This is a genomic window from Curtobacterium phyllosphaerae (assembly GCF_049341865.1).
In the GTDB taxonomy this organism is placed as follows: domain Bacteria; phylum Actinomycetota; class Actinomycetes; order Actinomycetales; family Microbacteriaceae; genus Curtobacterium; species Curtobacterium phyllosphaerae.
Genome location: NZ_JBMPIU010000004.1, coordinates 287,381 through 401,224 on the forward strand (window position 1 = coordinate 287,381; position 113,844 = coordinate 401,224).

The 113,844-nt window shown below is 71.6% G+C and carries 104 protein-coding genes, 1 tRNA gene, 1 pseudogene and 2 riboswitches (2 of these 108 only partly in view); of the genes and pseudogenes, 40 read left to right on the plus strand and 66 right to left on the minus strand.

Features of this window, described 5'->3' with window-relative positions:
* A protein-coding gene (locus ACO0E0_RS09370; protein WP_422871276.1) for a DUF1003 domain-containing protein crosses the window boundary here: on the plus strand, positions 1–124 show its 3' end. 422 nt of this gene lie to the left of the window's left edge; 124 of the gene's 546 nt are visible here — the last part of the coding sequence; its start codon lies off the left edge, out of view; the stop codon is at positions 122–124.
* Complete coding sequence (locus ACO0E0_RS09375; protein WP_422871139.1) at positions 117–1,301, plus strand: Mrp/NBP35 family ATP-binding protein; 1,185 nt, start codon at positions 117–119, stop codon at positions 1,299–1,301. The genes ACO0E0_RS09370 and ACO0E0_RS09375 overlap by 8 nt, the downstream gene beginning before the upstream one ends.
* Positions 1,302–1,425: 124 nt before the next feature.
* Here the strand turns inward: ACO0E0_RS09375 and ACO0E0_RS09380 are convergent, their stop codons facing one another.
* On the minus strand, positions 1,426–1,785 hold the full coding sequence (locus ACO0E0_RS09380) for a twin-arginine translocase TatA/TatE family subunit (protein ID WP_422871140.1): 360 nt from the start codon (positions 1,783–1,785) through the stop codon (positions 1,426–1,428).
* 62 nt (positions 1,786–1,847) lie between these two features.
* On the opposite strand from ACO0E0_RS09380, the gene ACO0E0_RS09385 reads away from it, so the two are divergent.
* Complete coding sequence (locus ACO0E0_RS09385) at positions 1,848–2,480, plus strand: O-methyltransferase (protein ID WP_422871141.1); 633 nt, start codon at positions 1,848–1,850, stop codon at positions 2,478–2,480.
* A 111-nt stretch (positions 2,481–2,591) separates the two neighbouring features.
* Here the strand turns inward: ACO0E0_RS09385 and ACO0E0_RS09390 are convergent, their stop codons facing one another.
* On the minus strand, positions 2,592–2,762 hold the full coding sequence (locus ACO0E0_RS09390; RefSeq protein ID WP_106564719.1) for a DUF3117 domain-containing protein: 171 nt from the start codon (positions 2,760–2,762) through the stop codon (positions 2,592–2,594).
* 155 nt (positions 2,763–2,917) lie between these two features.
* Between ACO0E0_RS09390 and ACO0E0_RS09395 the strand changes: the two genes are divergently transcribed.
* The gene (locus tag ACO0E0_RS09395) at positions 2,918–4,075 is read left to right on the plus strand and encodes an AI-2E family transporter (RefSeq protein WP_422871142.1); all 1,158 of its coding nucleotides are present in this window, start codon (positions 2,918–2,920) and stop codon (positions 4,073–4,075) included.
* Positions 4,076–4,104: 29 nt separating this feature from the next.
* On the opposite strand, the gene ACO0E0_RS09400 is transcribed toward ACO0E0_RS09395, so the two are convergent.
* A complete protein-coding gene (locus ACO0E0_RS09400; RefSeq protein WP_422871143.1) occupies positions 4,105–5,367 on the minus strand; it encodes a glycosyltransferase family protein in 1,263 nt (420 codons plus the stop codon).
* 21 nt (positions 5,368–5,388) lie between these two features.
* Entirely contained in the window at positions 5,389–6,480 is a 1,092-nt protein-coding gene (dapE, locus tag ACO0E0_RS09405) for a succinyl-diaminopimelate desuccinylase (RefSeq protein ID WP_422871144.1), read from the minus strand.
* Between the two features lie 118 nt (positions 6,481–6,598).
* On the opposite strand from dapE, the gene dapD reads away from it, so the two are divergent.
* From dapD to metE, 3 genes are all read left to right on the plus strand, one after another.
* Entirely contained in the window at positions 6,599–7,567 is a 969-nt protein-coding gene (dapD, locus tag ACO0E0_RS09410; protein ID WP_422871145.1) for a 2,3,4,5-tetrahydropyridine-2,6-dicarboxylate N-succinyltransferase, read from the plus strand.
* A 179-nt stretch (positions 7,568–7,746) separates the two neighbouring features.
* Entirely contained in the window at positions 7,747–8,736 is a 990-nt protein-coding gene (locus tag ACO0E0_RS09415) for a methylenetetrahydrofolate reductase (RefSeq protein ID WP_422871146.1), read from the plus strand.
* On the plus strand, positions 8,733–11,057 hold the full coding sequence (gene metE, locus ACO0E0_RS09420) for a 5-methyltetrahydropteroyltriglutamate--homocysteine S-methyltransferase (protein WP_422871147.1): 2,325 nt from the start codon (positions 8,733–8,735) through the stop codon (positions 11,055–11,057). Before ACO0E0_RS09415 ends, metE begins: the two co-directional genes overlap by 4 nt.
* A gap of 69 nt (positions 11,058–11,126) precedes the next feature.
* Here the strand turns inward: metE and ACO0E0_RS09425 are convergent, their stop codons facing one another.
* The 7 genes from ACO0E0_RS09425 to ACO0E0_RS09455 form a co-directional block, all read right to left on the minus strand.
* Complete coding sequence (locus ACO0E0_RS09425; RefSeq protein ID WP_422871277.1) at positions 11,127–12,131, minus strand: sugar phosphate isomerase/epimerase family protein; 1,005 nt, start codon at positions 12,129–12,131, stop codon at positions 11,127–11,129.
* 5 nt (positions 12,132–12,136) lie between these two features.
* Complete coding sequence (locus ACO0E0_RS09430; protein WP_422871278.1) at positions 12,137–13,336, minus strand: Gfo/Idh/MocA family protein; 1,200 nt, start codon at positions 13,334–13,336, stop codon at positions 12,137–12,139.
* A 44-nt stretch (positions 13,337–13,380) separates the two neighbouring features.
* Positions 13,381–14,517 (minus strand): Gfo/Idh/MocA family protein, encoded by a 1,137-nt coding sequence (locus ACO0E0_RS09435; protein WP_422871148.1) that lies wholly within the window; start codon positions 14,515–14,517, stop codon positions 13,381–13,383.
* Positions 14,514–15,392, minus strand: a complete 879-nt coding sequence (locus ACO0E0_RS09440) for a ThuA domain-containing protein (protein ID WP_422871149.1) — start codon at positions 15,390–15,392, stop codon at positions 14,514–14,516. Before ACO0E0_RS09440 ends, ACO0E0_RS09435 begins: the two co-directional genes overlap by 4 nt.
* 97 nt (positions 15,393–15,489) lie before the next feature.
* Entirely contained in the window at positions 15,490–16,377 is an 888-nt protein-coding gene (locus ACO0E0_RS09445) for a carbohydrate ABC transporter permease (RefSeq protein WP_422871150.1), read from the minus strand.
* A complete protein-coding gene (locus ACO0E0_RS09450; RefSeq protein ID WP_422871279.1) occupies positions 16,374–17,279 on the minus strand; it encodes a carbohydrate ABC transporter permease in 906 nt (301 codons plus the stop codon). Before ACO0E0_RS09450 ends, ACO0E0_RS09445 begins: the two co-directional genes overlap by 4 nt.
* Before the next feature lie 105 nt (positions 17,280–17,384).
* Complete coding sequence (locus tag ACO0E0_RS09455; protein ID WP_422871151.1) at positions 17,385–18,620, minus strand: sugar ABC transporter substrate-binding protein; 1,236 nt, start codon at positions 18,618–18,620, stop codon at positions 17,385–17,387.
* Between the two features lie 187 nt (positions 18,621–18,807).
* Between ACO0E0_RS09455 and ACO0E0_RS09460 the strand changes: the two genes are divergently transcribed.
* Complete coding sequence (locus ACO0E0_RS09460; RefSeq protein ID WP_422871152.1) at positions 18,808–19,839, plus strand: LacI family DNA-binding transcriptional regulator; 1,032 nt, start codon at positions 18,808–18,810, stop codon at positions 19,837–19,839.
* A gap of 117 nt (positions 19,840–19,956) precedes the next feature.
* On the opposite strand, the gene ACO0E0_RS09465 is transcribed toward ACO0E0_RS09460, so the two are convergent.
* The 7 genes from ACO0E0_RS09465 to typA all read right to left on the minus strand — a co-directional run bounded on the left by ACO0E0_RS09465 (position 19,957) and on the right by typA (position 27,993).
* Positions 19,957–21,309: a citrate synthase gene (locus ACO0E0_RS09465; RefSeq protein ID WP_422871153.1), complete on the minus strand. Its 1,353-nt coding sequence runs from the start codon at positions 21,307–21,309 to the stop codon at positions 19,957–19,959.
* A gap of 98 nt (positions 21,310–21,407) precedes the next feature.
* Entirely contained in the window at positions 21,408–22,505 is a 1,098-nt protein-coding gene (gene dapC / locus ACO0E0_RS09470; protein ID WP_422871154.1) for a succinyldiaminopimelate transaminase, read from the minus strand.
* Between the two features lie 4 nt (positions 22,506–22,509).
* Entirely contained in the window at positions 22,510–22,827 is a 318-nt protein-coding gene (gene fdxA / locus ACO0E0_RS09475; RefSeq protein WP_422871155.1) for a ferredoxin, read from the minus strand.
* A 35-nt stretch (positions 22,828–22,862) separates the two neighbouring features.
* On the minus strand, positions 22,863–24,071 hold the full coding sequence (locus tag ACO0E0_RS09480; RefSeq protein ID WP_422871156.1) for a PIG-L family deacetylase: 1,209 nt from the start codon (positions 24,069–24,071) through the stop codon (positions 22,863–22,865).
* Positions 24,072–24,106: 35 nt separating this feature from the next.
* Positions 24,107–24,658, minus strand: a complete 552-nt coding sequence (locus ACO0E0_RS09485; RefSeq protein WP_422871157.1) for a hypothetical protein — start codon at positions 24,656–24,658, stop codon at positions 24,107–24,109.
* An 81-nt stretch (positions 24,659–24,739) separates the two neighbouring features.
* Positions 24,740–25,930, minus strand: a complete 1,191-nt coding sequence (locus tag ACO0E0_RS09490; protein WP_422871158.1) for an amidohydrolase — start codon at positions 25,928–25,930, stop codon at positions 24,740–24,742.
* A gap of 140 nt (positions 25,931–26,070) precedes the next feature.
* Positions 26,071–27,993, minus strand: coding sequence for a translational GTPase TypA (typA, locus tag ACO0E0_RS09495; protein ID WP_422871159.1), 1,923 nt, complete (start codon positions 27,991–27,993; stop codon positions 26,071–26,073).
* Between the two features lie 91 nt (positions 27,994–28,084).
* On the opposite strand from typA, the gene ACO0E0_RS09500 reads away from it, so the two are divergent.
* The 3 genes from ACO0E0_RS09500 (at position 28,085) to ACO0E0_RS09510 (ending at position 30,363) form a co-directional block, all read left to right on the plus strand.
* Positions 28,085–28,861: a CPBP family intramembrane glutamic endopeptidase gene (locus ACO0E0_RS09500; RefSeq protein ID WP_422871160.1), complete on the plus strand. Its 777-nt coding sequence runs from the start codon at positions 28,085–28,087 to the stop codon at positions 28,859–28,861.
* 70 nt (positions 28,862–28,931) lie between these two features.
* Entirely contained in the window at positions 28,932–29,411 is a 480-nt protein-coding gene (locus ACO0E0_RS09505; protein WP_422871161.1) for a peroxiredoxin, read from the plus strand.
* A 298-nt stretch (positions 29,412–29,709) separates the two neighbouring features.
* A complete protein-coding gene (locus tag ACO0E0_RS09510; RefSeq protein WP_422871162.1) occupies positions 29,710–30,363 on the plus strand; it encodes a hypothetical protein in 654 nt (217 codons plus the stop codon).
* A gap of 132 nt (positions 30,364–30,495) precedes the next feature.
* Here the strand turns inward: ACO0E0_RS09510 and ACO0E0_RS09515 are convergent, their stop codons facing one another.
* A complete protein-coding gene (locus ACO0E0_RS09515) occupies positions 30,496–32,286 on the minus strand; it encodes an ABC transporter ATP-binding protein (protein WP_422871163.1) in 1,791 nt (596 codons plus the stop codon).
* 92 nt (positions 32,287–32,378) lie between these two features.
* Between ACO0E0_RS09515 and ACO0E0_RS09520 the strand changes: the two genes are divergently transcribed.
* The gene (locus tag ACO0E0_RS09520; RefSeq protein ID WP_422871164.1) at positions 32,379–33,014 is read left to right on the plus strand and encodes a PH domain-containing protein; all 636 of its coding nucleotides are present in this window, start codon (positions 32,379–32,381) and stop codon (positions 33,012–33,014) included.
* A gap of 20 nt (positions 33,015–33,034) precedes the next feature.
* Here ACO0E0_RS09520 and ACO0E0_RS09525 read toward each other — a convergent pair whose 3' ends face one another.
* The 3 genes from ACO0E0_RS09525 to ACO0E0_RS09535 form a co-directional block, all read right to left on the minus strand.
* Positions 33,035–34,054, minus strand: a complete 1,020-nt coding sequence (locus tag ACO0E0_RS09525; protein WP_422871165.1) for an ABC transporter permease — start codon at positions 34,052–34,054, stop codon at positions 33,035–33,037.
* Between the two features lie 58 nt (positions 34,055–34,112).
* Positions 34,113–35,639: an ABC transporter permease gene (locus ACO0E0_RS09530; protein ID WP_422871166.1), complete on the minus strand. Its 1,527-nt coding sequence runs from the start codon at positions 35,637–35,639 to the stop codon at positions 34,113–34,115.
* A 238-nt stretch (positions 35,640–35,877) separates the two neighbouring features.
* Complete coding sequence (locus ACO0E0_RS09535) at positions 35,878–37,635, minus strand: ABC transporter family substrate-binding protein (RefSeq protein WP_422871167.1); 1,758 nt, start codon at positions 37,633–37,635, stop codon at positions 35,878–35,880.
* A gap of 332 nt (positions 37,636–37,967) precedes the next feature.
* Here ACO0E0_RS09535 and ACO0E0_RS09540 point away from each other — a divergent pair, with 332 nt between their 5' ends.
* A complete protein-coding gene (locus tag ACO0E0_RS09540; protein ID WP_422871168.1) occupies positions 37,968–40,013 on the plus strand; it encodes a S9 family peptidase in 2,046 nt (681 codons plus the stop codon).
* A 114-nt stretch (positions 40,014–40,127) separates the two neighbouring features.
* Here the strand turns inward: ACO0E0_RS09540 and gcvP are convergent, their stop codons facing one another.
* The 3 genes from gcvP to gcvT are packed head-to-tail and all read right to left on the minus strand — an operon-like array spanning position 40,128 to position 44,628.
* Positions 40,128–43,091, minus strand: a complete 2,964-nt coding sequence (gcvP, locus tag ACO0E0_RS09545; protein WP_422871169.1) for an aminomethyl-transferring glycine dehydrogenase — start codon at positions 43,089–43,091, stop codon at positions 40,128–40,130.
* A gap of 5 nt (positions 43,092–43,096) precedes the next feature.
* Entirely contained in the window at positions 43,097–43,474 is a 378-nt protein-coding gene (gene gcvH / locus ACO0E0_RS09550) for a glycine cleavage system protein GcvH (protein WP_422871170.1), read from the minus strand.
* A 5-nt stretch (positions 43,475–43,479) separates the two neighbouring features.
* Positions 43,480–44,628 (minus strand): glycine cleavage system aminomethyltransferase GcvT, encoded by a 1,149-nt coding sequence (gene gcvT / locus ACO0E0_RS09555; protein WP_422871171.1) that lies wholly within the window; start codon positions 44,626–44,628, stop codon positions 43,480–43,482.
* Between the two features lie 47 nt (positions 44,629–44,675).
* A riboswitch (glycine riboswitch) is annotated at positions 44,676–44,780 on the minus strand.
* Positions 44,781–44,874, minus strand: a riboswitch (glycine riboswitch). It lies immediately after the preceding riboswitch.
* Between the two features lie 90 nt (positions 44,875–44,964).
* Between gcvT and ACO0E0_RS09560 the strand changes: the two genes are divergently transcribed.
* The 5 genes from ACO0E0_RS09560 to ACO0E0_RS09580 all read left to right on the plus strand — a co-directional run bounded on the left by ACO0E0_RS09560 (position 44,965) and on the right by ACO0E0_RS09580 (position 47,340).
* Positions 44,965–45,351 carry a BlaI/MecI/CopY family transcriptional regulator gene (locus ACO0E0_RS09560; protein WP_422871172.1) on the plus strand — a complete coding sequence of 129 codons (387 nt, stop codon included), beginning with the start codon at positions 44,965–44,967 and terminating at the stop codon, positions 45,349–45,351.
* A 7-nt stretch (positions 45,352–45,358) separates the two neighbouring features.
* Complete coding sequence (locus ACO0E0_RS09565; RefSeq protein ID WP_422871173.1) at positions 45,359–46,168, plus strand: M48 family metalloprotease; 810 nt, start codon at positions 45,359–45,361, stop codon at positions 46,166–46,168.
* Positions 46,165–46,647, plus strand: a complete 483-nt coding sequence (locus ACO0E0_RS09570; protein WP_422871174.1) for an FBP domain-containing protein — start codon at positions 46,165–46,167, stop codon at positions 46,645–46,647. The genes ACO0E0_RS09565 and ACO0E0_RS09570 overlap by 4 nt, the downstream gene beginning before the upstream one ends.
* Entirely contained in the window at positions 46,644–46,904 is a 261-nt protein-coding gene (locus tag ACO0E0_RS09575) for a hypothetical protein (RefSeq protein ID WP_422871175.1), read from the plus strand. Before ACO0E0_RS09570 ends, ACO0E0_RS09575 begins: the two co-directional genes overlap by 4 nt.
* Before the next feature lie 118 nt (positions 46,905–47,022).
* Positions 47,023–47,340: an antibiotic biosynthesis monooxygenase family protein gene (locus ACO0E0_RS09580; RefSeq protein WP_422871176.1), complete on the plus strand. Its 318-nt coding sequence runs from the start codon at positions 47,023–47,025 to the stop codon at positions 47,338–47,340.
* Between the two features lie 146 nt (positions 47,341–47,486).
* On the opposite strand, the gene ACO0E0_RS09585 is transcribed toward ACO0E0_RS09580, so the two are convergent.
* The 3 genes from ACO0E0_RS09585 to ACO0E0_RS09595 form a co-directional block, all read right to left on the minus strand.
* The gene (locus tag ACO0E0_RS09585) at positions 47,487–48,332 is read right to left on the minus strand and encodes an alpha/beta fold hydrolase (RefSeq protein WP_422871177.1); all 846 of its coding nucleotides are present in this window, start codon (positions 48,330–48,332) and stop codon (positions 47,487–47,489) included.
* A gap of 59 nt (positions 48,333–48,391) precedes the next feature.
* A complete protein-coding gene (locus tag ACO0E0_RS09590; RefSeq protein ID WP_422871178.1) occupies positions 48,392–48,820 on the minus strand; it encodes a BLUF domain-containing protein in 429 nt (142 codons plus the stop codon).
* 122 nt (positions 48,821–48,942) lie between these two features.
* The gene (locus ACO0E0_RS09595; protein ID WP_422871179.1) at positions 48,943–49,101 is read right to left on the minus strand and encodes a hypothetical protein; all 159 of its coding nucleotides are present in this window, start codon (positions 49,099–49,101) and stop codon (positions 48,943–48,945) included.
* A gap of 101 nt (positions 49,102–49,202) precedes the next feature.
* Between ACO0E0_RS09595 and ACO0E0_RS09600 the strand changes: the two genes are divergently transcribed.
* Both ACO0E0_RS09600 and ACO0E0_RS09605 read left to right on the plus strand, forming a co-directional pair.
* Entirely contained in the window at positions 49,203–49,991 is a 789-nt protein-coding gene (locus ACO0E0_RS09600) for an isocitrate lyase/PEP mutase family protein (RefSeq protein WP_422871180.1), read from the plus strand.
* Positions 49,992–50,324: 333 nt separating this feature from the next.
* On the plus strand, positions 50,325–50,615 hold the full coding sequence (locus tag ACO0E0_RS09605) for a hypothetical protein (protein WP_422871181.1): 291 nt from the start codon (positions 50,325–50,327) through the stop codon (positions 50,613–50,615).
* A gap of 81 nt (positions 50,616–50,696) precedes the next feature.
* Here ACO0E0_RS09605 and ACO0E0_RS09610 read toward each other — a convergent pair whose 3' ends face one another.
* The 4 genes from ACO0E0_RS09610 to ychF all read right to left on the minus strand — a co-directional run bounded on the left by ACO0E0_RS09610 (position 50,697) and on the right by ychF (position 53,322).
* Entirely contained in the window at positions 50,697–51,158 is a 462-nt protein-coding gene (locus ACO0E0_RS09610; protein ID WP_422871182.1) for a phage tail protein, read from the minus strand.
* Positions 51,159–51,247: 89 nt separating this feature from the next.
* Positions 51,248–51,469 carry a hypothetical protein gene (locus ACO0E0_RS09615; RefSeq protein WP_422871183.1) on the minus strand — a complete coding sequence of 74 codons (222 nt, stop codon included), beginning with the start codon at positions 51,467–51,469 and terminating at the stop codon, positions 51,248–51,250.
* Positions 51,470–51,542: 73 nt separating this feature from the next.
* Entirely contained in the window at positions 51,543–52,139 is a 597-nt protein-coding gene (locus tag ACO0E0_RS09620) for an LON peptidase substrate-binding domain-containing protein (protein ID WP_422871184.1), read from the minus strand.
* A gap of 109 nt (positions 52,140–52,248) precedes the next feature.
* Positions 52,249–53,322, minus strand: coding sequence for a redox-regulated ATPase YchF (gene ychF, locus ACO0E0_RS09625; RefSeq protein WP_422871185.1), 1,074 nt, complete (start codon positions 53,320–53,322; stop codon positions 52,249–52,251).
* A gap of 73 nt (positions 53,323–53,395) precedes the next feature.
* On the opposite strand from ychF, the gene ACO0E0_RS09630 reads away from it, so the two are divergent.
* Entirely contained in the window at positions 53,396–54,034 is a 639-nt protein-coding gene (locus tag ACO0E0_RS09630; protein WP_422871186.1) for an exonuclease domain-containing protein, read from the plus strand.
* An 11-nt stretch (positions 54,035–54,045) separates the two neighbouring features.
* Positions 54,046–54,804, plus strand: a complete 759-nt coding sequence (locus ACO0E0_RS09635) for a GntR family transcriptional regulator (protein ID WP_422871187.1) — start codon at positions 54,046–54,048, stop codon at positions 54,802–54,804.
* A 29-nt stretch (positions 54,805–54,833) separates the two neighbouring features.
* Here the strand turns inward: ACO0E0_RS09635 and ACO0E0_RS09640 are convergent, their stop codons facing one another.
* The 6 genes from ACO0E0_RS09640 to iolC are packed head-to-tail and all read right to left on the minus strand — an operon-like array spanning position 54,834 to position 62,189.
* Entirely contained in the window at positions 54,834–55,760 is a 927-nt protein-coding gene (locus ACO0E0_RS09640) for a sugar phosphate isomerase/epimerase family protein (protein WP_422871188.1), read from the minus strand.
* A gap of 60 nt (positions 55,761–55,820) precedes the next feature.
* Positions 55,821–57,737, minus strand: coding sequence for a 3D-(3,5/4)-trihydroxycyclohexane-1,2-dione acylhydrolase (decyclizing) (iolD, locus tag ACO0E0_RS09645; protein WP_422871189.1), 1,917 nt, complete (start codon positions 57,735–57,737; stop codon positions 55,821–55,823).
* Positions 57,734–58,729, minus strand: a complete 996-nt coding sequence (gene iolB / locus ACO0E0_RS09650) for a 5-deoxy-glucuronate isomerase (RefSeq protein ID WP_422871190.1) — start codon at positions 58,727–58,729, stop codon at positions 57,734–57,736. Before iolB ends, iolD begins: the two co-directional genes overlap by 4 nt.
* A gap of 5 nt (positions 58,730–58,734) precedes the next feature.
* Entirely contained in the window at positions 58,735–60,285 is a 1,551-nt protein-coding gene (locus ACO0E0_RS09655; RefSeq protein ID WP_422871191.1) for a CoA-acylating methylmalonate-semialdehyde dehydrogenase, read from the minus strand.
* 10 nt (positions 60,286–60,295) lie between these two features.
* The gene (locus ACO0E0_RS09660) at positions 60,296–61,225 is read right to left on the minus strand and encodes a class I fructose-bisphosphate aldolase (protein ID WP_422871192.1); all 930 of its coding nucleotides are present in this window, start codon (positions 61,223–61,225) and stop codon (positions 60,296–60,298) included.
* Positions 61,218–62,189 (minus strand): 5-dehydro-2-deoxygluconokinase, encoded by a 972-nt coding sequence (gene iolC, locus ACO0E0_RS09665; protein ID WP_422871193.1) that lies wholly within the window; start codon positions 62,187–62,189, stop codon positions 61,218–61,220. The genes ACO0E0_RS09660 and iolC overlap by 8 nt, the downstream gene beginning before the upstream one ends.
* Positions 62,190–62,380: 191 nt before the next feature.
* Between iolC and ACO0E0_RS09670 the strand changes: the two genes are divergently transcribed.
* Entirely contained in the window at positions 62,381–63,667 is a 1,287-nt protein-coding gene (locus ACO0E0_RS09670; protein WP_422871194.1) for a DNA recombination protein RmuC, read from the plus strand.
* A 143-nt stretch (positions 63,668–63,810) separates the two neighbouring features.
* Here the strand turns inward: ACO0E0_RS09670 and glpX are convergent, their stop codons facing one another.
* On the minus strand, positions 63,811–64,743 hold the full coding sequence (gene glpX / locus ACO0E0_RS09675; RefSeq protein ID WP_422871280.1) for a class II fructose-bisphosphatase: 933 nt from the start codon (positions 64,741–64,743) through the stop codon (positions 63,811–63,813).
* 194 nt (positions 64,744–64,937) lie between these two features.
* Here glpX and fbaA point away from each other — a divergent pair, with 194 nt between their 5' ends.
* Positions 64,938–65,966 (plus strand): class II fructose-bisphosphate aldolase, encoded by a 1,029-nt coding sequence (fbaA, locus tag ACO0E0_RS09680; RefSeq protein WP_422871195.1) that lies wholly within the window; start codon positions 64,938–64,940, stop codon positions 65,964–65,966.
* Positions 65,966–67,237, plus strand: a complete 1,272-nt coding sequence (locus ACO0E0_RS09685) for a M18 family aminopeptidase (RefSeq protein ID WP_422871196.1) — start codon at positions 65,966–65,968, stop codon at positions 67,235–67,237. Before fbaA ends, ACO0E0_RS09685 begins: the two co-directional genes overlap by 1 nt.
* A gap of 27 nt (positions 67,238–67,264) precedes the next feature.
* On the opposite strand, the gene ACO0E0_RS09690 is transcribed toward ACO0E0_RS09685, so the two are convergent.
* Positions 67,265–68,026 carry a DUF6264 family protein gene (locus tag ACO0E0_RS09690; protein WP_422871197.1) on the minus strand — a complete coding sequence of 254 codons (762 nt, stop codon included), beginning with the start codon at positions 68,024–68,026 and terminating at the stop codon, positions 67,265–67,267.
* Complete coding sequence (locus tag ACO0E0_RS09695; protein WP_422871198.1) at positions 68,023–69,087, minus strand: 4-hydroxy-3-methylbut-2-enyl diphosphate reductase; 1,065 nt, start codon at positions 69,085–69,087, stop codon at positions 68,023–68,025. The genes ACO0E0_RS09690 and ACO0E0_RS09695 overlap by 4 nt, the downstream gene beginning before the upstream one ends.
* A gap of 189 nt (positions 69,088–69,276) precedes the next feature.
* Between ACO0E0_RS09695 and xseA the strand changes: the two are divergent.
* From xseA to ACO0E0_RS09720, 5 genes and pseudogenes are all read left to right on the plus strand, one after another.
* A pseudogene (gene xseA, locus ACO0E0_RS09700) lies at positions 69,277–70,614 on the plus strand (exodeoxyribonuclease VII large subunit).
* Entirely contained in the window at positions 70,607–70,876 is a 270-nt protein-coding gene (locus tag ACO0E0_RS09705; RefSeq protein WP_422871199.1) for an exodeoxyribonuclease VII small subunit, read from the plus strand. The pseudogene xseA and the gene ACO0E0_RS09705 overlap by 8 nt, the downstream one beginning before the upstream one ends.
* The gene (locus ACO0E0_RS09710) at positions 70,873–71,508 is read left to right on the plus strand and encodes a DUF4245 domain-containing protein (RefSeq protein WP_422871200.1); all 636 of its coding nucleotides are present in this window, start codon (positions 70,873–70,875) and stop codon (positions 71,506–71,508) included. The genes ACO0E0_RS09705 and ACO0E0_RS09710 overlap by 4 nt, the downstream gene beginning before the upstream one ends.
* 201 nt (positions 71,509–71,709) lie before the next feature.
* Positions 71,710–72,324, plus strand: coding sequence for a carbonic anhydrase (locus tag ACO0E0_RS09715; protein ID WP_422871201.1), 615 nt, complete (start codon positions 71,710–71,712; stop codon positions 72,322–72,324).
* Between the two features lie 36 nt (positions 72,325–72,360).
* Positions 72,361–73,794, plus strand: coding sequence for a class II fumarate hydratase (locus ACO0E0_RS09720; RefSeq protein WP_422871202.1), 1,434 nt, complete (start codon positions 72,361–72,363; stop codon positions 73,792–73,794).
* 995 nt (positions 73,795–74,789) lie between these two features.
* On the opposite strand, the gene ACO0E0_RS09725 is transcribed toward ACO0E0_RS09720, so the two are convergent.
* On the minus strand, positions 74,790–76,181 hold the full coding sequence (locus tag ACO0E0_RS09725; RefSeq protein WP_422871203.1) for an RNA 5'-3' helicase PhoH2: 1,392 nt from the start codon (positions 76,179–76,181) through the stop codon (positions 74,790–74,792).
* Between ACO0E0_RS09725 and ACO0E0_RS09730 the strand changes: the two genes are divergently transcribed.
* Positions 76,117–76,332, plus strand: a complete 216-nt coding sequence (locus ACO0E0_RS09730; RefSeq protein ID WP_422871284.1) for a hypothetical protein — start codon at positions 76,117–76,119, stop codon at positions 76,330–76,332. The two genes, ACO0E0_RS09725 and ACO0E0_RS09730, sit on opposite strands and share 65 nt — an antisense overlap.
* A 362-nt stretch (positions 76,333–76,694) precedes the next feature.
* On the opposite strand, the gene ACO0E0_RS09735 is transcribed toward ACO0E0_RS09730, so the two are convergent.
* Both ACO0E0_RS09735 and ACO0E0_RS09740 read right to left on the minus strand, forming a co-directional pair.
* Entirely contained in the window at positions 76,695–77,807 is a 1,113-nt protein-coding gene (locus tag ACO0E0_RS09735) for an aminotransferase class V-fold PLP-dependent enzyme (RefSeq protein WP_422871204.1), read from the minus strand.
* A gap of 293 nt (positions 77,808–78,100) precedes the next feature.
* Positions 78,101–78,886 carry an isoprenyl transferase gene (locus ACO0E0_RS09740; protein ID WP_422871205.1) on the minus strand — a complete coding sequence of 262 codons (786 nt, stop codon included), beginning with the start codon at positions 78,884–78,886 and terminating at the stop codon, positions 78,101–78,103.
* Positions 78,887–78,972: 86 nt separating this feature from the next.
* Here ACO0E0_RS09740 and trhA point away from each other — a divergent pair, with 86 nt between their 5' ends.
* Positions 78,973–79,656 (plus strand): PAQR family membrane homeostasis protein TrhA, encoded by a 684-nt coding sequence (gene trhA / locus ACO0E0_RS09745; RefSeq protein WP_422871206.1) that lies wholly within the window; start codon positions 78,973–78,975, stop codon positions 79,654–79,656.
* A gap of 10 nt (positions 79,657–79,666) precedes the next feature.
* Here trhA and ACO0E0_RS09750 read toward each other — a convergent pair whose 3' ends face one another.
* Together ACO0E0_RS09750 and mca are read right to left on the minus strand one after the other, a co-directional pair.
* The gene (locus ACO0E0_RS09750) at positions 79,667–79,957 is read right to left on the minus strand and encodes a hypothetical protein (protein WP_422871281.1); all 291 of its coding nucleotides are present in this window, start codon (positions 79,955–79,957) and stop codon (positions 79,667–79,669) included.
* Between the two features lie 2 nt (positions 79,958–79,959).
* Entirely contained in the window at positions 79,960–80,994 is a 1,035-nt protein-coding gene (gene mca / locus ACO0E0_RS09755) for a mycothiol conjugate amidase Mca (RefSeq protein ID WP_422871207.1), read from the minus strand.
* Positions 80,995–81,213: 219 nt separating this feature from the next.
* Between mca and ACO0E0_RS09760 the strand changes: the two genes are divergently transcribed.
* Both ACO0E0_RS09760 and greA read left to right on the plus strand, forming a co-directional pair.
* Complete coding sequence (locus ACO0E0_RS09760; RefSeq protein WP_422871208.1) at positions 81,214–81,549, plus strand: DUF4307 domain-containing protein; 336 nt, start codon at positions 81,214–81,216, stop codon at positions 81,547–81,549.
* 92 nt (positions 81,550–81,641) lie between these two features.
* The gene (greA, locus tag ACO0E0_RS09765; protein ID WP_422871209.1) at positions 81,642–82,130 is read left to right on the plus strand and encodes a transcription elongation factor GreA; all 489 of its coding nucleotides are present in this window, start codon (positions 81,642–81,644) and stop codon (positions 82,128–82,130) included.
* 196 nt (positions 82,131–82,326) lie between these two features.
* Here the strand turns inward: greA and ilvA are convergent, their stop codons facing one another.
* Both ilvA and ACO0E0_RS09775 read right to left on the minus strand, forming a co-directional pair.
* Complete coding sequence (gene ilvA, locus ACO0E0_RS09770) at positions 82,327–83,637, minus strand: threonine ammonia-lyase (RefSeq protein ID WP_422871210.1); 1,311 nt, start codon at positions 83,635–83,637, stop codon at positions 82,327–82,329.
* The gene (locus ACO0E0_RS09775) at positions 83,634–84,953 is read right to left on the minus strand and encodes an AI-2E family transporter (RefSeq protein WP_422871211.1); all 1,320 of its coding nucleotides are present in this window, start codon (positions 84,951–84,953) and stop codon (positions 83,634–83,636) included. The genes ilvA and ACO0E0_RS09775 overlap by 4 nt, the downstream gene beginning before the upstream one ends.
* Positions 84,954–85,056: 103 nt before the next feature.
* Between ACO0E0_RS09775 and ACO0E0_RS09780 the strand changes: the two genes are divergently transcribed.
* On the plus strand, positions 85,057–86,340 hold the full coding sequence (locus tag ACO0E0_RS09780) for a winged helix-turn-helix domain-containing protein (protein ID WP_422871212.1): 1,284 nt from the start codon (positions 85,057–85,059) through the stop codon (positions 86,338–86,340).
* A 31-nt stretch (positions 86,341–86,371) separates the two neighbouring features.
* On the opposite strand, the gene ACO0E0_RS09785 is transcribed toward ACO0E0_RS09780, so the two are convergent.
* The gene (locus ACO0E0_RS09785; protein WP_422871213.1) at positions 86,372–86,953 is read right to left on the minus strand and encodes a LemA family protein; all 582 of its coding nucleotides are present in this window, start codon (positions 86,951–86,953) and stop codon (positions 86,372–86,374) included.
* Positions 86,954–87,303: 350 nt separating this feature from the next.
* Between ACO0E0_RS09785 and ACO0E0_RS09790 the strand changes: the two genes are divergently transcribed.
* Both ACO0E0_RS09790 and ACO0E0_RS09795 read left to right on the plus strand, forming a co-directional pair.
* Positions 87,304–89,505, plus strand: coding sequence for a hypothetical protein (locus ACO0E0_RS09790; protein WP_422871214.1), 2,202 nt, complete (start codon positions 87,304–87,306; stop codon positions 89,503–89,505).
* A 277-nt stretch (positions 89,506–89,782) separates the two neighbouring features.
* Positions 89,783–91,495, plus strand: a complete 1,713-nt coding sequence (locus ACO0E0_RS09795) for a class I adenylate-forming enzyme family protein (protein WP_422871215.1) — start codon at positions 89,783–89,785, stop codon at positions 91,493–91,495.
* 153 nt (positions 91,496–91,648) lie between these two features.
* Here the strand turns inward: ACO0E0_RS09795 and ACO0E0_RS09800 are convergent.
* The 7 genes from ACO0E0_RS09800 to ACO0E0_RS09830 all read right to left on the minus strand — a co-directional run bounded on the left by ACO0E0_RS09800 (position 91,649) and on the right by ACO0E0_RS09830 (position 98,982).
* Positions 91,649–91,722: transfer RNA gene (locus ACO0E0_RS09800), tRNA-Leu, on the minus strand.
* Between the two features lie 168 nt (positions 91,723–91,890).
* Positions 91,891–93,471: an NAD(P)/FAD-dependent oxidoreductase gene (locus ACO0E0_RS09805; protein WP_422871216.1), complete on the minus strand. Its 1,581-nt coding sequence runs from the start codon at positions 93,469–93,471 to the stop codon at positions 91,891–91,893.
* A 40-nt stretch (positions 93,472–93,511) separates the two neighbouring features.
* Positions 93,512–94,096, minus strand: coding sequence for a DUF501 domain-containing protein (locus ACO0E0_RS09810; protein WP_422871217.1), 585 nt, complete (start codon positions 94,094–94,096; stop codon positions 93,512–93,514).
* Positions 94,097–94,148: 52 nt separating this feature from the next.
* Positions 94,149–94,706: an FtsB family cell division protein gene (locus ACO0E0_RS09815; protein WP_422871218.1), complete on the minus strand. Its 558-nt coding sequence runs from the start codon at positions 94,704–94,706 to the stop codon at positions 94,149–94,151.
* Between the two features lie 298 nt (positions 94,707–95,004).
* Complete coding sequence (eno, locus tag ACO0E0_RS09820; RefSeq protein WP_422871219.1) at positions 95,005–96,288, minus strand: phosphopyruvate hydratase; 1,284 nt, start codon at positions 96,286–96,288, stop codon at positions 95,005–95,007.
* Between the two features lie 131 nt (positions 96,289–96,419).
* Positions 96,420–97,664: a histidine--tRNA ligase gene (locus tag ACO0E0_RS09825; protein ID WP_422871220.1), complete on the minus strand. Its 1,245-nt coding sequence runs from the start codon at positions 97,662–97,664 to the stop codon at positions 96,420–96,422.
* A gap of 613 nt (positions 97,665–98,277) precedes the next feature.
* Complete coding sequence (locus tag ACO0E0_RS09830) at positions 98,278–98,982, minus strand: MazG family protein (RefSeq protein ID WP_422871221.1); 705 nt, start codon at positions 98,980–98,982, stop codon at positions 98,278–98,280.
* Positions 98,983–99,205: 223 nt separating this feature from the next.
* On the opposite strand from ACO0E0_RS09830, the gene nhaA reads away from it, so the two are divergent.
* Positions 99,206–100,381, plus strand: coding sequence for a Na+/H+ antiporter NhaA (nhaA, locus tag ACO0E0_RS09835; RefSeq protein ID WP_422871222.1), 1,176 nt, complete (start codon positions 99,206–99,208; stop codon positions 100,379–100,381).
* Positions 100,382–100,610: 229 nt separating this feature from the next.
* Here nhaA and mfd read toward each other — a convergent pair whose 3' ends face one another.
* The 4 genes from mfd to ACO0E0_RS09855 all read right to left on the minus strand — a co-directional run bounded on the left by mfd (position 100,611) and on the right by ACO0E0_RS09855 (position 106,827).
* Positions 100,611–104,255, minus strand: coding sequence for a transcription-repair coupling factor (gene mfd, locus ACO0E0_RS09840; RefSeq protein WP_422871223.1), 3,645 nt, complete (start codon positions 104,253–104,255; stop codon positions 100,611–100,613).
* A gap of 177 nt (positions 104,256–104,432) precedes the next feature.
* Entirely contained in the window at positions 104,433–105,023 is a 591-nt protein-coding gene (pth, locus tag ACO0E0_RS09845; protein ID WP_422871224.1) for an aminoacyl-tRNA hydrolase, read from the minus strand.
* A 32-nt stretch (positions 105,024–105,055) separates the two neighbouring features.
* A complete protein-coding gene (locus ACO0E0_RS09850; RefSeq protein ID WP_422871225.1) occupies positions 105,056–105,700 on the minus strand; it encodes a 50S ribosomal protein L25/general stress protein Ctc in 645 nt (214 codons plus the stop codon).
* A gap of 350 nt (positions 105,701–106,050) precedes the next feature.
* Positions 106,051–106,827 (minus strand): alpha/beta fold hydrolase, encoded by a 777-nt coding sequence (locus ACO0E0_RS09855; protein WP_422871226.1) that lies wholly within the window; start codon positions 106,825–106,827, stop codon positions 106,051–106,053.
* 60 nt (positions 106,828–106,887) lie between these two features.
* Here ACO0E0_RS09855 and ACO0E0_RS09860 point away from each other — a divergent pair, with 60 nt between their 5' ends.
* Both ACO0E0_RS09860 and ACO0E0_RS09865 read left to right on the plus strand, forming a co-directional pair.
* Positions 106,888–107,301: a MarR family winged helix-turn-helix transcriptional regulator gene (locus tag ACO0E0_RS09860; protein ID WP_422871227.1), complete on the plus strand. Its 414-nt coding sequence runs from the start codon at positions 106,888–106,890 to the stop codon at positions 107,299–107,301.
* Positions 107,298–107,741 (plus strand): DUF6314 family protein, encoded by a 444-nt coding sequence (locus tag ACO0E0_RS09865; protein ID WP_422871228.1) that lies wholly within the window; start codon positions 107,298–107,300, stop codon positions 107,739–107,741. Before ACO0E0_RS09860 ends, ACO0E0_RS09865 begins: the two co-directional genes overlap by 4 nt.
* On the opposite strand, the gene ACO0E0_RS09870 is transcribed toward ACO0E0_RS09865, so the two are convergent.
* From ACO0E0_RS09870 to ACO0E0_RS09895, 6 genes are all read right to left on the minus strand, one after another.
* Positions 107,728–108,669 (minus strand): hypothetical protein, encoded by a 942-nt coding sequence (locus tag ACO0E0_RS09870; RefSeq protein ID WP_422871229.1) that lies wholly within the window; start codon positions 108,667–108,669, stop codon positions 107,728–107,730. The genes ACO0E0_RS09865 and ACO0E0_RS09870 overlap by 14 nt on opposite strands.
* A gap of 79 nt (positions 108,670–108,748) precedes the next feature.
* Positions 108,749–110,050, minus strand: coding sequence for a D-mannonate dehydratase ManD (gene manD / locus ACO0E0_RS09875; protein WP_422871230.1), 1,302 nt, complete (start codon positions 110,048–110,050; stop codon positions 108,749–108,751).
* Entirely contained in the window at positions 110,047–111,324 is a 1,278-nt protein-coding gene (locus tag ACO0E0_RS09880; protein ID WP_422871231.1) for a mannitol dehydrogenase family protein, read from the minus strand. Before ACO0E0_RS09880 ends, manD begins: the two co-directional genes overlap by 4 nt.
* Positions 111,321–112,184: a sugar phosphate isomerase/epimerase family protein gene (locus ACO0E0_RS09885; protein WP_422871232.1), complete on the minus strand. Its 864-nt coding sequence runs from the start codon at positions 112,182–112,184 to the stop codon at positions 111,321–111,323. Before ACO0E0_RS09885 ends, ACO0E0_RS09880 begins: the two co-directional genes overlap by 4 nt.
* A complete protein-coding gene (locus ACO0E0_RS09890) occupies positions 112,181–113,371 on the minus strand; it encodes a Gfo/Idh/MocA family protein (protein WP_422871233.1) in 1,191 nt (396 codons plus the stop codon). Before ACO0E0_RS09890 ends, ACO0E0_RS09885 begins: the two co-directional genes overlap by 4 nt.
* On the minus strand, positions 113,368–113,844 hold the 3' portion of the coding sequence (locus ACO0E0_RS09895) for a sugar phosphate isomerase/epimerase family protein (protein WP_422871234.1). The gene runs 366 nt beyond the window's last position; 477 of the gene's 843 nt are visible here — the last part of the coding sequence; its start codon lies off the right edge, out of view; its stop codon occupies positions 113,368–113,370. Before ACO0E0_RS09895 ends, ACO0E0_RS09890 begins: the two co-directional genes overlap by 4 nt.

Below are 113,844 nucleotides of genomic sequence, written 5' to 3' on the forward strand. Positions count from 1 at the left end.
GCTCGAGGAGCTCGACCGCCGCGACGAGGAGTCGGCCCGGGCGGATGCCGCGTCCAGCTCGGACGCTGCGGACGACGCCGCGAAGGACGCGCAGGAGGCGGGCGCGACCGGTCTCCATGGCTGAGGACGCGCCTCCCGTCCCCGCTCCTCCCACCGACGACGCCCTCGGGCAGGCGGTGCTCGCCGCGCTCGCGCGCGTCATCGACCCGGAGATCCGCCGGCCCGTCACCGAACTCGACATGGTGCGGGGCGTCGACGTCCGGCCGGGAGGCGCGGTGCGGGTCGACCTGCAGCTCACGATCGTGGGGTGTCCGGCCGCGTCGAGCATCGAGGCCGACGTCCGTCGTGCCGCCCGGTCCGTCGGGGGCGTCACCGCCGTGCAGGTGGACGTGTCGGTGATGTCCGCCGCCACGCGGACCGCCCTGACCGAACGGCTCCGTGCCGGCCGGCCGCGCGGGGTGCAGTTCACCGCGGACTCGCTCACCCGGGTGATCGCGGTGACGAGCGGCAAGGGCGGGGTCGGCAAGTCGACGGTCACGGTGAACCTCGCGGTGGCGCTGGCGCGGCGGGGGCTGCGCGTCGGCGTCGTCGACGCGGACGTGCACGGGTTCAGCGTGCCGGGGCTCATCGGCCTGACCGACGCCCACGGCCGCGCACCCCGTCCCACCAGGGTGGACAGCATGATCCTGCCGCCGGTCGCACACGACGTGAAGGTCGTGTCGATCGGCATGTTCGTCGACGACCCGGGGACCGCGGTCGCCTGGCGCGGGCCGATGCTCCACCGGACGATCACCCAGTTCCTCACCGACGTGTACTTCGGCGACCTCGACGTCCTGCTCCTCGACCTGCCACCCGGGACCGGCGACGTCGCGATCAGTGTCGGCCAGCTCCTGCCGCACGCCGAGGTCATCGTCGTGACCACCCCGCAGGCCGCTGCCGCCGACGTGGCCGAGCGGAGCGGCGTCGTCGCCCGGCAGACCGGGCAGCGGGTGATCGGCGTGATCGAGAACATGGCGGGGCTCGCGCAGCCCGACGGCTCCGTGCTCGAGCTGTTCGGGTCCGGAGGTGGCGCGGAGACTGCTCGACGGCTGTCCGTCGGCGCCCCGGAGACCGACCCGGTGCCCGTCCTCGGGAGCGTGCCGCTCTCGGTGGCACTCCGGGCCGGTGGCGACACGGGCGTGCCGGTCGTCGACGGCGATCCGGACGACGTCGCCGCGGTCGCGCTGTCGGCGATCGCGGACCGACTCGTGGCTATGGGCCGGGGTCTCCCGGGCCGCAAGCTGAACCTGGGCGTCCGTTGATCCGGGGCCGATGCTGCGACCCGACGAGTGAGCAGAACCCGTCGGGTCGGACGTCGGCGTGCGACGATTCCCGCTCACTCGACCAGGCGGCCACCGGGACGGCCGGGGCCGGAGGGGTCCGGGCCTACGTCGCCTCGGCGTCGTAGGGCGCCGGCTCGCCGGCCTCGAGCGCGATGACCGGCGCCGTCGCACGGACCCGCTGCGGGGTCACAGTCGCCGCGGTGTTCGCCGCCGTGTCGGACAGGAGCGCGTCGCGGATGATGCGCCGCGGGTCGTACTGGCGCGGGTCGAGCCGCTGCCAGTCGACGTCGTCGAAGTCCGGTCCCATCTCGTCGCGCATCCGGGTCTTGGCGGAGTCGGCCATGCCACGGAGCGTCTTGACGAACTGCGCGAGCTTCTGCGCGTACACCGGCAGGCGTTTCGGTCCGAGGATGAGCACGGCAATGACCCCGATGACCAGGATCTTGTCGAAGTTTTCGAACACGGAACGAGGGTAACCCGTTTCCGGTGGAGGTCGCCCGTAAGGTTGACCGACGAGGAGTGTGCGTGTCAGAGAAAGAGTCGAACTGGAAGTTCGCGGAGGACATCGTCTCCGAACCCGACGTGGTGGTGCGTGCGCGTGAACACTCCCTGGAGCTCGGCGTGCAGGCGGTGTCGCCGGCCATCGGCGCCCAGATCGGTGTGATCGCGGCGGCGTCGCGCGCATCGAGCATCATCGAGATCGGGACCGGCCTCGGCGTCTCCGGCCTCTACCTGCTCGCCGGTGCGCCCGAGGCGACCCTCACGACCATCGACGTCGAGGTGGACCACCAGCAGTACGCACGGGACGCCTTCCTCGCCGCCGGCACCGCACCGAGCCGCGCCCGGCTCATCCCCGGACGGGCGGCACAGGTGCTCCCCCGGATGAACGAGGCGTCCTACGACATCGTCCTCGTCGACGCGGACCCGGAGCACGTGATCGAGTACGTCGAGCACGGCCTGCGACTGGCGCGCATCGGGGGGACCGTCCTCGTCCCGCACGCGCTGTGGAAGGGACGCGTCGCCGACCCCACCAAGCGCGACCGCGCGGCGACGGACTTCCGGACCCTCCTGACCGAGGTGTCGACGTCGGGCGCGGTACGGAGTGCGCTCTCCCCCGCCGGCGACGGCCTGCTGCAGATGACGAAGGTCACCGTCTAGCGACCCGCCGCGCCGGACGACGAACGGCCCGGGCATGGGACCCGGGCCGTTCGTCTGGTGCGGTGGTGCGAGGTGCTTCGTTGCTGCGACGCCGTACGGCGACCGTGTCGGCTAGACCGAGACGACCGCGGCGAGTGCGTCGTGGAGTTCCTTGGCCTCGGCATCGTTGACCGAGACGACCAGGCGGCCTCCACCTTCGAGCGGAACCCGCACGATGATGAGTCGACCCTCCTTAACAGCCTCCATCGGCCCGTCACCGGTCCTCGGCTTCATGGCTGCCATCAGATGTCCCCTTTCGTGCAGTACATGCCCGACCATTATCCGGTACGGAGGGCCGTTCTGCGAAACCGTCCAGGTTGCCGCCCTGACCGGAGGCCGTTCCCTACGCTGAGGCGGTGCCGTTCCTGCCCCGCCGCCCCGCCTCCCCCGGTCGTCCCGTGAGCACCCCCGAGCCGTCCTCGACCGCCGCCGTGGCCCCCCGTCCGGACGTCGCGGACGACGAGGTGCCGCTGGGGCTCCGGATCGCCGGAGCGTTCTCGTGGCGCGTCCTGGTCGTCGTCGCCGGACTCGCGCTCGTGGCCGTCCTGGTCGTCCGGGTCGCCGACGTCGCGGTGCCGTTCCTCGTCGGACTCATCCTCTCCGCGCTCCTGGTCCCGTTCGCGCGGTTCCTCGAACGGCACCGGTGGCCGCGGTGGCTCGCCGTCGTGTCCGCGTGGGTGCTCGTGTTCGCGGCGCTCGCGGTGCTCGTGACCGTCGTCACGGTGCAGGTCCGGTACGACCTGCCGTCCCTGGAGGAGCGCGTCCGGCACACCACGACGACGTTCCAGGCGCTGCTCGCGACCCACCCGTTCGGGCTGACCCCGCACCGGATCGACCAGTACGTCGCCGAGGGGACCGCGTACCTGCAGAAGCACTCCTCGTCGTTCCTGCACGGAGCGAGCACGGCGGGATCGACGCTCGCGCACGTGCTCGAGGGCGTGTTCATCGTGGTGTTCACGACCCTGTTCGCGCTCATCGACGGCGGCCGCATCTGGAACTGGGTCGTCCGCCTGTTCCCCGCCGCCGCCCGCGTCCGGCTCGAGGCGGCCGGTGCCGCCGGCTGGCGCACCCTGTCGAGCTTCATCCGCGTCCAGCTCGTCGTCGCCGTCACGGACGCGATCGGCATCGGCGCGGGGGCCGCGTTCCTCGGGGTCCCGCTGGCCGTGCCGATCGCGGTGATCGTGTTCATCGGGGCGTTCGTGCCCGTCGTGGGCGCGATCGTCGGCGGGATCGTCGCCGTCGTCATCGCGCTGCTCTTCAACGGAGTGCCGCAGGCGCTCGGCGTGCTCGGCGTCGTCATCCTCGTGCAGCAGCTCGAGAGCCACGTGCTGCACCCGCTGCTCACCGGGAGCGCGGTGAAGGTGCATCCGCTCGGCATCGTGCTCGGCGTCGCCACCGGTGCGAGCGTCGCGGGCATCGCCGGGGCGTTCTTCGCGGTGCCGTTCATCGCGACCGTCAACGCGATGGTCGTCGCCGCCGCACACGCCGACCCCGAGGAGCTCACCGGCGCGGGCCACGATCCCGACCCCGAGGCTCGGTCCGTCCGACGGCGCTGAGCGCGAGCCTCAGGGCCGGCGGTCGCCGATCACGGTGGGGTCCAGTCGTAGCCGTCGATCCACCAGCAGTAGTACATCCACACCCACTGCAGGGCGATCGACACGATCACGATCGCCACCCGGTACCACCGTGACCGCGGCAGCGCGACAACCCCGAGCAGTGGGAACAGCGGCATCAGGATCCGCCAGGTGCTCGACTGCGGGAAGAAGACCGCGAGCAGGTAGACCATGTAGGCGATCGCCCACACCCGGAGCTCCGTCCCGATGGCGCGTGCCGGACGCATGAGCACGAACGCGCCGAAGCCCCCGACGGCGAGGACGAGGAGGATCCACCCGGCCGGCTGGTGGAACCACCAGTCGAAGCCCTGGACCCAGGGCGCGAACGGGACGAGGTCCCGGCGGCCGATGTACGTCTGCCGCCAGGCCAGTTCCGTGTCCGTGTACGCCTTCGGGACGCCGGTCACGGCCCACGCGATCGCCGGCCACGCGAGACCGACGAGTCCCGACACGACGGCGACGACGGCCGGCGGCACGAACGCCCGGATGCGCATCGGCTCGTGTGCGGACGGCCTGAGGAACCGCACGACGAGGTACAGGACCAGGGCCAGTGCCAACGCGAGTCCGGTCGGTCGCGTGAGGCCGAGGAGGACGACCACGGGCAGCATCGCCCAGAACCGGCGGCGCACCCACAGCCACAGCGCGAGCGTCAACAGGAACACGCCCATCGACTCGGCGTACCCGACCTGGAACATCGCCGACACCGGCGCGACGCAGAACAGCACCGTCCCGAAGGTCGCGGTGCCGTCGGCCAGGAACCGTCCGAGCAGTCGCCGGAACAGGAGCGCCGCGCCCCAGCCGAACAGCAGCGACACCGAGACCGCGACGAACTCGAACGACGCTCCGGTCGCCACCATGAGTCCGCGGACCAGGAACGGGTACGCGGGCATGAACGCCCACGCGTTCTGGGCCACGGCGCCGTCCGTGCCGATCGGGAGCGTGGACGGGTAGCCCACCGCGGCGATGTACCGGTACCAGGCACCGTCCCAGATCGTCGCGAACTGCAGGTACGTCGGATGCGCGAGCGTGAACGAGTTCTGGGTCTGCACCCGCGCGAAGCCGTCGAGCAACCCGGCCGTGACGATCCGCGCGAGGACGTAGACGAGCGTGATCCGGAGCCACCACGGCACCAGCCGGTAGCGCGCCCGGATCCGCGCGGACACGATGCGGGGACGTCGTGCGCCCGGTCTCCCGGGAGCCGCCGGGCTCCCCTCCTCGGTGAGTTCGTCGGTCACGTCGGTCCGGCCCCGGCCGGGTCAGGCACCGAGCCAGCGGCGGAGTCCCTGCTCGACGGACGTGATCTGCGCCGTCGGGACCTGCTCGTCGTCGTGGTGGGCGTACGCCGGGTCGCCGGGTCCGTAGTTCACCGCGGGGACGCCGAGGGCCGAGAACCGCGCCACGTCGGTCCAACCGTACTTGGGCTTCGGGTCCGGGCCGCCGACCGCAGCCACGAACTCCTGCGCGAGCGGGGCGTCGAGACCCGGGCGGGCACCGGCGGCGAGGTCGACGATGGTGACCTGGTAGCCCGCGAAGACGTCCTCGACGTGCGCGATCGCCTCGTCGGCGCTCCGCGACGGTGCGAACCGGTAGTTCACGTGCAGCATGACCTCGTCGGGGATGACGTTGCCGGCGATCCCGCCCGAGATCCCGACGGCGTTCAGGCCCTCGCGGTACTCGAGCCCGTCGACGGACACCGTCCGCGGTTCGTAGGCGGCGAGGCGGTCGAGCGCCGGGGCGATCCGGTGGATGGCGTTGTCGCCGATCCAGCTCCGGGCGGAGTGCGAGCGCTTGCCGAACGCGCGGACCTCGGCGCGGAGGTTGCCGTTGCACCCGCCCTCGATCTGTGCGTTCGACGGCTCCCCGAGGATCGCGAAGTCCGCCGCGAGCAGCTCCGGGCGGGTCCGGGCGAGACGGCCGAGCCCGTTCAGGGCGTCGCTCACCTCCTCGTGGTCGTAGAAGACCCACGTGACGTCGAGGGCAGGGGCGACGAGGTCGTGCGCGAGCTTCAGCTGCACGGCGCACCCGGCCTTCATGTCGACGGTGCCGCGGCCCCACAGGACCTCGGCGTCGGACCCGTCGACGGAACCGGTGCGCGTCTGCGTCGGCAGGTTGTCGTTGAGCGGCACGGTGTCGATGTGCCCGGCGATGACGACCCTGCGGTCGCGGCCGAGGTGCGTCCGCGCGACGATCGCGTCACCGTCGCGGACCACCTCGAGGTGGGACAGGGGAGTCAGCGCGGCCTCGATGGCGTCGGCGAGGGGACGCTCGTTGCCCGACACCGACTCGACGTCGCAGATGGCCCGGGTGATCTCGATGGACGAGGCGGTCAGGTCGAGCGGAGCTGGCATGCTCCGCAGCCTACCGGCGCACGTCCGGGGACGGACTGGAGGGACGGACACGGTGGACCGCGTGCGTCACGTCCGGCACGGAGCCGGCCCGTCCGCCCCGGCCGGTATCCTGACCCGCGTGACCGACGCACCCCCCGCCCCCACGCACGCCTGGGGCTCCGGCCTCGCGACGATCGCCGGCGACGGCACCGTCCTCGACACGTGGTTCCCCACCCCGGCCCTCGGGCGGGTCCCGTCCGACGTCGACCCCGCAGTCGTCCCGGAGTCGCTGGTCGGCCACGTCGGCCCCGACGACCGCCGCGACGTGCACCTGGAGGCGGTCACCGTCGAGATCGCACTCGACGCCGCACCGGCGTCGACGCCGGACGCGTACCTCCGACTCCACCTCCTCAGCCACCTGCTCGTGCAGCCGAACGGGCTGTCCCTCGACGGCGTGTTCGCACACCTGCCGACGGTGGTCTGGACGAACGCGGGACCGGTGCACGCCGACGTGTTCCCGTCGCTCCGCCCGTCGCTGCAGCGTGCCGGGATCGTCGCGCACGCCGTCGACAAGTTCCCGCGACTGCTCGACTACGTCGTCCCTGACCGGGTCCGGATCGCCGACGCCTCGCGGGTGCGGCTCGGCGCACACCTCGCGCCGGGGACGACCGTCATGCACGAGGGCTTCGTGAACTTCAACGCCGGGACGCTCGGCGACGCCATGGTCGAGGGCCGCATCTCGCAGGGCGTCGTCGTCGGCCGCGGGTCGGACGTCGGCGGGGGTGCGTCGATCATGGGGACGCTCTCCGGCGGTGGGACCCAGCGCGTCCGGGTCGGCGAACGTGCCCTCCTCGGGGCGAACGCCGGTCTCGGGATCTCGCTCGGCGACGACTCCGTGGTCGAGGCCGGGCTCTACGTCACCGCGGGGACGAAGGTCACGCTCGTCGGGGCGGCTCCGCGGCCGGACGGTCGACCGCAGACCGTCAAGGCCGTCGAGCTCTCGGGGACGCCGAACATCCTGTTCCGCCGGAACAGCGTCTCGGGGGCCGTCGAGGCCGTCCCGCGCGCCGGACAGGGCATCCAGCTCAACACGGCGCTGCACGCGTAACCACGACGGCACCGCCCCCGTCACCCCGCGTAACACGGTCGACACGGGCACCCGCGGCTCGGTAGCGTCGCGGTCACCCTCGCCGGGCCCTCCCGGCGGGCGAGCGACAGCCGAGCCCGGCACCCGCTCGACACGACGACCGCCCGTTCGTCGTGCCGATCGCGTCCCAGGAGCCACCGTTGTCCGTCCCCCCGCTGTTCCGGCAGGAAGAACCCCGAGACCCGGGCGCCGCGCGTCCGCGGGTGTCGTTCGAGCTCTTCCCGCCGCGGACCGCCGCCGCCGAGGCCCGCCTCCGGACGACGATCCGGGAACTGGCGTCGGTGCACCCCGCCTTCATCTCGGTGACCTACGGTGCCGGCGGATCGAGCCGGGGCGCGAGCCTCGACATCGTCCGACGGGTGATCCGCGACGCCGGGGTCCCACCGCTCGCGCACCTGACCTGCGTCGGGCTGACCGCGGAGCAGACGGCGCACCTCGTCCGTCGGTTCCTCGACGCCGGCGTGCGGCACTTCCTGGCGCTCCGGGGGGACCCGCCGCGAGCGGCCGACGGCACCGAGACCCCGTGCGACCCGACGGTCGGGCTCGGGAGCGCCGCGGAGCTCGTCCAGCTGATCCACCGCGTGCAGGCCGAGCGGGCGCAGTTCGACGACGCGGTCCTCCCGAGCGGCGCGCGGCTCCCGGACGAGGCCCGGACGGTCGAGATCGCCGTGGCCGCGTTCCCGAACGGCCACCCGAGGTCACGCGACCTCGCGCAGGACATCGACGCCCTGCTCGCGAAGGAGGCCGCGGGCGCGACCCTCGCGATCACGCAGCTGTTCTACCGGGCGGACGACTACCTGTCGTTCGTCGACCGCGCGCGCACCGCCGGGCTCCGCCTGCCGATCCTCCCGGGACTCATGCCGGTGTCGTCCCCGGAACGGCTCCTCGGGGCGACCTCGCTCGCCCAGGAGACGGTGCCCGAGGACCTCCTCGCCCTCCTCGAGACCGCCGACTCCGCCGAGGAGCGGTTCGATCGCGGCGCCGACCACGCCGCCAGGCTCGCGGCCGAGGTGCTCGCCGGCGGCGCACCAGGTCTCCACCTCTACACGTTCAACCAGCACGCGCTGCCGCTCGCCGTGCTCGACCGCCTCACGACCACGACCGCCACCACCGACAGGACCCCGCGATGACGACCACACCGTTCCCCGCCGCCACCATCCTCGGCTACCCGCGCATCGGGCCGGACCGCGAGCTGAAGAGGGCCCTCGAGGCGTTCTGGCGCGGCGCGACGTCGGCCGAGGACGCCGAGCGGGCAGCCGCCGACCTCCGTCGCGCGAACCGGTCCCGCCTCGCGGAGCTCGGGCTCGGCCGCGACGACTCGTCGATCCCCGAGGCGTCCTCGTACTACGACCACGTCCTCGACACCGCCGTCGCGGTCGGGGCGGTCCCCGCGCGGTTCGCCGACGTCGTCGCGGCGGACGGCAGCGTCGATCTCGCGGGCTACTCGACGATCGCCCGCGGCCGCGGCGAGGACGCACCGCTCGAGATGACGAAGTGGTTCGACTCGAACTACCACTACCTCGTGCCCGAGATCGGACCGGCGACCGCGTTCCGCGCCGCCGACCGACGCCGTGCCGCCGAGGTCCGCGAGGCCGCGGCCGACGGGTTCGTGACCCGGCCGGTGCTCGTCGGCCCGGTGACGTTCCTGCTCCTCGCCAAGCCGACCGACGAGGCCCCCGCCGACTTCCGACCGCTCGACCGGCTCGCCGACCTGCTCCCCGTCTACGTCGAGCTGCTCGCCGAGCTCCACGCAGCGGGCGCCGCGTGGGTGCAACTCGACGAGCCTGCGCTCGTCACCGACACGCACACCGTCGGACGGGAGGCCGTGCTCGCCGCCGTCTCGACGGCCTACGACGCACTCGTGGCCGCGTCCGACCGCCCGGCGATCCTCGTCGCGGCACCGTACGGCGACCTCCGCGACGCGCTCGCCCCGCTCGTCGCCACCGGGATCGACGCCGTCGGCATCGACCTCGTCCGCGGCGCCCAGCCCGAGGACCCGTCGGTGCTCGCGGACGTGACCGTGGTCGCGGGGGTCGTCGACGGGCACAACATCTGGCGGGGCGACCTCGCCGCGGCGCTCGACGCCGCAGCGCAGCTCGGGCCGCACGCCGCCGCGGTGTCCGTGTCGCCGTCCACCTCGCTCCTGCACGTGCCGCACGACGTCGACCGCGAGGACGCCCTCGACCCGGAGCTCCGCTCGTGGCTCGCGTTCGCGGACCAGAAGGTGTCGCAGGTCGTCACGATCGCCCGCGGCCTGACCGACGGCCCGGACGTCGTCCAGGACGAGCTCGACGCGGCCGCCGCGTCCCTCGCGCGTCGGGCAGCGGCCACCGGCGTGCGCATCCCCGCGATCCGCGAGCGGGTGGCGGCCCTGACGGCCGACGACGCCGAGCGGGGTGACGTCGACGACCGTCGGACCGCGCAGCAGGAGGCACTCGGGCTCGGCATCCTCCCGACGACCACCATCGGCTCGTTCCCGCAGACCGGCGACATCCGGAGGACGCGGGCCGCGCACGCCCGCAGCGCCCTCTCCGACGAGGACTACGAGGCCGCGATGCGCGCCGAGATCGCCCGCGTGGTCGCGCTCCAGGAGGACCTCGGTCTCGACGTCGTCGTGCACGGCGAGCCCGAGCGGAACGACATGGTGCAGTACTTCGCGGAGAACCTCGACGGGTTCGCGGTGACGCAGCACGGCTGGGTGCAGTCGTACGGCTCCCGCGCCACGCGTCCGTCGATCCTCTGGGGGGACGTCTCGCGCCCGGCTCCGATCACGGTGGCGTGGTCCGAGTACGCGGCGTCGCTCACCCCGAAGCCGGTCAAGGGCATGCTCACCGGCCCGGTGACCATCCTCGCGTGGTCGTTCGTCCGCGACGACCAGCCCCTCGGGGACACCGCCCTCCAGGTCGCCCTCGCCCTCCGGGACGAGATCGCCGACCTCGAGGCGGCCGGCATCGGGATCGTGCAGGTCGACGAGCCCGCGCTCCGCGAGCTCCTGCCGCTCCGGCACGAGGACCAGCCGGCCTACCTCGACTGGTCGGTCCGGTCGTTCCGGGTCGCGACGTCCGGGGTCGACCGTGCGACGCAGATCCACACGCACCTCTGCTACTCGGAGTTCGCCGAGGTCATCGACGCGATCGACGGGCTCGGCGCGGACGTCACGAGCATCGAGGCGGCGCGCTCCCGCATGGAGGTCGTCGACGACGTCGCCGCGTCCGGGTTCTCCCGCGGCGTCGGACCGGGCGTCTACGACATCCACAGCCCCCGCGTGCCGAGCGTCGCCGAGATCACCGGGCTCATCGAGACGGCGCTCGAGGGTGTCAGCGCCGACCTGCTCTGGATCAACCCGGACTGCGGGCTGAAGACCCGCGGCTACGACGAGACCGTCGCGGCGCTCCGGAACATGGTCGAGGCCGCGAACACGGTCCGTGAGCGGGTGAGCGTCCGCGCGTAGGTGACGGCCTGGAGGCCCGGTGCCGGTCCCAGGGACCGGCACCGGGCCTCTCCCCATCGCGTCAGCTGGTCAGCGTTCCTGCGCGAACGCGGCGTCGAACGCGTTCTCCGGCTGCGGGAACGACAGCCCACGCACGAACGCGAGGGCCTCCGGCGCACCGACGAGGCGGTCCATCCCGGCGTCCTCCCACTCGACGGAGAGCGGCCCGGTGTACCCGATCGCGTTGAGCATCCGGACCGCGTCCTCCCACGGGACGTCACCGCGGCCGGTGGAGATGAAGTCCCAGCCCCGACGGGGGTCCGCCCAGGGGAGGTGCGACGAGAGCCGCCCGTTCCGACCGTTCAACCGTCGTTTCGTGTCCTTGCAGTGCACGTTGAGGATCGAGTCGCGGAAGTCCCAGAGGAACCCGACCGCGTCGAGGTCCTGCCACACCATGTGGCTCGGGTCCCAGTTGAGCCCGAAGGCCTCGCGGTGTCCGATGGCCTCGAGCGTCCGCTGGGTCGTCCAGTAGTCGTACGCGATCTCGGACGGGTGCGGCTCGAGCGCGAACTTGACACCGACCTCGTCGAACACGTCGAGGATCGGGTTCCACCGGTCCGCGAAGTCCCGGTAGCCGGCCTCGACGAGGTCGTCGCGGACCGGCGGGAACATCGCGACGTACTTCCAGATCGACGACCCGGTGAACCCGGTGACGACCGACGCACCCATCCGCGCCGCGGTCCTCGCGGTGTTCCCCATCTCCGCGGCGGCACGCTGCCGGACGCCCTCGGCCTCCCCGTCGCCCCAGACGCTCGGCGGCAGCATGTCGTGGTGTCGCTCGTCGATCGGGTCGTCACAGACCGCCTGCCCCTTGAGGTGGTTCGCGATCGCGAAGACCTGCAGCCCGTTCCGGTCGAGGATCGCCTTCCGGTCCGCGATGTAGGCGTCGTCGGTCGCGCCGCGGTCGGGGTCGAGGTGGTCGCCCCAGCACGCGATCTCGAGACCGTCGTAGCCCCACTCCCCCGCGAGCCGACAGACCTCCTCGAACGGCAGGTCGGCCCACTGGCCGGTGAACAGGGTGACGGGTCGCTCGATGCTCGTCATGCGTGCACTCCTTCGTGGTCGCTGCCGCGCCCGCCGTCGCCGTCGGGCTCGGTGTCGATCCAAGCACTTCCGGCGGCACTCGAGCGCTCCACCGCGTCGAGGACACGCTGGACGTGCAGCCCGTCGGCGAACGACGGCCTCGGCTGCTCGGCGGCGTCGATCGCACGGACGAGGTCGACGAGCTGGTGGGAGAACGCGTGCTCGTACCCGATCGTGTGGCCCGTCGGCCACCACGCCGCGAAGTACGGGTGTTCCGGCTCGGTGACGAGGATGCGCGTGAACCCGAGCTCCGTCGCCGGACGGGTCGCGTCGTACAGCTCGAGCTCGTTCGGGCGTTCCAGGTCGAACGCGAGCGCCCCGGCCGACCCGGAGATCTCGATGCGCAGGGCGTTCTTCCGTCCGGTCGCCATCCGGGTCGCCTCGAAGGTCCCGATCGCCCCGCCCGAGAGCTTCGCCGTGAACAGCGCGACGTCGTCCACCGTGACCGTCCCGCGCTCGGAGCCGGCTGCCCCGCCGAGCCCGGTCTGCGCGACGGAGCTGTCGAGCAGCGGACGTTCGGCGACGAAGGTGTGGAGGAGTCCCGACACGGTGTCGAGCGTCTGCCCGGTGACGAACTCGACGGCGTCGACGGCGTGCGCCCCGATGTCCCCGAGCGCCCCGGACCCCGCGAGGTCCTTGTCGAGGCGCCAGGTCATCGGGCCGTCCTCGTCGACGAGCCAGTCCTGCAGGTACTGCGCGCGCACCTGCCGGATCGTGCCGAGACGACCGGCGGCCACGAGGTCGCGCATGTGCGTGACGGCGGGCACCCGACGGTACGTGAACCCGACCATGGCGAACACCCCGCGGGTCGCCGCGTCCCGAGCGGCCTCCGCCATCTGCTCGGCCTCGGCGACCGTGTTCGCGAGCGGCTTCTCGCAGAGGACGTGCTTGCCCGCAGCGAGCGCCGCGACCGCGATCCCGACGTGCGTGGAACCCGGGCTGACGATGTCGACGACGTCGACGGCAGGATCGTCGAGCACGTCGTGCCAGTCCGTCGCCGTCGCCGCCCACCCCCACCGGTCGGCGTCCGCCTGCGTCGCCGCCGCGTCCCGCCCGACGAGGGTCCGCATCACCGGTGTCCGGGGCAGGTCGAAGAACCGCGGCGCGACCCGGAGCGCCTGCGAGTGCGCCGCACCCATGAACCCGTGGCCGACCATCGCGACACCGAGTGGGGCGCGCTCCGCTGCCGCGCCCAGCGCGTTCACGACCGTGCCCCGATCGGCGCAGCGAGGGCGGACCGGACCGACGTCCATCCGGACAGGACGCTGCGGACGTCATCACGGGCCTCCCGGCCGACCGCTGCGGCGTGCGCGTCCGACAGGACGTCGTCGAGGAGGACCCGTCGGCCGGACCGGGTCGAGGCGATGGCCGCCTCCACCATGGCGAGGCTCATCACGTTGCCGTGCACCTCGCCGTCCGGGACGTCGCCGGAACGGAGGGCGCGGACGAAGGACGCGAGCGAGCCGGCGATCTCCGCACCGACGCTCGGCGCGCTCGCCGGCGCTCCGGGCGCCCCGTCGACGTCGCTCGTCGGGTCGTCGTCGCCGGACCAGAGGGCGGTGCCGGCGGCCCCGGACGCACGCCATGCGCCGTTCCACGACGTCTCGAAGCCGGGTGCGCACCACGAGCCGTCGTACACGTAGCGGACGTCGTCCTCGAACGTGAACACCGCCGCCGCAGCCGCGTCGCCCCGGTACCAGGACCAGGACGGGTTGTACGACTCGCAGTAGACGGACACCGGCTCGCGGTCGAGCAGGTACCGCGCGGAGTCGAACGGGTGGATCGCCATGTCGAGGAGCAGGACGTCGTCCATCTCGTCACGGAAGCCGCCGAAGTGCGGAGCCTTGGCGAACGCGGTGCTCAGCGACCCGATGTCACCGAGCAGCCCGAGGTGCTGCCGGAACGCGACGAGCTGGTCGTTGTAGCGCCGTGACTGCGACACCATGAACAGCTCGCCGGTGACCTCCGCGGCGGCGGCGAGCGAGAGCGCCTCGGCCACGTCCTGGGCGGCGGGCTTCTCCCCGAGGACCGGGAGGCCCGCGGTGAGCGCCTCGATCGTCACCGGGTGGTGGGCGACGGGGACGGTGATGTCGAGGACGGCCTCGGCACCCGTCGACGCGGCGAGGGACGTGAGGCTCGTACCGACCGGGATCGACGCGTTCCCGGCGGTCTCGGCCCCGGCCCGGGCGGCGTCGAGATCGAGGTCGACGATGCCGACAAGCTCCACGAGCGGGTCGGCGGCGACCGTTCGCAGCCATGCCGTGCCCATGCCGCCCGCGCCGACCTGGATGACGCGGAGCGGGGCCCCGGTGTCGCCGAGGGATCGGAACCCGGTCATCGTGTGGCCTCCGCGGGCACGGTCTCGCCGGCCGCGGGCGCGGTCTCGTCGGCCGCGGGCGCGGTCTCGTCGGCCGCGGGCGCGGTCTCGTCGGCCGCGGGCTGGTCGTCGAACGGGCCGCGGTAGTGCTGGCCGTCGAAGTACTCGCCGAGGTCGAAGCGGCGGAGGACCGGGAGCTCGCGCTCGCGCTCGGGCCGGGCCCACTCCGTCGCGTTCGCGATCACGCGACGGACGTCCTTGTGGTGGTACACGGGGAAGTCCTGGTCGCCGGGCGAGAAGAAGAAGATCTTCCCGAACCCGCGGCGGTAGGTCATCCCACTCCGGAACACCTCACCCCCGGTGAAGCCCGAGATGAACACGAGCTCGTCCGGGGTGGGGACGTCGAAGTACTCGCCGTACATCTCCTGCTCCGGGATGACGATCGGGTTCGGGACGCCCCGGGTGATCGGGTGCTGCGGGTTGACCGTCCAGACGAGCTCCTGATCGTGCTCGCTCCGCCACCGGAGGGTGCACGTCGTCCCCATGAGCGCGCCGAAGATCTTCGACCAGTGCCCCGAGTGCAGCACGATGAGCCCCATGCCGGAGAGCACGTGCTTGTGGACACGGTCGACGATCGCGTCGTCGACGTCGGCGTGCGCCGCGTGTCCCCACCAGGTGAGCACGTCGGTCTCGGCGAGGACCTCGTCGGTGAGTCCGTGCTCCGGCTGGTCCATGGTGGCCGTCCGGACGACGGCGTCCGGCAGGTTCTCCCGGATGCCGTCGGCGATCGCGCCGTGCATCCCCTCCGGGTACCGCTCGGCCACGTGCTGCTCGACCTGTTCGTGGACGTTCTCGCCCCAGACGGTGATGCGGAGCGGGGTGGTGGTGTCGCTCATGTCGTGTACTTCTTCCCTGGTCACGGTGTCGCTGGAAGTGTGCGGTGGTGCTCGGCGGCGGGGCCGAGCGGTGGTGCGTGCTGTCGCCCCGGTCCGGTCACTTGACGGCCCCGCCGAGCGCTCCGGCGGCGATGTACCGCTGGGCGAAGACGAGGAGCACGGCGGCCGGGAGCGACGCGAGGACGGAGGTCGCCATGACGGGACCCCAGTCGGTGACGTTCGAGCCGATGTAGTTGTAGATGCCGAGGGTGATCGGCCGGACCGCGGTGGTCGAGGTGAGCGTCAGCGCGATGAGGAAGTCGCCCCAGGCGCCGAGGAACGTGAACAGCGCCGCTGTGACGATCGCGTTCCGGCTGATCGGGATGACGATCGAGACGAACGCCCGGAAGTCGCCGGCACCGTCCACGAGGGCGGCCTCCACGAGGCTCGGCGGGAGCGACTCCATGAACGCCCGCATGAGCAGGATGGCGAAGGGGACCTGCACCGCGCTGTCGGCGAGGATGAGGCCGACGTAGCTGTTCAGGAGCCCGACGTTGTTGAACAGCGTGTAGAGCGCGTTCGCGATGACGATCGCCGGGATCATCTGGGTGATGAGCAGCACGAGGAGGAACACCCGCGTGCCGCGCATCCGGAACCGGGCGAGCCCGTAGGCGGCCGGTGTGGCGATGATCAGTGTGAGCACGACGGTGCCGAGCCCGATGATCATGCTCGACAGGAAGTTCTGGCCCTGCTGCGCGAACGCCGCGCGGTACCCGGCGAAGGTGGGGCTGAACGGGAACCACGTCGCCGTGGCCGCCCCGGATGTGGCCTGCAGGCTGGTGTTCACCATCCAGTAGACCGGGAACACCATGATCGCGAGGATCACGATACCGACGATGGTGAGTGGGATCTTGCGCGCGCCGGTGTTCCGACGGGGAGTGCGCGCGGTCCGCGCTGCGGTCGCCCGACGGGGACGGAGTGCCTTGGTCGCGATGCCGACGGTCATTCGTCGACCGCCTTCCTGGAGATCGCGATGTAGACCATCGCGAAGACGAACGAGACGATGATGAGCACGTTGCTCACGGCGGCGCCGATGCCGAACTGGAAGTTGATGAACGACTGGTGGTACGCGTTCGTCGCGAGCGTCTGGGTCGAGTTCGCGGGACCGCCGCCGGTCAGGCCGAGGATGATGTCGACGACCTTGAGCGTGTACACGACGCCGAGCACGACGACGACGCTCACCACCGACCGGATGCTCGGCCAGGTGATGTACCGGAACGCCTTGAACCCGGTGGCTCCGTCGAGCGACCCGGCCTCGTAGAGCTCCGGTGGCACGGACTGGAGCCCGCTGTAGAGGATGGTCGTGTTGAAGGGGATCCCGAGCCAGACGTTCACACCGATCACGGCGATGAGCGCCATCGACGGACTGACGAGCCACGGGACCGGGCTGATCCCGACGAGGCCGAGGAGTTGGTTGAGCGCGCCGCTGTCCTGGTCGAGCAGCCACTTCCACACGGCGCTCGACGCGATGAGCGGGAGGAGCCAGGGCAGGAGCAGGAGCCCCCGGAGGAACCCGGAGAGCGGGAAGTGCCGCTTGAAGAACAGGGCCAGGCTGAGCCCGATGACGAACTGCAGGATGATCGACCCCGCGGTGAACAGCCCGGTGTTGATGAGACTCGTCGTGAAGACCGCGCTCTTGAACACGGCGATGTAGTTCGCGAGCCCCACCCACGGGGCCTCCCCGGTGAAGAAGGTCTTCGTCGTGTAGTCCTGGAACGACATCACGATGTTCTTGACCACCGGGTAGCCGAAGAACACCGCCACGAAGGCGGCGGCGGGGATGACGAAGAGCCATCGTGTCGCACCGCTCCGGATCCGTGCTCGACGCTGACCGGGACGGGGTGTCACCGCGGACACCGATGTCCGTGGTCGTGTCTGTGTTGTGGCGCTCACGCGTGTTCCTCTCCTTCGCCGCGGAGGGGAGCCGACCGGACGGTCGACTCCCCGGTCGTCCTACTGGTCCTGCGTCTGCGCCTGCTTCAGCGCATCGGCGGGGCTGGCCTTGCCGGTGAGGGCGAGCTGGACGGCGGTGTAGATCTTCGTGGCGGCCTTGGGCCAGTCGGGTCCGAGCTCACCGGTGCGGGCGCGGGCGGTCTTGACGGTCGTGACGAACGACGCGACCTGCGGGTGCGTCTCGCCCCACGCTGCGCCGACCTCGAGGTTCGTCGGCACGTTGCCGGTGACACCGGCGATGACCTTCTGCATCTTGTCGCTGTTGAGGCACCCGACGAACTTGCCGGCGAGCTTCATGGTGTCGGCGTTGCCGGTCTCCGGGACGGTGAACGCTTCGCCACCGAGCGGGGCGACGGTCGCGGACCCGGTCCGGGTGGGGATCGGGACGCTGCCGAACTCCAGGCCCTTCGCCGCGTTCAGGGTCGGCAGCTGCCACGGACCGTTGATCATCATGGCGGCCTTGCCGGCGATGAACTGCGAGTTCACGTCGGCCTGCGCCCAGTTGATCGAGCTCTTCGACATCGAGCCGTCGTTCTGGAGGTCCTCGACGAACTGGAGCGCCTGCGTGCCCGCGGTGGTGTCGATGTCCTTCTCGTTGCCGCCGTTCGACCAGAACAGCGGGAGGAACTGCCAGGTGCCCTCGTAGGTGTTGATGTTGCTCATCGCGAACCCGTAGGTGGACCCGCTGGTGAGCTTCTTGGCGGCCGCCTGCAGCTCGTCCCAGGTCTTCGGCGGCTCGATGCCGGCGGCGGAGAGGAGCTTCTTGTTGTAGTAGAGGGCGATGGAGTTCGTGGCCGGCTGCAGACCGTAGAGCTTGCCCTTGTACGTGTTCGCGGCCTTGACGCCGGGGACGTCACCGGACGCGCTCAGTCCGTAGTCGGACAGCGGCGACAGGGCGCCCGAGGAGGCGATCTGCTGCACGTCGGGGTTGTCGAGCATCAGGACGTCGGGCAGCGTCTTCGAGGATGCCTGCTGCAGCACCTTCGCGATGAGGCCGGCACCCGCGACGTGGTTGATCTTGATCGTCGCGCCGGTGGTCTTCGCGCACTCCTTGTAGATCGGGTTGTAGTTCGCGGCGTAGTAGTCCTCGATCGTGAGCGTCTTGCTGCCCGATGACGACGAGGACGAGCCACCACCGGAACAACCGGTGAGGACGAGCGGGATGGTGGCGATCGCCGCGACGGCGCCGAGGACGGCGCGGGTCCTCCGCGACGGGGAGGGGAATCTAGGCTTCATTGCGTAGCTCTTCTCTTGACGGGTGCAGGGACAGGCACACACCGACAACGCCGCGGACGTCGTCGTCACTGGGTTCCTGAGGCGCGAAGCTAGCAGAAAAGCGCTTCACCTGTAAAGCGCTTTTCTGTCTTCGGCGCAGAGTTACACTGGGATCTCCCAGGCAGGTCGTCGCGGAACGGAAGGTGCCATGGCAACGATGCAGCAGGTCGCCGACCGAGCAGGCGTCTCGCTCGGCACCGTCTCATTCGTCGTCAACGGGACCAAGTACGTCTCCCCCGCCACCACCGCGCGGGTCACCGCGGCGATGCGGGAACTGAACTTCCGGAACAACGTCGTCGCCCGCGCGCTCGCGAGCCGACGCACCCGGATCATCGCGCTGCTCTTCCCGACCACCGAGAACCGGTTCAGCGCCACCACCTCGGACTTCTTCATGAGCGCGGCGCAGCGGGCGTCGGACCGCGGCCACCACCTCGTGCTCTGGCCGGTCGACCCCGCGGGCGAGGACCTCGACGACCTCGTCTCCGGCGGCCTCGTCGACGGCGTGATCCTCATGGAGGTCCGGATGGACGACCCCCGTGTCGTCGTGCTGAGCGAGCTCGGCGTCCCGTTCACCCTCATCGGACGCACCCGCGACAGCTCGAGCCTGCCGTTCGTCGACATCGACTTCGAGACCACGATCGAGCACAGCCTCGACCACCTCACCGGTCTCGGCCACCGCCGCTTCGGACTCGTCCTCGAGAACCTCGAGGACACGCCGATGGCCGGCTACGCGCCGCACCTGCGGGCGCAGTCGACGTTCGAGTCGTCGGTCCGGCGCCGAGGCGTGCACGGGACCGTCATCTACTCCGGGCCGGGGAGCGAAGGCGGTCGGCAGGCGGCGGCGGACCTCCTGGCCTCCGACCCCGACGTGACGAGCGTCCTCATCATGAAGGAGGACTCGTCGGCCGGGCTCCTGGTCGGGCTCTACGAGGCCGGCCTCCGCGTCCCGGACGACGTCTCGGTGCTCGCGATCGCGTCGTCCGCGGCGGCCGGGGACCAGCACTTCCCGCGGCTCTCGACGATGATCGCGCCCAGTCGCGAGCTCGGCATCCGTGCCGCGGACGCGCTCATCGACCAGCTCGACGGCACCTCGGGCGAGCTCCCCCACCTGCTGTTGCCGTGCGCGCTCCGCGAGGCCGACTCCACCGCCGGGGCACCCGCCGCGCGCGAGTCACGCTGACCGGGGCCCAGGGACCCCCGAGGCGTCCGCTCGCGCACACCTGCGCCAGCGTGACGGTCTGGAGGCCCGGTGCGGGTCCCTGGGACCGGCTCCGGGCCTCCAGACCGTTCCGGTGCGTCAGCCGCGCGGCGGGAGGTCGCGTTCCGGCGCACCCGTGTAGAGCTGCTGCGGGCGTCCGATCTTGTTCTGCGGGTCGGTGTTGAGTTCGCGCCACTGTGCGATCCACCCCGGCAGACGCCCGATCGCGAAGAGCACCGTGAACATCCGGGGCGAGAACCCCATCGCCTTGTAGATGACCCCGGTGTAGAAGTCGACGTTCGGGTAGAGCTTGCGGGACACGAAGTAGTCGTCCGCGAGGGCGATCCCCTCGAGCTCCATCGCGATGTCGAGCAGGTCGTCCTGCACGCCGAGCGCCTCGAGGACCTCGTGCGCGGACTCCTTGACGAGCTTGGCGCGCGGGTCGTAGTTCTTGTAGACCCGGTGCCCGAAGCCCATGAGCTTGACGCCGTGCTCCTTGTTCTTGACCCGCTCGACGAACCGGGAGACCGGCTCCCCGGACTTCTTGATCTCGGCGAGCATGTCGAGCACGGCCTCGTTCGCGCCACCGTGGAGCGGTCCGTAGAGGGCGTTGATGCCGGCCGAGATCGACGCGAACATGTTCGCCTTCGTGGAGCCGACGAGCCGCACGGTGGACGTCGAGGCGTTCTGCTCGTGGTCCTCGTGCAGGACCAGGAGCCGTTCCAGTGCCTTCGAGAGCACCGGGTCGACCTGGTAGTCCTCGGCCATCGTGCCGAAGTTCAGCCGCAGGAAGTTGTCGACGAACGACAGCGAGTTGTCCGGGTAGAGGAACGCCTGCCCGATGCTCTTCTTGTGCGCGTACGCCGCGATGACCGGGAGCTTCGCGAGGAGCCGCACGGTCTGCAGTTCGACCTTCTCCGGGTCGTCGACGTCCATGTCGTCCTCGTAGTAGGTCGACAGGGCGCTGACCGCGCTCGACAGCACGGACATCGGGTGCGCCGAGTGCGGCAGGGCGTCGAAGAGGCGACGGAGGTCCTCGTGCAGGAGCGTGTGGCGGCGGATGCGGGCGTCGAAGGACGCGAGCTCCTCGGCCGTCGGCAGCTCGCCGTAGATGAGGAGCCAGGCGACCTCGAGGTAGGAGCAGTTCGCGGCGAGCTGGTCGATCGGGTACCCGCGGTACCGGAGGATGCCCTGCTCGCCGTCGATGTAGGTGATCGAGGACTTCGTCGCGCTCGTGTTGACGAACCCGTAGTCGAGGGTGGTGAGCCCGGTCTGCTTGGTCAGGGTCGAGACGTCGATCGCGGACGCACCGTCGACACTCCGGAGGATCGGGAACTCCGCGGTCCCGCCCGGGAAGTGGAGCGTCGCCGTCTCCTGCTCCGGCCCGCGCGCGGCGGGGTCGGTGCCGGCGGACGGCGTGGCCTGCTGAGCGTCGTTGCGAGTGTCAGTCACGCCTCCAGCCTAATCCGCCCCGGGTGGAGGTCGTGCACACCTGCAGGCTACGGACTTGGTGGGAACCCGCGGTTGCGTTCCGCCGACCGACCAGCAGCTCAGGCGGTCAGGCGGTCGACCGCGGCGTCGATGCGCTCGTCGGTCGAGGTGAGTGCGATGCGGACGTGCTCACTCCCCGCGGTGCCGTAGAAGGTGCCCGGCGCGACCAGGATCCCGAGCTCGGCGAGCACCCCGACGGTGGTCCAGGCGTCCTCGCCGCGGGTGGCCCAGAGGTACAGCCCGGCCTCGCTGTGGTCGACGCGGAAGCCGGCGGACTCGAGGGCGGCGCGGAGCCGGTCGCGACGTCCCCGGTAGACCGCCTTCTGCGTGCGGACGTGGTCGTCGTCGCCGAGTGCGACGACCATCGCGTGCTGCACGGGCATCGGCGGCATCATCCCGGTGTGCTTGCGGACGGCGAGCGTCTCCGCGATCACCCGATCGCAGCCGGCGACGAACCCGGCGCGGTACCCGGCGAGGTTCGACTGCTTGCTCAACGAGTACACGCTGAGCACGCCGTGGACGTCCGCACCGACCACGCGGGGATCGAGGATCGTCGGCGTCGGGGCGGTGTCGTACGGCGGCTCCCACCCGAGCTCCGCGTAGCACTCGTCGCCGACGATGACGGCCCCGAGCGCGCGGGCACGGTCGACCATGGCCCGGAGTTCCTCGATCGTCAGGATCCGGCCGTCCGGGTTGCCCGGCGAGTTGACCCACACGAGCCTGGTCGACGGCGGCCATGCGTCGGGGTCGTCGGAGGCCAGTGCCGTGGCACCGACGAGCGCCGCTCCGAGCTCGTACGTCGGGTACGCCGCCTCGGGGAACACGACGGTGTCGCCGGGGCCGATGCCGAGCCACAGTGCGAGTCCGGCGATGAACTCCTTCGAGCCGATCGTCGGGAGCACCTGCTGAACGGTGAGCTCGACCCCGTGCCGGCGGTGGTACCAGTCGACGATCGCCGCGCGGACCTCCGGCGTGCCGGCGACGGCGGGGTAGGCGTGCGCGTCCGTGGCGTCGGCGAGCGCCTGCCGGATGAGCGGCGGGGTCGGGTCGACCGGTGAGCCGACGCTCAGGTCGACGATCCCGCCGGGGTGTGCGGACGCCTGCGCCGACGCGGACGCGAGCTGGTCCCACGGGAAGTCGGGGAGGTCGAGCGCCACGGGGCTAGGCGCGCGGCGGCTCGGCGAGCACGACCGGGTGGTCCTTGTGGATCACGCCGACCTTCGCGGCTCCGCCGGGCGAACCGATCTCCTCGAAGAACTCGACGTTCGCCTTGTAGTAGTCGGCCCACACGTCCGGGAGGTCGTCCTCGTAGTAGATCGCCTCGACCGGGCAGACCGGCTCGCACGCACCGCAGTCGACGCACTCGTCCGGGTGGATGTAGAGGGCGCGGTCGCCTTCGTAGATGCAGTCGACCGGGCACTCGTCGATGCACGCACGGTCCTTGACGTCGACACATGGCTGGGCGATCACGTACGTCACAGTTCGGGGGTTCCCTTCGGTCGAGCGGGTCGAGTCTACTCCGGACGTACGGCGGGTCCGGACGCGGGCACGGTGCCCGGCGGATCCGGCTGCCGGGGCGGGAGTGCCGGCCAGGCGATCACGAACATCGCGAGCACCGCCGGCCCGAACTCCCAGACGTACCCGGCGAGGTTCCCGAGCACGAGCGGCGACCCGGTCGAGACGAGCACCTGCGTCACGACGATGATCGCCACGGCCGCCGCCGCGACCATCGGCCGAGCCCGGAACACGAGACGGATGCCGACCAGGAGAGCCGCGACGAGGACCGTGGTGATGACGGCCCCGATCGGGAAGGCCCCGATGGTCTGCTGGTGGGTGATCGTCCCGAGCCCGCCGACGATGCCGCCGACGACGGCTGCGGCGAGGACGGCGGTGACGCGCGACCCCACGGACATGTCGGCGTAGGTCCGGGCGGCGGGTGCCCCGGGAGGCGCCGCGTCGTGCCGGAACCCCTCGCGCGCCGGGGCGACGATGCGTGCCCCGTGCGGCATGACCCAGGACAGCTGCTCCGGGCGGTCCGGGTCGACCGGGTCGACCGTGAGCTGACTCCGGTACTGCTCGAGCGCTGCCCGGACCCTCGCGCGCGCCGGGACGACGTCGACGACGAGGTCGGCCTCGCCGCCGTCGGCGTCCACGATCATCGAGAAGGGCAGGTCCTCCGCCCTCGCGGCGTACCTCGCAGCGTGGTGCACACGGACGTGGTCGGGGTGCCCGTACCCGCCGTCGTCCGCGTAGCTCACCACGGCGTCGGCTCCCGTCGTCCGGATCGCCGCGCGGATGTCGTCGACGACCTCGCCCATGTCGGCCGCCGTCAGGGAGTCCGCCGGGGAGTCGTCGGCCGCGATCGCCCGCCCGTCCGGCCCCCACTGCATGCCCGAGTCGGAGTACGTCCGGACGGGGAGGTCGGTCGGTCGCGCTCCGGGCCCGCCGAGCCAGAGGTGTCGTGGTCCACCGAGCGCGGCGAGCGCCGCGGCGATCTCGATCTCCCGGTGCTCTGCGACACGTGGTCCGTCCCCGAACAGCGGTGCGAGTGCGGGCGTCAGCATCTCGCCCCGTTCGCCGCGGGTCGCCGTCAGGACGGTGACCTCGGCGCCGAGTTCGAGCAGCGTCGCGATGGTGCCGCCGGAGCTCAGGGTCTCGTCGTCGGGGTGGGCGTGCACGAGGAGGACGCGCTCGGGGCGCGTCGGAGCGGGGGTCCTGGCCATCGGTCCAAGGGTACGGGACCCCGAGTGGTCGATGCTCAGCGCGGGGTGACGATGTACGTCGCGGTCACACCGTCGCCGTTCCCGGAGAACGTCAGCACCACGCGGTACGCATCGCTCCGGAACAGGCCGAACGCGCTCGTGCTGTCGGTCCGCACGGTGCCGTCGGTGAACCCGGCCGCCTCGAGCCGCTGCTCTGCCGCGGAGAAGTCCGACACCGCACCGACCCGGACCTGCACGACCCACCCGGACCCGTTCGGCCCGGCTCCGCCGCCGAGGACGGTGCCGTCGGCGAGCGGGACCGCCTGGGCCGGGAAGCCGTCCGGGGTCTTGCCGTCAGTCGTCAAGTCCGCGCCCCGCAGTGCGGAGTCGAGCGCTCCGTCGATGCCCCCGGCGAGGGACTTCATGCCGTCCTGGACCGCGCCCCCGGTGATGTCCTGGACGCCCGCCGACACGTCGCCCGCCACGGACGACCCGAGGTCGGTCGCCTGCTTGACCGTGTCCGCGGAACAGCCGGTGAGTGCGAGCGCCACGAGCGTGGCGGCGGTGGTGCCGAGGAGCAGGGACCGGGTGCGGTTCGGGATGCGCATGCCGGTACGGTAACCGCCCGGACTGGAGGCCCGGTGCGCGGTCCATGGGAGAGTGCGGAACTGCGGATGGTCGCGGCGTGGTCAGCCCAGATGCGCGCGTGCCGCCGCGACGAACGCGTCGACCCCCACCGGGATGGACGGCTCCGCCTGCGGCGCGTAGAACGGCGAGTGGTTCGTCGGGACGTCCGCTCCTCCCGCGGACACGGCGGGGTCGGTCGTGCCGGTGAACCAGTACACGGTCGGCACACCGAGCCGCGCGCCGTACTCGCCGACGTCCTCGCTCGCCATCGCCAGCCCGGACTCCAGGGCGACGGTCCCCGGGACGACCGCGGCGATGGCCGTCCGGACCCGGTCGGCCGCGGCGGGGTCGTTGACGAGCACGTCGGCGCCGGGGTCGGTGCGGATCGTCGGCGCCGGGAGTCGCCCGGCCGCGGCCTCGGCGGTGACGATCCGCTCGATCGCCTCGAGGACCGCGGCGCGCGTCTCGCCGCTGCGGGCGCGCGTGCTGATCTCGATGGTCGCAGTGTCCGGGATGATGTTCGCGCGGGTCCCGGCGTGGAAGCTGCCGACGGTGACGACGGCCGGTTCCTGCGGTCCGACCTCGCGCGACACGATCGTCTGCAGCCGCACGACCGCGGACGCCGCCACCACGATCGGATCGAACGTGGTGTGCGGAGCCGAACCGTGGCCGCCCTTGCCGGTGAACGTGACGGTGAGCCGGTCGCTCGATGCCATCACGGGTCCGGAACCGACCGCGATCGTCCCGACGGGTGCCGGAGCGCTGTGCTGCCCGAGGACGACGTCCGGACACGGGAACCGGTCGGCGAGGCCGTCGTCGAGCATCGCCGCGGCACCCTCGATGACCTCCTCCGCCGGCTGGAACACGGCGACGACCGTGCCTGCCCACTCGTCCCTCGTCGCGAGGAGCCGCTCGAGTGCGCCGAGCAGCCAGGTGATGTGCATGTCGTGCCCGCAGGCGTGCATCGTCGGCCAGGTCGCCCCGGCGGCGTCCTCCCCGGTGGCGGTGCTCGCGTACGGGAGGCCGGTCTGCTCCCGGACCGGCAGGCCGTCGATGTCCGCGCGGAGCCAGACGACCGGCCCGTCGCCGTTCTCCAGCAGCCCGACGACACCCGTGCCACCGATGCCGGTCGTCGCGGGGACCCCGAGCTCGGCCAGGCGGTCGGCGATCACCCGGGCGGTGCGGTGCTCCCGGAACGCGAGCTCCGGGTGCTGGTGGAGGTCGGTGTAGAGCGCGAGGAGGTCGAGGGTCACCGTTCCACCGTAGTCGCGACGCTCTCCCGGACTCACCCGAACGCAGGACACCGCCCTGCCGCCGAGGTCCCGCCGATGGGGGCGGTGTCTCGTGCGGAGGGCGGTGTCTCGTGCGGAGCGCGGTGCCTCGGCGGTGCTGGCTACGCGTCCTGGCGCTTCAGGCGTGCGGTGTTGCGGGCACGGGCCTGGGCGGCGAGCTCGACCTTGCGGATGCGGACCACTGCGGGGGTGACCTCGACGCACTCATCCTCGCGGGCGAACTCGAGGCACTCCTCGAGGGAGAGCTGGCGTGACGGCGTCATCGACTCGAACGTGTCCGAGGTCGACTGGCGCATGTTCGTCAGCTTCTTCTCCTTCGTGATGTTGACGTCCATGTCGTCGGCGCGGGAGTTCTCGCCGATGACCATGCCCTCGTAGACCTCCTCGGTCGGGTTGACGAAGAACGTCATCCGCTCCTGGAGGTTCGTGATGGCGAACGGCGTGACGACACCGGAGCGGTCGGACACGATCGAGCCGTTGATGCGGGTCTGGATCGGGCCGGCCCACTCGCCGTACCCGTGCGAGATCGCGTTCGCGATGCCGGTGCCGCGGGTCTCGGTCAGGAACGAGGTGCGGAAGCCGATCAGTCCGCGGGAGGGGACGATGAACTCCATCCGGACCCAGCCCGTGCCGTGGTTCGACATGTTCTCCATGCGGCCCTTGCGCGCGGCCATGAGCTGCGTGATCGCGCCGAGGTACTCCTCCGGCGTGTCGATCGTCATGTGCTCGTAGGGCTCCTGGAGCTTGCCGTCGTCGCCGCGGCGGGTGACCACCTGCGGCTTGCCGACGGTGAGCTCGTAGCCTTCGCGGCGCATCTGCTCGACGAGGATCGCCAGCGCCAGCTCGCCACGACCCTGGACCTCCCACGAGTCGGGCCGACCGATGTCGACGACCTTGAGCGAGACGTTGCCGACCAGTTCGCGGTCGAGACGGTCCTTGACCATGCGGGCGGTGAGCTTGTGGCCCTTGACCTTGCCGACGAGCGGGCTGGTGTTCGTGCCGACGGTCATCGAGATCGCCGGGTCGTCGACCGTGATGGTCGGCAGCGGACGGACGTCCTCCGGGTCGGTCAGGGTCTCGCCGATGGTGATCGTGTCGAACCCGGCGACGGCGACGATGTCGCCCGGGCCCGCGGACTCCGCCGGGAACCGGTCGAGCGCCTTGGTGATGAGGAGCTCGGTGATGCGGGCGTTCACGACGGTGCCGTCGTGCTTGACCCACGCGACCGTCTGGCCCTTCTTCATCGTGCCGTGGAAGATGCGGAGCAGGGCGAGGCGGCCGAGGAACGGCGAGGCGTCGAGGTTCGTGACGTGGGCCTGCAGCGGGTGCGCGTCGTCGTAGGTCGGTGCCGGGACGTGCTGGAGGATCGCTTCGAAGAGCGGCTCGAGGTCGTCGTTGTCGGGCAGCGTGCCGTCGGCGGGCTTGTTGCGGCTCGCGGCGCCGTTGCGGCCGGAGGCGTAGACGACGGGGACGTCGAGGATGGCGTCGAGGTCGAGGTCGTCGACCTCGTCGGAGAGGTCGGACGCCAGGCCGAGGAGCAGGTCCTGCGACTCCGCGACGACGTCGTCGATGCGGGAGTCCGGACGGTCGGTCTTGTTGACGAGCAGGATGACCGGCAGCTTGGCGGCGAGTGCCTTGCGGAGCACGAACCGCGTCTGCGGGAGCGGGCCCTCGGAGGCGTCCACGAGCAGCACCACGCCGTCGACCATGGACAGTCCGCGCTCGACCTCGCCACCGAAGTCGGCGTGGCCGGGGGTGTCGATCACGTTGATGGTGATCGGCCCGCCGTCGCCGAACTCGGACGCGTGCGCACCGTTGTACAGGACCGACGTGTTCTTCGCGAGGATCGTGATGCCCTTCTCGCGCTCGAGGTCGTTCGAGTCCATCATCCGGTCCTCGCCCTCGAAGTGGGCGTCGAACGAGTTGGTCTGCGTGAGCATGGCGTCGACGAGCGTCGTCTTGCCGTGATCGACGTGTGCCACGATGGCGACGTTGCGCAGGTCGGACCGGGTGGCGAGCGCCATACAGGTACATCCTTCAGTGTCTGGGGGGAGGATCGGACAGATTGCCCGACACTCCAGTCTACAAGGCGCACGCAACCCCGGAGAACAAGCCATGAGTGAACAGATCGCGACGCCGTCCCACCGTCGGATCCGCGCCGAGGTCGTCATCGTGCTGCTCCTCTCGCTCGGCGGCAGCGCCCTGTACTCGATCCTGCAGATCATCGACGACCTGTCGCAGACGACACCGCTGTCGTCGCAGTCGACGTCCTTGAACACCTCGACGACGACCGTGCAGTACGTCGACCTCGCCCGGCAGCTCGTCGGGATCCTGGTCGACCTCGCGCCGGTCGCCCTCGTGGTGTACCTGCTCTGGCGGACCTCGCGGCCGCACCTGTCGAGACTCGGCATCGACCGGTTCCGGCCCCGCGCCGACCTCGGGGGTGCGGCACTCCTCGCGCTCGGCATCGGGATCCCGGGACTCGGGCTGTACTTCGCCGGGCGGGCACTCGGGGTCACCGTCAACGTCGTCCCGACCGCACTCGACTCGTACTGGTGGACGGTGCCGGTGCTCCTGCTCTCCGCCGTCCGGTCGGGGCTGCAGGAGGAGTTCATCGTCGTCGGGTACCTGTACTCACGCCTCGGCGACCTCGGCTGGGGCCGGTGGACGATCATCCTGTCCACGGCGGTGCTCCGGGGGAGCTACCACCTCTACCAAGGGTTCGGAGCGTTCGTCGGCAACGCGGTGATGGGCATCGTGTTCGGCTGGGTCTACACCCGCTGGGGCCGCCTCCTGCCGCTCGTCATCACACACTGCCTGCTCGACGCGGCGGTGTTCGTCGGGTACCCGTTCGTCGCTGCGGCACTCCCGGGACTGTTCCCGAAAGCGTAGCCGCACATCTGTCAGACAACTCGCAGCGGAGGTCCCCCGGAGTGACGACCTGGACGCCTACAGTCGGCGCATGGCGATCCCCGACATCGGTGCTCCCGCTCCGGACTTCACGCTCCCCGGGACGGTGATGCGCGCCGGTGAACGGCACGACGACGCCTTCTCGCTCTCCGGGCAGATCGGCCGTCCGGTCGTGCTCGCGTTCTACCCGTCGGACGCCAGCCCGGTCTGCACCTCGCAGCTCTGCAGCTACGAGGACGACCTGCACGCGTTCGTCGAGACCGGCGCGGTGGTCTGGGGCATCAGCCCGCAGGGACTCGACTCGCACGCCGGGTTCGCTCGTGGATCGTCGCTGCACTTCCCCCTGTTGGCCGACACCGAGGGGCGGGTCATCCGCGACTACGGCATCCAGGCCCCGCTGGTCGGAGTCCGCCGTTCGGTGTTCCTCATCGGGCCGGACGGCGTCGTCCGGTGGCGGCACGTCGGGCTCGTCGGCGTGCGGTTCCCGGCGGCCTCGACGATCCGGCGGAACATCGAGGCACTCGTCGCCTGATCTGTACCCCGATCGGTACCGCCGACGGGCTCGGACGGGTCCGTAGCAGCGGTTCCGGACCAGGGGGTGTTGACACCCGAACGGGGGCCGACGGTTAATGGTCTCGGAGAGCCGTCCACTCCAGGACCGTCTCCCCGGGGAATCGGGTCGTTCTCCGGTTCGCGGATTGCGCATCGCGCCCGCACGGCGAGCGTCCCCGGGGAGACCTCTCCCTCCGGTTCCGACGACGGTGACCCCGTCGGCGGAACCGTGGTGCGCCCCCACCCGGCGCCCGTCCGCGCTGTGGGACCATGGTCGCGTGCCCGACGCCCGCCCGGACCCCGCCGTTCCCCCGTCCTCCGACGCCGACCGGGCCGTCGAGGCCGACGTCCGGGTGGTGGCACCGAGCCTCCGGACCACCGCGATCGCGCTCTGGGTGGTCGCCGTCGCGCTGATCCCCCTCGCGGCCGGGACGCAGGGCGTGGCAGCGCTCCCGTTCGCGGTCGTGCCGTCGGTGTTCGTCGCCGTGTTCGCGTGGCTCGTCCTGTGGCGTCCACACGTGACGGCGACGGCGGACGCGCTCGTGATCGCCGACGTCCGTCGGACCACGTCGATCCCGTGGCGCCGGGTGGTCGAGATCCGGTCCCGCCACGGACTCGAAGTCGTCACGAGCGAGGGTGTCCGCCGCACTTGGATCGCCCCACGGGGTTCCGCGCGGCTCCGCCTCGTCGGCGACGGCGACGGCGACCCCGACCCGACGGTACCGTCAGGCCGGCCGGGAGGCGCGCACCCGGTCACCGTGCATGCCGCGGCAGCGCGGTTGGCGGCCCGCATCCCCGCGGCACGGCCGATCGAGGGCCCACCGCCCGCGCACGTCGAGCGCATCCCGATCACCGTACGGACCCACTGGGTCGCAGTGCTCGTGCTCGTCGTGCTCGGCGTGCTCGCGTCGCTCTCGGGCGCCCGCATCTAGTCGAGCGAGTTCCCTGCCGGGCGCACGCCGGTCCTCCCGTCCGGCGCGCACCGGGCGCCGGAGGTGGGCCGCCCGCAGCGCCGGACACGCCGCCTCCCGGGCGGGGAGACGGCGTGTCGTGGACGGCTCGGACTACTCGTCCGCACCCGCCGCGAGGATGGTGCGGCGGAGTTCGCGACGCTCCCGCTGGACGTCCGGGTCGGGCAGCGGCACCGCGGCGATGAGGCGCTGCGTGTACGGGTCCTGCGGGTTGCGGAGGATCTGGTCGCGCGTGCCGAACTCCGCGAGACGTCCGTGGTGCATCACGGCGATGCGGTCCGCGAGCACGTCGATGACCGCGAGGTCGTGCGTGATGAACAGGCACGCGAAGTGGAACTCGCGCTGCAGGTCCTTCAGCAGGTCGAGGACCGTGGCCTGCACCGAGACGTCGAGGGCGCTCGTCGGCTCGTCGGCGATGAGGAGGGCCGGGCGCAGGGCCAGGGCACGGGCGATGCCGATGCGCTGCTTCTGCCCGCCGGACAGCTCGTGCGGGAACCGCGTCGAGTAGACGCGCGGGAGCCGCACGCTGTCGAGCAGTTCGTCGACCTCGCGGTTCAGCGCCGCGCCCTTGATGCCCTTCGCCAGGAGCAGTGGCTCCCCGATCGACTGACCGATCGTCATGCGCGGGTTCAGGGAGGACGCCGGGTCCTGGAACACGATGCCGGCGTTCTTGTGCACCTGGCGCACGAGCGAACGGGTCGCATGCGAGAGGTCCACGCCGGTGACGTCGAGCGCGCCGGACGTGATCGGCAGCAGACCGATCGCCGCGCGTCCGAGGGTCGTCTTGCCGGAGCCGGACTCGCCGACGAGGCCGACGACCTCGTCCTCGTGCACCGTCAGGTCCACGTGGTCGACGGCCCGGAACGCCTTGACGCGGCCGCGTCCCGGGTACTCGATGACGACGTCCCGGAACGACAGGACTGCCTTGCCGAGGTCGACCTCGCCGCCCTCCTCGTGGACGATCTCGTGGTCCGGCACGGTGGTGTGCGCGACGGTCGAGTCGCCCTCCACGACGCTGACGAGGGTCGACGTGAGGTCGATGACCTCGTCACCTGCCTGGCCGAGGCGGGGCACGGCGTCGAGCAGGGTCCGCGTGTACTCGTGCTGCGGGTCCGAGAACACGCCCCGGACGGTCCCGGTCTCGACGGCTTCGCCCTGGCGCATCACGACGATGCGGTCGGCGAGGTCCGCGACGACCCCCATGTCGTGCGTGATGAGGAGGACGGCGCTGCCGAGCTTGCCCGCCAGGTCGCGGATGAGGTCGAGGATCTCCGCCTGCACCGTGACGTCGAGCGCGGTGGTCGGCTCGTCCGCGACGAGGAGCTTCGGGTCGCAGGAGATCGACTGCGCGATCATCGCGCGCTGGCGCTGACCGCCGGACAGCTGGTGCGGGTACGAGTTGAACGCCTTGACCGGGTCGGGCATCTCGACCATGCCGAGGAGCTCGATCGCCCGGTCCTTGGCCTCGGCCGGGGAGATGCCGTAGTGGATCCGGACGGTCTCGACGATCTGCGAGCCGACCGTGAACACGGGGTTCAGCGCGGTCATCGGCTCCTGGAAGATCACGGCGATCTCCTTGCCCCGGTACTCCCGCATCTGCGAGGGACGGAGGCCGAGCAGCTCCTTGCCGTCGAACTCGATCGAGCCGTGCACACGGGCGTTCCGCGGGAGCAGCCCGAGGATCGACATCGAGCTCACCGACTTGCCGGAGCCGGACTCGCCGACGAGTGCGAGGACCTCACCGGAGCGGATCTCGTACCCGAGCTTCTTGACGGCGGGGGTCCAGACGTCGTCCACGGCGAAGTCGACGTCGAGGTCGTGCACGCGGATGATCGGCGTGCCGGTGGTCCCGGAGGTCCGAGTGGTGGGGGCGGTCGTGCTCATCGACGTCCGGTCCTTTCCCGGCCGCCGAGGCGGGCCGCGTACGAGGTGGTGGGGATGTGCGAGGAGGCGGAGGGACCTGCGACCATGGACGCATGGTCTCCCCCGCGCAGGACGCAGCAGTCGTGTTCGTGTCGAAGTTCAACCGCGTCCTCGCGGTCGGCCTCTGGGTCATCGTCGCGGCGCTCCTGGCCGCGGGTCTCGTCAACGGTGCCGACTGGCACCGCTGGCTGGGACTGGTGCCGGCCGCGTTCGGGGCCGTGCTCGGCTGGGCCGCACTCTGGCACCCGAGCGTCACGGTGGAGGACGACGGCATCGAGGTCGTCAACGTGTTCCACACCGTCGTCGTCCCGTGGGCCGCGCTCGTGCACGTCGACACGCGGTTCGCCCTGACGCTCGTGACGCCGGCCCGCCGGATCAGCGCGTGGGCCGCGCCGGCGCCCGGCCGCGCCGGCGTGGCGCTCGCCCGCCGGAACGAGCAGCGACACGGCAACGCCGAGACGGTCCCGATGGTCGGCGACGGGGAACGCCGTGCCGGTGACCTGCTGCACACCGAGTCCGGCGACGCCGCCTACGTCGTGCGCGGCCGGTGGACGGAGCTGCGCGACGCCGCGCGCTTCGAGGTGGGCGTCGCGGACACCACGCCCGTGCCGGTCCGGGTGCACTGGGTGACGATCGTCGTGCTCGTCGCCACGATGGTCGGTGGATGGTTCGCCATCGCGGCGCAGTAGCGCGGGGCGGGTGAGCGTGATCACGCGGTGATCTGCTCCGACGCGGAGGTGTTCTCGACCTCGCCCTCCTTGGTGCGGCGGAGGTTGAAGCGCTTCGACCGCGGGTCGAAGGCGTCACGCAGGCCGTCGCCGACGAAGTTGACGCAGAGCGCGAGCAGCACGATGAACGACGCCGGCCACCAGAACAGGTACGGACGGGTCTGGAACGCGGACTGGTTCTGGCTGATCAGCAGGCCGAGCGAGGAGTCCGGCGCCTTGATGCCGTACCCGAGGTAGCTGAGCGCCGTCTCGAGCAGGATCGCCGAGGCGATGAGGAGCGTCGCCGAGACGATGATGACGCCGATCGCGTTCGGCAGGATGTGCCGGAAGATGATCCGCATGTCGGACGCTCCGGCCACGCGGGCCGCCTCGACGAACTCACGCTCGCGGAGCGACAGGAACTCGGCGCGCACGAGACGCGCGACGATCATCCACGACACGAGACCGAGCAGCAGTGCCAGGCCCCAGGCACCGAGGCCGTTCGCGGTCTTGCCCACCACGGCGCCGATGACGATCGCCGGGATGACGATGAAGATGTCGGTGATGCGCATGAGGACCGCGTCGACGATGCCGCGGAAGTAGCCCGCGATCGCGCCGACGACGACGCCGATGACGGTCGCGAAGACACCGATCACGACCATGACGAGGACCGAGTTCTGGATCCCGCGCATCGTGAGGGCGAAGTAGTCCTTGCCGATGCGGTCCTGGCCGAACGGGTGCTCGGACGAGGGCGCCCCGCCGTCGACGAGCGTGTTGAGCTCCTTGTACGTGTAATGCCACCAGCCCGGGATCGGCCCGAGCCCGACCGCCGAGAGCGCGAACAGCAGGACGAGGACGTAGACGATCAGGGAGATCACGGCGAGCTTGTTCGCGGTGAAGCGTCGGAGGATGATCCGACCCTGGCTCTCCCCCGGCTCGTGGTCCGGCCCACCCGAGACCGCGGAGTCGAAGCCGTCGTTGATGTTCGGCTCGAGCGGGGCGCCGCCCTGGATGGTGCTCATCGGATGTCCTCCGTGGTCGTCGTCGAGGTGGTCGTCGCCGAGGTCGTCGTCGCCGAGGTCATCGGACGCGGACCCGCGGGTCGAGTGCCGAGTAGGCGAGGTCGGCGAGGAAGTTGAACACGATCGCCGTGATCGCGATGACCAGGAAGTAGCCCATCACCGGGTTCACGTCGGTGATCGAGAGCCCGCTGTTGAACAGCGCCCCCATGCCGGAGATCGCGAAGACCGTCTCGGTGATGATCGCGCCACCGAGGAGCGCCCCGATGTCGGTCGCGACCAGGGTGGCGATCGGGATGAGCATGTTGCGGAGCGCGTGCCGCACGATCACGGTGCGCTCGGGGAGGCCCTTCGCGCGGGCGGTGCGGACGTAGTCCTGGTCGAGGACCTCGAGCATGCCCGAGCGGGAGTACCGCGTGTAGGACGCGAACGAGATCAGCAGGAGCGAGATCGACGGCAGCAGCAGGTGCGTGTAGGTGTCGAGACCGGTGATCCAGAAGTCGGCCTGGAGACCAGGGGTGCTCGAGCCGACAGTGGCGATGGGGCGGTTGCCGACGAAGTTGTGCGAGTAGTTGCTCCACGACCGCATGAAACGGTCGAGCGCCACCACTCCGGCGCTCAGGAACGCGGTGAGCGCACCGATGCGCATCATCAGACCGCGGTCGTGGCCGCCGACGAAGAACCCGGAGGCGAGCCCGACGAGCACCGTGATCACCGCGAGGATGAAGATGGTCGCACCCGAGGAGACGTTGAGCAGTCCCTGCAGCGCGAAGTACGCCACGATCGCGATGAACACGTTGATGCCACCGACGAGCCACGCGCGCTTGTTCTTGGTGCCGGCGAGCATCGTCACCATCGCCAGCCCGAGTCCGGCCGCGAACAGGATGACGAAGACCGGGCCGAGCGACGGGTTGTTGAACCAGTTCGTCGCCTCCATGAGCGACAGCATGCCGCCCGTGATCACGGCACTCGCGACGAAGGTGATGAGGCGCTTGCGCGGCTCGCCCCCGACGATGAGCTGCACGATGGCGCCCATCACGATCGAGATCACGATCAGCGTCACGATGCCGATGTCGGGCTTCGCGAGGAAGTTGTTGTAGTCGAGCGCGACGAACGACTTGAGGAGCACCGCCATGAGGAACGACGGCAGCGAGTACAGGAAGAAGCTGACCAGCGTGATGGCGTAGTCGAAGCCGGAGTAGACGCGGAGGGCGGTGACGATGCCGAGACCGATGCCGAAGACGATCGCCAGCACGAACGAGAACGTGACGAGCTGGAGCGTCGAGCCGACGGCCTGCGGGAGGAGGTCGATGACCGCCTGGTTGTGGAACGTGGTGCCGAGGTCGCACTGTCCGATCACGCACTTGCCGACGCCACCGATCCAGATGCCCCAGCGGAGCGGCGGGATGAGGTCGAGGTGCTGGGATGCGACGCGGGCCGCGATGAGGGCCTCGCGGTTCGGCGAGTTGCTCCCCTGGAGGTCCTGCAACGGGTTCCCTGCGATCGCCGCCAAGTTGTACATGATGAACGAGGCGGCGATGAGGATGAGGACCGAGACGAGGATGCGTCTCGCGATGAAGCTCACCATGGGCGGAAAGGGCCTCTCCGGGGTCGGAAGGATGTCACGGTCGATCACAGCGCGATCGGCGTCGGGCCGGTCGCGTTCGTGACGCGCCGACCAAGGGTATCGGGTGGTTGGGGTGTTGCCGGTGCTCCACGGTCGGAGCTGCATGGTTCCACATGCACGCACCCGCGAAGGGGCGCCGGACTCGTCGAGCCCGGCGCCCCCTGCGATCGGCAGTGCTGGTGGGTTCAGTGACCGAGGGTCACTTGGTCCAGTCCCACATGTTCCAGACGATGCCGTTCTGGCCGCCGAAGTACTTCACGCCCTTCAGCGTGGAGTTGTTGGCGAAGATGCCCGGCAGCTGGAACAGCGGCAGGCCGTAGCCCTGCTCGAAGGCGATCTTGTCGATGTCGACCTTCATGCTCTGCAGCTTCGACGCGTTCAGCGTGGTCTGCGTGTCCACGGCGAGCTTCGAGGCGTCCGCGTCGGCGAACTTGTTGTAGTTCCCCGAGTTGCCCGTCTGGAAGAGCTGCGGGATCGCGGCATTGCCGGCACCCGGGTTGACCCAGCCGAAGATCGAGGCGTCGTAGTCGCCGCCGGCCAGGAGCGAGCTCCAGTCGGGCGAGCCGCCGTCGACGACCTTGAAGCCGGCCTTGGCCGCCGAGGCCTGGATGGCCTGGAAGGTGTCGACGCGGTTCGGGTTCCCAGTGTTGTAGAGGATCTTGACGGTCGGGGTCGCACCCTTCAGCAGGGACTTCGCCTGGTCGATGTCGACCTTCGAGTACTCACTGGAGTCGTTGCTCGAGACGGCCTGGTCGTAGCCGTCCTGGCCGGGCAGGAACAGCTGCGAGTCGAGGACCTTGGCCTTCGAGTTGATCGGGGTGACGATCGAGTCGAGGATCTGCTGGCGCGGGATGGTCAGGAGGAACGCCTTGCGCACGTTCTCGTCCTTGAACACGCTCGAACCGAAGTTCAGGTCGAGGTGGTCGTAGGCGACCTGGTTGCCCTGCTCGATCTTGATCCCGGAGGCCGCCTTGAGCGACTTCACGGTGTCGGCCGAGGCCTGCGGCTGGATCGCGTCGACCTCGCCGTTCTGGAGGGCCGTGACCTGCGCGTTCGCGTCACCGATGAAGCGCATCACGAGCTTGTTGAACTTGACCTCGTGGCTGCCCTTGTACTCGGGGTTCTTGACGAAGGTCATCGACTGCTTCGGTGCCCAGGCGTTGACCTGGAGCGGACCACCGGAGACGAGGAGCTTCTTGTCGCTCGGGAGGCTCGTCTTGTCGTAGCCGGTGTTGATGAAGCTGGCGACCTTCTTGAGCGTGTCGTTCGCCGGGGCCGGGTTCGAGGGGTCACCGGCGGGGGTGTCCTTGAGGGCCTTGAGGAACGCGGACTCGGAGACGCCGGCCTCTTCGGTCACGACGTGCGCCGGGAACTGGATCGGGCTGACGAGCTGCCAGTCGACGTACGGTTCCTTGTACTTGATGGTGATCGAGTTCTTCGTGATGTTCGTCGGGTAGTCCGTGGAGAACGGGAACCCGGCGGCGGTCGAGAAGTACTGCGTGCCCTTGGTGACGTTGCCGTCGGAGTCGGTCGTCGCGGACTCGTAGTACCCCGACGTGTTGGCCCATCCGAGGAGGAGGTCGTCCGAGTTCATGGACTTGCCGTCGGACCACTTGGCGTCCGAGTTGAGCGTGTACTTGACGGTCAGCGGGTTGTCGCTGATCTTCTTGTAGGTCCCGAGGTCCGTGTTGGGGACGATCTTGTACGAGTCGCTCAGGGTGAAGAACTGGGGCTGCGTCATGTAGTTGATGAGCCCGTTGGTGTCCAGGTTGCCCTGCGGGGTGTTGTAGTTGAACGACGAGGCTTCGTTGACCTGTGCGATCGTGACGGTGCCGCCGGCCGACGAGGTCTCGGTGTCGCTCGGCGACGTGGTGCAACCGGCGAGGACGACCGCGGCCGTCCCGGCGATTGCGATGGCGCCGATGGCCTGGCGCAACCGCCTCTTGGTGATGTTCACTCTGTGATCCTCCTGGGATGGAATGTGACCGAACCGCAAGGAGGCAGGGCTCACCAGCGTGTTCGAGAAGAACCATAGGCGGGCCTCGCGAGCGGCTCAAAATTCCTGGAGAAGTTGTTACACACTGGAAACCACTGCGCCTGATTCTTGCGCTGCACCACGATTCGTTGCGGTTCGGGCACAGATGCGCAACGAATCCGCTTGACCTCGACCGTCTCGTGACACAAGTGCGTCCAGTCGGTGAACACATGGAACGTCCGAGCGGCGCACAGGCCACTTCCGGGACGCGCACGAACCGGCTCGTCGGCGCCGCCTGGTCGTAGCGTTGGACCATGCAACCGACCGACATCGCGCACCTGCTCGTGCCCTCCCGACCGACATGCTCCGGCGATCCGCGGAACGGGGGGCTGCTCCTGACGGCGGTGTCCCACCCCGACCTCGATGCCGACGAGAACGTCTCGCGGATCGAGCGTGTGCTCGCGGACGGGACGACCACACCGTGGACCGTCGGGCCGCACGACGACGGTCCCGTCGTGTCACCGGACGGCGCGCACGTCGCGTTCCTCCGGCGCACCGGGGGTGACGGCCCGGCGGCCCACCCGCAGGTGGTGGTCATGCCGACCATCGGCGGCGAGGCGCAGGTCGTCACGGCGCTCCCCCTCGGGGCCGACGCGACGGTCGTGTGGTCCCCCGACTCGACGCGGCTCGCGACGACGGCACGGATCCCGGCGGCCGGCCGGTACGGCGTCCCGACGGAGGACGGCACCACTCCGGACGCCGCGGCCGAGGCGCCCCGGCACATCGATCGGCTCGACTACCGGATGGACGGCGTCGGGTTCCTGCGCGACCGCATCCGGCAGCTCGTCGTGATCGAGGTCGCCGCGGCACGGGCCGAGCCCGTGACGGCGGCCGTCACCGCCGGCGACACGCCGCTCAGCGACCCGACCTGGACCCCGGACGGCACGGGCGTCGTCGTCGTCGCCCCGCGCGACCTCGGCGCGACCGAGACGCTCGACAGCGACCTCTACCTCGTCGACCCGGCCACCGGTGCACTGACCCTGCACGCGCGGTCGGCCGGCGGTGTGGCGACGCCGTTCCACGCTCCGGACGGCACCCTGTTCTGGCTCGGGTCCGTCCGCGCGCACGGCGTGGTCGCCGTCCCGACCACCCTGTTCGTCGGCGTCGCGGGGACCGACGGCGTGTTCGAGGGGCGCGCCGTCACCGACGACCGCACCGTCGAGCTCGAAGCCGGCCCGGGGCTCGTCGCGGCACGCACGTCGGACCTGCTCGTGACCGTGACGCACCGGGGGGCCGTGGAGCTCCGCCGCGTCCCGTGGGACGGTTCCGCGCCCGCATCGCCGCTCGGGCTCGACGACCTCTCCGTCGTGCTCGGCGGCGAGGTCGTCGTCCGCGCCTTCACCGCGGTCGGCGACGACCTGGTCGTCGCCTCGGTCGCGTTCCCGGACAGCGCGGGCGAGGTCGTGCTGCTCGACGTGCCGGCCGACGGACCGGCGGACGACGACCTCCGGCAGGGAGGCGCGGCCGACGTCCGCCACGCCGCCGACGTCGCGCACACGGCGTACGGCACCGACCTGCGCGAGGCCGAGCTCCGACCCGTCGTGGAGCTCGACGGCACGGCGCCGGACGGCTACCCGGTCCACGGATGGCTCGTCCTGCCGGACGGCGACGGACCGCACCCCGTGCTCCGGGTCGTGCACGGCGGCCCGAACGCCGCCGACAGCCGTGCGGTGTTCGACGAGGCGCAGGTGTACGCGTCGGCCGGCTACGCCGTCGTCATCGGCAACCCCCGCGGGTCCGCAGGCTACGGCTACGACCACGGCCAGGCGATCGTCGGCGCGCTCGGCACCGTCGACGTGGACGACGTCCTGGCCCTCCTCGACACCGCCCTCGAACGCCCCGACCTCGACGGGTCGCGCGTCGGTGTGATGGGCGGCTCCTACGGCGGGTTCATGACGTCGTGGCTCGCGGCGAAGCACGGCGACCGGTTCGCCGCCGCCTGGAGCGAGCGTGCGGTCAACGCGTGGGACTCGTTCGCCGGCAGCTCCGACATCGGGTACTTCTTCGCCGACGCCTACGTCGGTGCCGACCCCGACGAGCAGCGCCGACGGAGCCCCCTGACGTTCGCGGGCGACGTCACGATCCCGTTCATGGTGGCGCACTCGGAGCAGGACTGGCGGTGCCCGCTCGAGCAGGGCCAGCGGCAGTTCGTCGCGTTGAAGCGTGCGGGGGTCGCGGCCGAGTTCCTGCTGTTCCCGGGCGAGGGCCACGAGCTCTCCCGGTCCGGGCGTCCGAGTCACCGGGTGCAGCGGTTCGAGCACGTCCTGCGGTTCTGGGGCACGCACCTGCCGGTGGCCTGACCCCCGGCCCCCCTCCCCGTTCCGCAGAACACCAGGTTGGCCGCACCGCGCAGCGTTGTGTCCGTGCGCGAACTGGTCAACGTAGGGTCTTGCGGAGCGGGGTCGGCTGGGCTGCTACTCGGCGAAGGCCTCGATCGGCGGGCAGGCGCACACGAGGTTGCGGTCGCCGTACGCCTGGTCGATCCGGCGGACCGGCGGCCAGTACTTCGACGCCGCGATTCCGGGCAACGGGTACACCGCCTGCTCCCGCGTGTAGGCGTGCGACCACTCCCCCGCGATGACGCTCGACGCGGTGTGCGGCGCCCCGACGAGCGGGTTGTCGTCCGCGGGCCAGGTGCCCGCCGCGACCTCGTCGGCCTCGGCGCGGATCGCGAGCATGGCGTCGACGAAGCGGTCGAGCTCCGCGAGGTCCTCGCTCTCCGTCGGCTCCACCATGAGCGTGCCGACGACGGGGAACGACATCGTCGGCGCGTGGAAACCGTAGTCGACCAGGCGCTTGGCGACGTCGTCCACGGAGATGCCGGTCGACTCCTTGAGCGGCCGGAGGTCGAGGATGCACTCGTGCGCGACCAGCCCGGCGTCGCCCGTGTAGAGCACCGGGTAGGCGTCCCGGAGCTTCGCCGCGAGGTAGTTCGCCCCGAGCACCGCGGCCTCGGTCGCCGCGGTGAGTCCCTCGACGCCCATCATCCGGACGTACGCCCAGGTGATCGGCAGGATGCTCGGGCTGCCGTACGGCGCCGCGGACACCGGACCGCCGCCGTGCGCGAGCCGCTCCGGGACGGAGGCGAGCGGCGTGGCGGAGCTGCCGAGCGCCTCCGCTCCGTCCGTCGATCCCGGACGCCGGTCCGCCTGCTGCGCCATCGGGTGCGCGGGCAGGAACGGCGCGAGGTGCGCCTTCGCCGCGACCGGGCCGACGCCGGGGCCGCCGCCGCCGTGCGGGATGCAGAACGTCTTGTGCAGGTTGAGGTGCGAGACGTCGCCGCCGAAGTCGCCGAACCGAGCGTGCCCGAGCAGTGCGTTGAGGTTCGCGCCGTCCACGTAGACCTGCCCGCCGGCGTCGTGCACCGCGTCGCAGATCGCGCGGATCTCGTGCTCGTACACACCGTGGGTCGACGGGTAGGTGATCATCAGCGCCGCGATCGCCCCGGCGTGCTGGTCGATCTTCGCCCGGAGGTCGTCGAGGTCGACGTTCCCGGCGTCGTCGCACGCCACGACGACCACGTTCATGCCCGCGAGCACCGCGCTGGCGGCGTTCGTGCCGTGCGCACTCGACGGGATCAGGCACACGGTCCGGTCGGTGTCGCCGTTGCTCCGGTGGTACCCGCGGATCGCGAGGAGTCCCGCGAGTTCGCCCTGGCTCCCGGCGTTCGGCTGCAGCGACACGGTGTCGTACCCGGTGACCTCGGCGAGCCAGGTCTCGAGGTCGCCCACCAGCGTCAGGTAGCCCTGGACGTCGGACGCGGGTGCGAACGGGTGGACCCCGGCGAACTCCGGCCACGTGACCGCCGCCATCTCGGTCGCCGCGTTGAGCTTCATCGTGCAGCTGCCGAGCGGGATCATCCCGCGGTCGAGTGCGTAGTCCTTGTCGGACAGGTGCTTGAGGTAGCGCATCATCCGGGTCTCGCTGCGGTGCGCCTGGAACACGGGGTGCGTCAGGTACCCGGACGTCCGGGCGAGCGCCGCCGGGATGCTCGGCGCCGCGTCCGCGATCGCCCGCTCGGTGTCCGGGACACGCTGCTCGGCACCGAGGACCGCGGCGACCGCGACGACGTCCTCCGGTGTCGTCGTCTCGTCGACCGACACCTGCACGGTGTCGTCGTCGACGCGGTGCAGGAGGTACCCGCGGTCGTGCGCAGCGGCGACGACCTGCGACGCGCCCCCGGGGAGGCGGAGGGTCACCGTGTCGAAGAACGCGTCGTGCACGACCTCGACACCGGCGGCGCGCGCCGAGTCCGCGAGGGCCGACGCGGTCCGGGCGACCCGGGCGGCGATGAACCGGAGGCCCTCGGGCCCGTGGTACACCGCGTACATCGACGCCATGACGGCGAGGAGCACCTGCGCGGTGCAGATGTTGCTCGTCGCCTTCTCGCGCCGGATGTGCTGCTCGCGCGTCTGCAGGCTCAGCCGGTAGGCCATCCCGCCGTCGGCGTCGAAGGACACCCCGACGAGTCGGCCGGGGAGCTGCCGCTCGAGCCCGGCACGCACGGCGAGGTAGCCGGCATGCGGGCCCCCGAAGCCGAGTGGCACGCCGAAGCGCTGCGAGGTGCCGACCGCGACGTCGGCGCCGAGGTCGCCCGGGCTCGCCAGGAGCGTCATCGCGAGCAGGTCCGCGGCGACGACCGCGATCCCCCCACCGGCGTGGATGCGGTCGACGACGGCACGCGGGTCGGTCACGCGACCGGACGCACCCGGGTACTGCACGACGAGCCCGAACGCACCGTCGGCGTCCGCGTCGGTCAGGCCGGTGGCGACGTCGAACTCGGCGATCGTGATCCCGACGGCGTCGGCACGGTGCCGCAGGATGGCCATGGTCTGCGGCAGGACGTCCCGGTCGACCAGGAACGTGTCGCCCTTGACCTTCGATGCACGGCGGGCGAGGAGCATGCCCTCGACCACGGCGGTGCCTTCGTCGAGCATCGACGCGCCGGCGGTCGCCATGCCGGTGAGGTCGGCGACCATGGTCTGGAAGTTGATGAGGGCTTCGAGTCGGCCCTGCGAGATCTCCGGCTGGTACGGCGTGTAGGCCGTGTACCAGCTCGGGTTCTCGAGGACGTTCCGCTGGATCACGGCCGGGGTGTGGGTCCCCGAGTAGCCGAGCCCGATCATCGGTCGGAGCACGGTGTTCCGCACAGCGATCGCGCGGAGCTCCGCGAGGGCCTCGTTCTCGCCGACGGCCGCCGGGATCGTCGAGTGCTCGACCGGAGCGGCGTGGATCGACGCCGGGACGGCCGCGCGGACCAGCGCGTCGAGCGAGTCGTACCCGAGCGTCTCGAGCATCCGCGCCTGGTCGGCGGGGCCGGTGCCGATGTGACGATCGGCGAAGGTGGTCTGGAGGTTGGCGTGCTCGTGGGAGGTCATCCGGGTCAGCTCGCGAACGCCGTGTAGCCGTCGTGGGTCATAAGGTCGTCGGGGACCCCGCCCTCGGCCAGCTGGATCTTGACGAGCCACGCGGCCCCGAACGGGTCCTGGTTGACCGTGTCCGGCGCGGCGACGACGTCCTCGTTGACCTCGGTGACGGTCCCGGCGACCGGCGAGAAGAGCTCGCCGACGCTCTTGGTGGACTCGATCTCGCCGAGGGTGTCGCCCACCCCCGCGGTGGTGCCGACGGCCGGGAGCTCGACGTACACGACGTCACCGAGCTGGTTCGCGGCGTAGTCGGTGATGCCGACGGTGACGATGTCGCCGTCGACCGCGAGCCACTCGTGGTCCTTCGTGTACTGGAGCGTGGTGATGTCGGTCATGCGGATCAGCCTTTCGCCGGGCGACGGTAGAACGGGAACGAGGAGACGGTGCTGGGGATGGCGGTGCCACGGACGTCGACGTGGAGGACGGTGCCGGGCTCGGCGGAGCCGGGCTCGACGAAGGCCATCGCGACGGGGTGCCCGAGGGTCGGGGACAGCGCGCCGGACGTCACCGTCCCGACCTGCCGGTCGCCGTCCGTCACGGCGTACCCGGCGCGCGCGGCACGACGCCCCGCCATCACGAGGCCGACGAGCACCGGGGCGTCCGCCGGGGGCTCGACGCCGTCCCGCCCGACGAAGGCGGTGTCCATCGCGACGACGCGACCGAGCCCCGCCTGCGCCGGCCGGGTGGCGGTGTCGAGCTCGTGGCCGTAGAGCGGCATGCCCGCCTCGAGCCGGAGCGTGTCCCGGGACGCGAGGCCGGCCGGCACGACGCCGCGATCGGCGCCCGCGGCGAGCAGTGCGTCCCAGATCGTCGGCGCGAGGTCGGGCGGGCAGTAGATCTCGAAGCCGTCCTCGCCGGTGTACCCGGTGCGGGCGACGAGCACGTCCTGCTGGTCGAACGAGGCGTGCAGCACGCGGTAGTAGCGCAGCTCGTCGAGGGGCGTCTCCGGCTGCAGGCGGTCCTCGAGGACGAGCTCGTCGAGCGTCCCCGCGGCAGCCGGCCCCTGGATGGCGACGAGCGCGGTGGTGTCGCTGTCGTCCGTGACCTCGACGTCGTAGGACCCACCGGACGTCGCGGTCACGCGCGCGGTCAGGGCCGCGACGGCGACGGCGCGGTTCGCGGCGTTCGCGACGACGAGGAAGGTGTCGTCACCGGTCTTGTACACGACGAGGTCGTCGAGGATCCCGCCGTCCTCGGCGAGCAGGAGCGAGTACTTGGCCCGACCGACCGGCATCGACCCGAACGACCCGGCGAGCGCGGCGTCGAGGAACGCGACGGCGTCCGGGCCCTGCACCCCGATCTCCGCCATGTGCGAGAGGTCGAACACGCCGGCCGCCTGGCGCACCGCGTGGTGCTCGGCGAGGTCGGAGGTGTACCGGACGGGCATCTGCCACCCGGCGAAGTCGGTGAACGACGCTCCAGAAGCGACATGCGCGTCGTGCAGCGGCGAGCGGCGCGCGCCGGCAGCAGGCGTGGACGGATCGGACATGGCGGAGTTCTCCTGGATCGGCGAGGTCCGGCTGCGTCGCCGGACGGAACTCCCCCTCTGTCATGGGCCTGAGAGTTTCGCCGGCGCCCCGAGCGGGTCGACGACTTTCACCGTGGGCGAGGACCGGACGCGGTCCTGCTTTTCAGAGTGGCCTGACTCCTGCGGTCGGTTCGACCTGAGAGATTGACGGGGAGGTTGCTCCTTCGGTGTCCGGACCCGGAGGTCGGACTCTCCCGCAGGGTGTGAGCGGCCCGATGTTCGATTGTGCGTCGATCGTACCGCGTCCGTGTCCCGAGCAGGTGACGACGGGCCTTCGACGACACGTAGAGTGATCGTGTGGCAGGACAGCGATCGCGCCCCCGCGGGCAGCTCGAGCAGGCGGTGCTCGACGCCCTCTGGACCGTCGACCGGGGGTCCGACCGCGGGCTCACCGCACGCGAGCTGCTCGAGTCCTTCCCGGAGCCCCGTCCCGCGCTGACCACCGTGCTCACGGTCCTCGACCGGCTCGGACGCAAGGGCACCGTCGACCGCCAGGAGCACCAGGACGCGCCCCTGACGTTCCGGGCCGCCCACTCCCGCGCGGACCACACCGCGACGCTCATGCAGTCGGCGCTCGCCGCGTCCAACGACCGGGCGGCCGCACTGCTGCAGTTCACCGGCTCCCTGGCCGCCGACGACCTCGACGCCCTCCGCGCCGCGATCGACGCACGACGGACGTCCTGACACCTCCGTGGTCGTCGTCGGCGTGGTCCTCCTCGCGGTCGCCGTCGCGGTGGTCGCGCTGGCGCCCCGCGGCCTGACCCGCTGGGCGTGGACGATCGACCGTCCCCGGACGGCCCTGGCGGCGTGGAGCGGATCGGTCGTGCTCGGGGTCGTCGGGTTCGTCGGCGGCATCGCCCTCGTCGCGCTGGCCGGACGCCCCGCCGACGACCCGTTCGGAATCGTCGGGTCCCCGACCCACGGCGTCCACCTCGTCGTCGCCGTCGCGGGGGTCGCGGCCTTCGTGATCGCCGTGCGCGTCCGACCGGGGCCGGAGCACGTCGCCGTCCGCGAGGCGATGCGCGCCGGTGCCGCCCCGCACCGGCTCGTGGACGGGACGATCGTCGCGGTCGTCGAGGCCGACCACGCCCTGGCCTGTGCGGTGCCCGGGCGGAGCGGCGGCGTGCTCGTCAGCTCCGGCCTCCGCGCGAGGCTCGACGACCGTGAGTTCGCGGCGGTGGTCGCGCACGAGGCCGCGCACCTCCGCGGACGCCATGCGCTCGTCGTCGCGGTCGCCGAGTCCATCGAGCGGGCCGTGCCGTGGGTCCCCGGGGCACGCGCGATGGCGCGGTCGACGCGCGTGCTCGTCGAGTTCGCGGCCGACGACGCCGCCGCACGGCGGACCGGCGCGGACGTCGTGGCACGGGCCGTGCTCGCTGCGGACTCCGCGTCGGCGCTGACCCGTGTCCGCGTGGCTAGGCTGGTCGGACCATCGTCACCGGACCCCCGACGAGACCCGAGCCCCCGACGAGACCCGGACCCCCGACAAGGAGAGAGTTGAAGCCGCTCACCGAGTCCGACATCAGGTCGTCGTTCGTCAACGCACTCCCGAACGAGCTCGACCACATGCCGATCCCCGGTCTCCACGAGATGCTCTGGGCCGACCGCGAGTACCTCGGCTGGCGTGACCCGCAGGCCGCCCGCCGCGGGTACATGGTGCACTGGATGGACGACCGTCCGACCGGCATCGTCGTCCGTGCCGCGGGCGGGTCGCTCCGCCCGGGGATCGCGGCGATGTGCTCGTTCTGCCACTCGCCCCAACCGGCCACCCAGGTGCGGCTGTTCTCCGCGTCACGCGCCGGCGACGCCGGGCTGAACGGGAACACCATCGGGTCGTACATCTGCGAGGACCTGGCGTGCTCGATCCTGATCCGTGTCGCCCCGCCGCACCTCAACCCGCCCGAGACGATCGCGGCCCGGAGCGCGGCGCTGCTGCAGCGCGTCCAGAACTTCACGGCCGACGTGATGCGGACGGCGTGACGACCCCGTTCGACCGCGCGAGCGTCCGGTGGGCGACCGTCGAGGAGCGCGACGAGGGCCGTTGGACGGCGACCCTGCTCGACGAGTCCGACGACGAGCTCGCCGCCGTCGGGATCGGCGTCGAGGGTGCATGGGATCCCGACGTCGTCGCGCACGTCGAGTTCCTGCTCCTCCGGCTCGGCCTCCGGGTCTTCGGGTCACGGCCGTGGGTCGTGGACGAGACCGGCGCGCACCGCGCGCCCGTCCTCCCCACCTGAGCGTGGTCTGGCGGCTCCCGCCCAGCGCGGCTGGCTACGGTCGGGAGGAGCGGGTGCGGCCCGCACCGGGCCTCCCGTCCGTCATCCCGCACCGCCCCCCGGAAGGAACCACAACCGCATGTCCGTCGTGAAGATCAACGCCATCCACGTTCCTGCCGGCGCCGGCACCGAGCTCGAGTCGCGCTTCGCGGCACGCCGGCACTCGGTGGACGGTGCCGCGGGGTTCGAGGGCTTCCAGCTGCTCCGCCCCGTCAAGGGCGAGGACCGGTACTTCGTCGTGACGACCTGGGCGAGCGAGGAGGCGTTCCAGGACTGGGCGGCGAACGGTGCCGCGGCGGCGCACGGTGGCGGTGCTCCGGCCGATGCGACGGGTTCGGCGCCGAGGCCGGTCGCCACGGGTGCCGACCTGCTCGAGTTCGAGGTCGTCGAGCTCTAGCTCCCTCGGTCGAGCGCTCGCTCCGTCGGGCTCTCGCTCCGTCGAGCGCTCGGTCCGTCGAGGATGCACCGACGCGGAGTCCGGGAACGGCCGCACCCCGGGGTTCCTGCGTCCTCGACGACCGGACGGACCGGGCCGGAGTCGCCTCAGCGCATCCGGGACCGTTCGACCGCGTCGAGGATCGTGTCCGCGACGAGTGCCGGTGCGGTCTCCGGCAGCCAGTGGTTCTCCGGCACCTCGACGAACCGGTAGGGCGCCGCGACGTACCGCTCGGTCCGCTCCGCGCCGGAGCGTCCGAGGGCCTCGTCCCCCGAGCCCCACACGAACGTCGTCGGCACGGTGACGGCCGTCGGGACGTCGCCCACGCTCGACGGGTCGGGCAACGGCAACGCCCGGTACCAGTCGAGTGCCGCGCGGAGCGCCGCCGGGTCCCGCAGGTGCGCCGCGTACTGGTCGGCGATGTGCGTCGGCAGGCCCATCCCGACGAGTGCGGTCGCGAGGTTCCGGCCGGCGAGCACCCGCTCCGGGATCCACGGCACCTGGAACAGGCCCATGTACCAGGAGCGCACGAGCTGGTCGGACCGTACGAACGCGTCCCCGAACGCGGCGGGGTGCGGGGTCGACAGGACCGTCAGCGACCGGAGCGCGTCCGGTGCCCGCTGCGCCAGACGCCAGGCGACGAGCCCACCCCAGTCGTGCCCGACGAGGTGCACCGGACCGTCGAGGCGGTCGATCAGGGCGAGGACGTCGTCGACGAGCCAGTCACGGCGGTAGTTCCGACGTCCGGGTGGTCGTGCGCCGACCGAGTAGCCGCGCTGGTCCGGGGCGAGGCACCGCAACCCGGCTTCGGTGAGCGCCGGGGTGACCGCGCGCCAGCCGGTCCGGTTCGCGGGGAAGCCGTGGAGCAGCACGACGGGGGTGCCGGACTCCGGTCCGACGTCGTCCACGTCGAAGACCAGGCGGCCGCGGCGGAGGTGCTCGATGCGGGTCATGCGCCCACCGTAGGCCTCGGCGGCGCGGACAGGTCGGCGGCGTCGTCGTCCGCCGTGGCTCAGGCTGCGGCGGAGAGTGCGTGCCGGCGGAACCAGTACAGGATCGCCTGGGTGCGCGAGGACGCCGCCGCAGCTCCGAGCTCCCCGGTCGAGGTGAAGAAGTCCCGGAACCCCTCGAGTCCGGCCACGGCGTCGTCGTCGAGTGGCTCGAACGCCATGGCCCAGTCCGGGAACCAGCGCTGCGTGACGGTGTCCCGGTCGAGGAGCTGCACGTCACGGTGCCTCGGGTCGGTGGCGATGTTCTCGTACAGTGCGTCGACGGCGTCGTCGGGACCCTCGACGAGCTGCAGGAACCGGCCCTCGCGGTAGGCGAGGAGTCCGGTCACGCCGAGTTCGGTGTTGCGCCGACGGGCGACCTTGAGGATGGCCGCCAGTTCGGCGTCGTCGGGTGGTGTCGTCGCTGTGCTGACGTAGACGATCGAGAGCATGAGTCCATAGTGCCGGACGGGCGGATCACGGAATGACCCTCGTTCGGGGGGCAGGACGGGTCGTCCACCGCGCGCGTCCGCCGGGACGAGACCACGCTGCACCGGGGCGCGGCCGGGTCGGTTCAGGCGGTGACGAACGCGTGCGCGGTGGGTTCGGCGGACGCCGTCTCGTCGACGATCTCGATGCCCTCGGGAACGGTCTCGACGCGCACGGCGGCGGGTCGGACGTTGCTGCGCGTGCGGTGTGCGCTGAGGTCTGCGAAGGAGGCGTTCCCGTTCATGCGACGATTCTGGGTCCGTTGCACACGGATCGACAAATCCCCAGTCGGGGTGTCGCCCGGAGAGGGCACGTCACGGCACCGGGATCCCTAGGCTCAGCTGCATGACCACTCAGAACCATGATGCCGTCGCCGACCGAGCGACCACCCTGCGAGACCTGCACCGAGCGCCGGAGATCCTCCGCGTGGTCAACGTCTGGGACGCGATCAGCGCCAAGACCGTCGCGGACCTCCCCGGCACCACCGCGATCGCGACCGCCGGCCACTCCATCGCCGCGTCCTTCGGGTACGACGACGGCGGCATGCCCCTCGACGTCGCGCTCCAGGGTGCGAAGACGGTCGTCGACGCGGTCGACCTGCCCGTCACCGCGGACCTGGACGACGGCTACGAGGACCCGGCGGAGACGATCCGCCGCGCGATCGGCCTCGGCATCGTCGGCGCGAACGTGGAGGACCGGCTGCGCCCCTTCGACGAGGCCGTCTCCCGCGTCCGGGCGATCATGCGCGCCGCCGAGCAGGAGGGCATCCCGTTCCAGCTCAACGCCCGCACGGACGCCATCGCGCGTGGCGGCGACCGCCCGCTCGACGAGAGCATCGCGGACGCGATCGCCCGCGGCAAGGCGTTCCTCGACGAGGGGGCGCCCCTGGTGTTCGTCCCGGGCGGCCACCCGCGCGAGGTCGTCGAGCGTCTCGTCGAGGGGCTCGGCGTCGGCACGCTCTCGGTGATCGGCCTGCCCGGCGCGCTGCCCGCAGCCGAGTACGAGGCCCTCGGCGTCGCCCGGATCTCGTACGGTCCCCTCACGCAGCGCGTCGCGCTCCGTGCGCTCCGCGACCTCGCCACCGACCTCTACGACGGCGGCGTCGTCCCGGAGGACACCCCGCCGCTCAACTGACGAACCGGCCACGGGCGGACGGGAGGCACGGGGCGGCGCTGCCCCGCGCCTCCCGTCCGTTCTGTGGTCCGTTCTGCCGACGCGCTGTCCGTCTGCTATGGTTGGAAGTGGGTGTTCTGTGACGAGCCGATCTATCTCGTTCCCACCTGCATCGCTTCGTACCGATTCCCCTGAATCGCATTCCACCGAAGCCACCCGCTCCGCCTGACCAGGCCGGGCACAGCACGCCGATTGTCGGCGTGTGCATCCCCCAGCCGCCGGGGCCCGATCCATCCGAGGATCCGAGAGCCCTGCCGGCCACACCGGATGCCGCCATTCTCGAAAGACAGCACCATGACCAACACCACACTCGACCTCACGCACGTCGACGGAACCGTCGCGTCCATCCCGGTCCTCACCCACGAGGACCTCGTCGAGTTCGTCGTCATCGAAGGACTCCACCACGAATACCTCGTCCGGCTCCCCCGGACCGATCTCGGCGCGCACGTCCGCCTCGGCGACCACGTGCTCGTCGCCGGTGCCGAAGGCTGGGTCGTCCCGGGCCGCGCCTGGTTCGGCGAGCCGAGCCGCACGATCCTGCAGGCGCACGAGGTGCGGCTCGCGGAGTACGCCGTCGCGGCCTAGCCCGTCCGGACACAGGAGCGGCGCTCACCCTCCGGGGTGGGCGCCGCTGCTCCGTTCCGGGAGGGAGACTCGGAGCGCGACTCAGTACTCGCCCTTGATGACGAAGAACGAGCCGCGGATCTCCCCGGCGAGCTTGGATCGCTGTCGGGCGAACTTGAACTTCGACGCGAGCTCCGCGGGCACCTCCATGCCCTGGGACAGCTTGAGGCCGACCGCACGCTTGCCCGCGTCGGCGATCGTGTACATCACGTTGACCGACAACCCCGACTCGTGGAACACGTACGCCATCCGGATGCCGTCGACCTCGAACGCGGTCGCCTCGAGTGGCTTCGACGCGATGACGATGTCCTTCTCGAGCAGGATCGTGCTGACCCACTCGACGACGTCCGGGACCTCGTCCGCGGGGCTCGTCGTGAACACGTGGTCGTACTTGTTCCCGAAGTAGCGGGCCTCGTTCGCGCGCAGTCCGGCGAGCGCATCGGCGACCGGCGAGGTCTCGAGCCCGGTGGTGGACACGTCCACGAAGTCGACGGCGTACGGCATGGGGTTCTCCTCGGATCGGTTCGTGCGCTCACCGTAGCGCGACGGAGGCCGCCGCCACACTCCTCGCCCGGCAGATGCCGGAGGAGGACTCAGCGACGGCGCTCGGCACGCGCGAGGAGCCACAGGTACGTGGCGTGCCCGATGAGCGCGATGCCGAAGAAGACGGCCGCGACGGCGAAGACCGGATCGAGCTGGCGCCCGGCAGCCCCGGTGAGGAGCAGCACGATGCAGGCGAGGACCGCCGTCGCGAGCACCCCGACCTGGACACGAGACCAGATCTTCCGGTACCGGGGCTGCTCCTGCATGCTCATCGCGGGTCGCCGTTCGTTCGTCTGCCGTCGAGGCAACGGTAGACCATCATCCCCCGTGCTCCACGCCGGCCGCTCACTCGGCGGACCAGAGCTCCTCGGCCTCGAGCGTGAGCTCGAGCAGCTGACGCAGCAGGTCGGTCATCGTCGCCGACCTCAGCAGGGCGTACCTGTCGTACTCCCCCAACGGGGCGATGGCTGCGAGCTGCCATGCGGCCGCAACGGGGTCGTCCGACAGCTCGATGTCGGACTCCGCCGGCGACTCCGAGACTCGGGCGACCAGGCGTCGGACGGCCGTCTCGGCGTCGACCCGCAGGGGTTCGAGTGCAGCGGACCACTCCAGGTCCGGCAGCATCGACACCTCGGCCCGAGGGTACGGATCGTCGTCGACCCAGCGTTCGACCGTGAACCGCTGCGTCCCCATGCCGATGACGAACAGGTCGTCGGCGCCCACGGCGGCACTGACGAGACGCGCCATCGTCCCGACCGAGGCGCGCTGGTCGCCACCGCCGGCTTCCGAGCCACGCTCGATGAGCACGACACCGAACTCGGGTTCGTCGAGGTCGAGCAACTGGCCGATCATCGTGAGGTACCGCGGCTCGAACACCCGGAGCGGGATCGGCACCCATGGGAGCAGCACTGACCCGAGCGGGAACATCGGTGAGACGGTCATACCCCAGTCAAGCACCGCTGCCGCGGGGAACCGGTGCGGAGCAGACGCGGACCCGTTGCCGCGGTCGCGGGTCGGCGAGCGTCGGCGCTCGGCCGAGGTTCCTCGGCGCCTAGTTGTTGAAGCGGAACTCCACCACGTCGCCGTCCTGCATCACGTAGTCCTTGCCCTCGATCCGGGCCTTGCCGTGGGCGCGGGCCTCGGCGATGGATCCGGTCTCGACGAGGTCGTCGAACGAGATGACCTCCGCCTTGATGAAGCCCTTCTCGAAGTCCGTGTGGATCACACCGGCGGCCTGGGGCGCCTTCCACCCCTTGCCGATCGTCCACGCCCGGGTCTCCTTCGGCCCAGCAGTGAGGTACGTCTGCAGCCCGAGGGTGTCGAACCCGATGCGCGCGAGCTGGTCGAGCCCGGACTCGGGCTGGCCGGTGGCCTCGAGGAGCTCCTGCGCCTCCGCGGCGGACAGGTCGATGAGCTCGGACTCGATCTTGGCGTCGAGGAACACCGCCTGCGCCGGTGCGACGAGTTCGGCCAGGGCGGCCTTCCGGGCATCGTCGGTGAGGACGGCTTCGTCGACGTTGAACACGAAGATGAATGGCTTGGCCGAGAGCAGTCCGAGCTCGCGGATCGGCGTGAGGTCGATCGAGGTCGCCGACAGCAGGATGCCCTGCTCGAGCACGGCACGGACCTCGCGCGCGGTGTCGAGGACGACCGGCTCTACCTGCTTCAGCTTGACGGCCTTCTCGTACCGCGGCATCGCCTTGTCGACGGTCTCCATGTCGGCGAGGATCAGCTCGGTGTTGATCACCTCGAGGTCGTCCTTCGGCGAGACCTGCCCGGCGACGTGCACGACGTCGTCGTCGTCGAAGCCGCGGACGACCTGCGCGATCGCGTCGGCCTCGCGGATGTTCGCGAGGAACTTGTTGCCGAGCCCCTCGCCCTCGCTGGCGCCCTTGACGATGCCCGCGATGTCGACGAAGGACACCGGTGCGGGCAGGACCTTCTCGGAGTGGAACAGGTCCGCGAGCACCTGGAGGCGGGCGTCCGGCAGGTTCACGACGCCGACGTTCGGCTCGATGGTCGCGAACGGGTAGTTCGCCGCCAGCACCTGGTTCTTGGTGAGCGCGTTGAACAGGGTGGACTTGCCGACGTTGGGCAGTCCGACGATCGCGATGTTGAGAGCCACGATGCACAAGCCTAACCGCGCAACGCCGACCGCCCGCCCGGGCGATGTCCGTCCCCCGTGCGAGCATGACGCCGTGACACTGGACTTCACGGCGATCGACTTCGAGACGGCGAACGGGTCGAGTGCGTCCGCGTGCTCGGTCGGACTCGTGAAGGTCCGCGCGGGCCGGGTCGTCGACCGGACCTGGTGGTACATCCGTCCGCCGTTCGGCCACGACGCGTTCCTGGAGTGGAACACCCGGATCCACGGGATCGTCGCGTCCGACGTCGCCGATGCCATGGGGTGGGCCGAGCAGTACGCGGACATCGTGGCGTTCGCGGAGGGCGACGTCCTGACCGCGCACAACGCCCGCTTCGACATGGGTGTGATCGCGGGCGGCTGCGCGGCGACGGACACGGACCTCGTGCCGCACCGCGCGATGTGCAGCCTCGCGGTCGCGCGCCGGACCTACTCGCTCGATTCCTACCGGCTGCCGGTCGCGGCGATGGCGGCGGGCTTCGAGGACTTCGCCCACCACGACGCGATGGCGGACGCCGAGGCCTGCGCGGCGATCATCGTCCACGCCGCCCGCCGGCACGGGGTCGACTCCCTCGAGGACCTCGGCCGTGCGACACGCGTGCCGTTCTCCCAGGTCGCCCAGCGGGAGCGGGAGCAGCAGCGCGTGCCGCGGTCGCGCCCGCAGGACCACCGCTCCATGGTCTTCGCCGACTGACGCGGCGCCCGATGACCGACGAAGGCCCTCTGCCGTCCGATCTGTTCGCGGACCTCGACCGGTCGGGCCCGATGCCGCTCTACTTCCAGGTCGCCTCCCGCCTCGAGGAGGCGATCCGGTCCGGCACCATCCCGCCGGGGTCGCGTCTGGAGAACGAGGTCGCCCTCGGCGAGCGCCTCGGCCTGTCCCGTCCCACGATCCGTCGTGCGATCCAGGACCTCGTCGACAAGGGTCTGCTCGTCCGGCGCCGCGGCATCGGCACCCAGGTCGTCCACGGCCCGGTGACGCGGAAGGTCGAGCTGACGAGTCTCCACGACGACCTCGCCGCCGGTGCGCAGGTACCGGCGACGACCCTCCTGTCCCGGGAGGACGTCCCGGCCGACGACCGCGTCGCGACGGCGCTCGGGATCCCGGTCGGCACGACGGTCGCGCACATCCGGCGGGTCCGCTTCGCCGAGGACGTCCCGATGGCGGTGCTCGAGAACTACCTCCCCCCGGAGTTCCTCGGCATCACCGACGACGACCTCACCACGTCCGGGCTGTACCAGCTGCTGCGGGGTCGGGGCGTGACGATGCGCGTGGCGAAGCAGCGGATCGGCGCACGGTCGGCGACGAGCGAGGAGTCACGACTGCTCGAGATCGACGACCACGGGCCGGTCCTGACGATGAGCCGGACGGCGTACGACGCATCGGGCCGGGCGGTCGAGGTCGGCTACCACTGCTACCGCCCGGACCGGTACTCCTTCGAGGTGACGCTCGTCGACAAGTAGGCTCGTCGACAAGTAGGACGTGCCGTGGCTCAGCGGACGCGTGCGGCGTCCGTGGCGCCGAGGATGTGCTGGAAGGTGCGCTCGGCGATCGGTCCGGGTGCGTCGACCGAGCAGCCGTACATGTCCTGCTCGACGATCCCAAAGATCTGCGGATCGATCTGTGCGACGGCCTCGATGATCGGCGCGAGTGCGGGCTCGCCGTGCGGCGGCTCGGTCATCACACCCTCGGCGACGGCGGTCGCGAACGGGGTGTCGTGCTCGTGCGTCCTGCGCAGGACCTCGGGGTCGACCTGCTTGAGGTGCAGGTACCCGATGCGGTCCGGGTGCTCGGCGATGAGCTGCAGGCTGTCACCGCCGTAGTACGCGAAGTGCCCGGTGTCGAGGCAGAGGTTCGTGTACTCCGGGTCCGTCACCTCGAGGAACCGTACCGTCTCGTCGTGCGTGCCGACGTGGCTGTCCGCGTGGGTGTGGAACTGCTGGTGGACGCCGTACTCCTCGAGCAGGGCCTTGCCGAGCTGGTCGTGCCCCTTCCCGAGTCGCTCCCACTGCTCGTCCGTCAGGGTGCGCGACTCGAGCACCTCCTCGGTCGCGTCCGAGCGCCAGAGGTCCGGGATGGTGACGAGGTGTTCGGCACCGAGCGCCGAGGCGAGGCCCGCGACCGCCACCGCCTGGTCCCATGCGCGCTGGAACTGGTCCTCGCCCTTGTGCAACCCGGTGAAGACGGTGCCGGCGGAGAGCCGCAGCCCGCGGGACGCGAGCTCGTCCGACAGCTGGGACGGGTCGGTCGGCAGGTACCCGTACGGGCCGAGCTCGATCCACTCGTACCCGGCGGCGGCGGCCTCGTCGAGGAACCGCTGCCACGGGACCTGTCCGGGGTCGTCCGGGAACCACACGCCCCAGGAGTCGGGAGCGGTGCCGATGCGGATGGAGGCGGGCGCGGGGGCGGTGTCGGTCATGACGACGGTGTCTTCTCTCTGCCTGGTGGTCGTGGCGATGTCGGTTCCGGGGCGCGCTCGTCAGCCGAGCAGCGGCCGCTGTGCCGCGCGCTGCTCGACGTACACGGCGCGGGCCTGCTGCGTGGACGTGAGCGTCGAGGTCGCCGCGACGGGCACGTCCCACCACCCGTTGCCGTCCGGGGCGTAGTCGAGCGGGTCGGCGTCGACGTGGATGAGCGTCGTGGTGTCGCTCGCCTTCGCCACGGCCATGGCGGCCCGGAGGTCGTCGATCGCGGACGGGCCCGGCTGCACCTCGATCACGTCGACGCCGTACGACCGGGCGTTCGCGGCGAGGTCCACCGGCAGCGGCCCGCCGTCCTCGAACGAGCCGGTGTCGTCGAGTGACCGGTACTTCGTGCCGAACCGCTCGGAGCCGACGGTCTCGGACAGGTGCCCGATCGATGCGTACCCGTGGTTCTGGACGAGCACGACGATGATCTTGATGCCCTCGGCGACGGCGGTGACGAGCTCGGTGTGGAGCATCAGGTACGAGCCGTCCCCGACCATGACCACGACGTCGCGGTCCGGTGCCGCACGCCGGACGCCGATCCCGCCCGCGATCTCGTAGCCCATGCACGAGAACGCGTACTCGACGTGGTAGCCGAGCGCGTCCCGGACACGCCAGAGCTTGTGCAGGTCGCCGGGGAGCGAACCCGCCGCCTGGACGACGACGTCGCGTGGGTCGGTCGCGGACTGCACCGCACCGATGATCTCCGACTGGCCGAGGACCGCGCGACCGGAGGGTGCGAACGCCGCGTCGACGACCGCGTCCCACGCCGCCTTCAGGCTGCTGATCCGGTCGGCGTACGCGGCCGACACGCGGTACGTGCCCCCGCCCGAGGCGGGCGCGAGGGCCGCGGTCAGGGCGACCAGGGCCTCCCGTGCGTCCGCGATCAGCGGCAGCTGGGTGCCGTGCTTGTAGGCGTCGAAGGACGCGACGTTGACGTTCACGAACCTGACGTCCGCGTTCTGGAACGCGGTGCGGGAGGCGGTGGTGAAGTCGCTGTACCGCGTCCCGATCCCGATCACGACGTCGGCGTCGGCGGCGATCGCGTTCGCCGCCGTGGTGCCGGTCGCACCCACGCCGCCGAGGTACTGCGGGTGGTCCCAGACGAGCGAGCCGCCTCCGGCCTGCGAGGTCGCGACCGGGATGCCGGTGGCCTCGGCGAACGCGGCGAGTGCCGACTCGGCGCCCGAGTGGAGGACGCCACCGCCGGCGACGACGATCGGGGCCCGTCCGGCACGGATCGCCGCGACGGCCCGTTCGAGCGGCCCGGACTCCGGCAGCGGGCGACGGACGTGCCACTCCCGGGGTTCGAGGAACGCGAGCGGGACGTCGAGCTCCTCGGCCTGCACGTCCTCCGGGAGCGCGATCGTCACGGCGCCGGTCTCCGCCGGGTCGGTGAGCACGCGGAGGGCGCTCAGGGCGATCGAGAAGAGCTTCTCGGGTCGGTCGACGCGGTCGAAGAAGCGCGACAACGGCCGGAACGCGTCGGTCACCTGGACGGACGTGTCGTGCGGCAACTCGATCTGCTGCAGCACCGGGTCGGCGACGCGGGTCGAGAACGTGTCGCTCGGCAGGAGCAGCGCGGGCATCCGGTTCGTCGTCGCGAGCGCGGCGCCCGTCAGCATGTTCGCGGCGCCGGGGCCGACCGACGCGGTGCAGGCGAACGTGGCGCGACGGCGGCGCATCCGCGCGAACCCGACGGCCTCGTGCACCATCGCCTGCTCGTTCCGCGCCTGGTGGTAGGGCAGCAGGCCCGGCTGCTCGACGTGCAGCTGCTTGATCGCCTGCCCGACGCCGGCGACGTTGCCGTGCCCGAAGATCCCGAGGATGCCGGGGATCGTCCGCTCACGGACGTCGCCGTCGACGGTCCACTGGTTCGCGAGGAACTCGACCAGGGCCTGGCCGACGGTCATGCGACGGGTGGCGCTCATGACGCGGTCTCCTTCTGGTAGGGCAGCCGGGGGTCGATCGCCTCGGACACCCACTGGCGGCGGACCCAGCCGTGCGCCGGGTCGTCCGTGATGTTCCAGACCCGCTCCGGGTCGGGGCCGGCCATCACGTTGAGGTAGTACATGTCGTAGCCGGGCGCCGCGACCGCCGGGCCGTGCCAGCCGTACGGCACGAGGGCGATGTCGCCCGTCCGCACCTCGCGGAACTCGTCGATCGGTCGGTCGTCGGACGCGTACGCGCGGTGCAGCGCGAAGGGGTCCGCGTCCGCCGGGACCTCGCCGACCGCGCCACGGGTGACCGCCGCCTCGTAGTAGTAGATCTCCTCGAGGTCCGACTCGGCGCCGGGGACCAGCCTGTCGTGCTTGTGCGGTGGGTACGAGGACCAGTTGCCCGCGGGGGTGATCACCTCGCACACGATGAGCTTCGCCGCGTCGAGTGCCGCCGGGGTGCCGAAGTTGTGCACCTGGCGGCTCGACTGCCCGGCGCCGCGGAGTTCGACCGGGACCGCGGCGGCGGGGACGTACGTGGCCGGCTTGACGGTGTCCGTCGGGGCCTCGGCGACGGCGACCCGTCCGGTCCCGATGATGCTCGCCCCGGTGTGCGCACCGAGGTAGAGCGTGTCGGTGGGTCCGTCGAACACGCTCCTCCGGCCCTCCAGGACGACCGTCCCGGAACTGGACGCGCCGTCGTGGGTGACGGTGAAGGTGCCGCTGAGCGGCACGACGATGCGCTCCACCGCGTCGGACGGGAGGCGGAGCTCGGCCGCACCGGTCGGCTGCACGTCCGTCTCGTGCCCGGGTGCGTTCCGGCTCGCGGGTGCGCTCCGGCTCGCGTCCGGGCTCCCGACGAGGGTGCCCACGCGGATGCCGGTGTGCGCCCATCCGTCGAGACGGCCGTCGACGACGTCCGTCCAGCCGTCCTCCGGACGCGAACCGCTCGGGACGAACCAGGTGCCGCCGTTCTCGTCGTGCATCGCGGTCAGGCGTTCGACGGGAAGCCGAGGTCGACGCCGCCGTGCGTCGATCCGCTGCGGTCCGCGGGGTCGAGCCACCGCGAGGTGATCGCCTTCTGACGGGTGAAGAAGTTGACGCCGTCCTGTCCGTAGGCCTTGCTGTCGCCGAACAGCGACTTCTTCCAGCCGCCGAACGAGTAGTAGGCGACCGGGACCGGGATCGGCACGTTGATGCCGATCATGCCGACCTGCACGTCGCGCTGGAACCGCCGTGCGGCTCCTCCGTCGTTCGTGAAGATCGCGGTCCCGTTGCCGAAGGCGCCCGCGTTGATGAGCTCGACGCCCTCGTCGTAGGTCTGCACCCGGACGATGCTGAGCACCGGACCGAAGATCTCCTCGGTGTACACGCGGCTCGACGTCGGCACCTTGTCGATGAGCGTCGGGCCGAGCCAGAAGCCGTTCTCGTCGCCGTCGGGCCGGACCGTGCGGCCGTCGACGACGACCTCGGCACCGTCCTGCTCGGCGACCTCGATGTACGAGGCGACCTTGTCTCGGTGCTGCCGGGTGACGAGCGGTCCCATGTCGCAGCCGCGACGACCGTCGCCGACCCGGAGCTCGGCCGCCCGCGCGACGATCTTGTCGATGAGCGCGTCGGCCACCGGCTCGACCGCGACCACGACCGAGATCGCCATGCAGCGTTCGCCCGCCGAGCCGAAGCCCGCGTTCACGGCGTTGTCCGCGACCAGGTCGAGGTCGGCGTCCGGGAGCACGAGCATGTGGTTCTTCGCGCCGCCGAGGGCCTGCACGCGCTTGCCGTGCTTCGTGCCGGTCTCGTAGACGTACTGGGCGATCGGGGTGGAGCCGACGAAGGAGATCGACTCGACGTCGGGGCTCGTGAGGAGTCCGTCGACGGCGGTCTTGTCGCCGTTCAGCACGGTCAGGACACCGTCCGGCAGGCCGGCCTCCTGGAGCTTCCCGGCCATCCAGATCGCCGCGCTCGGGTCCTTCTCGGACGGCTTCAGCACCACGGTGTTGCCGGCCGCGATCGCGAGCGGCAGGAACCACAGCGGCACCATGACCGGGAAGTTGAACGGGCTGATGATCCCGACGACCCCGAGCGGCTGGCGGATCGAGAACACGTCGACGCCGGTGCTGACGTTCTCCGAGAACTCGCCCTTGACGAGGCTCGGCATGCTCGTCGCGAGCTCGACGACCTCCTGCCCGCGGGCGATCTCGCCGAGTGCGTCCGCGACGACCTTGCCGTGCTCGCTCGTGATGATCTCGGCGAGCTCGGCCTTGTCCCGGTTGAGGATCTCCCGGAACGCGAACATGATCTGCTGCTTCTTCGCCATCGACAGGTCGCGCCAGGCGGGGAACGCGGCCTTGGCGGACGCGATCGCGGCGTCGATCTCGTCCTGGCTGGCGAGGGCGACCTCCTTCGTCGCGACGCCGAGTGCCGGGTCGAAGACGGGCTGCGTCCGGCCCGAGGTCGACGGCACGACGGCTCCGTCGATCCAGTGGCCCACGACGGGGAGCGCCCCGGTGGTGGTCGTGGCGGGCGCGGTGCTGGTGGTCATTCGGGATCCTTCACTGGGCAACGGTGGTGATGGTGTGCACGAGGCCGGCAGCGACGTCGACGGCCGCGGCGACGTCCCCGTCCGGCGGGTAGAGCAGGGTGCGACCGACGACGAGTCCCCGGACGCCGGGGAGCGCGAGTGCGTCCGCCCACCTGCCGTACGTCTCGTCGGGGTCGGCGGACGGGTCGCCGCCGAGCAGGAGCGTGGGCAGGGTCGTCGCCGCCATCACCCGCTCCATCTCGTCGACGACGGGGAGCTTCAGCCAGGAGTACGCGCTCGACGTCCCGAGCCCGGCCGCGATCGCCATCGAGAGGACCACCGCGTCGGCGCGCAGGTCGTTGCCGACCCGGCCGTCCCGCCACGTGCTCATGAACGGCTCGAGCATGATCGGGAGGCCGAGGCGAGCGGCCTCGGACACCGCCTGCGCCGTGCTCGTGAGCGTCGACGCGGTGCCGGCGTCGTCGAGGGCCACCCGGAGGAGCAGCTTGGCGAAGTCGAACCCGGCGTCGGCGATCGCCTGCGCCGAGTAGGCCGTGTACCGGTCGTCCATCTCGAACCGGGCGCCGCGGAGTCCGCCACGGTTCATCGACCCGACCACGACCTTGTCGTCGAGGGCGCCGAGGAGCGCGAGGTCCTCGAGGATGTCCGGCGTGCCGAGGACCCCGTCGACGCCGGGTCGCCCGAGCGCCGTGACGAGTCGGGCGAGCAGGTCGTAGCGGTCCGCCATCGCGGACTCGTCGTCGCGGACGGCGAGCGCGCCGCGCGCCGGGTGGTCCGCGGCGACGATGAACAACCGGTGGTCCCCTCGCAGGAGCGGGCGTCGGATCCGGGTCCGGAGCGTCTCGGCGATCGTCCCCGGCGCGGTCGCCCGGACGTCACGGACACGGGCGAAGGCGTCGCGGAGTGCGTCCGCGCGGTCGGTCGTGGACCGGTCAGCCATGGTCGACACCCCCGAGGAACTCCTCGATCTCGGCGCTCGTCGGCATGGCGGTCGAGCACTCGAACCGGGTGGCGACGATCGCACCGGCGGCGTTCGCGAACGCGAGGGTGCGCCCGAGGTCCCACCCTCCGAGCAGCCCGTGGCAGAGCGCTCCGCCGAAGCCGTCCCCCGAGCCGAGGCCGTTCACGACGTCGACCGCGTGCGGACGGAGCTCGACGACGTCGTCACGGGTCTTCGCGAGGACGCCCCGCGGACCCTGCTTGACGATCGCGAGCTCGACGCCGCGTTCGAGCAGAGCGTCCGCGGCGCGGGCCGGATCCGTCTCGCCGACCGCGATCTGGCACTCCTCGCGGTTGCCGACGGCGACGGTGGCGTGCTCGAGGGCCACGGCGACCTCGCGCGTCGCGGACTCCGGCGACGACCAGAACATCGGGCGGTAGTCGAGGTCGAGCACGGTGTGCTCGACGCGGCCGCGAGCCTGGTACGCCGCGTGGTGCGCGTGTCGACTCGGCTCCTCGCTGAGTCCGGTGACGGTCGTCCAGAAGATGCGGGCCCGTTCGATCGCGGACAGGTCGAGCGACTCCGCCGTGATCATGAGGTCCGGGGCCGTGGGCTGCCGGTAGAAGTAGAGCGGGAAGTCGTCCGGGGGCAGGATCTCGCAGAACGTGACCGGGGTGTTCAGCCCGGGGACGGTGGCGAGGAACTCCGTCGCGACACCGAGCCGCCCGAGCTCGCGGGCGATGTACCGACCGAACGGGTCCTCGCCGGTCCGGGTGACGACGGCGGTCCGGTGCTCGTGCCGGGCGGCGGCGATCGCGACGTTCGTGGCGCTGCCGCCGACCGACTTGGAGAAGGTCGTGACGTCCTCCAGCCCGACGCCCGCCTGCTGCGGGTAGATGTCGACGCCCACGCGGCCCATGGTGATGACGTCGTACGCGGGAGGGATGGTGGTCTCGATCGACATCGCTTGCGTGGCGGACCTTCTGTGCGAGGCGGGACGGACCGTCGCCGGGTGGTGGCGTCGGTGCCGCGTTTCGAACTGGGCCGAGCGTACACCGAGGATGCCTCCATGTCATGACAAAGTCCTGGCGTGGCCCCGACGCGGCGCGCCGCTCGCCTCCCAGCGCTGTCGGCGGTCGCTGCGACGCTTCGGAGATGGAGATCCTCATGCTGTTCGTCGGACTCGTCGCGGGCGTCGCGATCGGCGCCGTCGTGGCGTGGTCACTCGCCCGCGGCCGGTCCGCCGCGGCCGACGCGACGGCGGAAGCGCTGCGGGGGCAGCTCGAGCGGACCGTAGCGGACGCCGCCGCGCACGACGCCGAACGGTCACAGGACCATGCCGAACGGCTGCAGGCGCAGGACGCGCAGTACCGGCGTCAGGTGGAGTCGCTCGAACGCCGGGCAGCCGAGCTCGAGCACATCGTCACGCGCATGCACGGTGCCGAGTCGGCCAGGGCGGACAACGAGTCGAAGGTCCTCTCGGCGCTCAGTCCGGTCGCACAGAGCCTCGACGTCATGCGGGCCGCGGTCGCCGAGCTGGAACGCTCCCGCGGCGAGCAGTACGGCGCGTTGTCCGCCCAGCTCCGGAGCGCAGCCGAGTCGGAGGAACGGTTGCGCACCACCGCGGAGACGCTGGCGAGCGCCCTCGCCGCGAACAGCACCCGCGGGGTGTGGGGCGAGACGCAGCTCCGGAACGTGGTCGAGGCGGCGGGCTTGCTCGAACGCGTCGACTTCGACGTGCAGACCGCGACGACCACGAGCGTCGGGGCGGCGCGCCCGGACATGATCGTCCACCTGCCCGGCGGCAAGACGATCGCCGTGGACGCGAAGGTGCCGTTCAGCGCATACCTCGAGGCGTCGTCGATCCCGTCGTCCGCGACCGGTGCGGACGGCGCCCGGCGTGCACAGCTCGTGGACCAGCACGTCAGGGCGCTCCGGGCGCACGTCGACGCCCTCGCCGCACGGGAGTACTGGAGCGCGTACGACGGCTCCCCCGAGCTCACCATCGCCTTCATCCCGTCGGAGTCGCTGGTCTCGAGCGCCCTCGCCGCCGACCCGGGGCTGCTCGACCACGCGTTCCGCAGACGGGTCGCGCTCGCCTCGCCCGTGACGCTGTGGTCGGTGCTGAAGACCGTGGCGTTCAGCTGGCAGCAGGACGTCGTGACCGAGGAGGCGAAGGACCTGTTCCGCACCGCGCGGGAGCTCCATGGACGACTCGCGACGATGGCCGGCCACGTCGACAAGCTCGGGCGGTCCATCCGCGGCACCGTCGTGGACTACAACCGCTTCGTCGGGTCCCTCGAACGGCAGGTGCTGCCGAGCGCCCGGCGATTGAGCCTGCTCGACGAGTCCAGGATGATCGCGGACCCGACGGGCATCGAGGACGAGCCCCGGGTCGTCACGGCGCCGGAGCTGGTCAGCGCCCTCGACGAGAACCGCTGACGCCCGCAGCCCGGACGCCCACAGCCCGGACGCCCGCAGCCCGGACGCCCACGGGCCCGACTCGCGAGTGAGCAGCAATCGTCGCCCGCCGGACGGGGAGGCGACGATTGCTGCTCACTCGACGAACAGCTCGACGGGACCGCTCAGAACCACTTGTCGGCGCGGTGGTCGGCCTGGACGCGTCGGATCGTGCCCGAGTGCGAGCGGAGCACGATCGAGTCGGTGTGGATCACGCCGCGCGACCGACTGACACCGTTCGCGAGCACGCCGTCGGTGACGCCGGTCGCGACGAAGAAGGTGTTGTCGCCCGTGACGAGGTCGTCCTGGTCGAGCACCGTGTCGAGGTCGTGCCCGGCGTCGATCGCCCGCTGCCGCTCGTCGTCGTCCTTCGGCCGGAGCTGTCCGAGCAGCACACCGCCGAGCGCCTTGATCGCGCACGCCGTGATGATGCCCTCCGGGGTCCCGCCGACGCCGACGCACATGTCGATCTTCGAGCCGGGCATCGCGGCCGAGATGCCGCCGGCGACGTCGCCGTCGAGCAGCAGGCGCGTCCCGGCACCGGATGCCCGGATCTCGCGGATGAGCTCCTTGTGGCGCGGCCGGTCGAGGACGGCGATCTGCATGTCCTCGATGTCCTTGTGCTTCGCCGTCGCGAGCGCCCGGATGTTGTCGCCGATCGGGGCGTGCAGGTCGAGGACGCCCCGGCCCTCGGCACCGGCGGCGATCTTGTTCATGTAGAAGACCGCGGACGGGTCGTACATCGACCCGCGGTCGGAGACGGCCATCACCGAGATGGCGTTCTGCCGTCCGGCGGCGGTGAGGGAAGTCCCGTCGATCGGGTCGACCGCGATGTCGCAGGCCGGCCCGTGGCCGTTGCCGACGTGCTCACCGTTGTAGAGCATCGGGGCGTTGTCCTTCTCGCCCTCGCCGATGACGACGACGCCGTCGAAGTTCACCGTGCCGAGGAACTTCCGCATCGCGTCCACCGCGGCGCCGTCGGCGAGGTTCTTCTCGCCCCGTCCGATCCACGGCTGCGCGCGGATCGCCGCCGCCTCCGTCGCTCGGACCAGCTCCATCGCGAGGTTGCGATCGGGCTGGAGGAACAGGGCGCCGGTTTCCGTCGAGGAGGTCACGCGCCCCAGCGTAGCGACCGGCCGGAGACCGGGCGGCGTCGGTCGAGGCGCTCGACGGCCGCGACTGACTACGATCGGATCGGACACCACCAGCGGTCGGCACCAGAGCGCCGGCCGATCGTCGAAGGAGATCACGGATGCCCATCGCCACGCCGGACCAGTACGCCGCCATGCTCGACCGCGCGAAGGCCGGCAAGTTCGCCTACCCCGCGGTGAACGTCTCGTCGTCGCAGACCATCAACGCCGTGCTGCAGGGACTCACCGAGGCCGGCTCGGACGGCATCCTCCAGGTCACCACCGGCGGCGCGGACTACTTCGCCGGCCACACCGTCAAGAACCGCGCAGCCGGAGCGCTCGCGATGGCGAAGTTCGCGCACGAGGTCGCGAAGAACTACCCGATCACGGTCGCGCTGCACACCGACCACTGCCCGAAGGACGCGCTCGACGGCTTCGTCCTGCCGCTCATCCAGGCGTCCGAGGACGAGGTCCGTGCCGGCCGCGACCCGATCTTCCAGTCGCACATGTGGGACGGCTCGGCGGTCCCGCTCGACGAGAACATCGAGATCGCGACGACGATGCTCGCCAAGACCCGCAACATCAACGCGATCCTCGAGGTCGAGATCGGCGTCGTCGGCGGCGAGGAGGACGGCGTCCAGCACGAGGGCTCGAACGAGGCGCTCTACACCACCCTGGGTGACGTCGAGAAGGCGGTCGAGGCACTCGGGCTCGGCAAGGACGGCCGTTGGATCTCGGCGCTGACGTTCGGCAACGTGCACGGCGTGTACAAGCCGGGCAACGTCAAGCTGCGTCCCGAACTCCTCGGCGAGATCCAGGCCGGCATCGCGGCGGCGTACGGCACCGGCGAGAACCCGCTCGACCTCGTGTTCCACGGCGGGTCCGGCTCGACCGACGACGAGATCCACGCCGCCGTCCGCAACGGCGTCATCAAGATGAACATCGACACCGACACGCAGTACGCGTTCACCCGTGACATCGCCGACTCGATGTTCACGAACTACGCGGGGGTCCTGAAGATCGACGGCGAGGTCGGCAACAAGAAGCAGTACGACCCGCGCGCCTGGGGCAAGAAGGCCGAGACCGCCATGGCCGCCCGTGTCGGCGAGGCCGCGAAGGTCCTGGGCAGCGCCGGCCAGTCCGAGGGCTGATGACCGACTCCACCGCTGCGTACGTCGCCGACCTCGGCGCGTTCATCGACGGGGCTCCGACACCGTTCCACGCCGTGGCGCAGGTGGCGATCCGTCTGCGCGAGGCCGACTTCGCCGAGCTCGACGAACACGCCGCGTGGCCGAACGGCCCCGGCGCGTTCTTCGTCGTCCGCGACGGCGCCGTGATCGCGTGGCGGCAGCCGGAGGAGGCCACGGCGACGACCCCGTTCCGCATCGTGGGCGCGCACACCGACTCCCCCACTTTCCGGATCAAGCCGAATCCCGAGATGGTCGGCGGCGGGTGGAGCCAGTTGAACGTCGAGGTGTACGGCGGGCCGATCCTCTCGAGCTGGTTCGACCGCGACCTGGCGATCGCCGGCCGGTACGTCCGCGCCGACGGCAGCTCCGGGCTCGTCCGGACCGACGCCGTCTGCCGCATCCCGAACCTCGCGATCCACCTGGACCGCGGGGTGAACGAGGGGAACGCGATCGATCGACAGCGGCACACGATCCCGATCGTCGGCACGGACGTCGTGACGGACGTGCTGTCCCGGATCGCCCGCGACGCCGGCCACGACGCACCCGACGACCCGATCGTCGGATGGGACCTCACGCTCGCGGACACGCAGGCACCGAGCCGGATCGGTCTGGAACGGGACTTCCTCGCCGCCGGCCGGATGGACAACCTCACGAGCGTGCACGCCGGCGTCCGCGCACTCGTCGCCGCCCCGGCCGACGCCGACCACCTCCCGGTGCTCGCGGCGTTCGACCACGAGGAGGTCGGGTCGTCCACGCCGTCCGGTGCCGGTGGGCCGTTCCTCGAGGACGTCCTGCGCCGCATCCACGACGGTCTCGGCGCGACGCCGTCCGAAGCGGCGCGCGCGTTCCGGGCGTCGTGGTTGCTCTCGAGCGACGCCGGACACCTCGTGCACCCGAACCACCCGGACAAGCACGACCCGACGAACCGACCTCGTCCGGGCGGCGGACCGCTCCTCAAGATCAACGCGAACCAGCGGTACGCGACCGATGCGCGCGGCATGGTGATGTGGGCCGACGTCTGCGCCCGCGCCGGCGTCCCGTACCAGCCCTACGTCAACCCGAACTCGATCCCCGGTGGCTCCACCATCGGCCCGATCGCGGCGACCCGGCTCGGCATCCCGACGGTCGACATCGGTGTGGGTCTCCTGTCGATGCACTCGGTCCGGGAGCTCGTCCACGTCGACGACGTCGCTGCGCTCGGTGCCGCGGCGGCGGCGTTCCTGCGGGGCTGACCCGGACGAGCACCGGTCGGTCGTCGGTCAGCCCGCGCCGCCGTTCTGCGCGACGGAGGCGACGAACGCCGGGTCGTGCATGGCGACGACGACGTAGATCAGCGCCGAGACCACGCTGGCGAGCGCACCGGCGGCCAGCGGGACCCAGAACGTCACCCGGCCGCGCCGCAGGCGGAGGACCGACCACACCAGCGCGCCGACGAGGAGCACGACCCCGATCACGGCCGACCACGAGGCCGCCCCGACGAGTGCGCCGGGGTCCGAGAGCGCGATGGAGCGGCGGGCGAGCTGCTGCGCGACCTCTGCGGCGAGCTGGCGCACCCCGACCGCCTGCTGCAGCACCGTCGTCGTCCCGAGCACGAGCAACAGGACGGTCGCCATCAGGTCGCCCGGCGAGGCGCCGAACCCCATGCGTGCCGCGCCGGGTCGGCCACCGCGTCCGTCCGGCGCACCGGGTCCGGTCGTGGGGCCGGCCGGGTTCCGGACGGGAGGCCCGGATCGCCCCTGCTGCGCACGTGCGGCCTCCAGTGCGGCCAGTTCTCGTCGGCGTGCGGCGGCGTCCCGCTCGCGACGCTCGCGGTCGGCGATGACGGGGTTCACCCAGCCTTCCGGGGCGTACTCGCCGTACTGGGGCGCCGGCCGGCCGATCGGCCGACCGTCGGCCGAGAGCGTGTCCGGTCGCTGCTGCGGCGGCGCCCGCTGCACCGGTGTGGGCGGCGGGAACTGCGGGAGCGGGACCTCCGGGACGGAGCCGGGTCGGGCCTCCCGTCCGTCGTGGTGGTCCGTCATCGGACCCGACCGCCGAGCGGGCGGGTCGGCGTGCCGGCGGCGTCGGTGCGGAGCTCCTTCGGGAGCGAGAACATCAGGTCCTCGTGCGCCGTGGTGATCTCGTCGACCTGCCCGTAGCCGGCGTCGGCGAGCTGCTCGAGGACCTCGCGCACGAGGACCTCCGGGACCGACGCGCCCGAGGTGACACCGACGGTCGCGACACCGTCGAGCCACGCCTGCTCGATCTCGGACGCGTAGTCGATGCGGTGTGCAGCCGATGCGCCGTGCTCGAGCGCGACCTCGACGAGACGGACGCTGTTCGACGAGTTCGCCGACCCGACCACGATCACGAGGTCGGCGTCCTGCGCGACCTTCTTGATCGAGACCTGCCGGTTCTGGGTGGCGTAGCAGATGTCGTCGGACGGCGGGTCCTGGATCGACGGGAACCGCTCGCGGAGGCGTCGGACGGTCTCCATCGTCTCGTCGACGCTCAGGGTGGTCTGGGACAACCACACGAGGTTCTCCGGGTCGGGCACCTGCAGGGCGTCGACGTCGTCCGGGCCGTTCACCAGGATGGTCCGGTCGGGCGCGTGTCCCATGGTGCCCTCGACCTCTTCGTGGCCCGCGTGGCCGATGAGGATGATGGTGCGCTCGGCGCGCGCGAACCGGACGGCCTCGCGGTGCACCTTGGTCACGAGCGGACAGGTGGCGTCGATGGCGTGGAGCTCGCGGTCGGCGGCACCCTGCACGACCGCGGGCGACACCCCGTGCGCGCTGAACACGACGTGCGAGCCCTCGGGGATCTCGTCGACCTCGTCCACGAAGACGGCGCCTTGCCGCTCGAGCGTCGACACGACGTGCACGTTGTGGACGATCTGCTTGCGGACGTACACCGGCTGGCCGTACTGCTCGAGGGCCTTCTCGACCGCGACGACAGCCCGGTCGACACCGGCGCAGTACCCGCGGGGGGCGGCGAGCAGGACGCGCTTGCTGCCCTGGACCGGTTCGTCGCGGAGCCGGTCGCGCGCAGCGGGCACGCGGGGTGCCGCGAGCTGCACGGTCCGGCCGTTGGTGATCGTCACCTTCGGGATTCTAGGGGAGCTGGACGGAGGTCCCCTGAGCGTCGTTCGAGCGTCCGCCGGGTGCGGTCGTCACCCGTGTGCGGGTGCGGTCGTCGCCCGTGTTCGGGTGCGGTCATCGCCCGTGTGCGGGTGCGGTCGTCGCCCGTGTGCGGCAGGATCGGGGGTTCCGGACCGACGACAGGAGCACGCATGGCGATCGACCAGGGCCCACCGACCGCGGACAACCCGTGGCCCGTCGCACTGCTCGGCGCGAAGATGCGGGACTGGATCGACCGTCTCGGCACCGCCTGGGTCGAGGGCGAGATCACGCAGTGGAACGTCGCGGGCGGCAACGTCTACGGCAAGCTCAAGGACACCGAGGTCGACGCGACGGTGTCGTTCTCGATCTGGTCGAGCGTCCGCTCCCGCATCCCCGCCGACCTGCGGCAGGGGGCCCGGGTCGTCGCGGCCGTCAAGCCGATCTACTGGGTCAAGGGCGGCACCCTGACCATGCAGGTCGTCGAGATGAAGCACGTCGGCCTCGGCGAGCTGCTCGAACGGCTCGAACGACTCCGCGCCACCCTGGCGTCCGAGGGCCTGTTCGACCCGGCGCGGAAGCGTCCCCTGCCGTTCCTGCCGCATCGGATCGGTCTGGTCACCGGCAAGGACTCCGATGCCGAGAAGGACGTCCTCCGGAACGCGCAGCTCCGCTGGCCCCAGGTCGAGTTCCGGACCGTGCACGCCGCGGTGCAGGGCGAACGGATGGTGCCGGAGGTCACGGCCGCGATCCAGGAGCTCGACGCCGACCCCGACGTCGACGTCATCATCGTCGCGCGCGGCGGTGGGGACTTCCAGAACCTGCTCGGGTTCAGCGACGAGACCCTGGTCCGTGCCGCGGCCGCGGCGACGACGCCGATCGTGTCGGCCATCGGTCACGAGGCCGACCGGCCACTGCTCGACGACGTCGCGGACCTCCGTGCGTCGACCCCCACCGACGCCGCCAAGCGCGTCGTGCCCGACGTGGCCGAGGAGCTCGCGAACGTCCGGCAGGCGCGCGCCCGGATCGGACTCCGGCTGTCGCACACGGTGGCGGTCGAGGCCGACCGGATCGCGGCACTCCGCTCCCGGCCCGCGCTCGCGTCCACGGCATGGCTCGTCGACACCAGGGCCGAGGAGCTCGCACGGGACCTGTCGCGGAGTCGGGAGCTCCTCGACCGGCGGATCGAACGGGGCCACGCCGAGGTCGGTCACCTGACCGGCCGGCTCCGCGCGCTGTCGCCCCGGGACACCCTGCGGCGCGGCTACGCCATCGTGCAGACCGCGGACGGCGACGTCGTCCGGAGCTCGTCCGACCTCGACGGGCCGTCCGACGTGCGGGTGGTCCTCGGACGAGGCACCGCGGTCGGCACGCTCACCGACGACGGCCCGGGTCCGGGCGAGGTGTGAGCGCGGGCGGGGCGCGTCGCCGGGGCGCGGTCGCCCTCCACAGCGCCGTCGGTCGGTTCGGCGAGCGTCGGTGTCGGCTCGGTAAGATCGGCGCGTGCCTGACAACGACAAGCCGCTTCCTCACGGCGCGCAGCAGTCCGACGTCGCGACCCTCAGCTACGAGGCCGCGCGCGACGAACTCGTGCGCGTCGTCGCGGAGCTCGAGCAGGGGTCGGCGACGCTCGAGCGCTCCCTGTCGCTGTGGGAGCGTGGCGAGTCCCTCGCCGCGCGTTGTGAAGAATGGCTCGTCGGCGCCCGTGCTCGGCTCGATGCGGCCCGCGGTGCGTCCGATGCCCGATCCGACCACGCTGGCGGTGCCGCGTGACCGACGCTGACGGACGCCCGATCGTCGCCGAGCTGGGCCGACCGGAGACCCCGGAGGAGACCCGGATCCGCAAGGACGCGAACCGCCGGGCCCACCGCGCCAACCAGACCACGCTCAACCTCGTGCTGTCGCTGGCCGCCTCGCTCGCCATCGTGCTGTTCCTCGTGGCGGTCGTGGTCCGCCCCGACCAGTCCACCAGAGCCGCCGTCGACTACCGCCAGGTCGCGGCCCAGGCGCAGGTCCCCGGCGTGACGATCGCCGCACCGGAGCTGCCGTCCGGGTTCACGTCGAACCGGGCGGACTACCAGGACGCACCGTCGGACGGGGTCCCCGTGTGGACGGTCGGGTTCATCACGCCCGACGAGCAGTACATCGGTCTGCACCAGGGCATCGGAGCCAACAAGACCTGGGTCTCGAACGTCCTGCAGGAACACGCCGCCACCGGCAGCCGCACGATCGACGGCACCAAGTGGACCGTGGTCGACCGCCGCAGCGAGGGCTCGGACGCCGGCAACCTCGCGTACTCCCTCGTGGGGACGTTCGGCAAGAGCACCATCGTCCTCGCCGGCACCGCGGACGACCGCTCGTTCCGGACCCTCGCGACCGGCGTCGCCGCGCAGCAGGACCGCTGACCAGCCGGACACCGGACGCTCGCATCACGACACCCCTGGACCACGCCTCCCGAGGAACCGAACCACTGCGGCGCACCGCGCACGTTGCACCACGCACCACGCACCGCGCACCACGCACCACGCACCACGCACCACGATGACGGTCCGGCGCACCGAAGCGTCGAGACCTGAACGACCCGAGACCCGAGCAGCAGGAGACCGATGACCGACCGCGCCGCTTCCACGCCAGCCGAGGCACTCCGCCTCCTCACCGAGGGGAACGTCCGGTTCGCCGCGGACCGCCGCCGTGTCGGCCGCACGGACCCGGAGCGCCGGTCCGAGCTCACCGCGTCGCAGGCACCGTTCGCCACGATCCTCGGCTGCTCCGACAGCCGCGTGCCGTTCGAGCACGTGTTCGACGCCGGGATCGGCGACCTGTTCGCGATCCGGAACGCCGGGCAGATCGCGGACGACGTCGTGCTCGGCTCGATCGAGTTCGCCGTCGTCGCCCTCGGGACGCCGCTCGTCGTCGTCCTCCGCCACACCCTCTGCGGTGCCGTGAACGCCGCGCGGTCCGACGAACCCGTGCCCGCACCGCACCTGCAGGTGCTCGTGGATGCGATCGCCCCGAGCGTCGAGCGGGTCCGCGCGACCGACCCGGGACTCGCGCAGGAGTCCGTCGGCGCCGCGCACCTCGAAGCGACGATGCGGACCATCCTGGAACGCTCGGGCGCGGTGTCCGACGCCGTCGCCGAGGGTAGATTGGCGGTGGTCGGCGCGACGTACGACCTCGAGACCGGCGTGGTGCACGTCGACACGGTCGTCGGGAGCGTCTGACCAGGAACCACCCCGACCAGGAAGGACCACGACGACGTGACCGACACCACCCAGGACATCGACACCGGATCTGCGGGCGACACCGCCGGCGAGTACCGCATCGAGCACGACACGATGGGCGAGGTCCGCGTTCCGGCGTCCGCGCTGTACCGGGCGCAGACGCAGCGGGCGGTGGAGAACTTCCCGATCTCCGGCAGTGGGCTCGAGCCAGCGCAGATCGTCGCGCTCGCGCGGATCAAGCGTGCGGCGGCCATCGTGAACGGGCAGCTCGGGATCCTCGAGCAGGCCACGGCGGACGCGATCGTCGGAGCGGCGGACACGATCATCGGCGGGGCGCACCACGACCAGTTCCCGGTCGACGTCTACCAGACCGGCAGCGGGACCTCATCGAACATGAACATGAACGAGGTGCTCGCCACACTCGCGTCGACGGACTCGCTCCTCGTGCACCCGAACGACCACGTGAACGCCTCGCAGTCCTCGAACGACGTGTTCCCGACGTCGGTGCACGTCGCCGTCACCGCCGCCCTGCTGCACGACCTCGTGCCGGCGCTCGACCACCTGGCCACCGCGCTCGAGGCCAAGTCGTCGCTCTGGGCGGACGCCGTGAAGTCCGGGCGGACGCACCTGATGGACGCCACGCCGGTCACGCTCGGGCAGGAGTTCGGCGGCTACGCACGACAGGTCCGACTCGGCATCGAGCGCGTCCAGGCGACGATCGGCCGCGTGGCCGAGGTTCCCCTCGGCGGGACCGCGGTCGGCACCGGCATCAACACCCCCGCCGGGTTCCCGCAGCAGGTGATCGCCCAGCTCGCCGACGACACCGGGCTGCCGATCACCGAGGCGCTCGACCACTTCGAGGCGCAGGGTGCCCGTGATGCCCTCGTCGAGGCGTCCGGCGCACTCCGTGTCATCGCGGTGAGCCTGACGAAGATCAACAACGACCTCCGTTGGATGGGCTCCGGCCCCAACACCGGACTCGGCGAGCTGCACATCCCCGACCTGCAGCCCGGGTCGTCCATCATGCCCGGCAAGGTCAACCCCGTGATCCCGGAGGCCGTGCTCATGGTCTCGGCGCGGGTCATCGGGAACGACGCGACCGTGGCCTGGGCCGGTGCCTCCGGGGCCTTCGAGCTCAACGTGGCGATCCCGGTGATGGGCACGGCGCTCCTCGAGTCGATCCGGCTGCTCGCGAACAGCACCCGGGCGCTCGCCGACAAGACGGTCGACGGGCTCGAGGCGAACCTCGAGCGGGCTCGGGCCTTCGCCGAGTCGTCGCCGTCCATCGTCACACCGCTGAACCGCGTCATCGGGTACGAGGCAGCCGCGAAGGTCGCGAAGTACGCCGTCGCCGAGTCAATGACGGTCCGCGAGGCGGTCGTCGCGCTCGGGTTCGTCGAACGGGGCGAGGTCACCGAGGAGCAGCTCGACCGTGCCCTTGACGTGCTCAGCATGACCCACCCGGGCTGACCGGCACCGACGTCGCGCGCGCGGGCCGCCGGGGCCGCCGGCCCGCCGCTGAGCCCGCCGAGCCCGCCGAGCGTGCAGTTCCGCCCGGTCCCCGGCGCGAGGACGCGGCACAACTGCACGCTCGGCATCGCCTCCCCGGGCAGGACACGCGTGGCCGGCCCGAGGAAGTGGGCGCGCGAGCGTGCAGTTGCGCCCGGTCCCCGGCGCGAGGACGCGGCACAACTGCACGCTCGGCGTCGCGATCGCGGGCAGGAGGCGCGGGGCGGCCCCGACGGGAGGGACCGCTCGAGTCCTCGAGGAAGCGGGCGCGCGAGCGTGCAGCTCCGCCCGGTCTCCGGAGCGAGGACGCGGCAGAACTGCACGCTCGGCGTCGCCCTCCCGGGCAGGAGGCGCGGGGCGGCCCCGACGGAAGTGGCCGCTCGAGTCCGTGCCGTCGTGAGCAGGAGGCGCGGGGGCCGGCCTCAAGGAAGCGGGCGCACGAGCGTGCAGTTGCGCCCGGTCTCCGGAGCGAGGACGCGGCAGAATTGCATGCTCGGCGTCGCCCTCCCGGGCAGGAGGCGCGGGGCGGCCCCGACGGAAGTGGCCGCGCGAGTCGTCGAGGAAGTGGGCGCGCGAGCGCGCAGTTGCGCCCGGTCCCCGGCGAGAGGACGCGGCAGAACTGCACGCTCGGCGTCACGGGCGGGTGGCGCGGGCGGGTGGCCCGGACGGCGCGGGCGCGTGGAGCGTGCATGGGCTCGACATATCGACGGAGCCGACACCGCGAGGAGACCCGGGCGGCCCAATGGCCCCACCGCATACGGGCCGCCCGGGCATGCGCACCGCGGTGCCGGACCGTTGGCCGTCCCCAGAGCCGGATCCGGCCGTGCGGTGCGCATGGATCAAGGATGGTTCCCGGCGCGGCGGTCGGAGGTCACGCCTCCCGATCATGTGGACAACTGGCCGACTGGACGGATCTGTGCAGGACTCGCCCACTAACCCACCGCGACTGACGCGGACTACACCAAGTCGGGCGAGTCCAGCAGGTCGGTCACCAGCGCCGCGATCGCCGAACGCTCGGACCGCGTCAGCGTGACGTGTGCGAACAGCGGGTGCCCCTTCAGCCGCTCGATGACCGAGGCGACCCCGTCGTGCCGTCCGACCCGCAGGTTGTCCCGCTGGGCGACGTCGTGCGTGAGCACCACCCTGGAGTTCTGCCCGATCCGGGAGAGCATCGTGAGCAGGACGTTCCGTTCGAGGGACTGCGCCTCGTCGACGATCACGAACGCGTCGTGCAAGGACCGTCCGCGGATGTGCGTCAGGGGCAGGACCTCGAGCATGCCGCGCTCGACGACCTCCTCGAGCACGTTGTCGGAGACGAGCGCACCGAGCGTGTCGAACACCGCCTGCGCCCACGGGTTCATCTTCTCGTTCGCGTCTCCCGGCAGGAACCCGAGCTCCTGACCGCCCACCGCGTAGAGCGGCCGGAACACCATGATCTTCTTGTGCTGCTGACGTTCGAGGACCGCCTCGAGGCCGGCGCAGAGCGCGAGGGCCGACTTGCCCGTCCCGGCGCTGCCACCGAGCGAGACGATGCCGATCTCCGGGTCCATGAGCGCGTCGATCGCGAGTCGCTGCTCGGCGGACCGGCCGCGGAGACCGAAGACCTCGCGGTCGCCCCGGACGAGTGCGACCGCACCCTTCGTGTGGACACGGCCGAGTGCCGAGCCGCGCTCCGAGTGGATGACGACGCCGGTGTTCACGGGGACGTCGTCGAGCTCGGCGGAGCGGACCTCCTCGTGCTCGTAGAGGGTCGCCATCTGGTCGCCGGAGATCTCGAGGGTCGCGATCCCGGTGTAGCCGGAGTCGACGGCGAGCTCGGCGCGGTACTCCTCCGCTGCCAAGCCGATCGACGACGCCTTCACGCGGAGGGGCATGTCCTTCGAGACCACGACGACGTCGAGCCCGTCGTTCGACAGGTTCGACGCGACCGCGAGGATCCGCGAGTCGTTGTCGCCGAGCTGCAGGCCGCTCGGCAGGACCGCCATGTTCGAGTGGTTCAGCTCGACACGCAGGGACCCCCCGTCACCGACGGGGACGGGGAAGTCGAGTCGTTCGTGCTCGACCCGCAGACCGTCGAGGATCCGCAGGGCCTGACGCGCGAAGTACCCGATCTCGGGGTCGTTGCGCTTCGACTCGAGCTCGCTGACGACGACGATCGGCAGGACGACCGCGTGCTCGGCGAACCGGAACATCGCCCGCGGATCGCTCAGCAGGACGGACGTGTCGAGCACGTAGGTGCGCTCCGCGGTCGGGACAGGAGCCCCGGCCCCGGCGGACGTGTCCGTGACCCGTCGAGCGGACGCCGAGCCAGCCGGCGTCGAGCCAGCCGGCGTCGAAGCAGCCGGCATCGAAGCAGCCGGCATCGAGCCAGCCGACGTCGAGCCAGCCGGCGTCGACCCAGTCGGCGTCGAGCTATCCGGCATCGAACCAGCCGACACCGAACCAGCCGACACCGCACCGGCGGCACTCGCTGCGGACGTTCCACGGGAGACGTTCTGAGAGGTCACGACCACTCCATCCCCGGGCCGCGCTCGGCCCGGTCCATGTCCTACGGAACGGCCACTGAGCAAGATCCGCGTGAGCAGATCACCTGGGTCGCGAAGCTCCGTCTGTGGCCGCCTCGACCGAGCACCGTGCTCGATGCGGCAAAGCTACGACTGCCCACCGACACGCAGGGGATCGACACGCCACGACCTCGATGACGTTCGTGTGAACGGATGCTGAGTGCCCGGGTGCATCCCCGGGTTCGTCCCAGGGCCCGTCCCAGCACGACCGGCGCATCCCAGCACGACCGGCGCATCCCACCATGCGCGGCGCATCACACCACCGGTGAACGGTCGTACGAGCGATCGAGACCGATGTCAGAGGCCCATCGTGGCGAACGACACGAGCGCGTCGCGGAGCATGCCGAGCGTCTCGTCCGTGGTCGAGGCGAACACCGACACCCGGACGGTGCCGGTCCGCGTCGTGACGGTGACACCGTGGTTGTGCATCGACGCCGTCAGCCACGTCAGCTGCTCCGGTGCCGGTCGGAGCACCACGATGCCGGCGCGCTCGGCACGGTCGCGTGAGGACTCCACCGGCACCCCGAACTCGTCGGCGAGGTCGACGACCCGCTCCACCCGCTCCGCGATGCGTTCCTCGACCGCGGCCACCCCGACGCCGGCGAGCGATTCGAGGGCGACCGCGAGCCGCGCCTGCGACACCGGGTCGACCCGGCTCATCTGGTACCCGGCGGCGCCGGGCAGGACCGACGGCACCTCGCCGGGCGCCCCGGAGGTCCCCTGCGGTCCGGACAACGCCGGGTGCAGACGGTTCAGGGCACGGTCGCTGAACGCCACGAACCCGGTCCCCCAGCCGGCGTGCAACCACTTCTGTCCGCCGGAGGCCACCACGTCGGCGAGCTCGTAGGGGACGTCGATCGCGCCGAACCCCTGGATCGCATCGAGGATCAGCAGCCGGTCGCCGATGACGTCGCGGATCGCCGCGATGTCGGCGCGGTAGCCGGTGCGCCAGTCGACGAGGCTGAGGGCGACGGCGGTGACGTCGTCGGTGAGCCGCGACGCGATGAGGTCGGGCGTCAGCCACCCGGCTCCGGACTCGATCACCACGGGCTGCATGCGCCCGGTGGCCGCCGACGCGCTGGCGAGCGCGAGCGGCAGCGACGGGTACTCGTCCGCGGCGACGAGGACGCCGCCGGTCAGCCCGAACGCGGTGTGGAGCAGGCCCGGGGTCGTCGCGGTCTGGGAGACGACCTGGTCCGGACGGCGTCCGGTGAGCCGCGCGACGACGGTCCGGAGGCGGACGTCCTGCTCGTCGAGGACCTCCATCGCGCCGAACCGCACGTGCTGCTGGATGGTCCCGAGGACGCGCTGTTCCTCGAGCACGGCGGTCTGCACGGGGCCGAACGCGGCATGGTCGAGGTACCCGGGCTCCTCGGCGAACCCGGCGGCGTAGTCGTCGATGGTCGTCACGGTGGGTGGGCCTTTCGTCGTCCTGCATGCCTCAGCGGTCGACCCTCGAGCCGGTGGTCCATGCGCCCACATGGAGACGTGGGCCAGAAGAGCTTACCGAGGAGCGCACGTCCGTGCGGACGCGAGGCCGACGAGCGCACCGACGGGCGTCGGACGGGCGCACCGACGGGCGTCGGACGGGCGCACCGACGGGCGTCGGACGGGCCCCGATCCGGACGGGAGGCGCGGGCCGGGCGGGTGCCGTGCCTCCAGGCCGGCGGATGGTCGCGGCCGTCTGCCGCCGTCAGCCGCCGTCAGCCGCCGAAGCGACGCGAGCGCAGGCCGTAGTCACGGACCGCGCGGAGGAAGTCGACCTCGCGGAGGTCCGGGTAGAACGCCTCGACGAAGTAGAACTCGCTGTGTGCGCTCTGCCAGAGCATGAAGTCGCTCAGCCGTTGCTCCCCCGAGGTGCGGATCACGAGGTCGGGGTCCGGCTGCCCCTGCGTGTAGAGGTGGTCGCCGATGAGCTCCGGCGTGAGCACCTCGGCGAGGTCGTCGAGCGTGCCGCCGCCCTCGCCGTGTGCGCGGACGATGCTCCGCATGGCGTCGGCGATCTCACGCCGGCCGCCGTACCCCACCGCGAGGTTGACGTGCAGCCCGCCGTGGTCCGCCGTGGACTGCTCGGCGGTCTCGAGGGCGTCGACGAGTGGTTCCGGCAGGCCGTCGTTCGCCCCGACGTGCTGCACGCGCCACGTCCGGTGCTGCCCGAGCGCCGCCGCGAGCTCCGCGATGATCGCGGTCAGCTGCTCGAGCTCCTCGGAGTGCCGACCGGTCAGGTTGTCGGCCGAGAGCAGGTACAGCGTGACGACCTCGACCCCGAGGTCGTCGCACCAGGACAGGAACTCCGGGATCTTCCGAGCGCCGGCGCGGTGCCCGTGGGCGGCGGTCTCGAGGCCGAGCTGCTTGGCCCACCGTCGGTTGCCGTCCACGATCATCGCGACGTGCTTCGGCACCTGCGCGCCCGCGAGCTGTCTGCGGATGCGCCGCTGGTAGGCACGGTAGAGGAGGCCTCGTCCCGTCCCGCCGACACCGCTCTGCACCCGACAACGCTAGCGCTGTTCCCCTGGGTGCGACGCACGCCGCCCCCGCACATCGTCCCCGCACCCCGTGGCCGTACAGTGCGGGGATGGACGTTCAGCAGCAGCCGGCGACGCGCCCGCAGGTCGTCGTCCCGGACCTCCGGCCGGTGTGGCGCGGGTGGATCCACCTCGGGACGTTCCCCGCGGCGATCGCCCTCGGGATCGTCCTCGTCTGTCTCGCCGCGACCCCGGCGGCCACGGCGTCGAGCGCGGTGTTCATGGCGACGTCGCTGGTGCTCTTCGGCGTCTCGGCGACCTACCACCGGTTCCCGTGGGGGCCTCGGACCAAGGGCGTGCTGCAGCGCATCGACCACACGAACATCTTCCTGCTCATCGCCGGCACGTACACACCGGTGGCGGTCTGTGCCCTCCCGACGACGTCGGCCACGGTGCTGCTCGTGACGATGTGGGCTGGAGCACTCCTCGGCATCGCGTTCCGGGTGTTCTGGGTCGGCGCACCGCGGTGGCTGTACGTCCCGCTGTACGTGCTCCTCGGCTGTGCGGCGCTGGCGTTCCTCCCCCAGCTGTTCGCGGCGAACGCGGCGATGATGACGCTCGAGCTCGCCGGTGGGGCGGCGTACGTGCTCGGAGCGGTCGTCTACGGCTTCAAGCGGCCGAACCCGTCGCCGACGCTGTTCGGGTTCCACGAGGTCTTCCACGCCCTCACCGTGCTGGCGTTCCTGGCGCAGTGGGTGGGCGTGCTGCTCATCGCGATCGACCCGGTGCGCTGAACCGTCCGGCTCAGCGACCGGACGGCTCCATCGGGGACTGGGGCGCGGGCGCACCACCGCCAAGGCCGTCGTCGAGCTCCTCGCCGCGCTCCTCGGCCTCGAGGCGCTCCCGGATCTCCGCGCGGTAGCGAGTCCGGCGGATGCGTCGTGTCATGTCGACGACGAGCAGGATCGTGACGACTGCGATCGCCGCGATCGCGACGAACCCCGCGACCCCGGGGGTGACGTCGACGTCGGGCACGGTCGACGCGGGTGTGGTCGGCGTGGTCGCCGCGAGCACGACTCCAGCCAGGACGGACATGCTCACGACCGCTGCACCTCCTGCTCGGCCTCGAGCGCAGCCTGGTCGGCCTCCGCCCCGGCGACGGGGTCCGCCGTTCCGGCGATCGGGTCCCCCGGCCCGGTCACGGGGCCCGCCGTCGGCAGGTCGCCCTCGATCGGCACCTCGGCCCGCCCCGGCTCGACGTCCTCGCGCACACCCGTGAACAGGTCCGTCTCCGGCACGGTCGCCGGCACCCGGCTCGCCACCAGCTGGAAGTCCTCGGTCGGCCAGATGCTCGCGAGCAGGTCGTTCGGCCAGAAGAAGAACGCACTGTCGGTCGGGACCTGGCTCGCGTGGGCCCGGAGCGCGGCGTCCCGGGCGTCGAAGTACGCGCTGACGTCGACGTGGGTCGTCGCGAGGTCCGGGCGGTCGGCGAACCGCTCCATGAACTCGCCGAGCTGCTGGACGCCGGGGTCATCCGGGGTCCGCTCGGACAGCGCCGCGTACACGGTCCGGAACCGCGCCGGGTTCATCGTCCGCTCGTAGTACAACTTGCTCATCACCCACGGTGCACCGGCGTCCGGGTAGCGGTCCGGGTCGCCGGCGTCGCGCCATGCCGCCATCGAGATCTCGTGCGTGCGGATGTGGTCCGGGTGCGGGTACCCGCCGTTCTCGTCGTACGTGACCATCACGTGCGGACGGAACCGCCGGACGATCCGCACCAGGTTCTCGGCGCTCGTCGCGATCGGCACGGTCGCGAACGTGCCCGGGCGGACGGTCTCGCCCTCCTCGGCGTCCGGCAGTCCGGAGTCGTGGTACCCCAGCCAGACGTGGTCGATGCCCATCGCGGCCTGTGCGGCGGCCATCTCGGTCCGCCGGTAGCCGGCCATGTCGCGGTCGGCGCGGGCCCGTGCCGGGAACGGCAGCTGCTCGTTGAGCACGTCGCCGGCCTCGCCGCCCGTGCACGACACGACGAGCACCTGGGCACCCTCGGCGACGTACTTGGCCGCCGTCGCGGCACCCTTGCTGGACTCGTCGTCCGGATGGGCATGGACTGCGATGAGTCGCAGTGGCACGGGCGTTCCTCTCGGTTCGGCGCACACCCCGGTGGCCGTCTCCGTACAGGCAGCGGGCGACACCGTGAACTACGCTCGTCCCAGCGTAATCGACCAGGAGTTCCCGAACTGTCCGCTTCCCAGCCCCCCGCCGCCCCCGGCGGACCGACGACCCCCGACACCCGGGCCGCGCTCGACGCTCGCTACGGACGTTCCCCGGCGCGGCGACGACGGAACCTCGTGCTCGCCGGGGCGGTCGCCGTGTTCATCGCGGTCGTGTTCTCGGTGTGGGCCATCTGGGCCGGACCGGGCGAGACGACCAAGGGCCTGGACTCCGACGACATCGGGTACACCGTCCGGTCCGCCGAGCTGACGAACGTCCGCTCGCAGGTGTCGGTCGACCCGGGGACGACGGCACGGTGCGCCATCCAGGTGCTCGACAAGTCGTTCACGATCGTCGGCTGGAAGGTCGTCACGCTGCCGCCGTCCGCGCAGCAGACCCGGACGATCAGCACCGACGTGCGGACCAGCTCGCGGGGCGTCACCGGCTTGATCAACAAGTGCTGGATCCCTTAAGCTGCTGTGATTCGCACGCGAGGTCGGTCCTGCTGACCGGTCTCGGTCTTCCGGGCCGACAGATCCGAGCAGCTCGGCTGAAGGAGAACCACATGAGCAACGACATCCAGACCACGTGGCTGACGCAGGAGGCGCACGACCGTCTGCAGGCCGAGCTCGACACCCTGAGCGGCGAAGGTCGTACCGAGATCGCGCACCGCATCGAGGCCGCGCGAGAAGAAGGCGACCTCAAGGAGAACGGCGGCTACCACGCCGCCAAGGACGAACAGGGCAAGATCGAGGCCCGCATCCGACAGCTCACCGAGCTCCTCCGCACCTCGACCGTCGGCGAAGCCTCGGACGACGGCACCGTCGAGCCAGGCACCGTCGTCACGGCGACCATCGCGGGCGACGCCTCGACGTTCCTCGTCGGCAACCGCGAGATCGTCGCCGAGGGCACCGACCTCCAGGTCTACAGCCCGATCAGCCCGATCGGCGCGGCCATCATGGGCCTCCGCGCCGGCGACTCGGCGACGTACGAAGCACCGAACGGCAAGGAGATCGCCGTCCAGGTGCAGGACGTCAAGCGGTACCAGCCGTAACCTCGCGTCGAACGCCCCCGTCCGGAGATCCGGACGGGGGCGTTCGTGCTGTGGTGCACCGTTGGTGCCGTGGTGCGCGGGGTGTGCGGCGATCGGACGGGAGGCACGGGCCGGGCCGGATCCGCGCCTCCCGTCCGGAGCAGGGTCGTTCCCGCTGCCGCGTGCTCCCGCTGGAGGGTGCTCCCGCTGGAGCGCGCTACTGCTGTACCTGGGGCCGGAACCCGGCCTCGTGCAGCCGCTCCTGGACCGCGGCCGCGTGCTCCGGACCGCGGGCCTCGATCGACAGGTCGAGCGCGACCTCGCTGATCTCGAGTCCGGACCCGTGCCGCGTGTGCAGGACCTCGACCACGTTGGCACCGGCGTCGGAGATGACCTGCGCGACCCGCGCGAGCTGCCCGGGGCGGTCCGGGAGCATCACCCGGATGCCGACGTAGCGCTGCGCCGCGACGAGACCGCGGGTGATCACCCGCTCCATCATGAGCGGATCGATGTTGCCGCCGGAGAGCATCACGACGGTCCGCCCCGTGCCGGTGACGGCCCCGGCCATGATCGCCGCGACGCCGACCGCGCCTGCCGCCTCGACCACGAGCTTCGCGCGCTCGAGCAACAGCACGAGCGCTCGGGCGACGTCGTCGTCGGAGACCGCGACGATCTCGTCGACGAGGTCGCGGACGATCGGGAAGTTCGTGTCGCCGGGACGGGCGACCGCGATGCCGTCCGCGATCGTCGGGGTCGTCGTGATCGTCGTCGGCGTCCCGGCCGCGATCGAGCCGGTGTAGGACGCGGCGTGCTCGGACTGGACGCCGACGACCCGGATGGATCGCCCGGTGCGCTCGGCCATGCCCTTGAGCGCGATGGCCATGCCGGAGATGAGACCGCCGCCGCCGATCGGGATCACCACCGTGTCGAGGTCGGGGACCTGTTCGAGGATCTCGAGGCCCAGGGTGCCCTGCCCCGCGATGATGTCGGGGTGGTCGAACGGCGGGATGAACACCGCACCGGTCGTCGCCGCGAACTCCTTCGCGGCCGCGAGCGCTGCCTCGACCGAGTGCCCGTGCAGGACGGTGTCGGCGCCGTAGCCGCGGGTGGCCTGCAGCTTCGGGAGCGCGACACCGACCGGCATGAAGATCGTCGCGTGGACACCGAGCTCGCGGGCTGCGAGGGCGACCCCCTGCGCGTGGTTGCCGGCACTCGCGGCGACGACACCCCGCGCGCGCTCGTCCGGGGTCAATGACGACAGGCGGTTGTACGCACCGCGGAGCTTGTAGGCCCCGGTGCGCTGCAGGTTCTCGCACTTGAGGTGCACCGGGGCGCCGAGCACCTCGGCGAGGAACTGCGAGGTCTCCATCGGCGTGACCCGGACGACGCCGGCGACGACGTCACGCGCGGACTCGATGTCCGCGAGCGTCGGGCGCGGCGGGGGCGGCGTGGTCCTCGACGGCTCCGTGTACGTGTCCACCGAGTGCGACGTCGCCGGTTCCGGAGTGCGGTCGGCGTCGTCGCTCATGCGGCCGGTCCCTGCTCCGCCGACGCCGTTCCCTTCTCGGCCGCGGGCTGCTTGTCCGCACCGGGCGCCGGGACGTCGTCGCCGGCCTTGTGCCGACGGCCGCGCGACAGGTTGATCCGGCCGTGCTGTCCGCGCTTCGGGGTGGCTTCGAGCACGTGGTCGGAGTCGAGCCCCCGCCACCGACCGCTCGAGATCGTGGTCACCATCGAGTTCAGGGTCGCGATGAGCGGCACGGCGAAGAACGCTCCGGCGATGCCCGCGAGCCCCGAGGCCGCCGTGACGCCGAGGACGACCGCGAGCGGGTGCACCTTGACCGCGTTGCCCATGACGAGCGGCTGGAGGATGTGGCCTTCGATCTGCTGGACGAGCAGGATCACGCCGAGCACCAGCACCGCCGCGAGCGGACCGTTGAAGATCAGGGCGATGAAGACGGCCAGGAACCCGGTGACGATCGCCCCGACGACGGGGATGAACGCCCCGAGGAACACGAACACGGCGATCGGGACGACGAGCGGGAGTCCACCGAAGAACAGGCCGACGATGTACGCGCCGCCGCCGATGCCGACCGCGTCGACGAAGGCCACGAAGATCTGCACGCGGATGAAGCTCGTCAGCGTGATCCAGCCCGAGACGCCCGCACCGTCGACCGCGGCGCGCGCTTTCTTCGGGAACAGGCGGACCGTCCAGCGCCAGACGTTCTTGCCGTCGATCAGCAGGAAGATCGTGGTGAACAGGATGATGAACAGCGCTTCGAACGCATGGGTCGCACTCGACGCACCGCTCGCGACGCCGGACACGATCGAACCCGAGTTCTCCTGGACCCACTTGGTCGCGTCGTTCAGGAGGTTGTTGACGTCCTTCTGGGTGATCCCCAGTCCGGAGTTCAGGACGAGGTCCTTGATGTTGGCGTACTGCGAGACGGCGCGGTCCCGGAGCGACGGGAACGAGGAGATGATCTGGTCCACGACGAGCCAGAGGAGTCCGGCGACCGCCGCGATCCCGCCGACGAGGCTGATCACCACCGCAGCCCACTTGGGCACGTGGTGCCGCTGCATCCAGTTCGAGATGGGCACGAGGAGCGCCGAGATGACGATGCCGACGAGGAACGGGATGAGGATCTGGCTGAAGATCGTCATCAGCCAGATGAACAGCGCGATGACACCGACCACCACCAGGATCCGCCAGCTGAAGGCGCCGGCGATCCGCATGCCGACGGGCACGGATTCCTCGACCACCGGGTCGGGGTGTCGTTGTCCGCGGCGTGCGGATGCGGAACGCTCGAGGGCGTCCGTGGTCTTCTTCTTGCCCCAGGCCATTCGGCAAGTGTATGCGGGGCACCGGCGGAATGTTCCGGATGTGGCATACGTCCCGTCACGGTCCGGTCACGGTCGCGTCGGAGGCGCTCGGTAGGGTTCCGGCATGCCCCGTGCCACCCTCTCCGCCGCCGAGGCCCGCCGGGTGGCGCTCGGTGCCCAGGGCTTCGGTCGCCCACCGTCCGAGCAGGTCGCCACCCGGACGCTCGCCGCCACCATCGATCGTCTCGGACTCCTGCAGATCGACTCGGTGAACGTGTTCGAGCGGAGCCACTACCTCCCGCTCCACGCCCGGCTCGGCGCCTACGACAAGGCCGCACTGGACCGCATCACCCAGGTGCGCGGTGCGTCGTACGTCGAGTACTGGGCGCACGAGGCCGCGTTCGTCCCCCGAGACACGCTGCCCCTGTTCTCCTGGGCGAAGGAGGCACGCCGACGCCGGGACCTCGACCGGAGCGACTTCGCGCGCGCCAACGGTCCGCTCTTCGCCGAGCTGCTCGAGGTCCTGCGGGTCCACGGCCCGATGCCCGCGAGCGCTGTCGACCGCGACGACAACGTCCGCCGCGGTCCGTGGTGGGGCTGGAGCGACGTCAAACGGGGCCTGGAGTACCTGTTCCGTTGGGGGGACGTCGTGTCAGCCGGACGACGGGGCTTCGAGCGCGTCTACGGCCTGCCGTCGCAGGTGCTGCCCGCTGCGCTCCTGGCGGACCCGCCGTCCCGCGAGGACGCCGTCCGGACGCTCGTCGAGCACGCCGCGCGGGCGTCCGGCGTCGGCACAGTCGCGGACCTCGCGGACTACTTCCGGCTCCGGACCGACGACACCCGGTCGGCCGTCGCCGACCTCGTCGACACCGGTGCGCTCGTCCCGGTGTCCGTCGAGGGGTGGGGGCGTCCGGCCTGGATGCACGCCGCGGCGCGGGTCCCCCGACGGATCGAGGCCGACGCGGTGGTCAGCCCCTTCGACCCCGTCGTGTGGTTCCGTCCGCGTGCGGAGCGGATGTTCGACTTCCGGTACCGCATCGAGATCTACACACCCGCCGCCCGTCGCGTCCATGGCTACTACGTGCTCCCGGTCCTGCAGGACGACGGGTTGGTCGGACGCGTCGACCTCAAGAGCGACCGCCAGCGCGGCGTGCTCCGGGTGCGGACCGCGTGGGAGGAAGCGGGACGGCGGATGGACCCGGGACGCCTCGGCGCCACGCTGCTGCGAGCCGCCGCGTGGCAGGGACTCGACGGGATCGAGGTCACGGACCGAGGGACGGCCGCGGCCGCCCTGGCCGACGCACTCGGCGTCCCGTTGGTCCCGCACGAGTCCGCGGACGACCAGGAGGGGGTTGCGGCGGTCGACGAGATCCGCGCGGCTCGGTCGTCGCTCACGACCGAGCACTGATCCGCGCCGCGGGCGCGGACGGCGCCGATCGTCAGAACTGGACGCGCGGCGGCTCGGCGATCGCGGCGGGTTCGTTCGTCTCGAAGAACGCCGCCTCGGAGAACCCGCGGCTCTTCGCGAAGCTGGAGTTCGGGAACACCTTGATCTTGCTGTTCAGCTCCCGCACGCCGCCGTTGTAGGACCGCCGGGCCGACTGGATCTTGTCCTCCGTCGCGACGAGTTCGGACTGGAGCTGCAGGAAGTCCTGGCTCGACTGGAGCTGTGGGTAGCCCTCGGCGACGGAGAACACGCTCCGGAGGGCCTTCTGCATGTGACCCTCGGCACTCGACGCGGCGGTGGCGTCACCCGCGCTCAGGGTCTCGGCCCGGGCCTTCGTCACGGTGTCGAAGACCTGTCGCTCGTGGGTGGCGTAGCCCCGGACGGTGTCGACGATGGTCGGGATGAGCTCCCCGCGCCGCTGCAGCTGCACGGCGATGTCGCCCCATGCCGCGTCGACACGGCCCTTGAGCGTGACGAGGGCGTTGTAGGTCGCCCAGAGGTAGACGCCGACTGCGACCAGCACGAGCACGATCACCCCGACGACGACGAGCATCGTGATCAGACCGGTGTGCATCAGCGGGTACTCCTTCGGCGTCGGGTCGCCTCGCGTCGCTGTGCCGGGTCGGTGTGGGCGGATCGGATGATCGGCACGGGACACCGCGACAGGTGCGGACACGAGGGCGCATGTGTCCGCGTCCACTGTATCCGCGGCCGACGGCGGCCCTGGGCCCGCCGCGTCGTCTCACGGCGAATTCCCGCATTCCGCTCACCGCGCTCCCGGCACCGGATCCGGAACGTCATCCGCGCGGCGGATTGACGACCGCGCGCCGGTGACGGTGAATGGGTGCAGTGACTGCATCAGGGAATCGCACCGGCCGGGGGGCCGCTCGAGGTGGCCCCCGTGTCGGACGTGCCCTCGGCGCGGTGAGCGCGCTCGCGGCGTCGCTCGTCGTCGTCGGCGTGCTCGCGGCCCCGGCGTTCGCAGCATCCGCGTCCGCACCGTCGGCCTCCACGCCGCACACCGCGTTCCTCCCGGGGGCCGAGCGCACCGCCTCGCCGACGCCGGACCCGAACGACCAGAGCGGCCTCACCCCGTCCCCGCCGCCCACCGGTGCGTCCCCGGTCGCTCCGACGATCGACGACCCCGGCGACGTCACGAGCGCGACGGCGCGGTTCCGGGGCACCGGCACCCCGGGGGACGGCGTCCGGGTCGGCGACCCGGCGGTCCCGTCCGCCTCGGTCTGCACGTCGACGGTCGGTGCCGATGGCTCGTGGTCGTGCCTCGCCGCGGTGCGGTCCGGCCCCGGACAGGTCTTCACCGTCTTCGACACGACGAACGGCTCGCTCGTGCCCGCCGACAGCCCCGCCGTCGACGTCATCGTCCCACCGACCATCGCCGCGAGCGGTCCGACGACCGGCAGCGTCTCGGGGACGGGCACCGCAGGCGCGACCGTCACGGTCGCGCCGTCGGTCGGCTCGGTCGCGCGCACGACGACGGTCGGCCCGGACGGACGCTGGGTCCTCTCGTTCGGGTCGGGCGAGGGTGCGCTGGCGACCGGCACCTGGACGATGAGCGCGACCCAGACGGTGGGGACCGCACTCGGCTACCGGTCGGACCTCAGGAGCACCGCCTCCGTGCCGCGCACGATCACGATCGACCGGACGGCACCCGCCGCGCCCGTCATCACCGCACCGGCTCCGGGCGCCCGGGTCCGGACGCAGCCGATCACCGTCGTCGGCACCGGCGAGGACGGGGCCGTCGCGACGGTGTACATCGACGCGGAGCCGGTCTGCCAGGCGACGGTCTCCGCCGGGTCGTGGCGCTGCACCACGGCCGGAGAGAGCATCCCGGACGGCACCCGCTCCCTGGTGGCAGGACAGCGGGACGCTGCGGGGAACTTCTCGCCCGTGACGGCCCCGATCTCCCTGGCCGTCTCCGGAGCCCCGGTGGACGGCGCACCGTCCGCTGCGCCCTCGTCGCCGACGCGCTCCTCCGGGGCACCGGCACCGGGCACCTCGCCGAGTCCGGGCGCACCGTCGGCGCCCGGTTCCGGCGCCGGCGGGTCGGGATCGGGATCGACGGGTCCCGGTGGGCCGGGCGGGTCGGGCGGCGACCCCGGCCGCGCACCGGGTAACGACACCCCGACCGGATGGGCGGTCGCGACCGCGTACGACGGCGGCGTCCCGACGATCCAGGGATCGATCTCCGTCCGGACCCTGCTCCTCGTGCTCGTCGGCATCGCGAGCTTCCTGGTCCTCGTGGCCGTGCCGATCAAGCTCGTCGCACGGTCCGTCCGCGGGCGGATCGCCTGGCGTGCGGCACGGTTCACCGGCCGGAACCGGAGCGTCGCGGAACAGGCCGCCGGGGACGACGACGGGATGCCGACGTGGGCCACCGTGGCACTGGCCGTCGGGATCGCGAGCGTGCTCATGCTGCTCGGCACCGGCATCGAGCCGCAGGCCCGGTACGCCCGGCTGAGCATCGCCGTCGTCCTCGGCACGTCGGCGCTGGCGACCGGTGTCGTGCTCGCGACCCGCTGGGCTGTCGGCTCGGCCCGGACCGAGTTGCACCACCGGATCTCGCCCGTGCTGCTCGCCGCGGCGGTCGTCGCCGCGGTCGTCACCCGGAGCGCGGACCTCTCCCCCGCCCTGCTGCTCGGTGTGCTCGTCGTACCGTCCGTGCGACGTCGACCCGCCGACCCCACACGGCTCGACGCGACGCTCCGGAGCCGGAGCGCGACAGGTCGCACCGTGGTGCTCCTGGCGCTCGCGGCCATCGGGTGGGGCCTGCACAGCGCGCTCAGCATCGAGACCGGGGCACACGGGTTCTGGGGCGAGCTGACGAGCGAGTTCGCGATCACCCTGTGCGTCGGCGGCCTCGGCTCGGTCGTCACGACGATGCTGCCGATCGCACGGACGGACGGTGCTGCACTCTGGTCGACCTCGCGGACGCGGTACGCGGCACTGGCGTCCGTGGCCGTCGCCCTCGCCGTCGCGGTGTACTCCGGGACCGCCGGCACACACCTGTCGGCGCTCAGCGTCGCGGTGGCCGTCGTCGGTTGCGCGGTCGTCGGCGTCATGACCTGGACGTGGGTCCGCGTCGTCGAGCCGGTGCTCGGCGACTGACCGCCCGACGCGGTCGCCCGACCCGGTCGCGACACGCCGCGACGGCCGCCGGACGCGGTCGCCCGACCCGGTCGCCAGACCCGGTCGCCAGACGCCGCGACGGCCGCCGGACGTGACGACCACCGCCGGGCCCGCACCGTGCCTCCCGTCCGGCCCCACCCGCCGCACCACCGCCGGAGCCGCGCGATACGCTGCGATCGGTGCGCCGGAGCACGCCGCTGCATCGCCGAACCGCAGACCTGAGACCCTGCAGACCCGCTGACCCGCTGGAGCGCGCATGACCACCGAGATCCCCGCAACCACCGCCGTGCCCTACGACGCCACCCGGTTCCGCACCGTGTTCGAGGGCAGCTACACGTACGCGAACGGCTTCGCCCGGAACGTGCACCGGTTCGCCGGACGTCCGGCGCTCCGGGACCCGTCGACGGACCGTTCGTGGACCTACGCGGAGCTCGGCGACGCGGTCGACCGGATCGGCGGCTGGCTGCTCCGGCACGGCGCGGCCCGTGGGTCGGTCGTGATGGTCGAGCTCTTCAACGGCCCGGAGTTCGCGATGCTGTACCTGGCGTGCCACCGGGTCGGCGCGGTGTTCTCGCCGACGAACTTCCGGCTCGCCCCGGCCGAGGTCGCACACATCGTCGACGACTCCGCCCCCGTCGTGTTCGTGTCCGACGTCGCGCGCGCCACCGAGACCGCCGAGGCGCTCGGCCTCGCCCGACACACCCCGGACCACCTCGTGACGGTGGGCGACCCCGCCGACGCCGCGACGACGGTCCCCGGCGCCGTCGGCTTCGACGACCTGCTCGCGGCCGACCCGGTCACCCACCTGGAACTCACCGAGGCCGAGGAACGATCGCCCCGGAGCACCTACGACGAGACGACCCGCCTCTACACCTCCGGCACCACCGGGCGTCCGAAGGCCGTCCCGCTGCCGAGCCTCGTGGAGGTGCTCAGCGCGCACGACGTCATCATGCACTTCCCGCTCACCCCGTTCGACAAGACCCTCAACATGTCGCCGCTGTTCCACCGCGGTGGCCTGTACTCCGGCGGCCCGAACCCCGTGTTCTACGTCGGCGCGGAACTCACCACCCTGCGGCACTTCGACGCCGACACCGTGCTCGACCTCGTCGCGTCCGAGCAGCTGACGTTCCTCATCGGTGCGCCGACGAACCTCGTCCAGCTCGCCGACGCGCAGGAACGGGCACCGCGGGATCTCAGCTCGCTGCACGGGATCGTCACGATGGGTGCGCCACTGGACCGCGCCGCTGCGCTCCGGTTCCAGACGCTCCTCACGCCCCGGATCTTCAACGGGTACGGCACGACGGAGACCTTCTGGAACACGTTCCTGCGGCCCGAGGACTTCCCGGACGGCGCCGGGTCGACCGGCAGGGCGTCGACGGACGACGACGTCGCGGTCGTGCAGGTGTACCAGGACCGGCTCGCCAGCCCGTCCGACACCGTCGCCAAGGACGGCACCGAGATCGGCGAGTTCGCAGTCCGCACCGTGAAGTCGGGGTACTCGTACCGGAACCCGACGCTCGAGCGGGAGAAGTTCGCCAAGGGCTGGTTCTACCCCGGGGACCTCGCGACGTGGGACGAGCACGAACGCGTCACCATCGTCGGCCGCAAGGACGACATGATCATCTCCGGCGGCGAGAACGTCCACCCGGTCCAGGTCGAAGCCGTGCTCCAGGAACACCCTGGGGTCGCGGACTCGGTCGTCGTCGGCGTCCCGGACGAGCGCTGGGGTCAGGTCGTCACGGCGTACGTGGTCCGTCGCGGGTCCGGACTGCCCGCGGACGACCAGGACGCCGCCGCCGTCCTCGAGCAGTTCATGGGGTCGCACCTCGGGCTCGCCCGGTACAAGCGTCCGCGGCGCTACCGGTTCGTCACGGAGCTGCCGTACAACGCGACCGGCAAGAAGGTGCACTACATCGCGACGGAGACCGCGGCGGCGGACCAGGCGGCGGGCCGGCTCATCGCCCCGTAGTCACGCGTCGGTCTGGAGGCACTGGGTCCCGTCCGCCCCGGCGCTCCGCTCCGCATGTGGGGCTTCGATGCCCCGTCGTGCGGGAGTGCCCCCGCGGCGCGTGCTCGTGCTCGTGCTCGTGCTCGTGCTCGTGCTCGTGCTCGTGCGGGCGTGTACCCCCGGCGGGACTCGAACCCGCAACTCAGCGATTTTAAGTCGCACGCCTCTGCCAGTTGGGCCACGGGGGCGGACGCCACCAGCCTACTGAGCCGGGCCTCCGGGGCGGACGCACCCTGCGCCTCCCGTCCTGTGTCGCAGCGCGAGTGAGCAGCAATCGTCGGGTCCGTGCGTCGGACTCAACGATTGCTGCTCACTCGGCCGTGCGGGCCTGGGTCACTCGACCGCGCAGGCCTGGGTCACTCGGCCGTGACGCTCTCCGCGGCCGGGTCCGCTGCCGGCGCGGCCTTCTTCGCGGCCGGCTTGCGGGCCGGCGCTTTCTTGACCGGGGTGTCGCCGGTGGCAGGCGTCGCGGCCTTCCCCTTGGCCGGGGTCGCAGCCTCGGCCTTCGCCTTGTCGGTGGCCTTGTCCTCGGCGGACTTGTCGGCCGGGGTGGCGTAGGCGGGCCCCGTCGTCGAGGCGTCCGACGGCGAACCGGACTCGGGCTGAGCGGGCTTCGGGCGGGACGCGAACGCCTCGAACGCCGCGCGCGGGGTCTCGCGGTCGTCGAGCGAGACGATGTCGCGACCGAGGAACATGCCACCGACCCAGTCGCCGACCACGCGCCACTTGCGTTCCCACGACGGCATCGCCAGGCCGTGGTACCCGCGGTGCGCGCCCCAGGCGAGGAAGCCCTTCATCGCGAACTTGCCCGACTGGAACACACCGATGCCGACACCGAGGCCCGCGACGGCGCCCAGGTTCTCGTGCTTGTAGTCCTGCGGGGTCTCGCCGCGGAGGGTCGCCACGACGTTCTTCGCGAGCTGCTTGCCCTGTCGGACCGCGTGCTGCGCGTTCGGGACGCACATCCCGCCGACGCCGCCACCGGTGAGGTCCGGCACGGCCGCGACGTCGCCGCAGGCCCACGCACCCTCGACCACGCCGTCGTCGTCGACGACGCGGAGGTCGGGCTGGACGCGGATGCGGCCGCGGGGCTCGAGCGGGAAGTCGGTGCCCTTGACCATCGGGTTCGCCATGACACCAGCGGTCCAGATGATGAGGTCGGACTCGACCGTGATCTTGTCGCCCTCCTTCGGCGCCATCTCGCAGACGCCGCCGACGGCCGACGCGAGCTGCGTGTCGAGGTGGACGTCCGCTCCGCGCTGCGCGAGGTTCTTCAGCACCCAGTGGCTGGTCTCGAGGGAGACCTCGGGCATGATGCGACCCATCGCCTCGACCAGGTGGAAGTGCGTGTCGTCGAACGAGATCTGCGGGTAGTTCTTGAGGAGCGCGGTCGCGAAGGAGCGGAGCTCGGCGAAGATCTCGATGCCCGCGAACCCGCCACCGACGACCACCACGGTGAGGAGACGGTCCCGTTCCGGGCCGGCCGGGAGGTTCGCCGCCTTCGCGAAGTTCGTGAGGAGCTTGTCACGGATCGCCGCGGCCTCCTCGATGGTCTTGAGGCCGATCGCCTCGTCCGCGACGCCCGGGATCGGGAAGGTCCGCGAGACCGCGCCCGCCGTCATGACGACGGTGTCGTAGGTCTCCTCCCACGGTTCGCCCACCGACGGCGTGATCGTGGCGGTCTTCGTCGCGTGGTCGACCTTCGTGACCTTGGCCGTGACGACCTTGGTCTTCGTGAGGTGGCGGCGGAGCGCGACGACCGCGTGACGCGGCTCGATCGACCCGGCGGCGACCTCTGGCAGGAACGGCTGATAGGTCATGTACGGCAGTGGATCGACCACCGTGACCTCGGCTTCGCCCGCACGGAGCCACTTCTCGAGCTTCCATGCGGTGTAGAAACCGGCGTATCCGCCGCCGACGATGAGGATCTTGGGCACGTGGTTGATCTCCTTGAGTGGGGGTTTGCCGCGAATCAACTTACCCCTCCGCGGCGCTCCGCCCGATTCCGGCGTCATCGAGGACGTCGTACGTCGGGCAGTCGCAGCGGGCGGGGCTCCATGAGCAGCGCTCGAGGGCGAGGTCGCCGATCGGGTTCACTCCGGGGCCGGCGGCGAGGCTGTGTCCGACGAGCGCGTGCAGGCACTTGACCCGTGTGGGCATGCCACCGGCGCTCACGCCGTCGATCTCCGCGACGTGCTCGATCGACTCGCGGTCGGCGAGGTACGCCTCGTGTGCATGTCGGTAGGCCGCGGCCACGCCGGCGTCGTCGCCGATGTCGTCGCCGGCGTCGGCGTCGGCGTCGAGGAGGAGGGCGGCGAGCTCGGGCATGACCTGCGTCGCCTCGAGGGTGCTCACCGCGGCGGTCGCGGCCGGGTGCGTCAGGTAGTAGAGCGTCGGGAACGGCGTTCCGTTGCCGAGACGGGGCTTCGTGGCGACGACCGTCGGCGCGCCGCAGACGCATCGCGCGGGGATCCCGATGACGTCGCGCGCCGGACGACCGAGCTGCGCGGAGACGATCATCACGTCGCGCTCGGAGGGCGGGTCGAACGGAGGAGTGGCCACGGGACGACCAGCCTACCGGACGGGCGGCTGCCGCAGCACTCGTGGCCGTCGGCTACTTGCCGGTGCCGGTCCCGGTGACCTCGGGCGCGATGAGCTTCGACGCGGTCTGGTCCGACAGCCCGGACCTGAGGACCGACGACAGCATGCCGGAGACCCAGTCCACCTTGGGCGTCTGCAGCGTGGTGCTGACGGGGGTCCCGGCGTCGGTCGTCACGGCCCCGCCGGTGCCGTCACCCGTTGCTGCTCTGTCGCCGCCCGCCGTGGCGCCCATCACGAGGTAGCTCGTCTCCCCCGGGTAGACGTACAGCAGGCGGTCGCGGGCCTGCGCCTCGATGTAGGCCGGGTCGTCCCAGCGGGCGACGTCCTTCTTCTTCGTGGTGACGTCCTGGCGCGCAGCGGCGACCTGGGCTCTGGCCACGGCGATCTCCTGCTGCTGCTGGATGAGGGTCCGGAGGCTCGGAGCGAGGACCACGACGAACAGCACGATGATGCCGAGCATGACGACGCTGAACCCGGAGAAGCGCATGTTGCGGAGCCAGCCGGACTGGGCCGTGCCGGTCGCGGGGAGCGACACGGGCACACGGCGGACGCGGGGCTTCGGGGACGACATGCAACGACGATAACCCGGGCCGACTCGGAGTCGGCGCAGCGGCGCGGCCGGGCAGCCGATCGGCGGCGACGACGCCCAGGGCGGCACCGGTCCCCGTCCCCGGCGCCCTGACCCCCCGGCCCCCCGGCTCCCCGGCTCCCCGATCGAGAACGCACGAACCTGCTGTCCGGCAGCATGCCGACTGCAACTCTGTGCATTCTCGACGCGGGGGCGCGGGTGGCCGCGGGTGGGCCCGGGTGGCCGCGGGTGGGCCCGGGTGGCCGCGGGCGGGCGCGGGTGGCCGCGCCTGTGCCCCGGACTACAGGTGCGCGCTCCGCGGGAAGGCCGAACGACCGGCGTAGACCGCTGCGTCGCCCAGTTCTTCCTCGATGCGGAGCAGCTGGTTGTACTTGGCGACCCGATCCGACCGCGCCGGAGCACCCGTCTTGATCTGTCCGCCGTCGACCGCGACCGCGAGGTCGGCGATCGTCGTGTCCTCGGTCTCGCCGGACCGGTGGGACAGGATCGCGGTCATGCCGTTGCGCTGCGCGAGCGACACGGCATCGAGCGTCTCGGTGAGCGTCCCGATCTGGTTCACCTTGACCAGGATCGAGTTGGCGGCCTTCAGCTCGATGCCCTTGGCGAGGCGCGTGGGGTTCGTGACGAAGAGGTCGTCACCGACGATCTGCAGCTTGTCGCCGAGCTGTGCGGTCAGGTGCGACCACCCGGCCCAGTCGTCCTCGTCGAGGGGGTCCTCGATCGTGACGAGCGGGAAGTCGTTCGCGATGCCGACGAAGTACTCGGTGAACTCCTCGCTGGAGAGCTGCTTGCCTTCGAACGAGTACTTGCCGTCCGAGAAGAACTCCGAGGATGCGACGTCGAGGCCGAGAGCGATGTCGGTGCCGGGCTTGAAGCCGGCCTTCTCGATCGCGGCGACGAGGAACTCGAGCGCGGCACGGTTCGATGCGAGCTCCGGGGCGAACCCGCCTTCGTCGCCGAGGCCGGTCGCGAGACCCTGCTTCTTCAGCTCGCCCTTCAGGGCGTGGTACGTCTCGACACCCCAGCGAAGTGCTTCGGAGAAGGAGGCCGCACCGTAGGGCACCAGGAAGAACTCCTGGATGTCGACGTTCGTGTCGGCGTGCGCGCCGCCGTTCACGACGTTCATGAGCGGCACCGGGAGGGTGTGCGCGTTCGGGCCGCCGAGGTAGCGGAAGAGCGGCAGGTCGGCCGAGTCCGCCGCAGCGCGGGCGGTCGCGAGCGAGGCGCCGAGGATGGCGTTCGCCCCGAGGCGCGACTTGTTCTCGGTGCCGTCGAGCTCGATGAGCGCAGCGTCCACGAGGCGCTGGTCGGTCGGGTCGAAGCCTTCGAGTGCCGGACCGATCTCGTCGAGCACGGCGTCGACGGCCTTGAGCACGCCCTTGCCGCCGTAGCGCTTGGCGTCACCGTCGCGCAGCTCGTAGGCCTCGAACGCACCGGTCGACGCGCCGGACGGGACGAGCGCTCGCGACACCACGCCGTCGTCGAGGAGCACCTCGACCTCGACGGTCGGGTTGCCTCGGGAATCGAGGACTTCACGGGCTCCTACGGCGTCGATCAGTGCCACTGGGTACTCCTAACGAAGGTTGTTGTGGATCGGACCAATCCGGGATCGATCCTAGCGAGCGCCGGATGGCCGGGCCTCCCGATGACGACCACTGGGGAGAACTGCCGACCACGCGATCGCTGCCGGCGCGGTCAGGACAACGGACGGAACTCGAGCTCGTCCGTGTCCGTGGCGGTGACCGTGGCGAAGGCACCGTAGCCATCCGCCGCGAGGCCGGCGAGCAAGTTCTTCATGTTCTTGGTCCGTCGCTCGAGCCGGACGCGACCGTGCGCTGCCATCACGGACCGCTTGACTGCCGCCAGACGTGCCGGTTCGACGTCGCGGTCGTACACGAGCGCGACGGCGTCGGTGGTGTCCGCGTCGGCGACCGACACGAGGTCGACGAGCCGTTCGAACCCGAGCGAGAACCCGACCGCGGGGACGTCCTGCCCGAGGAACCGGCCGATCATCCCGTCGTAGCGCCCACCGCCGCCCAGGCTGTAGGCGAAGTCAGGGTGCGCGACCTCGAAGATCGTGCCCGTGTAGTACCCCATCCCCCGCACGAGCGTCGGGTCGAACCGGAGGTCCATGTCGGGCACGGCCGCCCGGAGCGACTCGAGCGCCCCGAACGCGTCGGCGTCGAGCCACGGCGCTCCCGCGACGGCGTCCCAGTCGGCGGTCGCCAGGGTCTCGAGCGTCCCGCGGAGCTCTGCCGCGTCCCGCCCGGTGAGGCTCGGCAGACCGACGAGCTGCTCGGCGACACCGGACGCGCCGATCTTGTCGAGCTTGTCGATCTCGACGAGAGCCCGTCCGGCGTCGTCGTCCGCGACCCCCCACGACGCGAGCATCCCGGCGAGGATCCGCCGGTCGTTGATGCGGACGAAGGTCCCGCGCACGCCGAGCGCGGCGAGGGCGTCCGCGGTCGCCTGCAGGAGCTCGATCTCGGCGAGCTGCCCGGGCTCCCCGAGGATGTCGATGTCGCACTGCACGAACTGGCGGTAGCGGCCTCGCTGGGGTCGCTCGGCCCGCCACACCGGCGCGATCTGGACGGCTCGGAACACCGCCGGCAGCTCCGCGCGGTGGCTCGCGTAGAAGCGAGCGAGGGGGACGGTGAGGTCGAACCTGAGTCCGAGGTCGGCGAGTTCGAGCGCGGTCTCCGCGCCATGCAGGTCCGCGGTCGTCAGCCCACGGCGCATGACGGCGAACGCGAGCTTCTCGTTGTCGCCGCCGAGGCCGGCGTGCAGCCGCGACGAGTCCTCGACCACCGGGGTCTCGATCTCGTCGAAGCCGTGGTGTGCGTAGACGTCCCGGATGACCCCGAGCGTGTGCTCGCGGCGTGCCTTCTCGGCAGGGAGGAAGTCCCGCATCCCGCGGGGGGCCGTCACGAGCGTCGCCATGTCCCCATCCTGACAGAACGTGGGGTTGCGTCCCGTCCGATCCATTGATACATTGAACACACAACAACAACTTCGGTTCGCGGGACGCCTGATCCGTCCTCGAACCGATCGCGGGAACGGCATGCTGCAGTTCGTCCCCGCGGTTCGAGCGGACATCAACACGGCGTACCTCCCCTGGACGCCGTGGTCCGTTCAACGGGTGCCCTGCTTTTTCGGGTTAGCAGGGCACCCACCTCCCCACGGTCCGGCTTGCATCCCTGCGCCGGGCCGTGGGGACTCTCGTCCTGCACTCCCCGCTCGGCCCGCTCCCCTCCACCGGGCCAGGGGTCCCGTCTCGCGCGACCCGGCTGCCCACCCGCCGGGTCGCGTGGCCCACCCGCAGAGTCGCGCGGCCCACCCGCACAGTCGCGCGCGGCTCTGCGCGTGGCCCACCCGCAGAGTCGCGCGGCCCACCCGCACAGTCGCGCGCGGCTCACCCGCCGGGTCGCGCGGCCCACCCGCACAGTCGCGCGCGGCTCACCCGCCGGGTCGCGCGGCCCACCCGCACATTCGCGCGGCTCACCCGCCGGATCGCGCGGCCCACGCCACTCGCAACCCGGGCGACCATCCGGGCTCAGCTGCGCTCGGACGCCCTCGCCTGCTCCTCGTACACCGCCACGGCCGCCCGGAGACTCGCCACCGGGTCGATCCCCGCCGCACGAGCCGCCGCGATCCGGGCGAGCTCCGCCGCACCCCATCCCGGGTCGACCGCGCCGCGCCCGTCCGCACCGCCCGTCACTCCCGGCCTGACGGCGGCACCTGCGAGCTCGGACGTGACCCGGTCGAGCGGCCCCGCCCCGAGCCCGTGTTCCTCGGCCCGTTCGAGCAGCTTCACGGCACGCTCGAGCGGCGGCATCGCGTGCGGGACCCCGTCGAACGCACTCGTCCGCGACGCCTTCTCGGACGCCTTCGCCGCGCGCCACACCCGGACGACCTCCTCGAACGTGTCGGCGCGTTCGTCCCCGAAGACGTGCGGGTGACGATGGACCATCTTCGCCCGGACGTGCTCGGCCACGTCGCCGAGGTCGAACGCTCCGGAACGCTCTGCGATCCCGGCGTGCAGGACGACCTGGTACAGGACGTCGCCGAGCTCCTCCAGGATGTCCGCCGGGTCGTCGGCGTCGATCGCGTCGACGAGTTCGTAGGACTCCTCGACGGCGTAGGTCGCGAGCGAGGCGTGCGTCTGCGCACGGTTCCAGACGCACCCTCCGGGATCGAGGAGCTGGTCGACGACGTCAACGAGGGCGAGCACGGCGGACGACGACTGGGCGGCGGTCATGCCCCATCGTCGCACCGGACCCACCGGACCCGCCGGACCCGCCGGACCCACCGGACCCACCGGACCCACCTGACCCGCCGTCCCGCCGGACCCGCCGGACCCGCCGCACCCATCGCACCCATCGCACCCACGGCATCCGGAGCCACGTCCGGTATCGTGCACACCGGCGCGTCGGGAAGTCTGGTCGACATCAGACCTCGTCGAACCTGATCATCGGAGCCCCATGCCCGCTCTCCTCCGCTCCGAGCGGTTCAGTGCGATCGCACTGCTCGTCGCCGCCGTCGTCGGACTCGTGGTCGCGAACTCACCGCTCGGCCCCGGTCTCGAGGAGGGCCTCGCGTTCCACACCCCGTGGGGCATGATCGGACTCGACCTGTCCATCGCGCACTGGATCAGCGACGGTCTGCTCGCGGTCTTCTTCTTCTCGGTCGCGATCGAGCTGAAGCACGAGCTCGTCGTCGGTCAGCTCTCGAACCCGCGAACGGCGGCGATCCCGGCGATCGCGGCCGTCGGCGGCGTGCTGGTCCCGGCCGGGATCTACCTGCTCGTGACGCAGGGCTCCGGGTTCGAGCACGGCTGGCCGGTCCCGACGGCGACGGACATCGCGTTCGCCCTCGGGATCCTTGCCATCTTCGGCACCGGGCTGCCGTCGACGATCCGGGTGTTCCTCCTGGCCCTGGCGGTCCTCGACGACCTCATCGCGATCGTCATCATCGCCGTGGTGTTCGCGCACGACACCGACTTCTGGGCGCTCGGCGGCGCCGTCGTCGCACTCGGGGTGTTCTGGGCGCTCGCCCGCCGACTCCGGACGGGCCGGGAGCGCATGGGCAGGAGCCAGGCGGTGCTCGTCGCGGCCCTCGTCGTGGTCGGACTCGTCAGCTGGTGGCTCGTGTACCACTCCGGCGTGCACGCGACCATCGCCGGGGTCGCGCTCGGGCTCCTCCTCCCGCGGAGGCCGGGGCATCTGGCGTACGACCGGATCGAACCGTTCTCGAACGCGATCGTGCTCCCGGTGTTCGCGTTCGCCGCTGCGGCCGTCACGATCCCCAGCGTCGGGATCGGCGAGCTGTCCCCGACGTTCTTCGCGATCGTGCTCGCGCTCCCGGTCGGCAAGGTGATCGGCATCACGCTGTTCGGCGGGATCGCGTCCCGGCTCGGACGCGCGCCGGATCGTCCGACGCTCGGGCTCGGGTCCGTCGCGGCGGTCGGGGTCCTCGGGGGGATCGGGTTCACGGTGTCGCTGCTCATGAACGAGCTCGCGTTCGCCCGGAACGAGGAGATCGTCGACGAGGGCACCCTCGCCGTCCTCGTCGGCTCGGGGATCGCGATGGTCGGCTCCGCGATCGTCGTGTCGCTGTTGGCTCGCCACACCCGGCGGGTCGCCGACGCGACCACGTGACGGACGGGAGGGACGGGTCGGCCCCGCACCGTCCCTCCAGTCCGGCAGGTGGCGCGCCCGGCACCCACGCCGAGATCGCAGGACACGCCGTCTGCAGACGGACCCACGCGGCGTGTCCTGCGATCCCGATGACCGGCGGGCGGCGTCGCGGGGTGGCGCGGCGCAGCGCGGCGCGGCGCGGCGCAGGGCGGGGCGCCGCGCGGCGCAGGGCGGGGCGCCGCGCGGCGCCCTACGCGGCGGAGGCCTCCGCCGCGACCGAGGCGCCGTAGATCGCGGTGAGGATCCCCTCGGTCCAGACGATGAGCTCCTCGTCCGGCAGGGGCTCGCCGTTCGTGCGCGGCATCGGGATCGCGGTCGCGTTCTGCTGCGCGAACCACCGGGCCCCCGGGTACATCCGCTGCAGTCGGACCTGTGCCGAGTCCGCGAGCTCCTTGCCCGCCACACGGAGGTTCGAGCCCATCACGACGACGTCCGACAGCCCCACCTGCTGTGCCATCCGACGGAGCTTGGAGACCTCGATGAGGGTGCTCACCGGCAGCGGCGGGGCTCCGTAGCGGTCGGTCATCTCGTCGAGGACCATCGTGATCGCGGTGTCCTGGGCGGACGGCGACGATGCCGCCGAGAGCTTCTGGTACGCCTCGAGCCGGAGCCGCTCGCTCTCGACGTACTCCTCCGGGATGCGGGCGTCGACGGGGAGCTCGAGCCGCAGTTCAGTCTGGCCTTCGGCGACGTCGCCGCGGAACTGTCCGACCGCCTCGCCGATCATCCGGAGGTACAGGTCGAACCCGACGCCGGCGATGTGCCCGGACTGCTCGCCGCCGAGCAGGTTCCCGGCGCCGCGGATCTCGAGGTCCTTGAGTGCGACCTGCATGCCCGCGCCGAGCTCGTTGTTGGCGGCGATGGTCTCGAGGCGGTCCTGCGCGGTCTCGGAGAGCGGCTTGTCGGCGTCGTAGAGGAAGTACGCGTACCCGCGTTCCCGTCCGCGACCGACCCGGCCACGGAGCTGGTGCAGCTGCGAGAGGCCGTACTTGTCGGCGCGGTCGATGATGAGGGTGTTCGCGTTCGCGATGTCGAGCCCGGTCTCGATGATCGTCGTCGACACGAGGACGTCGAACCGCCGCTCCCAGAAGTCGACCATGACCTGCTCGAGCGTCGACTCGGCCATCTGGCCGTGGGCGACGGCGATCCGGGCTTCCGGGACGATCTCGGCGAGGTGCGCGGCGGTGCCCTGGATGTCCTTGACGCGGTTGTGCACGTAGAACACCTGGCCCTCGCGCAGCAGCTCGCGGCGGATCGCGGCCGCGACCTGCATGTCGGACTGCGGACCGACGAACGTGAGGATCGGGTGGCGGTCCTCCGGCGGGGTGGCGAGGGTCGACATCTCGCGGATGCCGGTCACCGCCATCTCGAGCGACCGCGGGATCGGCGTCGCACTCATCGCGAGGACGTCGACGTTCGTCCTGAGCTTCTTGAGCTGATCCTTGTGCTCGACGCCGAACCGCTGTTCCTCGTCGATGATGACGAGCCCGACGTCCTTGAACTGGACGCCCTGCGACAGGATCCGGTGCGTGCCGATGACGATGTCGACCGTGCCGTCGAGCAAGCCCGCGATGGTCTCCTTCGACTCCTTCTCGGACTGGAACCGGCTGAGCGCCCGCAGGTGCACCGGGAACCCGGCGAAGCGCTCCTGGAACGTCTCCATGTGCTGGCGGACGAGCAGTGTCGTCGGCACGAGCATCGCGACCTGCTTGCCGTCCTGCACGGCCTTGAACGCCGCACGGACCGCGACCTCGGTCTTGCCGTAACCGACGTCGCCGGAGAGCAGACGGTCCATCGGGATCGGGCTCTCCATGTCGGCCTTGATCTCGTCGATCGTCGTCAGCTGGTCGGGCGTCTCGGCGAACGGGAACGCCTCCTCCAGCTCGCGCTGCCACGGTGTGTCCGGACCGAACGCGTGCCCCTTGCTCGCCATGCGCGCGGAGTACAGCTTGACGAGCTCGACCGCGATGTCGCGGACGGCCTTCCGCGCCTTGCCCTTGGCCGCCGCCCAGTCGCTCCCGCCCATCTTCGACAGCGCCGGCGACTCACCGCCCACGTAGCGGGAGAGCTGGTCGAGCTGGTCGGTCGGCACGTACAGCTTGTCGCCCGGGTACCCGCGCTTCGACGGCGCGTACTCGAGCACGAGGTACTCGCGGCTCGTCTTCAGCGCGTTGCGGCCTCCGCTCGAGACCTCGCGGGAGGTCAACTCGAGGAACTTGCCGATGCCGTGCGTGGTGTGCACGACGACGTCGCCGGCCTTGAGCTGCAGCGGGTCGACGACGTTCTTCCGCCGGCTCGCGAGCTTCTTGACCTGACGGGCGCCCTGCTGCGCGGTGCGACCGTAGAACTCGGCCTCGGACAGGACGACGAGTCGCGGGTCGGTGACCATGAACCCGTGCTCGACGCTCGCCGTGGTGACGAGCACGACGCCCGGCTGCGGGGGCTCGTCGACGGCCTGGGCGCGGGCATCGGCACCGGCATCGACGAGGACCTGGACCGCGCGGTCCACGAGCCCGGTGCCCTGCGCGGTGACGACGACCGCCCAGCCGTCCTTGGCGAGGTCGACGACGTGGTCGACGGCGCCGTCCGCACTGCCGGCGAAGCTCGGGACGTTCTCCGCGGGGACTCGGATGTAGTCGCCCGCGGCCGCCACGGCGTCGGCGATGGCCTGCTGCGCCTGTGCGGCCACCGCGGCGGCGTCGGCACTGGGCTCGACCTCGAGGTCCGCACCACTGTCGAACGGCGAGACCGTCCACCAGACCCGGTCGCCCTTCGACGCCTTCAGCGCACCGAGCGACAGGAAGTTCCCGGCGTCGAGGTCGATCGGAGCCTGCGCGCCCGCGACCGCGGCACTCCACGCCGCCTCGAGGAACTCCTGGTTCGTGTCGGCGAGGCTCTTCGCCCGCGCCGTGACCCGCTCCGGTGAGAACACCGCCACGGTCGCGCTCGTCGGCAGGTAGGTGGTCACCGGGACGAGCCGGTCGACGAGCGCTGGAGCGAGGGACTCCATGCCCTCGACCGGGATGCCCTCGGCGACCTTGGCGAGCATCGGTCCGAGGTTCGGGAACTCGTGGAGCATCTCCCGGGCACGCTGGCGGACACCCTCGGAGAGCAGGAGCTCGCGACTCGCAGTGAGTGTCACCTGGCCGAGGTCGTCGTCCGTGGAACGCTGGTCGGCGACGCTGAACGCCTTGATGCCGTCGATCTCGTCGCCGAAGAAGTCGATGCGCACCGGGTGGTCCGCCGTCGGCGGGAAGACGTCCAGGATGCCGCCACGAACGGCGAACTCACCGCGCCGGGACACGAGGTCGACGCGCGCGTAGGCGAGGTCGACGAGCTGCGACGCGAGGTCGGAGAGGTCGTTGCCACGCGAGTTCGTGCGGAGCACCAGCGGAGCGAGCGCCGTGATGTTGTCGGCGATCGGCTGCAGGGCGGCGCGGACGCTCGCCACGACGACGATCGGGGTCGGGGTCTCGCCCGCGTCGAGTGCCGCCTGGAAGTCCGCCAGCCGACGGAGGGTCGCGATCCGGGTGCCGACCGTCTGCGCGCTCGGGCTGAGACGTTCGTGCGGCAGGGTCTCCCACGCCGGGAACTCGAGGACGTCGGCGTCGGGCGCGTAGCAGTGCACGGCGTCCCGCACGGCCTCGGCCTCACGCCCGGTCGCCGTCACGACGAAGGTGCACTGCGGGCCGTTCCGCTCCGCGAGCAGCGCCGCCAGGAGCGGGACGCGCAGGCCGTCGACCACCGAGAAGTCGGCATCGCGGTTCGCGGCACGGAGCACGCGATCGAACGCGGAGGCGCGCGAGAGCGCAGAGATGATGCCCGAGATCGTCACTGTTCCGATGGTACCGGGACCGACCGACAGCCGGACGGGAGGCGGGGTGCGGGCTGGCGCCGTCCCTCCGGTGCGGAGGCGGGTTCCGCTGAACGCCACCTTGGCCGCTTCGCGCAGAGGTGCGCACTGCGCCGAGCGGCCAACGTGGTGTTTTGCGGGGCGGGGGGGGGGGCGGGGTCAGGCGGGGGCGTGGAAGCGCTGCTGCGCGGCCGTCAGGCCGTCGGTCGCGATGGCCTCCACCGCATCCGCGGCCTCGGCGAGCAGGATCGGGAGGCTCTTCTTCTCGGTCGGGGTGAAGTCCCGCAGCACGAAGTCCGCGGCATCCTGCCGGCCCGGGGGACGGCCGATGCCGACCCGCACACGGGCGAACTCGTTCGTGCCGGTCGCCTTGATGATGTCGCGGAGACCGTTGTGGCCGCCGTGCCCGCCGTTCCCCTTGAGCCGGAGCGTGTCGAACGGCAGGTCGAGTTCGTCATGGACCACGACGAGCTCGGCAGGGGTCAAGCTGTAGAACTGGAGCAGCGCGGCGACGGGCCCGCCCGAGGTGTTCATGAACGACGACGGTTTCGCGAGGACGAGCCTCGGGCCGCCGGGTGCGGGTGCGGTCCGCCCCTCCGCGACGAGCGCTGGGGTCTTGTGCTTCTTGAACGTCGCACCCAGCCGGGGGGCGAGTTCGTCGAGGACCATCTGGCCGACGTTGTGGCGATTGCCGGCGTAGCCGGGCCCGGGGTTCCCGAGCCCGACCACGAGCAGCATGCGGTCAGCCACGAACGTCAGCCAGACAGTCTCGTCGGAACGGGTTACTCGGTCGCGTCGCCCGAGCCGGGCTCGTTCGCTTCGCCCTCGGCACCGGCTTCGGCGCCGGCCTCGAGCGAGGCTTCGTCGGCGGCGTCGTCGTCCGCGGTGCCACGCGGGGTCACGATGGAGACGACGAGCGCCTCGGCGTCGGTCTCGAGCTCGGCGCCGTCCGGCAGGGTGATCTCGCCGGCGTGGATCTGCGTGCCGTCCTCGAGGCCTTCGACGTCGACGACGAGACGCTCCGGGATGGCGGTGGCGTCGACGAGGAGGGACAGGGTCGACTCCTCCTGCACGTGGATGGTGCCGGCGAAGGACTCGCCCTCGACGTGCACGGGGACGTCGACGGTGACCTTCTCGCCACGACGGACGACGACCAGGTCGATGTGCTCGATGATCTGGCGCACCGGGTCGCGCTGGACGTCCTTGACGAGGGCGAGCTGCGCGGCGCCGTCGATGTCGAGGTCGATGATCGCGTTCGCCTTGCGGACGACCAGCATTGTCTCGTGCCCGGGCAGCGAGACGTGCTGCGGCTCGGTGCCGTGCCCGTAGATGACGGCGGGGATCTTGTCGGCGGCGCGGATCTTGCGCGCGGCGCCCTTCCCGAAGGTGGTGCGGAGCTCCGCGGAGAGCTTGTTGTGGTCGGCCATGGTGGTGCCTCCTCGTGGGGACGACCCGTGGAGGTCGCCGATCGGTCAGTGGTGTGTCAACTCGAACGCATGACAGCGCGAGGAAAGCTCCCAGTACTGGGCCGGTTCTCCCTACCGCGTCGATCACGGCCGCGCTCGCGCACGACCCTCGCCGAAGTCCAGTCGTCAACTGTACCGCATCCGTCCCGCCCGCCGGGCTCGACTGCGGCGGGCGGCCGTCGGTCGTCGGTCGTCCGGTCGCCGGCCGTCGGTCGTCGGTCGTCCGGTCGAGAATCCGGCGATGCGGGGTGCGGGCTCGGCACGACTCCGGTTCTTTGCATCCTCGGCGGGGACCCGGGGACCCGGGGGCGTCAGGACAGGAACGCGTCGATGCGCTCGAAGGTGACGTCGGGGCGCTCCAGGTGCGGCAGGTGCCCGGCCCGCTCGACGACCTCGAACCGGGCGCCCGGGATCCCCGCCGCGACGACCCGTCCGTACGCCGGGGTGCCGATCCGGTCACTCGCACCCCACAGCACCAGCACGGGGACGTCGATCCGTGCGAGCTTGCCGAGGAGCTCGGGGTCGTCACTGGCGATCGCGGCCATGGTGCGGCCGTTCCCCTGCTGGATCGCGCGCTGATGCTCGGACAAGCCGGCCGGATCGACGTACCCGCGCTCCGGATCGTGCCACGCCGCCTCCGCGAGCCCCCGGGCGTCGAGTGCGAAGAAGTCGGCGAGCGGCTCCCCCTCGACGACGGCCCCGACCCCGTCGATGTCGACGACGGCCCCGACGACGCCCGCGAACCGTGGGCTCTCCGCCGCCTGCAGTGCCATCTCGAGCGCGAGCCACCCGCCGATCGAGGACCCGACGAGCACGACGTCGCGTTCGCCGCGGTCGACGAGGAGCTCGAGGTACGCGGTCGCGAGTGCGGCGACCGAGTCGATGGACTCCGGCCGGACGGTGCCGTCCCACCCCGGGTGCGTCGGTGCGAGGACGTGCATGTCGTCGGCGAGGTGCTCGACGATGGTCGCGACGGTCCGGGGTCCGCCGCCGCCGTGCAGGACGAGAGCAGTGCGTCGAGGGGCGTTCGCGCTGACCGAGCCGGTCGGGGTCGGTCCGGTCTCGACGATGGGGACGGTGATGGTCATGGTTGCTCCTCGGTGTGTTGACTAAACATGCTTATATACGTCTGTTGATACCGTAGCACCATGCCCACCGATCTCGAAGCCCTCGGCCAGGCGGTCAAACGCGCGCAGTACCGCAACCACCGGACGATGGATGCGGCGCTCCGTGAGGTCGGCACCACCCTCGTGCAGTGGGACGCGCTCCGGGCCGTCGAGCGGATGCCAGGGGCGTCGGCGCACGACCTCGCGCTCGCGACGTTCCAGAGCGACCAGGCGTTCGGGACCCTCGCGAACCGGCTCGTCGACCGCGGGCTCGTGATCCGGTCGGCGGGGCGCGGGCGTCGGATCGAGCACCGACTGACCGACGAGGGCGCCGCCGTGCTCGAGGCGGGTCACGTCGTCACCGCCGACGTGCTCCCCGGGCTCTTCGCGCCGCTCGACGAACAGGCGCGGGCGACGCTCATGGCGCTCCTCGGCGAACTCACGGCGGACGCATGACCGGGTCCTCCACCGACGTCGCGCGGTTCCTGCCGACGGACGTGCTCGGTCGGTGGATGCTCGCCCGCACCGTGGTGGACCGCGCAGCCGGCGAGACGCGGTCGGTCGTGGGCACGACGACCCTGACGCTGGTGGACCCGGACCGCGTGCGGTGGGAGGAGTCCGGCACCATGACCTGGCCGGGCGGGAGCGTGCCGGTGTCGCGGACGCTCTTCGTCACCGCGGAGCGGACGGGCGAGCGCACGGCGGGGTGGATGGTGCGGTTCGCCGACGGTCGCGCATTCCATCCTTGGCGCCCGGGGGCCGAGGTCGTGCACGACTGCGCGCCGGACACCTACCGCGGGTTCGTGGACGGCTCCCCCGCAGCATGGTCCGTCGTCTGGCAGGCGACGGGGCCGGCCAAGGACTACCGCATGGAGAGTCGCCTCACCCGCCCGTGAGCTGCTCCGCTGCGGTGATCGCGGCGTCGAGCGCTCCGTGGGCGGCGTCCGCGGCCCGGGTCGCCTCCCGGAGCTGCCGCTCGAGGTCGGCGACCACCCCGTCGGCGGCCTCGGCGCGCGACCGGGCCTCCGCCTCGGCCCGTTCGGCCTGGGCGAGCTGCTCCCGCCGTGCGCGATCGGCCCGCTCCTGCTCGGCCCGCTCCTGCTCGGCCCGCTCCTGCGCGGCCCGCTCCTGCGCGGCCCGCTCCTGCTCGGCCCGCTCGGCGGCGCGCTCTCGTCCGGCACGGCTCACCCCGGACGTCCGGCCGCGTCCGCCTCGGGCCGGCTCCGGCGCCGACCGGTCGGGGGCATCCGGCGCGGACGGGTCAGGGGCGTCCGGCGCGGACGGGTCGGGGGCGTCGTCGTCCGGCTCGGGAAGGTCGATCGCCCCAGGCACGGCGATCGCCCCCGCGAGGTCGACACGGTCGAAGCCGACGGACTCGAGCGGACGGACGAGCAGCCCGGACCTGATCGCCGTCCCCGCCCACGGATCCGCCATCCCCGCCTCGATCGTCGCCCCGACCTGCGCGAGGACTGCCGCCGCCACCGCATGACCCGTGTCCTCGGCGAGTTCCGCGCCGGTCCGCACGAGCGACTCGACGAGCGCGCGCCGTTCGGCCCGGAGTCGTCGGATCGCTCGTGGATCGGCACTCGCCTGGGCGTCGCGGAGTCGCGGCCCGAGGTCGACGGCGTCGTCCAGGGCACCCTGCCCGGCGAGGAGGTTCACCACCCATGCGGCCGGCGTCGGCTTCCGCAGCGACCCGATCACCGTGGCGCGGGCACGGTCCTCCGGTCGGGCCGCCCGGCTCGCGGCCGTCCGCTCCGCGACGAACTCCCCGGGCCGCACCGCGAGGAGCCGTCGCACGACCGCCTCGAGTTCGTCCGCCATGCCTCCGAGTGTGCACGCACCGGTGCCGACCGGCGCGGCGACCTCGGTCCGCGGCGACGCGTCCGGCCTACGGGCTGCGTCACCAGTCGTGGACGGTCCCGTCCGCCAGCCGGTTGAACGGCAGGTACGCCTGCTCGTACGGGTACTTGCCGGCCTCGTCGACGTCGAGGCTGACCCCGAGGCCCGGCTCGTCGCCCGGGTGCAGGTAGCCGTCGGTGAACGTGAAGGTCTGCCGGAACACCTGGTTCGTGCGGGCCCCGTGCTGCATGTACTCCTGGATCCCGAAGTTGTGGATCGCGAGGCCCAGGTGCATCTGCGCCGCCAGGCCGACCGGCGAGATGTCGGTGGGCCCGTGGAAGCCCGACTTGATCTGGTACATCGCGGCGTAGTCCATCGTCTTCCGCAACGGCGTGACCCCGCCCATGTGGGTCACGGCGCCGCGGACGTAGTCGATGAGCTGGTCGCGGATGATGTCCTTGAAGTCCCAGATCGTGTTGAACACCTCACCGATCGCGAGCGGTGTCGTGGTGTGCTGCCGGACGAGCTTGAGGGCCTCCTGGTTCTCGGCCGGTGTGCAGTCCTCGAGCCAGAAGAGGTCGAACGGCTCGAGGCTCTTCCCGAGCTTCGCGGCCTGGAGGGGGGTCATCCGGTGGTGGCCGTCGTGCAGCAACGGGACTTCGGGTCCGAACTCGTTGCGGACGGCCTCGAACACGGTGGGCAGGTGCCGGAGGTACGCCCGGGTGTCCCAGTCCTCCATCGCCGGGAACGCACCACGCTGGGCGGGTTCGAAGTCGTACCGGACTCCGGTGTTGCCCTCGGTGGTCCGGTTCGACGCGATGCCGTAGATGCTCTCGAGCCCGGGCACACCGGTCTGCACGCGGATCGAGCGGTAGCCCTCCTCCTGGTGCGCGCGGATCGAGTCGAAGAGCTCCGGCAGCTCCTTGCCGGATGCGTGCCCGTACGCCATCAGACCGGTCCGGGAGGCCCCGCCGAGCAGTTGGTAGAGCGGCAGTCCGGCGCGTTTGGCCTTGATGTCCCAGAGCGCCATGTCGACGGCGGCGATCGCGGCCATGGTCACCGGGCCGCGCCGCCAGTACGACGAGCGGTAGAGGAACTGCCAGGTGTCCTCGATGCGGCCGGCGTCCCGACCGACCATGAGCGGCACGACGTGCTCGGACAGGTAGGCGGCGGCGGCGAGTTCCCGGCCGTTCAGGGTCGCGTCACCGAGCCCCGTCACGCCGTCGGCCGTCGTGAGCTTCAGCGTCACGAAGTTCCGGTCCGGGCTCGTGACGATGACCTCGGCGCGGTCGATGAGCTGCCCGCGGTCGGAACTGGCCCAGGTGTCCGGGCGGGACGAGGTGGGGGCGTCGGTGTCGGTCATGCGTGTGCTCCTTCGGAGAGTGCGGGTACTGCGTTCCGGATGCGGTCGACGGCGGCCGTGACGGACGGGACGAGCGTCTCGACGTCGGTCTCGGTTCCGTTCTGCGGGTCCCGGAGGACGAGGGCGATGACGTCCGACACCGTGACCGACGGTCCTGGTGCGCCGGGGTCGCTGACGAGGTCGGATTGGGTCGTCAGGTGCAGCCACCATGCAGCGAGGGCCGTCGCGGCGCCGTCCCCGATGCCGCCGGCCGGGTCCGAGGCGAGGCGACGCCCGAGCGGTGCGCCGATCCGGACCGGGAGCTTGGTGGCACCGTCGGACGCGATCTGCCGCAGGGTGTGCCGGATGCGCGGGTTCGCGAACCGGGCGCGGAGCGCGGCGCGTGCACCCGCGATCTCGGACGCGGGCAGCGGGAGCTCGGCAGCGGCCTCGTCCCAGAGCGACTCGACGGCGCTGCTGCAGAACGGGTCGGCCATGGCCTCGGCGACGGTCTCGTGGCCGAGGAGCGGGCCGAGGTAGGCGAGGAGCGAGTGGGAGCCGTTCAGGAGCCAGAGCTTCCGTTGCTCGTAGGGCTCGACGTCCGGCACGACGAGCGCCCCAGCGTCCTGCCACGCGGGCCGGTCCGCCGCGAAGTCGTCGGTGATCACCCACTCGGTGAAGGGCTCGGTCACGACGGGGATCCGGTCGCCCGGAACGGCCCCGGGGAGCGCCGCGACCGCGTCGACGTCGGCGGGCGTCGTCGCAGGGGTGATCCGGTCGACCATCGAGCTCGGGAACGCGACGTTCGCACCGATCCACGCGACGAGGGCGGGTTCCTGCCGCGCGGCGTCCAGGACCGCCGAGCGGAGGACGGCGCCGTTGTCGGTGAGGTTGTCGAGGCTCATCAGCGTGACCGGGCCGGCGCCGGCGTCGCGGCGAGCGCGGAGCCCGTCGACGACCCGGGTCGGGACGTCGGACGAGCCGCGGTAGCCGTTCTCGGTGACCGTGAGCGTGACGACGGCCGTCGTCGGGGACGCGACCGCGTCCCTCCAGGCCGCGTCGTCGGCCCCTGGGTGTGCCGCGACGACGACGTCCATCGGGACCGCGGTGTCACCGTCCGCGGCGCGGACCACCAGCGTGTAGGCGCAGTCCTGCGCGACGAGGGCATCCGATGCCGCGGAGGACCGTCCGGTGAAGGCCACGATCCCCCAGTCCGTCGGCGCGGTGTACGCGGCGAGGTGCGCCCGCGCGAACGCCCCGATCCCGAGGTGCACGACCCCCGGTCGACGGCTCACGTCGGCACCGGGGCGGTCAGTGCCCGCAGGTACGCGAGGTCGTCGGCGGTCCTGGCCTCGAGTGGCAGGTCGGTGGAGAAGTCCTCGACCGTCACCCAGCCGTCGTAGCCGACGGTCCGGAGGTCGTCGAGGTACGCGGAGACCGACGCCTGCCCGGCGCGGAGTGACGCCCACTCATGGACCCAGATCGCACTGCCGTCCGGACGCGTGTCACCGGTCGGGACCCACCGTGCGTTCTTGACGTGCACGTGGGCGAGGTACGGGCCGAGCATCTCGAACGCCGCGAGGTGGTCCTCCTGTCCCTCGATCACGAGGTTCCCGAGGTCGTGGATGACGCCCACCTGGTCCGGGTCGAGTCCGTCGAGGAGACGGAGCGCGGCCGACGCCGACGGGGTGATGGTCGTGTGGTGGAGCTCGACGAGCGCCTTGACGCCGAGGCGTCCCGCCTGCTCGGCGATCCAGGACAGGTCGGCTCGGGTGCGATCGAGGAGCACAGGGTAGGGCTCCCCGGTCCGGGTGTGCGGCATGGTGACGCGTACCTGGCCGGCGCCGAGCTCAGCGGTCGCACGGAGCATCGTCAGGACGCCGTCGTGGTCGTCGGCGAACCGGTAGCCGCCGATGCCCGAGTAGGCGAGCCCCGCGGTGTCGGTGATCCTCGCGATCTCGCCGAGCGACTCCATGAGCCCGGTGAACGCCCAGTTCGCGCGGTTGCCCGCCCAGAACCCCGCCGAGCCGTCGACTGCGGGCTCCTGGTCGGTCACCCGCCACTCGATGCCGTCCCAGCCCTGCGCGGCGAGCGTCGTCGCGGCCTGCTCGGGCGTCCAGTCCGGAGTGGAGGCGGTGAAGACGGAGAACCTCATCGAGCGACCTCGTCTCGGGACCGGACGACGGGATCGACGTCGTCGTGCACGCCCGCGAGGACGTCGTCGATGCGAACGGGTCCACCGAGCGTCGCCGACACGTACAGCCCGCGGACGGTCGCGAGCGAGAGCAGTGCGTCGTCGACGGTGACCCGCGGCGGACGACCGGAGCGGATCGCGTCCACGACGTCCGCGTACTGACGACCGTGACCGGCGAGGAAGTGCTCGGGCTCGCTCGCGCCGCCGACGACGTGTTCCGGGGAGACCATCGACGCCTTCTGGTCCTCGGCGCCGACCGCCGCCTGCGTGCCGCTCGTCGTCGCCGCGGACACCAGGGTCGCGGCGTCCGGCGCGACGTGGAAGTACGCGAGCTGGTCGTCGTCGACGACCGCGGACCCCTGCGTGCCGTACACGGCGTACCGCGCGGAGAGTCCCGGGTAGGCGGCGGTGGTGCTGTGGATCACCGCGATGGCGCCGGACTCGAACCGGACCGTCGCGACGGCGACGTCCTCGACCTCGATGCGCTCGTGCCCGAGCAGTGCGGTCTGCGCGGAGATCTCGACGGGCCGACCGAGGGTCCAGACCAGGAGGTCGACGGTGTGGACGCCCTGGTTCATCACCGCGCCGCCGCCGTCGAGTGCCCAGGTGCCACGCCAGTCGCCGGAGTCGTAGTACCCCTGCGACCGGTACCAGGCGACGCTCGCCACCCCGGACGTCACGGTGCCGAAACGACCGTCGTGCGCGGCGTCCGCGACGACCTCGGACGCCGGATCGAACCGGTGCTGGCTGATCACGGAGACGACCTGGCCGGCGTCCCGCGCCGCGGCGGCGAGTTCAGCGATGCGTCGACCCTTCGGCATCGTCGTGTCGAGCGGCTTCTCGATGACGACGTGCTTGCCTGCCGCTATCGCGACCGCAGCGAGGTCGACGTGCATCCCGGACGGCGCGCAGATCGCGACGAGGTCGACGTCGGTCGCGGCGATCGCGGCGTCGATGGTCGTGGCGGTCACCGGACGGTCGGCACCGGTGGCCGCGACCTCGTCGGCGACGGACTCGGCGACGCTCCGGTCGACGTCGACGAGCGCCAGGACGACGAGGTCCGGCGAGGCGGCCGCGACCCGCGCGTGGTGGCGCCCGATGACGCCGGTCCCGACGATGGCGAGTCGGACGGGTTCGGTGCTGCTCATCGCAGGGTGACTCCGATCTGGTCGGTGAGGGTCCGGAACGCCCGGCCCGCACGTCCGAACGCGGCGGGCCCACTGAACCCGCCGAGGGTGCTCGTGTCCGCGAGGTGCGGTTCGAGGGACGCGTACCCGGTGTACCCGGCATCGCGGAAGGCGGTGACGGTCTCGAGGAGTTCGCCGTCGCCCTCGCCCGCCGGGACCACGGTCGAGTCGGCGGAGCGGGCGTCCTTGACCTGCAGGTAGTCCGTGTACCCGGCGAGGAGCGGCCAGGCCTCGGTGAACGGTCTGACCCCGCACTGGACGTAGTTCGCGTTGTCCCAGGCGAGTCGCAACGCGGACGACCCGACCGACTCCACGATGTCGAGCACCCGCGACGGGACGTCCCCGTAGATCTCCTTCTCGTTCTCGTGGAGCAGGGTCACGCCCTCGCGCTCGGCCAGGTCGGCGAGCGCCCGCATGCGCACGAGGACGTCGTC

Bases quoted from the DNA above. Each gene is read 5' to 3' on its own strand.
- ACO0E0_RS09375 (WP_422871139.1), top strand. From the start codon at position 117: ATGGCTGAGGACGCGCCTCCCGTCCCCGCTCCTCCCACCGACGACGCC.
- ACO0E0_RS09390 (WP_106564719.1), bottom strand. From the start codon at position 2,762: ATGGCAGCCATGAAGCCGAGGACCGGTGACGGGCCGATGGAGGCTGTT.
- dapE (WP_422871144.1), bottom strand. From the start codon at position 6,480: ATGCCAGCTCCGCTCGACCTGACCGCCTCGTCCATCGAGATCACCCGG.
- metE (WP_422871147.1), top strand. From the start codon at position 8,733: ATGACGACCACACCGTTCCCCGCCGCCACCATCCTCGGCTACCCGCGC.
- ACO0E0_RS09430 (WP_422871278.1), bottom strand. From the start codon at position 13,336: ATGGTCGGCCACGGGTTCATGGGTGCGGCGCACTCGCAGGCGCTCCGG.
- ACO0E0_RS09435 (WP_422871148.1), bottom strand. From the start codon at position 14,517: ATGACCGGGTTCCGATCCCTCGGCGACACCGGGGCCCCGCTCCGCGTC.
- ACO0E0_RS09440 (WP_422871149.1), bottom strand. From the start codon at position 15,392: ATGAGCGACACCACCACCCCGCTCCGCATCACCGTCTGGGGCGAGAAC.
- ACO0E0_RS09445 (WP_422871150.1), bottom strand. From the start codon at position 16,377: ATGACCGTCGGCATCGCGACCAAGGCACTCCGTCCCCGTCGGGCGACC.
- ACO0E0_RS09455 (WP_422871151.1), bottom strand. From the start codon at position 18,620: ATGAAGCCTAGATTCCCCTCCCCGTCGCGGAGGACCCGCGCCGTCCTC.
- ACO0E0_RS09460 (WP_422871152.1), top strand. From the start codon at position 18,808: ATGGCAACGATGCAGCAGGTCGCCGACCGAGCAGGCGTCTCGCTCGGC.
- ACO0E0_RS09480 (WP_422871156.1), bottom strand. From the start codon at position 24,071: ATGGCCAGGACCCCCGCTCCGACGCGCCCCGAGCGCGTCCTCCTCGTG.
- ACO0E0_RS09485 (WP_422871157.1), bottom strand. From the start codon at position 24,658: ATGCGCATCCCGAACCGCACCCGGTCCCTGCTCCTCGGCACCACCGCC.
- typA (WP_422871159.1), bottom strand. From the start codon at position 27,993: ATGGCGCTCGCCACCCGGTCCGACCTGCGCAACGTCGCCATCGTGGCA.
- ACO0E0_RS09500 (WP_422871160.1), top strand. From the start codon at position 28,085: ATGAGTGAACAGATCGCGACGCCGTCCCACCGTCGGATCCGCGCCGAG.
- ACO0E0_RS09505 (WP_422871161.1), top strand. From the start codon at position 28,932: ATGGCGATCCCCGACATCGGTGCTCCCGCTCCGGACTTCACGCTCCCC.
- ACO0E0_RS09515 (WP_422871163.1), bottom strand. From the start codon at position 32,286: ATGAGCACGACCGCCCCCACCACTCGGACCTCCGGGACCACCGGCACG.
- ACO0E0_RS09520 (WP_422871164.1), top strand. From the start codon at position 32,379: ATGGTCTCCCCCGCGCAGGACGCAGCAGTCGTGTTCGTGTCGAAGTTC.
- ACO0E0_RS09525 (WP_422871165.1), bottom strand. From the start codon at position 34,054: ATGAGCACCATCCAGGGCGGCGCCCCGCTCGAGCCGAACATCAACGAC.
- ACO0E0_RS09530 (WP_422871166.1), bottom strand. From the start codon at position 35,639: ATGGTGAGCTTCATCGCGAGACGCATCCTCGTCTCGGTCCTCATCCTC.
- ACO0E0_RS09540 (WP_422871168.1), top strand. From the start codon at position 37,968: ATGCAACCGACCGACATCGCGCACCTGCTCGTGCCCTCCCGACCGACA.
- gcvP (WP_422871169.1), bottom strand. From the start codon at position 43,091: ATGACCTCCCACGAGCACGCCAACCTCCAGACCACCTTCGCCGATCGT.
- gcvH (WP_422871170.1), bottom strand. From the start codon at position 43,474: ATGACCGACATCACCACGCTCCAGTACACGAAGGACCACGAGTGGCTC.
- gcvT (WP_422871171.1), bottom strand. From the start codon at position 44,628: ATGTCCGATCCGTCCACGCCTGCTGCCGGCGCGCGCCGCTCGCCGCTG.
- ACO0E0_RS09580 (WP_422871176.1), top strand. From the start codon at position 47,023: ATGTCCGTCGTGAAGATCAACGCCATCCACGTTCCTGCCGGCGCCGGC.
- ACO0E0_RS09585 (WP_422871177.1), bottom strand. From the start codon at position 48,332: ATGACCCGCATCGAGCACCTCCGCCGCGGCCGCCTGGTCTTCGACGTG.
- ACO0E0_RS09590 (WP_422871178.1), bottom strand. From the start codon at position 48,820: ATGCTCTCGATCGTCTACGTCAGCACAGCGACGACACCACCCGACGAC.
- ACO0E0_RS09595 (WP_422871179.1), bottom strand. From the start codon at position 49,101: ATGAACGGGAACGCCTCCTTCGCAGACCTCAGCGCACACCGCACGCGC.
- ACO0E0_RS09600 (WP_422871180.1), top strand. From the start codon at position 49,203: ATGACCACTCAGAACCATGATGCCGTCGCCGACCGAGCGACCACCCTG.
- ACO0E0_RS09605 (WP_422871181.1), top strand. From the start codon at position 50,325: ATGACCAACACCACACTCGACCTCACGCACGTCGACGGAACCGTCGCG.
- ACO0E0_RS09610 (WP_422871182.1), bottom strand. From the start codon at position 51,158: ATGCCGTACGCCGTCGACTTCGTGGACGTGTCCACCACCGGGCTCGAG.
- ACO0E0_RS09615 (WP_422871183.1), bottom strand. From the start codon at position 51,469: ATGAGCATGCAGGAGCAGCCCCGGTACCGGAAGATCTGGTCTCGTGTC.
- ACO0E0_RS09620 (WP_422871184.1), bottom strand. From the start codon at position 52,139: ATGACCGTCTCACCGATGTTCCCGCTCGGGTCAGTGCTGCTCCCATGG.
- ACO0E0_RS09635 (WP_422871187.1), top strand. From the start codon at position 54,046: ATGACCGACGAAGGCCCTCTGCCGTCCGATCTGTTCGCGGACCTCGAC.
- ACO0E0_RS09640 (WP_422871188.1), bottom strand. From the start codon at position 55,760: ATGACCGACACCGCCCCCGCGCCCGCCTCCATCCGCATCGGCACCGCT.
- iolD (WP_422871189.1), bottom strand. From the start codon at position 57,737: ATGAGCGCCACCCGTCGCATGACCGTCGGCCAGGCCCTGGTCGAGTTC.
- iolB (WP_422871190.1), bottom strand. From the start codon at position 58,729: ATGCACGACGAGAACGGCGGCACCTGGTTCGTCCCGAGCGGTTCGCGT.
- ACO0E0_RS09655 (WP_422871191.1), bottom strand. From the start codon at position 60,285: ATGACCACCAGCACCGCGCCCGCCACGACCACCACCGGGGCGCTCCCC.
- ACO0E0_RS09660 (WP_422871192.1), bottom strand. From the start codon at position 61,225: ATGGCTGACCGGTCCACGACCGACCGCGCGGACGCACTCCGCGACGCC.
- iolC (WP_422871193.1), bottom strand. From the start codon at position 62,189: ATGTCGATCGAGACCACCATCCCTCCCGCGTACGACGTCATCACCATG.
- ACO0E0_RS09670 (WP_422871194.1), top strand. From the start codon at position 62,381: ATGGAGATCCTCATGCTGTTCGTCGGACTCGTCGCGGGCGTCGCGATC.
- glpX (WP_422871280.1), bottom strand. From the start codon at position 64,743: ATGGAGCTGGTCCGAGCGACGGAGGCGGCGGCGATCCGCGCGCAGCCG.
- fbaA (WP_422871195.1), top strand. From the start codon at position 64,938: ATGCCCATCGCCACGCCGGACCAGTACGCCGCCATGCTCGACCGCGCG.
- ACO0E0_RS09685 (WP_422871196.1), top strand. From the start codon at position 65,966: ATGACCGACTCCACCGCTGCGTACGTCGCCGACCTCGGCGCGTTCATC.
- ACO0E0_RS09690 (WP_422871197.1), bottom strand. From the start codon at position 68,026: ATGACGGACCACCACGACGGACGGGAGGCCCGACCCGGCTCCGTCCCG.
- ACO0E0_RS09715 (WP_422871201.1), top strand. From the start codon at position 71,710: ATGACCGACCGCGCCGCTTCCACGCCAGCCGAGGCACTCCGCCTCCTC.
- ACO0E0_RS09725 (WP_422871203.1), bottom strand. From the start codon at position 76,181: ATGCCGGCTGCTTCGACGCCGGCTGGCTCGACGCCGGCTGGCTCGGCG.
- trhA (WP_422871206.1), top strand. From the start codon at position 78,973: ATGGACGTTCAGCAGCAGCCGGCGACGCGCCCGCAGGTCGTCGTCCCG.
- ACO0E0_RS09750 (WP_422871281.1), bottom strand. From the start codon at position 79,957: ATGTCCGTCCTGGCTGGAGTCGTGCTCGCGGCGACCACGCCGACCACA.
- greA (WP_422871209.1), top strand. From the start codon at position 81,642: ATGAGCAACGACATCCAGACCACGTGGCTGACGCAGGAGGCGCACGAC.
- ilvA (WP_422871210.1), bottom strand. From the start codon at position 83,637: ATGAGCGACGACGCCGACCGCACTCCGGAACCGGCGACGTCGCACTCG.
- ACO0E0_RS09775 (WP_422871211.1), bottom strand. From the start codon at position 84,953: ATGGCCTGGGGCAAGAAGAAGACCACGGACGCCCTCGAGCGTTCCGCA.
- ACO0E0_RS09780 (WP_422871212.1), top strand. From the start codon at position 85,057: ATGCCCCGTGCCACCCTCTCCGCCGCCGAGGCCCGCCGGGTGGCGCTC.
- ACO0E0_RS09785 (WP_422871213.1), bottom strand. From the start codon at position 86,953: ATGCACACCGGTCTGATCACGATGCTCGTCGTCGTCGGGGTGATCGTG.
- ACO0E0_RS09795 (WP_422871215.1), top strand. From the start codon at position 89,783: ATGACCACCGAGATCCCCGCAACCACCGCCGTGCCCTACGACGCCACC.
- ACO0E0_RS09815 (WP_422871218.1), bottom strand. From the start codon at position 94,706: ATGTCGTCCCCGAAGCCCCGCGTCCGCCGTGTGCCCGTGTCGCTCCCC.
- ACO0E0_RS09825 (WP_422871220.1), bottom strand. From the start codon at position 97,664: ATGGCGACGCTCGTGACGGCCCCCCGCGGGATGCGGGACTTCCTCCCT.
- ACO0E0_RS09830 (WP_422871221.1), bottom strand. From the start codon at position 98,982: ATGACCGCCGCCCAGTCGTCGTCCGCCGTGCTCGCCCTCGTTGACGTC.
- nhaA (WP_422871222.1), top strand. From the start codon at position 99,206: ATGCCCGCTCTCCTCCGCTCCGAGCGGTTCAGTGCGATCGCACTGCTC.
- ACO0E0_RS09850 (WP_422871225.1), bottom strand. From the start codon at position 105,700: ATGGCCGACCACAACAAGCTCTCCGCGGAGCTCCGCACCACCTTCGGG.
- ACO0E0_RS09855 (WP_422871226.1), bottom strand. From the start codon at position 106,827: ATGACCATCACCGTCCCCATCGTCGAGACCGGACCGACCCCGACCGGC.
- ACO0E0_RS09860 (WP_422871227.1), top strand. From the start codon at position 106,888: ATGCCCACCGATCTCGAAGCCCTCGGCCAGGCGGTCAAACGCGCGCAG.
- ACO0E0_RS09865 (WP_422871228.1), top strand. From the start codon at position 107,298: ATGACCGGGTCCTCCACCGACGTCGCGCGGTTCCTGCCGACGGACGTG.
- ACO0E0_RS09870 (WP_422871229.1), bottom strand. From the start codon at position 108,669: ATGGCGGACGAACTCGAGGCGGTCGTGCGACGGCTCCTCGCGGTGCGG.
- manD (WP_422871230.1), bottom strand. From the start codon at position 110,050: ATGACCGACACCGACGCCCCCACCTCGTCCCGCCCGGACACCTGGGCC.
- ACO0E0_RS09885 (WP_422871232.1), bottom strand. From the start codon at position 112,184: ATGAGGTTCTCCGTCTTCACCGCCTCCACTCCGGACTGGACGCCCGAG.
- ACO0E0_RS09890 (WP_422871233.1), bottom strand. From the start codon at position 113,371: ATGAGCAGCACCGAACCCGTCCGACTCGCCATCGTCGGGACCGGCGTC.